Genomic DNA, 115343 nt, shown 5'->3' on the forward strand with positions numbered 1-115343 from the left:
TCCGCCACAAGCACCGCCGCAGCAAATGCCGGAAACGCTTCGTAGCCATTCTGCTGCGCAGCATGGGCACGCCGTGGCAGGCCCGACAAGGTATCGAGGAAGGCTCGCGGATCGTGATTGTCCTTGAGGCCGAAGCGGCCACTGCTCGCCTTGGCGATCAAGGCACAAAGCGGGTTCAACAGCAGGGCAATCAGGATGCACCACAGGGCAACAGTCATGGACAGGACTCCTTGTTCAGTCTTCAGGTCAAAGCTTCATTACCAGCATGCCGGCCAATACCAGCCCGCAAGCTAGGAGTCTCGGCCCGCCAAAAGGTTCTTTGAGGTAGCGCATACCCAGCAGCACCACCAGGATCACGCTCAATTCCCGCAGTGCCGCCGCTTCGGCCACAGACCCCAGGTGCATGGCCCACAGCACCAGGGCATAGCTGAACAATACGCAGAACCCTACCGCCAACCCAAGGCGCCATTGGGTTCGCCAGAACAGTACGAATGGCGCCCGCCGCGCTACGCTCGCCAACAACGGGAATTGCCAGGCGCTGAGCAGGGTCAGCCAGACCAGGTAATCCCACGGTTTGCCCCACAGGCGCACGGCCTGGCCGTCGAACCAGGTGTAGCAACCAATGCACAGGCCAATCAAGGCAACCACCGGCAGCATCGACCATGGTAGCCGGTCACCGCCGCCGCCCTGCCACAACAGACAGGCCATGCCACAGGGGATCAACAGGATACCGATGATCTGCTGCTGGCTCAGCGATTCCCCGGCAAAGGCCAGGGTCAGCCCCAGCACCACCAACGGTGACAGCCCGCGCATCAGAGGATAGACCAGCCCCAGGTCGCCCACGCGGTAGGCCTGGATCAGCAAATAACGGTACAACTGCTCAGCCAGTGCCGAAGCAACCAACCAAGGCCAGATTTCAGCAGGCGGAACATCCACGAAGGGCACCGCCAGCACCGCGAAGGCCAGCGCCACCGTGTCCATGCTGGCGATGACCAGCAAGCGCTCGCCGCTGAATTTGATCAGGGTATTCCAGGTTGCATGCAGCAGGGCGGCAACCAGCACCAGAGATGTTGCCAACACGCCTTCTTGTCCTTATGGCTTTTCATGGCTGTGAATATATAGCGTTCAGGGGGGCTTTGTGGGAGCGGGCATGCCCGCGAAGAATGCAACTCGGTGTATGGCACCGGCTTTGCCGGTGTTCGCGGGCACGCCCGCTCCCACAGGGTAACCAGTGCAGACTGTCACGGGAACGATTTGGACTAATTCGGTCAAACCCTGTGCCCCGAACCCCGTGCCAGGTCATCAAAGAACTGCCCGAGTCACTCGGGTAACGACTTGGAAGCCACTGTTACAGGATTCGGGATGCTTGAATTAGTTGCCGCGTTTATCTGCCTCACCACACTTCTGACCTATGTGAACTACCGTTTCATCGGCCTGCCCCCCGCCATCGGCGTGATGGTCACGGCGCTGCTGTTTTCCCTGATGTTGCAGGGCCTGAGCCTTATCGGCTTCCCTGGCCTGGAAGAACGCGTCGAAGGGCTGATGAACCAGATCGACTTCAACGACCTGCTCATGCACTGGATGTTGGCGTTCCTGCTGTTTGCCGGCGCCCTGCACGTCAACCTCAGCGACCTGCGCAGCTATCGCTGGCCGATCGGCCTGCTGGCCACCTTGGGCGTGCTGATCGCCACCGTGGTCATCGGCTACCTGGCGCATTGGGTGTTTGCCCTGTTCGGCTGGCAGGTCCCCCTGATCTACTGCCTGCTGTTCGGTGCACTGATCTCACCAACCGACCCGATTGCCGTGCTTGGCGCGCTGCGTACTGCCAATGCGCCCAAACCGCTTAAAACCACCATCGTCGGCGAGTCACTGTTCAACGACGGCACGGCAGTCGTGGTATTCACCGTGTTGCTGGGCATCATCCAGCTGGGTGAAACACCGAGCATGACCGACACGGCGATCCTGTTCGCCCGCGAGGCCATTGGCGGCGTGGTGTTCGGTGGCCTGATCGGCTACGCCACCTACCGGATGATCAAGAGTGTCGAGCAGTACCAGGTGGAAGTCATGCTGACCCTGGCGTTGGTAATCGGTGGTTCGGCGATGTGCTACGAACTGCATGTGTCGGCACCGATCGCCATGGTGGTGGCAGGCCTGATCATCGGCAACCTGGGGCGCAACCTGGCGATGAATGACATGACCCGCCGTTACATGGACGGTTTCTGGGAGCTGATCGACGACATGCTCAATGCGCTGCTGTTCGCATTGATCGGCCTGGAGCTGTTGCTGCTGCCGTTCAACTGGATGCACCTGGCGGCCGGCGGCGTGCTGGCGCTGGCAGTGCTGCTGTCGCGCCTGCTGACGGTGGCCCCGGCGATCGTGCTGCTGCGGCGCTGGCGCCCGGTGCCCAAAGGCACGGTGCGGGTGCTGACCTGGGGTGGCCTGCGCGGTGGTGTGTCGGTGGCACTTGCACTGTCGCTACCGCTGGGCGAGGAACGGGACCTGCTGCTGTCGATCACCTACATCGTGGTGTTGTCGTCGATTCTGGTGCAGGGGTTGAGCATTGGGCGGGTGGTGCGCAAGGTCAGCGCCCAGCCTTGAGAATGCCGGGGCCGCTTTGCGGCCCATTCGCGGGTAAACCCGCTCCTACAGGTTCGCGTACCCCTGTAGGAGCGGGTTCACCCGCGAAGAGGCCGGCACAGGCAACCAGAATCTATTCGACTGCCGAATCCGGGAACTGGTCCTGCACATACTTGATCTCGGTGCGCCCATGGGCTGCCGGCAAGCCATCCTCACCCAGGTTGACGAACACCATCTTGTCGACAGTCAGAATGCTCTTGCGGGTGATCTTGTTACGCACTTCGCACTTGAGGGTGATCGAGGTGCGGCCGAACGCGGTAGCGGTGATGCCCAGCTCGATGATGTCACCCTGACGCGAAGCACTGACGAAGTTGATTTCCGACATGTACTTGGTCACCACACGCTGGTTGCCCAGCTGGACGATGGCGTAGATCGCCGCCTCTTCATCGATCCAGCGCAACAGGCTGCCACCGAACAGGGTGCCATTGGGGTTGAGGTCTTCGGGTTTAACCCACTTGCGGGTGTGAAAGTTCATCTGTACTCCTGACCTGCTTGGCTAACGTGTAGCAATGATGGCAGAGCGGCTGCCTTCGCTCCATTGAACATCGACTATCGTCGCGATTAATCGACGGAAAACCTTGGGCAAGCCGGCGGGGGCAGCTATAATCTGCGCCGTTTTACATGGTTGCCCACAGCGGTGCCATGCCCGCCACCTGTCCGAGGGGCGCTGCAGCAGGCTAGGCCTGTCAGGCTCGGATGGGGCGTTGCTCGCTCCCGCGAGCGCTTAACGCACAACGGCGCCCATTCGCACATTACGAATGGAGGCTCTCATGAGCGCTGCAAACATGCCTGCTGGTTTTACCGATTACAAAGTCGCCGACATCTCCCTGGCCGCCTGGGGCCGTCGCGAAACCATCATTGCCGAATCGGAAATGCCTGCGCTGATGGGCCTGCGTCGCAAGTACCTGGCCGAGCAACCGCTCAAGGGTGCGAAGATCCTGGGCTGCATCCACATGACCATCCAGACCGCCGTGCTGATCGAAACCCTGGTTGCCCTGGGTGCCGAAGTGCGCTGGTCGTCCTGCAACATCTTCTCGACTCAAGACCAGGCCGCCGCCTCGATCGCCGCCGCCGGTATCCCGGTATTTGCTTGGAAAGGTGAAACCGAAGAAGAGTACGAGTGGTGCCTGGAGCAGACCATCCTGAAAGATGGCCAGCCATGGGACGCCAACATGATCCTCGACGACGGTGGTGACCTGACCGAACTGCTGCACAAGAAGTACCCGCAGGTACTGGACCGTGTGCACGGCGTGACCGAAGAGACCACCACCGGCGTACACCGCCTGCTGGACATGCTGGCCAAGGGCGAGCTGAAAGTCCCGGCGATCAACGTCAACGACTCGGTCACCAAGAGCAAGAACGACAACAAGTACGGCTGCCGTCACAGCCTGAACGATGCCATCAAGCGTGGTACCGACCACCTGCTGTCGGGCAAGCAGGCCCTGGTGATCGGCTACGGTGACGTGGGCAAGGGCTCGGCCCAGTCCCTGCGTCAGGAAGGCATGATCGTCAAGGTCTCCGAAGTTGATCCAATCTGCGCCATGCAGGCCTGCATGGACGGCTTCGAGCTGGTCTCGCCGTTCATCGACGGTATCAACGACGGCACCGAAGCCAGCATCGACAAGGCTCTGCTGGGCAAGATCGACCTGATCGTGACCACCACCGGTAACGTCAACGTCTGCGACGCCAACATGCTCAAGGCCCTGAAAAAGCGTGCCGTAGTCTGCAACATCGGCCACTTCGACAACGAGATCGACACCGCCTTCATGCGCAAGAACTGGGCCTGGGAAGAGGTCAAGCCGCAGGTTCACAAGGTCCACCGTACCGGCGCTGGCAGCTTCGACCCGCAGAACGACGACTACCTGATCCTGCTGGCCGAAGGCCGCCTAGTCAACCTGGGCAACGCCACTGGCCACCCAAGCCGCATCATGGACGGCTCGTTCGCCAACCAGGTTCTGGCACAGATCTTCCTGTTCGAGCAGAAGTTCGCTGACCTGCCGGCCGAAAAGAAAGCCGAGCGCCTGACCGTTGAAGTGCTGCCGAAGAAACTCGACGAAGAAGTGGCCCTGGAAATGGTCCGCGGCTTCGGCGGCGTGGTCACCCAGCTGACCAAACAGCAAGCCGACTACATCGGCGTGACCGTCGAAGGCCCGTTCAAGCCGCACGCCTACCGCTACTAAGCGGCAAGCTTGAAGCTGCAAGTGGCAAGCAAAGGCATACCGTGCCGTTGCCACTTGCAGCTCCAGAAACACAGATCTTGAACGACGCCCAAGCCAGACCGGCCATCACCGATCTGGCTTTTACTTGCAGCTTGCCGTTAGACGCTTGTTGCCAGAGGAACGCCTGATGTCACAAGAACGCCGCTACAGTTTCGAGTTCTTCCCAACCAAGACCGACGCCGGTCACGAAAAGCTGATGGGCGTCGCCCGCCAGCTGGCCACCTATAACCCGGACTTCTTCTCCTGCACCTACGGTGCCGGTGGCTCGACCCGCGACCGCACGCTCAATACCGTGCTGCAGCTGGAAAGCGAAGTGAAGATACCTGCCGCGCCGCACCTGTCGTGCGTGGGCGACACCAAGGCCGAGTTGCGCGCCCTGCTGGCCGAGTACAAGGCCGCCGGCATCAAACGCATTGTCGCTTTGCGTGGTGACCTGCCGTCGGGCATGGGCATGGCCAGTGGTGAACTGCGCTATGCCAGTGACCTGGTCGAGTTCATCCGCCAGGAAACCGCTGATCACTTCCACCTGGAAGTGGCTGCCTACCCGGAAATGCACCCGCAGGCGCGCAACTTCGAGGCGGATCTGGCCAACTTTGTGCACAAGGTCAAGGCCGGTGCCGACAGCGCCATCACCCAGTACTTCTTCAACGCCGACAGCTACTTCTACTTCGTCGAGCGTGCACAGAAGCTGGGCGTGGACATTCCGGTGGTACCGGGCATCATGCCGATCACCAACTACAGCAAGCTGGCCCGCTTCTCCGATGCCTGTGGCGCCGAGATCCCGCGCTGGATCCGCAAGCAGCTGGAAGCCTATGCCGACGACACCGCCAGCATCCAGGCCTTTGGCGAAGAAGTGATTACCCGCATGTGCGAACAGCTGTTGCAAGGCGGCGCGCCGGGCCTGCACTTCTATACCTTGAACCAGGCTGAACCGAGCCTGGCGATCTGGAACAACCTGAAGCTGCCGCGCTGAAATCTTTTGGCAAAGTCTGCTTAAGAAATGATTAAGGCTTTGGTCATAGACTAAAGCCTTATTCATTTTCGGGTTAAACAGGTCTTGCCTGCCATGCAGCACACCCAACCTTCGCGCCCACAGCTTGTATACCTGGCTTTTGGCCCGGCAACCTACCATCAGGAAGCCTGCTTCAGCATCGTCAGCGCCCTCGCCCAGTTGGGCAGCGCAGCCGGCGAGGCCATGGACATCCAGGTTTACACCGACAATGCGCAGCCCTACGCCAAGCTGCCCGTCACCGTCCACCTGCTGGACGAGGCCACGCGCCAGGCATGGAATGCCCCGCACGGTTATCACTTTCGCAGCAAGCATGTGCTGTTGCGCCAGGTACTGCAGCAACACCCGCTGGCAGTGCTGATCGACACAGACACCTTCTTCCGCACTTCGCCGTTGCACCTGTTCGCCCGTGTAGCGCCCAACCGCCTGCTGTGCAACGCTATCGGCACACGCTACGGCGCTAACCAGAAGTGCCTGTTGTACAAGAACCTGCTGACCCTTCTCGAGTCCCGGGGACTGGCCGACTGCCAGATGCCGCTCATCAATTCCGGCGTTATCGGCCTCACTGCCGAGGACTGCGGCACCCTGGACCGCTCCATCGCCATGATGGACGAATTCTACCCCTTGGCTCGCGAGGCCTATACCCTTGAGGAGTTCTGCCTGGCAGTAGCGGCCTACCGCAACCTGGAGCTGGCCGAGTGTACCGATGTCATCCATCACTACTGGAGCCGGAAGGCGCAGTTCCGCGCCAAGATCCAGGCCTGGCTGCGCAAGCACGACCACGACCCACTCAGCCCCTCGGCCCTGGCCGACGTTGCGCGGGTCAACGACCAACTGCCGCGGCCACCCACCCTCCACCGTTTGGGTTACAAGGCGCTGAGCCTGACCCTGCCCAGCCACGAGCGCCAGTTCGCCCGCGAATTGCTCTATGGCTGCTACCCCTACCCCAATGAGTTTGACCGCGCCTGCGCGTCCGCCTGGTGGGACAAGGCCCTGGAAAACCTCAATGACCGCTACGGCTACATGGAGCCCGAGCGGCTGCGTCAGTGCCTGCGCCATCCGGGGCTACGGCTATCGCTGGGCGAGCGGCGCAAGGATATCGAGGCGCATCTGCTGCGAACCACTCACGCCTGATGTGCCCGCAAAATTCATTGTCTTGCGCGGCTTTGTGGGAGCGGGCGCGCCCGCGAAGAGAGCAACCCGATCGTTGGCACCGGCTTCGCCGGTGTTCGCGGGCACGCCCGCTCCTACATCGATCGTGCATGCCTTTACCGTACACCGGCCGAGCGCGTAATCTCCGGCCATGCCACATATCGCCCGTCTGTTCTGGATCCTCCTGCTCGTTTGCCTGAGCCCGTTGGCTCTGGGCGAACGCTTGCGCCTGGTAACCGACGACTGGGCACCTTATGTGTTTCAGCACAACGGCCAACCGCGCGGCATCGACTACGAAGTCGCCAGCCAGGTCTTCGCACGCCTCGGCGTCGAGGTGGAGTGGCAATTCCTGCCTTGGAAGCGCTGCTTGGCGATGGCTGAGCAGGGCCTGGCCGATGGCATTCTCGACATCTTCCAGACGGACGCGCGCCAACCCTACATGGTGTATGGCTCCGAACCTATGTCGGAGGTCGAATTCGTCCTGTTCCAAAGCCGCTCGCGCCGCCATGCCGTCACCCACCTGGACGACCTCGCCGGCCTCACCGTCGGCACATCGCCCGGCTACGCCTACGGTCAAGCGTTCACCGAGGCCCCGCACTTCAAGCGCGAAGCCGCACCCACCCACGAAGCCAACTTCGGCAAGCTGGTGCTGGGCCGTATCGACCTGGCGATCACCGACCGCAGGGTCGGGCATTACCTGCTCCGCCAGCTCGGCCTGCAACAGCAAGTCGAAGAACTGCCGCTGGTAGTCAGCCGCCAGGCGCAGTATTTGGGCCTGGTGCGCAAGCCTGGGCGCGAGGCACTGGCCGTGGCCTTTGCCGAAGAGCTGCAGCGGTTCAAGCAGGAACCGGCCTATGCAGCGATCAGCAACCGCTATACAAGCGACACTGGAAACATTCTCAACGCCGTTGAGCAGCAGGAAAGCAGCACAGCGCGATAGCTCTGTTATACTCGGGCCTTCCCGCCCGGCTCACGCCCGGACGCTCGGCCTCGCAACAGGCATCCCGATCGGCACCGACGCCCCTTCGCGTCCAGCCTCCGTTTCCCGGATGTGCAGTGAAAGCCCAGCTGGACCGGACGCGATCGCATTTCACCGATGCCCGTCGCGCCAGGCAGAACATCCCAACGGGCCCAGCCCACACGAGAACAGGATCGCCCATGTCCTTTGCTTCCCTCGGTCTCTCCGAGGCTCTTGTCCGCGCTATCGAGGCTGCGGGCTACACCCAGCCGACCCCCGTGCAACAGCGGGCCATTCCCGCCGTGTTGCAAGGCCGCGACCTGATGGTTGCCGCACAGACAGGTACGGGTAAAACCGGCGGCTTCGCCCTGCCGATTCTCGAGCGCCTGTTCCCGGCCGGCCATCCCGACAAATCGCAGCGCCATGGCCCGCGCCAGCCTCGCGTCCTGGTCCTGACACCGACCCGCGAACTGGCAGCCCAGGTGCATGACAGTTTCAAAGTCTATGCCCGTGACCTGCCACTGGTCAGCGCCTGCATCTTCGGCGGCGTTGGCATGAACCCGCAGATCCAGGCCATTGCCAAAGGCGTTGATGTGCTGGTCGCCTGCCCAGGCCGCCTGCTCGACCTGGCCGGCCAAGGCAAGGTCGACCTGGCCCACGTGGAAATCCTGGTACTTGATGAAGCCGATCGCATGCTCGACATGGGCTTCATCCACGACGTCAAGAAGGTGCTCGCCCGCCTGCCGGCCAAGCGGCAGAACCTGCTTTTCTCGGCCACCTTCTCCAAGGACATCACCGACCTCGCCGACAAGCTCCTGCACAACCCGGAGCGTATCGAGGTCACCCCGCCGAACACCACCGTCGAGCGTATCGAGCAGCGGGTGTACCGGCTGCCTGCCAGCCACAAGCGTGCCCTGCTGGCGCACCTGATCACCTTGGGCGCCTGGGAACAGGTGTTGGTGTTCACCCGAACCAAGCACGGTGCCAACCGCCTGGCCGAGTATCTGGAAAAGCAAGGCCTGACCGCCGCCGCGATCCACGGCAACAAGAGCCAGAACGCCCGCACCAAGGCTTTGGCCGACTTCAAGGCCAACAGCGTGCGCGTACTGGTCGCCACCGACATCGCTGCCCGCGGCCTGGACATCGACCAGTTGCCCCACGTTGTCAACTTCGAGCTGCCGAATGTCGAGGAAGACTACGTCCACCGCATTGGCCGTACCGGCCGTGCCGGTCGTTCGGGCGAAGCTATTTCCCTGGTCGCACCAGATGAAGAAAAGCTGCTCAAGAGCATCGAGCGGGTGACCAAGCAGCGCATCGCGGATGGCGACCTGATGGGCTTCGACGCCAGCCAGGTCGAAGCCGAGAAGCCTGAAACACGCGAGCGCCCGCAAAACAACGGCCGCGGTGGCCGCAACCAGCAAGCCCGCGGCGAAGGTGCCAAAGACAGCAACGGCGGCCGCAAGGACAAAGGCAAGGACAAAGGCAAAGCCAGGCAGCAAGCTGCGGCCAAGCCGGACGACAAGGAAAAGAGCGGCGACAAGCAGCAGCAGCCGCGCAAGCCGCGTGACAAGAAGCCACGCCCACAGCAGGCCAGCAATAACGGCGTGCCGAAACCGCCAGCAGACCGCGACCCGGAAGAGTTCCTGGACGACGAGGTCGATAACTTCGGTAACCGCGCCGACTATGTCAGTCCGTACCAGGGCAAGAACCAGGGCCGCAACCGTCGCCCAGGTGGTGCTGGCCAAGGTCAGGGGCAAGGCAATGGTCAACGCAGCAACGCTGGCGGCCAAGGCCAAGCCCGCAATGGCGGCCAGCCACGCAGTGGTGGCGGAGAAAAACGCCCGCCCCGCGCCAACAACGGTGGCGGTGCCCGTCGTGATGGCGGCGGTGGCCGTGGTCGCCCTGCGCGTGACGATGCTGCCCGGCAAGAGCCGGCCGTGCGCAACCCGCGTCAGCCGGAAAAACAGCCAGTGATCATTCGCAAGGAGTCCAAACTGGACCGCTTCCCGACGCCTGAGCAACTGGATGACCTGCCAAGCCGCCCACGCGGTGAGCGCCCGGCGCTGCTGACCCGCAAGGGCTGATAGAAGTACCGAGGGGGCTGCTTGGCAGCCCTATCACGACACAAGGCCGCTCCTGCAGAGATCAAGAAATTCTCTGCGGGAGCGGCCTTGTGTCGTGATAGGGCCGCAAAGCGGCCCCCTCGGTCTTCAGCCAGCAGAAATTACTTCTGCTTCACACCTTCAACACTGATATCCAGGTCCAGGGTCTGCGAAGTAGCGCCTGGGCCTTTGATGCCGAAGTCGTTCAGGTTCAGCGTTGTGGTGGCGTTGAAGCCTGCGCGCTCACCACCCCATGGGTCCTTGCCTTCACCGTTGAAGGTAGCTTTGAACGTCACCGGTTTGGTGACACCGTGCATGGTCAGGTCGCCAGTCACGTCAGCAGTCTTGTCGCCAGTCGACTTGACGCTGGTGGAAACGAATTTGGCGTCCGGGTACTTCTTCACGTCGAGGAAGTCGGCGCTGGCGATGTGCTTGTCACGCTCGGCGTGATTCGACCACAGGCTGGCAGTTTTCAAGTCGACGCTAATCTTGCTGGCTTCAGGCTTGGCACTGTCCCAGCTGAAGTTGCCGTCGAAATCCTTGAAAGTACCGTGGATGAAGCTGTAGCCCAGGTGGCTGATTTTCCAGTCAACGAACGCGTGCTGGCCTTCCTTGTCGATCTTGTACTCGGCAGCCATGGCCTGGCCAGCAGAGAGCAGAGCGGTACCGAGCGCCAGAGCGGCAAAAGTCTTTTTCAACATCCTGTTCCTTCCTGTGTAATTGAGGTTGAGAGTCAAGCTTTGCGGCCCAGCATGCGAGTCAGGGTCGCGTCACGGTCGATGAAATGATGCTTGAGCGCGGCAAGGGCATGCAGCACGGCAAAAATCACCAGCCCCCAAGCCAGCCACAAATGAACCACACCCGCCACATCTGCCTGGTCAGGCAGGTCGCTGATCAGTGCCGGCACTTCGAACAGGTCGAACACCGGAATGCCGACGCCGTCGGCGGTGGAAATCAGGTAACCGGCAACCATCACCGCAAACAGCCCAAGGTACAGGGCCAGGTGGCCCAGCTTGGCCGCCAGGCGTGTGATTGCGCCGTGGTTGGTGGGTGCCGGTGGTGGCGGGCTGATGAAACGCCAGACTACCCGCAGCAGCATCACCGCCAGCAGCACCAGGCCGATGCTCTTGTGCAGGTCCGGGCCAGCTTTGCGCCAAGGGCTGTAGTAGTCGAGGCCGACCATCCACAGGCCCAGGCCGAACAGGCCGAAAACTGCCAGCGCCACGCCCCAGTGCAGGATGATGCTGACCACGCCGTAGCGAGAAGGTGAATTGCGCAGTTGCATGTTGCGTGTTTCCCCGTGAAAGCTATGCACAGACTAACGCGTAACGTATCGAAGAAAAGCGGAAAAAATTGCTTTGGATTATCGAGGAATCCGATATTTATTCTGTTAGCTGACCATTAAGAAAACATTAACGATAGTCGGAGAGTTGGGGTTGCAGTGCCGGCCCTCAGGCTGCGAACAGGCCGACACTGTCGATCGATCAGCCCGCCTTGGCCTGGGTATTGGTTACAGCCTTCTTCGCAGGCTCCGACTTGGCTGTCGCCTTCTTCGTCTCGGCAGGCTTGTGGGCTGGCTTGTGCGCGGGCGCATGCTTGGCGGGAGCGGCTTTGGTTGCCGCAGGCTTGGCAGCCGTTTCCTTGGCCACAGGCGCAGGTGCTGCAGGAGCCGGAGCCGCCTGTGGAGCGGGCGCAGGTGCAGGCGCCACTTCCTCAGCCTTGGCTATTGGCTCAGCCTTCACCTCTGGCGTTTCCGCCCCGCCAAACAGGCGCTTGAAGAAGCCTGGCTTGTCCTGCTTGGCCTCTTCGGCCTGCTTAGGCTCAGCTTTGGCCGGCGCCTTGTCAGCTTTGTCGCCCTTGTCGGACGAACCGCCGAACATATTGGAGAAGAATCCGCCCTTGCTCTCCTTGGCGGCCACCGCACCTGCCGCCGCCGCAACCGGCAGCGCCTTGGCCGGGTCGAACGACTTGCCGGCCAACAGGTCCTGTGCCTGGCTGGCCGCACGCTGGCCACTGCGCAGGGCGCCTTCCAGAGTGCCCGGATACAGGGCATCCGTGTGCTCACCGGCAAAGGTCATGCGCTGCACCGGACGTTCCCACAGGCGCCAGTATTTGCTGATCTGCCCCGGGCCGTAGGCCAGGTAGGCACCACCCGTGCCAGCGTCCGCGCTGTATCGCTTGACCTCGTAACCGGTGAAAGCACCACGGGCCTGTGGGTAGAACGCATGCAGACGGATCAGCACCTGGTCGACCATCTGCTTTTCACCAAAGGCCTGCAGCAGGCGAGCGTTATCGCCGGACAGGTTGATCACCACATTGGCACCACCCTTGAGCGCCGGCTCGACCCACAGCATGCCGAGGCCGGCGTTACTGAAGATTTCGCCCGACATGCGTGCGCGGCTTTCCCATACGGGTTTCTTGAACTTGAGCATGATCTGGTCGCGCCAACCATAATTGGTGCCCTTGAGCGCCGCCAGGTGTTGGCTGTCCAGGCCAGGGGTCATCTGAATCTTGGCCAGCGCGCGCAGGGGCACAGCCATGACCAGATAATCCGCCTTGTAGCCGACGCTGCCGACTTTTACCGTGACACCATCCTTGTCCTGGACAATGGCGGTAACCGGCGAGCTGGTCTTGATGGTTTTCAACTGCTTGACGAAAGCCTGGGCCAGCACCGGGCTGCCACCGGGCAGGCGCGCGGCGCGCAGGTCGCGGTCGCTGACGCCGCGGTACACGCGGTTCTGCTGGGCGAAGTACAGCAGCGACAGGCGCGACGGTTCATCGTAGCGGGTGCGGATCTGCTGATTGATCAACTGACGGGCGGTGGCCGGCAGTTGCAGTTTGTCCAGCCAGGTGGAGACGTTGATCTGGTCAAGGGCGAACAGCGTGCTGGTTGCCTGCGGGTTCAGCGGGTCATCGATCGAACGGGCCAGGTCATCAAGGGTTTTCTCGTAACGCTTGAGCGCCTCGGCAGTGGCCGGTTGCTTGGTGGCCAGATCGCTGGCGCTGAAGTATTCGCCGTCAATCAAGTAACCCGGGGTACGCACGAACTCGGGCGCCGGCAGTGTTTCAAGCTTGAAACGGTCGAGGTACTGGTTGAGCACCGGCTGTGCCTTGGCGTTGCCGATCCACTCGCTGGTGGCCAGGCCCGAACGCCCGCCCATGCCCGCCTTGGCCTCCAGCAGGGTCACCTGCCAGCCTTTGTTCTGCAGCTCGTAGGCTGCCGTCAGGCCTGCCAGGCCACCCCCCACGACAATCGCCGTGGGCGTCTTGTCTTTTGCCAGCGCAGCGCCGCTGGACACACCAATCAATACCAACGCGCACAGGCGCACCCAAGCAGCAGCCATGTCGGCGAACTCCGAGTCAGAGGTTACAGAAACGGGGAGAGGCAGGAATGCCCCGGGAAGATGCGTTAAGAATACGTCAGGTCCGGTCACCCTGCCAGCGCAGTGACATCAAGTCCTTTTGGCAACTGACATTTTTGCCAGTAGCCATGTCACAGGGTGGTAGACGAAGCTGGCGAAGATGGCCAAAAGCCCGCCAGGGGGGGCTGCGCATGATCTTCGAGGAGCGTTTCAACCAAGTGGAGCGGCAGCTTCTGTTACACAAGCAGACACTTCGCACAGCCTCAGGCCTGAGCTTCCACGCCAGCAGCACGTCCTGGATCGGCTTTCACGAAGCCTTCAAGGGCGAGGACGGTACCGAGCTGGTCATTGGTGAACACAGCGAAATTTCGATTGCGTTCGCTCAAGAGGTCGAGTCCCTGCGGCTGGAATACTACGTAGTCAGCGACTTTCTGAGCGAAGACCTGCACATGTTGTTCGATGCCGAGAACATCGACTATGACCTGGTTGCGCCATCCCCTCGCATTTTTTACTGGCTCACCCTCGAAGGTAGCGGCTTCCGGGACGCTCGCCCGGGCCCGATCGCTACACACCCCTACTACCAGGTGATTGACGGCCCCTTTCGGCGCCTGACCATCTCCACCTCGCACGCCGGCACCGTGCATATCCGCAAGCTGGAATGGACCGGCACCCACCGCCATTGAACGGCAGCGGTTGTCCTGCCCTGCGGCATTGCTTAGGCTTACGCGGTCGAACCACGCCGCAAAGCCAGGAGAAGTGCCCATGGGCCTCAATGATCAGTGGATGCAACGCGACCTCAAGGTCCTGTGGCACCCCTGTACCCAGATGAAAGACCACGAGCAGCTGCCGCTGATCCCGATCAAGCGCGGCGAAGGCGTGTGGCTGGAAGACTTCGAGGGCAAACGCTATCTGGATGCGGTGAGCAGTTGGTGGGTCAACGTCTTCGGCCATGCCAACCCGCGCATCAACCAGCGCATCAAGGACCAGGTCGACCAGCTCGAGCACGTGATCCTGGCCGGTTTCAGTCATCAGCCAGTGATCGAGCTGTCCGAGCGCCTGATCGCCATGACCCCGGCCGGTCTCGACCGGGTATTCTATGCCGACAATGGCTCGTCGTGCATCGAGGTGGCGCTGAAGATGAGCTTCCACTACTGGCAGAACATCGGCAAACCGGACAAGAAGCGCTTCGTCACCCTGACCAACAGCTACCATGGCGAAACCATTGCCGCCATGTCGGTGGGTGATGTGCCGCTGTTCACCGAAACCTACAAGGCGCTGCTGCTCGACACCCTCAAGGTGCCAAGCCCTGACTGCTACCTGCGCCCCGAGGGCATGAGCTGGGAAGAGCACTCGCGCAACATGTTCCAGGCCATGGAGCAGACCCTGGCCGAACACCACACCTCGATCAGCGCCGTGATCGTCGAGCCGCTGATACAGGGTGCCGGTGGCATGCGCATGTACCACCCGGTGTACCTCAAGTTGTTGCGCGAGGCCTGCGACCGCTACGACGTGCATCTGATCCATGACGAGATCGCCGTGGGCTTCGGCCGCACCGGCACGATGTTCGCCTGCGAGCAAGCCGGCATCCGCCCGGATTTCCTGTGCCTGTCCAAGGCCCTGACCGGCGGCTACCTGCCGCTGGCCGCCTGCCTGACCACCGACAAGGTGTACCAGGCGTTCTACGACGACTACCCGACACTGCGCGCGTTCCTGCACTCGCACAGCTACACCGGCAACCCGCTGGCGTGCGCTGCAGCGCTGGCGACCCTGGATATCTTCGAGCAGGACAACGTGATCGAGGCCAACAAGGCCCTGGCCACGCGCATGGCCACAGCCACTGCACATTTGGCCGATCATGCTCATGTTGCCGAAATACGCCAGACTGGCATGGCCCTGGCCATCGAAATGGTTCAAGACAAGGCAGGCAAGGTTGCCTACCCCTGGCAGGAGCGCCGTGGCCTGAAGGTGTTCGAGCACGCCCTGACCCGCGGCGCCCTGCTGCGACCGCTGGGCAGCGTGGTGTATTTCCTGCCGCCGTACGTGATCACCCCGGAGCAGATCGACTTCCTTGCCGAAGTGGCCAGCGAAGGCATTGATATCGCCACCCGCGATAGCATCAGTGTCGCAGTGCCGGCCAACTTCCACCCCGACTTCCGCGACCCGGGCTAGGCCCGGCAATTCGCCACACCACTTTTCCTGTGGGAGCGGGCGAGCCCGCGAACAAGGGCGAAGCCCTTGCCAGGCACCGCGGCGCCTGATTCGCGGGCACGCCCGCTCCCACAGGGGATCTGCGTCTCTCTATTTACCGAGCAAACCCATGAGACTGTCCCGCTTCTTCATCGACGCCCCCCTGAGCCTTGGCGAGCACGACCTGCCCGAGGCCCAGGCCCATTACATTGGCCGCGTGCTGCGCATGGCACCCGGCGACGCCGTGCAGCTGTTCGATGGCAGCGGCCAGGAATACCGTGGTCAGTTGCTCGAGGTGGGCAAGAAAACTGTCCGCGTCAGCCTTGACCAGGCCTTTGCCGGCCAGGCCGATTCACCGCTGCATGTGCACCTGGGCCAGGGCCTCTCCCGTGGCGAGCGCATGGACTGGGCGATCCAGAAGGCCACCGAACTTGGCGCCAACGAAATCACCCCGATCGTCAGCGAACGCTGCGAAGTGCGCCTGAAAGACGAACGCGCCGACAAGCGCCTGGCCCACTGGCGCCAAGTGGCGATCAGCGCCTGTGAACAATGCGGGCGTTCTACCTTGCCAGTCATTCACCCACCCGTGCCTCTGGCCGAATGGTTGAGCAGCACCAAGGCTGACCTGAAACTGGTCCTGCACCCGGTGGCCGAGCCGCTCACCAGCCATGAAAAGCCCGCAACACTGGCCTTCGTGATCGGCCCCGAAGGCGGCCTTAGCGAGGCCGAAGTCGAGCAGGCCAAAGCCGCCGGCTTCCACGCAGCACGCCTTGGCCCGCGCGTGCTGCGCACCGAGACCGCGCCGGTGGTGGCGCTGTCGGTGGCACAGCAGTTGTGGGGCGATTTTTAACTAGCGCACGTAGAACGACACCGCCACGAAGTGCATCAGGCTGCCAGCGATCACGAACAGGTGCCAGATGCCATGCCAGTGGCGGAAGCGGCTGTCGAAGGCGAAGAAGATGATGCCGACGGTGTAGAACACGCCGCCGGCAGCCAGCCAGGCGAAGCCGGCAGTGCCCAGCGAGTTCAGCAGCGGCTTGACTGCCACCAGCACGATCCAGCCCATCACCGCGTAGATGATGATCGAGAGGATCCGCGCCTCGGAGCGCGGCTTGATCTCTTGCAACATGCCGATGATCGCCAGCCCCCAGACCACGCCGAACAGGCTCCATCCCCAAGGGCCGCGCAGGCTGACCAGGCAAAACGGCGTGTAGCTGCCGGCAATCAGCAGATAGATCGACAGGTGGTCGAGCTTGCGCATGATCACTTTCGCCCGCCCACGGGTGCTGTGGTACAGGGTGGAGATGCTGTACAGCAACAGCAGCGTGCCGCCGTAGATGGAGAAGCTGACGATCTTCCACGGGTCGCCTTGCAGGCCCGCGACCACGATCAGCCAGATGGCACCAATAGCAGCGAGGACGGCACCGACCAGGTGGGTCCAGGCGTTGAAGCGTTCACCGTAATACATGCAAACACAGACCTCCTGAGGTGGGCAGGGTTCCTGTTGTGATGCTGATGGCTTCGTTCTTTGTGGGAGCGGCCTTGTGTCGCGAAGGGGGCGCGAAGCGGCCCCAGGCTGTCATTGCCACTGCATGAACCGCCGGGGCTGCTGCGCAGCCCTATCGCGACACAAGGCCGCTCCCACTCCAGACCACCAGGCCCTGCGCCTCACATCCTAACCAAGGTCAGGTTGCAGATCCGCGTCACGCACCAGCCTTTCCAATGCGACCAGGTCCGGCACCCGCGCCACCTGCTCACCCACCTGCACCGCCGCCAGCTCCAACCTGCCCAGCGCCACATCCACGTAGTTCAGCTGGCTGTCGAGCTTGCACGAGCGCGGAATGTCCTGCAGCAACAGCGCCAGGTACCGCAAACCGGTATCGCCCAACGCATTGAGCACCACCACGCGAGCCCGCTCCCCGCACGGCGTCTCACCACCGCACGCGGCCTCGAAACCGATCAACGGCAGGCGTTGCTGACGCCAGTTGATCCACCCCAGGTGCCAGGCGGGGTCGCCATGCTGGCACACCAGGTTACGCTGCCCGCTCAACTCGGCCACCGCCACGTTGGGCAACACCAGCGTGCGGTCCCCCAACGGTAGCAACAGCCCGGTCAGGCTGCTGCGTTGGCCGGAAATCAGTTCAAGCATGGGCCTGGCTCCAATGGGCGATGCTCTGCAACAGCAGCGACTCCTGGTACGGCTTGCCCAGGTATTCGTTGACACCGATGGCCATGGCGCGGTCCCGGTGCTTCTGCCCAGTACGCGAGGTGATCATGATGATCGGCAAGTCTTTCAACCGTGCGTCACGGCGGATGCGTGTGGCCACCTCGAAGCCGTCCATGCGCGGCATTTCAATGTCCAGCAACAACACGTCGGGCCGGTGCTCTTCCAGCAGGGCCATGGCATCGACGCCATCCTTGGCCGTGAGCACGCTCATGCCGTGGCGCTCCAGCAGGCGGCTGGTAACCTTGCGTACGGTTACCGAATCGTCCACCACCATCACCAGCAAGGCACGGCGCGGTGCCGGGCCAAGCAACTGGCGTTGGCTACCGCCTCCGGGCAGGCGGGCTAGCCGTCGCTGCTGGCCGCGCAGCTGGCCCAGCAGGTCAAGAATCAGTACCACCCGGCCATCGCCCAGCAGTGTCGCCCCCGATAACCCGGCAACCGCGGCAAACTGCGGCCCCAGGCTTTTCACCACGATCTCGCGGCTGGGCGACAGGCTGTCGGCCTGGATGGCAAACGACTGCTCCTTGGAGTGCACCAGCAGCACCGGCAACGGCACACTTTGCCCAAGCAGCGCCGGGCGCGGCAGGCCTTGCAGCAACTCGCCCAGGTAGCGCAGCTCGTATTCGTGGCCGGCATAGACATAGCGCGGCGAGTCCAGCTGGTAGCACGCCGCAAGCTCGGCAGGTGGCACGCGGACAATGCCCTCGATGGTATTGAGCGGAATGGCGTACTGCTCATCGCCCAGGTGCACCATCAGCGCACGGTTGATCGACACGGTGAACGGCAGGCGGATCAGGAAACGCGCGCCCTTGCCCTGCGCCGACTCGATACTCATCGAGCCACCCAGTTGCTTGACCTCCTCGTGCACCACATCCATGCCCAGCCCGCGCCCGGAAATCTGGGTAATCTTTTCGGCGGTGGAAAAGCCTGGCCGCAGGATGAACTGCAGGATTTCGTGGTCACTCAACTGCGCCTGCGGGTCCAATAGGCCGCGCTTGATGGCCTTGCGCCGCACTGCTTCCAGAGGCACGCCAGCACCATCATCCGTCATTTCGATGACGATATCGGCGCCCTCATGCAGCAAATTCAGGTGAATGGTGCCCTGCTCCGGCTTGCCGGCGGCCAGGCGCATTGCGCGGCTTTCCAGGCCGTGGTCAACGGCGTTGCGCAGCATATGCTCCAGCGGCGCCACCATACGTTCCAGCACACTGCGGTCCAGTTCGCCCTCGGCATTGCCAACCACCAGTTCCACCTGCTTGCCCAGCTCGCTGGCCACCTGCCGCACCACGCGCTGCAAGCGCGGCACCAGGCGCTCGAACGGCACCATCAGGGTGGCAGTCAGGCCCTCCTGCAACTGGCTGTTCACCCGCGCCTGCTGCTGCAGCAGGCTGTAGGCCTCCTGAGCGCGCTGAGCCAGGGTCTCCTTCAGGTCGAGCAGGTCCGAGGCAGACTCGAAGAGGGCCCGTGACAGCTGCTGCAGCTGGGAGTGGCGGTCCATTTCCAGCGGGTCGAAGTCGTCATAGGCATCGCCTTCGAACTGCTGCCGGCTGGAGATTCGCCCCTGGGTCTCGACATCCAGACGCAGCAACTGATCACGCATGCGCTCGAGTGTGGTCTCCATCTCGTTGAGGGCGAACTGCGCGTCGTTGACCTGCTGCTCGATGCGCCCACGGATGATCGAGTGCTCGCCGGCCAGGTTACCCAGGTCGTCGAGCAGCTCGGCGTCGACCTTGACCATGTCACCCGGTGCCCGCTCTGGTGCTGCTGCCGGAACTTCGGCGGTTGCAGCTTCTGGCGGCCCCTGGCCTGCGGCAGTGTCTGTCAGTGCGGCGCTGCTGAAGTTGCGAATGTAGTCGATCAGCGCCGTGGCGGCATGCAGCGGCTGCCCCAGGCGCACAGCGTCAAGCATATGCGCCAGCCGGTCGTGGCAGTTCTGCAGCAGTGCGAACAGTGGCGCGCTTGGCGGCAATCTACCCGCAGCCAACAACTCGTAGAGGAACTCCAGTTCGTGGGCCAGGTCGCCGATCGGGGTGATTTCGACCATGCGCGCCACGCCTTTGAGGGTGTGCAGGTCGCGCATCAGGTTGTCCACCTCGACGCTGCTGCGCGGGTCGGCCTGCCAGCGCGCCAGAGCCGCCGCGGCGCTCTCGACGATGTCCGAGCTTTCTTCCAGGAACACTTCCAGCAGCTCTTCGCCGGGGCTTTCCGGCGCCTCGGCAAGCGGCTCTGCCACCTGCGGCTGCAACGGCGGGTGCGGCAGCCCCAAGGTATCGGCCAGGTCCATGTCCGGGTGCAGCGGTGTGACCGTATCGATGCCCACCAGGCCGGTGGCATCCGGCGCCAGGGCCTGGTCCAGCAGGTTGCGCAGGCTATCGACCAGCTCCGGGCGCGGTGGAATATCCTGCCCGGCCGCCACTTCGTCCAGCATGTCCAGCAAGGCCTCATGGGCCCGCTGGGCCTGGCTGAAGAAGCGGGAATCGGCAGGCAGGCTGCCCTCCTCCACCGCGCCATACAGGTCCAGCAACGCCTCGCACACCTCATCCATCTGCCACAGGTCGGCCAGGTGCGCAGCGTGCCCCAGGGTGGTCATCTGGTCGAGCAGGTTATCCAGTGCGTCGCGCTGGGCGGGCTGTTGCTGCCAGCGCGACAACAACGTCTCTGCATCGAGCAGAATGTCCATGGCCTGCGCCAGGAAGCTGGCGACCAACTGCGGATCACGCTTGCTGCGGCCGGCATGGTGCGAGTCTTCATGCAGACTGGCCAGGCGGCCGTCCACGGCCTGGCCCACCTGCTCGATCAGTTCCGCGGCGCCGGGAATGGCGGCCAGCGGTGTGCTATCGAGTTGCGCCAAGCCCAGATGGAACAACGACCGCGCAGCTTCCAGCCACTCCATCTCGGCCATTTGCAGTGGCAGTTGATGACCCTTGTATTCACGGGCCAGGCGGTCGAAGGCGGTGGCCAGTTCGGCGACCGGCATCACCCCGGCCATGGCGGCACTGCCTTTGAGCGTGTGCAAGGCACGCTGCAAGTCATCACTGACCGGCGTATCGTGGCCGCCGGCGCTTTGCAGATAAACCTCAAGGCTGGCCAGATGGCCCTGCGCCTCGGTACGAAAAATGCCCAGCAACTGCGGATCGAGGCCATCGACACCGGCAGCCGCCGGGGCATCGTTTTCGGCCAGGCTGTGCAGGTGCCCGGCCAATTGCTCGATTTCAGTCAGTTGCGGCAACTGGCCGGCGGCAAAGTCGGCCAGCAAGTCAGGCAGGTGAACGAACACCTGCTGCAGCGCTACAACCCCTTCCGGGGTGAGCACGCTGCGGCCCTCGAGCACCCGGTTCAGCAGGTGCTCGGCGCCCCAGGCCAGTTCAGCCACCGCCTCGGCATGCACCATGCGGCCACTGCCTTTGAGTGTATGCAGCGCGCGACGCACTTCGCCCAGCGCCTCGCGCTGCTGGTTGTCGGCACGCCAGCGCAGCCAGTGGCGCTCGATTTCCGGCAGCAGCTCGCCCGCTTCATCAAGGAACACCTCGCGAAGCTCGTCATCGATGCCGTCGCCACTGCCGTCCAGGTCTGCGCTGGCCCCAACCACCGCGCACTGCACACCCAGCGCCGCCAGGCTGGCCCGTGCCATCTCGATAAAGGGTTGGCCATCGGCCAGCGGGTCTGCCGTGCGCCATTGCAGGTAGCATTCGGCAGCGCTCAGTGCCTCGGCCAAATGCGTCAGCTCATCAAGCGGCGGCTCTTCCTCCAGGTGCTGCAGCCAACGCTGCACATAGCTTGCGCAGCCGACAAACAGCTCGGCCACGGCCGGCAGCATCAACATGGCCAGTGCCCCGCGAATCTGCTGCAACAGCCCCGGCAAGGGCTGCAGACGTTGCCGCGGCCAGTCGGACTCCAGGTAATCGCCGATCAGATCCTTGGCCTGCTGCAACACGTTCAGCGATTCATTCAGCACCAGCTGGCGTATCTCGGCCAGGTCCGAGCCCGGCAGGCTGCCTTGGCCGTTTTCCTCCAAAGGGCCGACCATGCCGTTCAGGGAGGCCTCCACGTACAGCAGGGCCCCCGCCACGTCCATCAACACCGCGTCGTCCACCGCCCGCTCGCCCTGAGCCAATGCCTGCAACGCCAGCACCTGGTCGATGATCACCCGCCGCGGTTGCTGAAAGCCCAGTACCGCCAGGGTGTCAGCCACGTGGCGCAACGGCGCCAACAGCGCATCGAGCTGTTCGCGGTGCTGACGGTCGCCGCGCCCGAACTGGTCCAGCCGCTCCTTGATGCGCATCAAGTCATCGCACAGTGCAGTCACCACCGAACGCAGCGCATCGCGCCCCGACCCGGCCTGCAGTTGGTCACGCCAGTTGCCCAGCGACAGGTCGAGGTTGGCAAGATCATCGTCACCCGCGAAGCGTTGGGCGGCGCCGGTCATCAGGCTGGCCTGGGCCAGCGGTTCCTCCCCACGGCAGGCACGCAGCTGGTTGAGCAACGGCAGCATGACCAGTGGCAGGTCGTGGCGGGCACCGCGCAACCGCTCCAGGTACGAGGGCAACTGCTCCAGGCCGCGGAACAATGCGCCCAGGCAATCACCCCGGGGGCTGACCTGGCCGTCGGCCAACGCCTTGGCAAACAGCTCCAGCTCCTCGGCCAGGCGCGTGGCGCCGCGCAGTTCGAGCATGCGCAGGCAGCCGTGCACCTGGTGCAGGTTGTCGACCACGAAAGCCATCATCGACAGGTCGCCCGTCTCGCCGGCAAAGCGCTCCAGCGCCTGCCGTGCCTGGCCCAGGCAATCGAGGATGGCGGCCTTGGTCCAGGCCAGCGCCACTGTTTCGTGACGCTCGGGGCTTACTGCAGAAGCCATGGTCACTATTCCTTAACGCGGCTCGGTAGGGGGTGGCAGGGTGAAACCGGACACCGAACGGCGCATCTCGCTGGCCATGCGGGCCAAGTGGCGGATGCTGTCGGCGGTGGCACCGGAGCCGGCAGAGGTTTGCGCGGTAATCTGCTGGATCACCGCCATGGTGTGGGAGATCTGCCCGGCCGACGAGGTCTGCAACTGGGCAGCGTCGGAGATGCTGTGGATAAGGTCGGCGAGGTTCTGCGATACCCCTTCGATCTCGGCCAGCGCCACCCCGGCATCCTGGGCCAGGCGTGCGCCACGCACCACTTCGGCGGTGGTCTGCTCCATGGAGATCACCGCTTCGTTGGTATCGGCCTGGATGGTACGCACCAGCGCCTCGATCTGGCGGGTGGCAGACGATGAGCGCTCAGCCAGGCGCTGCACCTCGTCGGCAACCACGGCAAATCCGCGGCCGGCCTCACCGGCCAGCGAGGCCTGGATAGCGGCGTTCAGGGCAAGAATGTTGGTCTGGTCGGCAATGTCGTCGATCAGGCTGACGATGTCGCCGATTTCCTGGGAGGACTCGCCCAGGCGCTTGATCCGCTTGGCGGTGTCCTGGATCTGCTCGCGAATGTTGTCCATGCCGTTGATGGTGTTGTGCACCACCTCGTTGCCCTTGTTGGCGATGGCCACCGAACGCTCGGCCACCTTGGCCGATTCGTAGGCATGCGCCGAAACCCGATCGATCGACTCGACCATGTCACCCACCGCCTCGGACGCCTCGCTGATCTGTGCAGCCTGGTGTTCGGAGGCCTTGGCCAGTTGCCGCGCAGTGTTCTGCGTGTCCTGCACAGCGGCGGCGACCTGCACTGCACTGTGGTTGATGGTGGCGACCAGGTCGCGCAACTGGTCCACGGAATAGTTGATCGAGTCAGCAATGGCGCCGGTGAAGTCTTCAGTCACCGATACGGTCACCGTCAGGTCGCCATCTGCCAGCTCTTCGATTTCGTCGAGCAGGCGCATGATGGCCTGCTGGTTGCGTTCGTTCTTTTCTGCGGTCTCGCGCAGTTGGCGGTTGGTGGTGCGCACCATGACCAGGCCGATGAGGATGATCGAGGCCAGCGCCAGCAGCCCCAGGGCATAGCCGCCAACGGTGTCGAGGGTGCGCCCGCCAGCCAGGTTCTCGAAACCGTTCGCCAGGTGCGACGCTTCGTCGAGCAGGGTTTGCGAAAGGCTGAAGATGTTGCCCGCAGCCTCCCGCACACGGAACAGTTCGGGCGAGGTTTCGAGGATTTCATCCACCGAACCGGCAACAAACTGGAACAGCTCGGCGATTTCGGCCAGCCGCGCACGCGCGTCGGCGTCCTCGACACGGGTTATCTGGATTGTCGCATTGCCATTGAGCATACCCTCCAGCACCTGGCCAAAGCGCCCGGCGTCACGGCCGAAGGCATCGGCCGCCTGGGCGGCGCTGTCGTCACCGGCCAGCACGGTGTTGACCGAGCCAAGGATACGTTCGGCCAGCAACAGCTGGCGCTGGGCCACCGCAACCTGGTTGGCCGGGGCACCGCTCTGCAGCAGGATCTCGACCACTTTTTCGTATTCCACCTGCAACTGCGGCACGGTCTCGGCCAGGGTCGCTGCCACCTGGTGCAGCGACAGCACGGTCTGCTCGCTGGCCAGGATGATGTCGGTGTTCTTGCGCAGGTTTTCCCAGTCGCGGCGTACCGATTCCATCTCGTCACGCACCGCAGGTGGCGCAGGCGGCAGGCCAGTGGACTTGTCACCCTGGCGCAGGTAGCCCCAGCGTCGTTCGAAATCATTGCGTGCATCCGACAGCAGCTTGAAAGCCAGGGCCTTGCCGGTGGCCGCCTCGGTGGCGTTCTTGGCGATACGCTGCGACAGCACGCGCAGCTCGCCGGCATGGCCGATGTACTGCTTGTCGTAGTTGGATTGGGTATTCAGGTAAGCAAAGTTGGCGAACAGCAAGATGATCGAAAGGATCAGGATCAGGAACAGCACGGTGATCTGCGCGATGCTGCGGGTACGTGGGCTCACGGTGGTGGCAGTGACGGGGGTGGCAGGCTTGTTCACGTTCGCAGGTCCTATAACGCCACATCGAGAAAGCCTGGCGCCTGGGCCAAGGCAAAGGGGCTGAAGATCGCCCAGTTACGTTCACGCGGAAAATGCCCCTGCACAAAGCGTGCAGCGGCAGGGATCAGCGGCTGCGGCGGCGACAGCTGCAGGCTGTCGAGGGCAAAGTGCTGAAGGCCCAGCACCTCGTCGACCAGCAAGCCGACGAACAGGTCGTCGTGATCCAGCACCAGCACTCGCCGCTGCTTGCCCGGTGCGGCGTGGCCCAGGCCGAAGAAGCAGCTCAGGTCCATCACCGGCAACAGCCGGCCACGCAGGTTGGCCACCCCGCACACCCACGGCTGCACGCCGGGGACGCGGCTACTGCGCGGCTCGCGCAGCACCTCGGCCACTTCGCCCATGGGCGCGACGAACCACTGCCCGGCAATGCGAAAGCCAATGCCGCTCCACTGCTGCACGCGGTTGTCCTGCGGCGGCTGGTCGGCGACCAGCAGGCGGCAGCGCCGGTCGATGTCCAGCAACAACTCAAAGGCGGTCAGCGACGCGCCTTGCGGGCGGGTGGTCAAGCCCCCAGCACTTCTTTGAGCTTGGCGATCAGCGCCTCCTCTTCCACCGGTTTGGTCAGGAAGTCACGGGCACCCTGGCGCGTGGCCCAGATACGGTCGGTTTCCTGGTCCTTGGTGGTTACCACGATCACTGGAATAGCGCTGGTTTCCGGGTCCTTGCTGAGCTGGCGGGTGGCCTGGAAGCCGTTCATGCCAGGCATGACAATGTCCATCAGCACCGCGTCGGGCTTGTCCTGCCGGGCCAGGGCCACGCCGTCGGCACCGTTGCTGGCCTTGAGCACCTGGTAGCCGTGCTTTTCCAGCCATTCGGTCAATCTGTACATCTCTGTCGGCGAGTCGTCGACAATCAGAACTCGGGCCATGCTGTTTCCCCATCAGGAAAGTAGGACCGCGCCATGGCGGGGCTCGGTCAGGGTGCGTGTTGTTGAGGTGTGGCAAACCCGGGCACATGGGCGCGGATCGCATCGAGCAGTTCTTCCTTGCTGAACGGTTTGGTCAGGAACTGATCGGAACCGACCACCCGGCCGCGGGCCTTGTCGAACAGCCCATCGCGGGACGACAGCAGGATAACCGGGGTGTCCTTGAAGGCACTGTTGTGCTTGATTACCGCGCAGGTCTGGTAGCCGTCCAGGCGTGGCATCAGCACATCGACAAAAATGATGCTGGGCTGATGGTCGACGATCTTGGCCAGGGCATCGAAGCCATCGCTGGCGGTGATTACCTCGCAGCCCGCTTCACCGAGCAACATCTGCGCGGTGCGGCGGATCGTGCGGGAATCGTCGATCACCATCACCTTCAGGGGTTGTTCCATAGACGCCTACCAGTAGGATTGAAGCCGCAAGTTGCAAGCGGCAAGCTGCAAGAAAGCAGCTCGGCGCATGGATGCTCTTTTCTTGAGGCTTGTAGCTCAAGGCTTGCAGCTGCATTTTTAGCACACTCCGGGTGGCCATTCCATCTGCCGCGCCCCTTGACCGGCGGCGTTCCCGGCGCCACCCTGAGCCACTTTTCTTTCGATCCACCGCGGCCACCTGCCGCCAAGAGGACCCCCCATGAGCGTTCGCCTCGGCATTGTAATGGACCCCATCGCGTCCATCTCCTACAAGAAGGACAGCTCGCTGGCCATGCTGCTGGCCGCCCAGGCACGCGGCTGGAGCTTGTTCTACATGGAACAGCAAGACCTGTACCAGGGCGAAGGCAAGGCACGCGCCCGCATGCGCCCGCTGACGGTGTTTGCCGACCCTGCACGCTGGTTTGAACTGGGCGAGGAGCAGGACAGCCCGCTGGCCGAGCTGGACGTGATCCTGATGCGCAAGGACCCGCCCTTCGACATGGAGTTCGTCTATAGCACTTACCTGCTGGAACAAGCCGAGAACGACGGCGTACTGGTGGTAAACCGCCCGCAAAGCCTGCGCGACTGCAACGAGAAGATGTTCGCCACGCTGTTCCCGCAATGCACCACCCCGACCCTGGTCAGCCGCCGCCCGGACATCCTTCGCGAATTCACCGCCAAGCATGCCGACGTGATCCTAAAGCCACTGGATGGCATGGGCGGTACGTCGATCTTCCGTCACCGGGCGGGCGACCCCAACCTGTCGGTGATCCTGGAAACCCTGACCGCACTGGGCACCCAGCAGATCATGGCCCAAGCCTACCTGCCGGCAATCAAGGACGGCGACAAGCGCATCCTGATGATCGATGGCGAGCCAGTGGACTATTGCCTGGCACGCATCCCGGCCAGCGGCGAAACCCGTGGCAACCTGGCCGCGGGCGGGCGTGGCGAAGCCCGCCCACTGACCGAGCGCGACCGCTGGATCGCCGCCCAGGTCGGCCCGACGCTGCGCGAGAAGGGCCTGCTGTTCGTTGGCCTGGACGTGATCGGCGACTACCTCACCGAAATCAACGTCACCAGCCCCACCTGTATCCGCGAGATCGATGCCGCCTACAACACCGATATCGGTGGCAAACTGATGGATGCCATTGATCGCAAGCTCAAGGCACGCTGACAGCCAACGCGAAGTAAAGCCGTAGAGTGGGGTATGATGCCGGTCCTATTCGACTGAGCTGCTGCCCCGCCCTGCGGTTGCTGGATACCTGATGACGCTGCCCGCTGACGTCCCTGCCGACCTGCTGCCTCCCCGTGTTCGCCCTGCGGACCGGCTTGGCTTCACCCTGTTCCTGGCTGCGCTGGTGCACCTGGCGCTGATCCTTGGCGTCGGTTTCACCGTGGTCAAGCCTGCCGAAATCCGCCACACCATGGACATCACCCTGGCCACCTTCAAGAGCGAGAAACCGCCCGAGAAGGCTGACTTCCAGGCCCAGGACAACCAGCAAGGCAGCGGCACCCTGGACAAGAAAGCGGTGCCCAAGACCACCGAGCTGGCGCCGTTCCAGGACAGCAAGATCAACAAGATCACCCCACCGCCTGCGGCCAGGCCCGAGGTGGTACCACCCCCTACCCCGAAAAAGTCGGCGGTGGTGACTACTGCGCCCAAGCCGCACAAGGTCGAACCCAAACCCAAGGAAAGCAAAGCACAGCCCAAGCCAGCCACACCGGCGCCGGACTTCGACAGCTCGCAGTTGTCCAGCCAGATCGCCAGCCTGGAGGCGGAGCTGTCCAACGAGCAGCAGATGTACGCCAAGCGCCCACGCATCCATCGCCTGAACGCCGCGTCGACCATGCGCGACAAGGGCGCCTGGTACAAGGAAGAGTGGCGCAAGAAGGTCGAGCGCGTGGGTAACCTGAACTACCCCGATGAAGCACGCCGACAGCAGATCTACGGCAACTTGCGCATGATGGTGTCGATCAACCGCGATGGCTCGCTGTACGAGGTACTGGTGCTGGAATCGTCCGGGCAGCCCGTACTGGACCAGGCGGCGCAGCGCATCGTGCGGCTGGCCGCGCCGTTTGCACCGTTTACCGGTGATCTGGCCGAGTTCGACCGGCTGGAGATCATCCGCACCTGGCGCTTTGCCCGTGGGGACCGTTTGTCCAGTAATTGAGTTCAGCCTTGGTGTAGGGCTTTCGGTGCGTGCTAGCGCGGATATCGAGCGCCGCGCGGGCGGCGCTCGATCTCAAAAGCGCCAAAAACCTCAAGCCAAGCGCCAACCTGACGACACAAATCCGCACCTTGTCAGTCTCGCCACCTGGCGCCACACTATCCCCCATGAAAACCCTCGCACCCAGCTACCTCAAGCACCAGTTCCTGATCGCCATGCCGCACATGGCCGATCCGAACTTCGCCCAGACCCTCACGTATATCGTCGAGCACAATGAGCATGGCGCCATGGGCCTGGTGGTCAACCGACCACAGGAACTGAGCCTGGCCGACATCCTCGAGCAGCTGCGCCCGGACGAAACGCCGCCGGCCAGCACCTTGCAGGTGCCGATCTACCAGGGTGGCCCGGTACAAACCGACCGCGGCTTCGTGCTGCACAGCAGCGAGTGCAGTTTCCAGGCCAGCGTGGCGCTGGAAGGGCTGTCGCTGACCACGTCACAGGACATATTGCTGGCTATCGCCGCCGGTGTGGGCCCGAAACAGAGCCTGATCACCTTGGGCTATGCCGGTTGGGAAGCGGGCCAACTGGAAGCGGAACTGGCCGACAACGCCTGGCTGAACTGCCCGTTCGACCCGGAAATCGTCTTCGGTATGGCCAGCGACCTGCGCCTTGAGGCTGCGGCCGCCAGCCTGGGGATCAACCTGCACCTGCTGACCAGCCAGGCGGGCCACGCCTGATGGCTGAGCTACGCCTGCTGCTGGGCTTCGACTATGGCAGCAAACAGATCGGCGTGGCCGTCGGCCAGGTGATTACCGGCCAGGCCCGCGAACTGTGCACCCTGAAGGCGCAGAACGGCGTACCGGACTGGGCCCAGGTGGAAAAGCTGATTGCCGAATGGAAGCCAGATGCCATTGTCGTCGGCCTGCCGCTGAACATGGACGGTACGCCCAGCGAGATGAGCGCCCGCGCCGAAAAGTTCGCCCGCCGCCTGAACGGCCGCTTCAACCTGCCCGTGCACACGCACGACGAGCGCCTGACCACCTTCGAGGCCAAAGGCGAGCGCATGGCCCGTGGCGGCCAGCGTGGCAGCTACCGCGACAATCCGGTCGATGCCATTGCCGCTGCCTTGCTGCTGCAAGGCTGGCTGGAGGCCAATACCTGATCATCTTTGCCGCCGGGTCCACCCGGCGCACCCTTCCGAGGAGCCCGCAATGAGCCTACCCAATCCCGCCGAGCTGATCCGGCAGATGGCTGTCGACCTTCGTGCCCACCTGGCGCGCCGGGCAATCACCGAGCCCCGTTACATCGGTATCCGCACCGGCGGCGTCTGGGTTGCCCAGGCCCTGCAGGATGCTATGGGCGACACCAGCCCAATGGGCACCCTGGACGTGTCGTTCTACCGTGACGACTTCAGCCAGAACGGCCTGCACCCACAAGTGCGCCCGTCCGAGTTGCCGTTCGAAGTCGAAGGCCAGCACCTGGTGCTGGTGGATGACGTGCTGATGAGCGGTCGCACCATCCGCGCGGCGCTCAACGAACTGTTCGATTACGGCCGCCCGGCCAGCGTCACCCTGGTCTGCCTGCTGGACCTGGATGCCGGCGAACTGCCGATTCGCCCGAACGTGCTCGGCGCCACCCTGTCGCTGGGTGCCCATGAACGGGTAAAATTGACCGGACCCGCACCGCTCGCCCTCGAGCGCCAGGACCTCGCCTCCGCTTCCGCCCTTTAAGAGTCCCCCGCGATGACGCCAATCGACGCCAAGCGCCCGCTGCAGCTCAATGATCAGGGCCAGCTGCGCCACTTCCTCTCGCTTGACGGTTTGCCTCGCGAACTGCTCACCGAGATCCTCGACACCGCCGACTCCTTCCTGGAAGTCGGTGCCCGGGCTGTGAAAAAAGTCCCGTTGCTGCGCGGCAAGACTGTGTGCAACGTGTTCTTCGAGAACTCGACCCGTACCCGTACCACCTTCGAACTGGCAGCCCAGCGCCTGTCGGCCGACGTGATCAGCCTGAACGTGTCGACCTCCTCGACCAGCAAGGGCGAAACCCTGTTCGACACCCTGCGCAACCTCGAAGCCATGGCCGCCGACATGTTCGTCGTACGCCACTCCGACTCCGGCGCCGCGCACTTCATCGCCGAGCACGTGTGCCCGGAAGTGGCCGTGATCAACGGCGGTGACGGCCGCCACGCGCACCCGACCCAGGGCATGCTCGACATGCTCACCATCCGCCGTCACAAAGGCAGCTTCGAAAACCTGTCCGTGGCGATCGTCGGCGACATCCTGCACTCGCGTGTGGCCCGTTCCGACATGCTCGCGCTCAAAGCGCTGGGTTGCCCGGACATCCGTGTGATCGGGCCGAAAACCCTGATCCCGATCGGTATCGAGCAGTACGGCGTGAAGGTCTACACCGACCTCGCCGAAGGCCTGAAAGACGTCGACGTGGTGATCATGCTGCGCCTGCAGCGTGAGCGCATGGCCGGTGGCCTGCTGCCCAGTGAAGGCGAGTTCTACCGCCTGTTCGGCCTGACGACCGCGCGCCTGGCCGGGGCCAAGCCTGACGCCATCGTCATGCACCCGGGCCCGATCAACCGTGGCGTAGAAATCGAGTCGGCGGTTGCCGATGGCAAGCACTCGGTGATCCTCAACCAGGTCACCTACGGTATCGCCGTGCGCATGGCCGTGCTGTCCATGGCCATGAGCGGGCAGAACGCGCAACGTCAATTGGACCAGGAGAATGCCCAGTGACCATCAGTATTCTTGGCGCCCGGGTGATCGACCCCAACAGTGGCCTGGACCAGGTCACCGACCTGCACCTGGACGGCGGCCGCATTGTCGCCATCGGCGCCGCACCGGCTGGTTTCAGCGCCAGCCGCACGATCCAGGCTGATGGCCTGGTCGCTGCGCCCGGCCTGGTCGACCTGGGCGTGTCCCTGCGCGAGCCGGGTTACAGCCGCAAAGGCAACATCGCCAGTGAAACCCGCGCTGCCGTTGCCGGCGGTGTCACCAGCCTGTGCTGCCCGCCGCAGACCAAGCCGGTGCTGGACACCTCGGCGGTAGCCGAACTTATCCTTGACCGCGCCCGCGAAGCCGCCAACAGCAAGGTCTACCCGGTCGGCGCCCTGACCAAGGGCCTGGAGGGCGAGCAACTGGCCGAACTGGTGGCCCTGCGTGACACCGGTTGCGTAGCGTTTGGCAACGGCCTGAAGGAAATCCCCAACAACCGTACCCTGGCCCGCGCCCTGGAGTATGCCGCCACCTTCGACCTGACGGTGGTGTTCCACTCCCAGGACCGCGATCTGGCCCAGGGCGGCCTGGCCCACGAAGGTGCCATGGCCAGCTTCCTCGGGCTGCCGGGCATCCCGGAAAGCGCCGAAACCGTGGCCCTGGCGCGCAACCTGCTGCTGGTGGAACAGAGCGGTGTGCGTGCGCACTTCAGCCAGATCACCAGCGCCCGTGGCGCGCGGCTGATCGCCCAGGCCCAGGCCTTGGGCCTGCCTGTGACCGCCGATGTAGCGCTGTACCAGCTGATCCTCACGGACGAGTCGCTGCGCGAGTTCTCCAGCCTGTACCACGTGCAGCCGCCGCTGCGCACCGCTGCCGACCGTGACGGATTGCGCGAGGCGGTGAAGTCGGGGGTGATCCAGGCCATCTCCAGCCACCACCAGCCGCACGAGCGCGACGCCAAGCTGGCCCCGTTCGGCGCCACCGAGCCGGGTATCAGCAGCGTCGAGTTGCTGCTGCCACTGGCCATGACCCTGGTGCAAGACGGCCTGCTCGACCTGCCGACCTTGCTGGCCCGTCTGAGCAGCGGCCCGGCTGCCGCCCTGCGCCTGCCGGCTGGGGAGCTGAAAGTGGGTGGCGCGGCCGACCTGGTGCTGTTCGACCCGCAAGCGTCCACCGTTGCTGGCGAACAATGGTTCTCCCGTGGCGAGAACTGCCCGTTCATCGGCCACTGCCTGCCAGGTGCAGTGCGTTATACCTTGGTCGATGGCCACGTCTGCCACGAGGCCTGAGCAACCCCTGTGAGAGCGGCCTTGTGTCGCGATAGGGCCGCAAAGCGGCCCCAGCGATCTATGCATGATGCCGAGATCCTGGGGCCGCTGCGCGGCCCTTTCGCGACGCAAGGCTCCCACATTGACCACCTACAACCTTGAGCCTGCACCAACCATTCATCCCCCCCGGTTGAAATCCTTCCCCCCACCCCCATATGAGTCTGCATCAGGCACTTTCGCCCCGCTGCGTGGAGACTCTCCCCTTGACCACAATCGTTTCTGTCCGCCGTAACGGCAAAGTCGTCATGGGCGGCGACGGCCAGGTATCCCTTGGCAACACCGTGATGAAAGGCAACGCCAAGAAGGTGCGCCGCCTGTACCACGGCCAGGTCATCGCGGGCTTCGCCGGCGCCACTGCCGACGCCTTCACCCTGTTCGAGCGCTTTGAAGGTCAGCTGGAAAAACACCAGGGCCACCTGGTACGCGCCGCCGTCGAGCTGGCCAAGGAATGGCGTACCGACCGCTCACTGAGCCGCCTGGAAGCCATGCTGGCCGTGGCCAACAAGGATGCATCCCTGATCATCACCGGCAACGGTGACGTGGTCGAACCCGAAGATGGCCTGATCGCCATGGGTTCCGGCGGCGCCTATGCCCAGGCCGCAGCCCGTGCCCTGCTGAACAAGACCGACCTCTCGGCCCGCGAAATCGCCGAGACCGCCCTGAACATCGCCGGCGACATCTGCGTGTTCACCAACCACAACCTGACCATCGAGGAGCAGGACCTGGCCGACTGATTCAGCTGTTCTGGCGCCCCTTCCCGGTGAAGGGGCTTTTCCACGCTGACTCACCTGCCCAAGGACCGTATTGATCATGTCCATGACCCCCCGCGAGATCGTCCACGAACTCAACCGCCACATCATCGGCCAGGACGACGCCAAGCGCGCCGTGGCCATTGCCCTGCGCAACCGCTGGCGGCGCATGCAGCTCCCTGCCGAGCTGCGTGCCGAAGTCACCCCCAAGAACATCCTGATGATCGGCCCTACCGGCGTCGGCAAGACCGAAATCGCCCGCCGGCTGGCCAAACTGGCCAACGCGCCGTTCCTCAAGGTCGAAGCCACCAAGTTCACCGAAGTGGGCTACGTGGGCCGCGACGTCGAATCGATCATCCGTGACCTGGCCGATGCCGCGCTGAAGATGCTGCGCGAGCAGGAAATCATCCGCGTGCGCCACCGCGCCGAAGACGCCGCCGAAGACCGCATCCTCGACGCCCTGCTGCCCCAGGCACGCGTCACCAGCTTCAGCGAAGAAGCCGCACAGACCAGCAGCGACTCCAACACCCGCCAGCTGTTCCGCAAGCGCCTGCGCGAAGGCCAGCTGGACGACAAGGAAATCGAGATTGAAGTGGCCGATGCCGTCGGTGTCGAAATTGCTGCGCCGCCCGGCATGGAAGAAATGACCAACCAACTGCAAAGCCTGTTTGCCAACATGGGCAAGGGCAAGCGCAAAGCGCGCAAGCTGAAGGTGAAAGAAGCGCTGAAGATGGTTCGCGATGAAGAAGCGAGCCGCCTGGTCAACGAGGAAGAACTCAAGGCCAAGGCTCTGGAAGCGGTCGAACAGCACGGCATCGTGTTCATCGACGAAATCGACAAGGTTGCCAAGCGCGGCAACGTTGGCGGCGCCGATGTGTCCCGTGAAGGCGTGCAGCGCGATCTGCTGCCGCTGATCGAAGGCTGCACCGTCAACACCAAGCTGGGCATGGTCAAGACCGACCACATTCTGTTCATTGCCTCGGGTGCATTCCACCTGAGCAAGCCGAGCGACCTGGTGCCCGAGCTGCAAGGCCGCCTGCCGATTCGTGTCGAGCTGAAGGCACTGACCCCGGAAGACTTCGAGCGCATCCTGCAGGAGCCGCACGCGTCGCTGACCGAGCAGTACCAGGCATTGCTGAAGACCGAAGGCCTGAACATCGAGTTCCTCGCCGACGGCATCAAGCGCCTGGCCGAGATTGCCTACCAGGTCAACGAGAAGACCGAAAACATCGGTGCCCGCCGCCTGCACACTCTGCTCGAGCGCTTGCTCGAAGAAGTGTCGTTCAGTGCGGGCGACCTGGCCAGCACCCATGACGAAGCGCCGATCCAGATCGACGCGGCGTATGTGAACAGCCACCTGGGTGAGCTGGCACAGAACGAAGACCTGTCGCGTTACATCCTGTAAGACCGGTTTCGACAGTTTCGCGGGCAAGCCCGCTCCTGCACATGTCACCCCATCCCTTGGGCCTGTGGTGATCCGTGCAGGGGCGGGCTTGCCCTCGAAGAGGCCCTTGAATCCCTCCCCCATAAGCTGGAAGCTGTGCTTCATCAGCTCCCGAGAGATTCTGCCCATGGCCCGCCTGCCTACCGCCATCAACCTGCACAAAGCCTCCAAAACCCTCAGCCTCACCTACGCGCCCGGCGAGGTCTACCACCTGCCTGCCGAATTCCTGCGCGTGCACTCTCCCTCCGCCGAGGTCCAGGGCCACGGCAACCCCATCCTGCAGTTCGGCAAGATCAACGTTGGCCTCAGTGGCCTGGAACCTGCCGGCCAATATGCACTGAAACTGACCTTCGACGACGGCCATGACAGCGGCTTGTTCACCTGGGAATACCTTGAGCAACTGTGCCTGCGCCAGGAACAACTGTGGGCGGAATACCTCGACGAGTTGCACAAGGCCGGCAAATCTCGCGACCCAGCCGAATCTGTGGTCAAGCTCATGCTCTAGCGCAAGGCCTGAGGGGTTTAGAGCGCATTTTCTAAATTCATCTGTTTGAATGACTTGCAGACAGCCCAGTGAAGGGCTGTCTTGCGCATTACACGAAAGTCGGGTAACCAATGGGTGTGGCAAGTTCCCTGCATCACTTTGCAGGTCGTCAGCACCCACGCAGCACCGCTGTTCCTTATCACTGGTCACCCGAGTAGCAGTACCGGGCTCAGGGCTGTGCACCCACCACAGCAACCGGTACTCGTCTCAGGACAACGGAGCGTCGTAGATGAGTAACAAGAACAACGATGAGCTGCAGCGGCAGGCCTCGGAAAACACCCTGGGGCTGAACCCGGTCATCGGCATCCGCCGCAAGGACCTGTTGAGCTCGGCACGCACCGTGCTGCGCCAGGCCGTGCGCCAACCGCTGCACAGCGCCAAGCATGTGGCTCACTTTGGCCTGGAGCTGAAGAACGTGTTGCTGGGCAAATCCAGCCTGGCCCCGGACAGCGACGACCGTCGCTTCAATGATCCGGCCTGGAGCAACAACCCGCTGTACCGCCGCTACCTGCAAACCTACCTGGCCTGGCGCAAGGAGCTGCAGGACTGGGTCAGCAGCAGCGACCTGTCCCCCCAGGACATCAGCCGCGGCCAGTTCGTCATCAACCTGATGACCGAGGCCATGGCGCCGACCAATACCCTGTCCAACCCGGCTGCGGTCAAACGCTTCTTCGAAACCGGCGGCAAGAGCCTGCTCGATGGCCTGTCCAACTTGGCCAAGGACATGGTCAATAACGGCGGCATGCCCAGCCAGGTGAACATGGATGCCTTCGAAGTGGGCAAGAACCTGGGCACCAGCGAAGGCGCGGTGGTGTACCGCAACGATGTGCTGGAACTGATCCAGTACAGCCCCATCACCGAGCAGGTGCATGCCCGCCCGCTGCTGGTGGTGCCACCGCAGATCAACAAGTTCTACGTGTTCGACCTCAGCCCGGAAAAGAGCCTGGCGCGCTTCTGCCTGCGCTCGCAGCAGCAGACCTTCATTATCAGCTGGCGCAACCCGACAAAGGCCCAGCGCGAGTGGGGCCTGTCCACCTACATCGATGCGCTGAAAGAAGCCGTCGACGCGGTGCTGGCGATTACCGGCAGCAAAGACTTGAACATGCTCGGCGCCTGCTCCGGCGGCATCACCTGTACCGCACTGGTGGGCCACTATGCCGCCATTGGCGAGAACAAGGTCAACGCCCTGACCCTGCTGGTCAGCGTGCTGGACACTACCATGGACAACCAGGTTGCATTGTTTGTCGACGAGCAGACCTTGGAGGCCGCCAAGCGCCACTCTTATCAGGCAGGCGTGCTGGAAGGCAGCGAAATGGCCAAGGTGTTCGCCTGGATGCGCCCCAACGACCTGATCTGGAATTACTGGGTCAACAACTACCTGCTGGGCAATGAGCCCCCCGTGTTCGACATCCTGTTCTGGAACAACGACACCACGCGCCTGCCGGCCGCCTTCCACGGCGACCTGATCGAAATGTTCAAGAGCAACCCGCTGACCCGCCCCGATGCCCTGGAAGTGTGTGGCACCGCGATCGACCTGAAACAGGTCAAATGCGACATCTACAGCCTCGCCGGCACCAACGACCACATCACCCCATGGCCGTCATGCTACCGCTCGGCACATCTGTTCGGTGGCAAGATCGAATTCGTACTGTCCAACAGCGGGCATATCCAGAGCATCCTCAACCCGCCGGGCAACCCGAAGGCACGCTTCATGACCGGTGCCGACCGCCCGGGGGACCCGGTGGCCTGGCAGGAAAACGCCACCAAGCATGCAGACTCCTGGTGGTTGCACTGGCAAAGTTGGCTGGGCGAGCGTGCCGGTGCGCTGAAAAAGGCACCGACCCGCCTGGGCAACCGTGCCTACGCCGCCGGCGAAGCCTCCCCAGGCACCTACGTTCACGAGCGTTGAGTTACAGCGCCGTGGTGGCCCGCGGGGCGCCACGGTGTTTACTTCACCCAAGAGTCACGTGCATGCCGCAACCCTATATTTTCAGGACCGTCGAGCTGGACCACCAGTCCATCCGCACCGCTGTTCGCCCTGGCAAACCGCACCTGACGCCGTTGCTGATCTTCAACGGCATCGGCGCCAACCTCGAGCTGGTGTTCCCGTTCATCGATGCACTTGACCCGGACCTGGAAGTCATCGCCTTCGATGTGCCTGGGGTCGGCGGCTCGTCCACACCACGCCACCCGTATCGCTTCCCTGGGCTGGCCAAGCTGACCGCACGCATGCTCGACTACCTCGACTACGGCCAGGTCAACGTCATCGGCGTGTCCTGGGGCGGCGCCCTGGCCCAGCAGTTTGCTCACGATTACCCCGAGCGCTGCAAGAAACTGGTGCTGGCCGCCACCGCTGCCGGTGCGGTAATGGTGCCAGGCAAGCCCAAGGTGCTGTGGATGATGGCCAGCCCCCGGCGTTACGTGCAGCCGTCGCATGTCATCCGCATTGCACCGATGATCTATGGCGGCGGCTTCCGACGTGACCCCGACCTGGCCATGCACCATGCCGCCAAGGTGCGCTCCGGCGGCAAGCTGGGCTACTACTGGCAGCTGTTCGCAGGGCTGGGCTGGACCAGCATCCACTGGCTGCACAAGATCCAGCAGCCCACCCTGGTACTGGCCGGTGACGACGACCCGCTGATCCCGCTGATCAACATGCGCCTGCTGGCCTGGCGGATTCCCAATGCCCAGCTACACATTATCGACGACGGCCATCTGTTCCTGATCACCCGTGCCGAAGCCGTCGCCCCGATCATCATGAAGTTCCTGCAGGAAGAACGTCAGCGTGCGGTCATGCATCCCCGTCCGGCCTCGGGGGGGTGAAACAGCTGCGGCCTGACAGGGGAAATGGATCAGACGAGGGAGTGTTGCCATGAAAGACAAACCGGCCAAAGGATCGACAACGCTCCCCGCCACCCGCATGAACGTGCAGAACGCCATCCTCGGCCTGCGCGGCCGCGACCTGCTTTCCACGCTGCGCAACGTCGGCCGCCACGGCCTGCGCCACCCGCTGCATACCGCGCATCATCTGCTGGCGCTTGGCGGGCAGTTGGGGCGGGTGATGCTGGGGGACACGCCCTACCAGCCGAACCCGCGTGACGCACGCTTCAGTGACCCGACCTGGAGCCAGAACCCGCTCTACCGCCGCGGCCTGCAGGCCTATCTGGCCTGGCAGAAGCAGACACGCCAGTGGATCGATGAAAGCCATTTAAACGACGATGATCGAGCCCGCGCCCACTTCCTGTTCAACCTGATCAACGATGCGCTGGCGCCCAGCAACTCACTGCTCAATCCGCTGGCGGTCAAGGAGCTGTTCAACACCGGCGGCCAGAGCCTGGTGCGCGGCGTGGCCCACCTGCTCGACGACCTGCGTCACAACGATGGGCTGCCGCGTCAGGTGGACGAGCGCGCCTTCGAAGTAGGCGCCAACCTGGCGGCGACCCCTGGCGCAGTGGTATTTCGCAACGAGCTGCTGGAGCTGATCCAGTACTCGCCGATGAGCGAAAAGCAGCACGCACGCCCACTGCTGGTCGTGCCGCCTCAGATCAACAAGTTCTACATCTTCGACCTCAGCGCTACCAACAGCTTTGTCCAGTACATGCTCAAAAGCGGCTTGCAGGTGTTCATGGTCAGCTGGCGCAACCCCGACCCACGCCACCGTGAATGGGGCCTTTCCAGCTACGTGCAAGCCCTGGAGGAAGCGCTTAATGCCTGCCGCAGTATCAGCGGCAACCGCGACCCCAACCTGATGGGCGCCTGTGCCGGTGGCCTGACCATGGCCGCACTGCAAGGCCACCTGCAAGCCAAGCAGCAATTGCGCCGGGTACGCAGTGCCACCTACCTGGTCAGCTTGCTGGACAGCAAGTTCGAAAGCCCGGCCAGCCTGTTCGCCGATGAGCAGACCATCGAAGCGGCCAAGCGCCGCTCTTATCAGCGCGGCGTGCTGGACGGTGGCGAAGTGGCGCGGATCTTCGCCTGGATGCGGCCCAACGACCTGATCTGGAACTACTGGGTCAACAACTACCTGCTCGGCAAGACACCGCCGGCGTTCGACATCCTGTACTGGAATGCCGACAGCACGCGCCTGCCCGCCGCGCTGCATGGCGACCTGCTGGAGTTTTTCAAGCTCAACCCCTTGACCTACGCGTCCGGGCTGGAGGTGTGCGGTACCCCGATTGACCTGCAGCAGGTCAATATCGACAGCTTTACCGTGGCCGGCAGCAACGACCACATCACGCCATGGGACGCGGTGTACCGCTCGGCCTTGCTGCTGGGTGGCGAACGGCGCTTCGTGCTGGCCAACAGCGGGCATATCCAGAGCATCATCAACCCGCCAGGCAACCCCAAGGCCTACTACCTGGCCAACCCCAAGCTGAGCAGCGACCCACGCGCCTGGTTCCACGACGCCAAGCGCAGTGAAGGCAGCTGGTGGCCGTTGTGGCTGGAGTGGATCACCGCACGCTCCGGCCTGCTCAAGGCACCGCGCACTGAACTGGGCAACGCCACTTACCCACCGCTAGGCCCCGCGCCAGGCACCTACGTGCTGACCCGATGAGCTGCTGACTGGATGAAAACCCGCGACCGTATCCTTGAATGCGCCCTGCAGTTGTTCAACCAGCAGGGCGAACCCAACGTATCCACCCTGGAAATTGCCAACGAACTCGGCATCAGCCCAGGCAACCTGTACTACCACTTCCATGGCAAGGAGCCCTTGGTACTGGGCTTGTTCGAGCGTTTTGAAGAAGCGTTGATGCCGTTGCTGGACCCGCCGCTGGAGGTGCGCCTGGACGCAGAGGACTACTGGCTGTTTCTGCACTTGATCGTCGAGCGCATGGCTCAGTACCGCTTCCTGTTCCAGGACCTGTCCAACCTGACCGGGCGCCTGCCCAAGCTCGCCCGAGGCATGCGCAGCCTGATCAATGCAATCAAACGCACGCTGGCGGCGCTGTTGGCCAGCCTGAAGCGCCAGGGGCTGGTGGAGAGTGATACCCAGGCGCTGGGGCAACTGGTTGAGCAGATCACACTGACGCTGATGTTCTCGCTGGATTATCAGCGTGTGCTGGGGCGCGAGGGGGATGTGGGGATCGTGGTGTATCAGGTGATGATGCTGGTGGCGCCGCATCTGCAGGCCCAGGCCCGGGCGGCGGCGGAGCAGCTGGCAGTGAAGTACCTGGAGGGGTAGGCCTGCTGGAGATGTGGTGTTGCAGCCGACGCATTCGCGGGTAAACCCGCTCCTACAAGGTGGCGCATCTTGTGGGAGCGGGTTTACCCGCGAAGAAGGCGACGCGGTATCAGATCAGGGTACCGGTGCCGGTAGGTGCCGATGGCGTGCTGCTGGCCGGGGTAGCGGCAGGTGCCGGTGCAGTGGTCGCAGCAGGCGCAGCGCTGGCCGCTGGGGCCGCCGGCTTGGCGGCTGCCGGTTTGGCCGGCGCCTTCTTCACCGCAGGTTTCTTGGCCGCTGCCGGCTTCGCCGCAGGCTTGGCTGCTGCAGGCTTGGCTGCAGGTTTTGCCGCTGCGGTTTTGGCTGCGGGTTTTGCCGCTGCGGTTTTAGCAGCAGGTTTGGCCGCCGCCGTTTTCGCCGCAGGCTTGGCTGCTGCCTTGGCCAGTGGCTTGGCCGCAGCCTTGCTCGCAGCCGGCTTGGTTGCTGCAGTGCGCGACGAAATCGGCGTAACCGAAGCACCGGTCAGCTTCTCGATCTGCTTGGTCAGGCTGTCCACCTGCTGGTGCAGTGCCTTGATCTCGTTGCGGCTCGGCACACCCAGGCGCGAGATGGCGCTGTTAAGGCGCTTGTCGAAGGCTTCTTCAAGTTCGCTCCACTTGCCCAGCGCACGGTCCTTCACGCCCGTCACCCGCGAAGTGGTCGAAGACTTGGCAGTCTCGGCAACATCTTCAGCCGTCTTTTTCGCCTGCTTCTCGGCCTTCTCGCCATCCTTCACCAGCGAGTCGAACAGCTTCGGGCCGTCCTGGTCGATCTTCGAATAGATACCCAGCCCCGCCAGCCAGATCTTGCGGGAGTATTTCTCGATCCCGCCGACCCAGGAGCTGCTTTCTTTTTCGGTGTTCTTCTTGCCAGCCATCCTGCTCTCCTTATGGTTTGTGCGCGACGCGCTCAAGCAGCTCATGCAACTGTTCAAGCTTGATCGACAACGCCTCAACGTCATGTTTAGACGGAATACCCAGGCGATTCAAGGCGCGACCGACCCGTGCGTCGAAAGCTTTTTCGATCTTGTCGAGTTGAATTTCTACCTTGCCGCGTACGCGGCTCACTTCTTCACCGACTTCGTCGAGCTGATGGTTGGCGGCATCGAGTTCTTTATCGATGCGCTTCTTGCCGCGCTTCTCGACACCTTCACCCGCCCTGACCAGCTCTTTGAAGTAGTCAGCGCCTTCCTGACCGACGCGGGCGTAGGCGCCGATACCGGCCAGCCAGATCTTGCGCGCATAGCCGCGCACCTCGCCAAGCGTGTCCAGGGCTTCGTCTTTTTTCTTCGCAATCACTTTGGCCATGCTGTGTACCTCATGCTCATGAGTGGTGGAAAACCGCCCATGGAGGCTGGGCTTGTGCATAAGGTAGGGAAGAAAATTAGAAACCTCACCCTAAGGTCTTCGTTGTCGCATCTATATACCGCAAGCCCCGTTCACCATAGCGCTAGCGTCGCAGGCCTCACCTCACGGACATCGACGCCATGACTGCTGTAGCAAACCCACCCAGGCTGACGTTCAAGCAACGCGTGGCAGCCTGTTTCTCCAAACGACCCAGCCTGCGGGACGTTTTATCAAAAGAAGCATTCCAGGTTTTCAGCGACCGGTATCCATGGGTGCACCGCAACCACCCTCACATCACATCGCTCGATCCTTTCGTCATCCTGCATGCACCGGCCAGCACCGATGACCTCTCACGTCAGAGCGGGCTGGTGGACGAGCTTCTCAAGCATTTTCTGGCCAAGGAACGTGTGCAACTGGGCGCCGCAGACAGGCTGAGCATCAGCCCTCCCCATGTGTTTCAAATTCAGGAGCAAAGCCAGGACAACCTCCGCCAACCCGAAATCATGCCGGACCTGTCGAAGCTCAACGATGACTTCGATACAGTGCTTGGCGCGTTGATACCCGCCTTCCAGCAAGCCCAGATCGGCTTCTGGAACGGGCTCGACGAAGACAGCCAAGTCTCGCGCATGCTCTGGCTGGAGCACACCATCAAGGCTGCATTGCTCGAGAACCTCCCTCGCCAAGGTCTGGCAGATGATGCAAAAGCTGCAATGTACGCCCTGCTCGACGGGGTACACGACAGCCTGGCTGTCGAGGCGATACAAGTCACGCTCGGAACGGATGGCGGGGCACACACCGTTACCCTACCGGATCTGTTGCTCATCACCACAAGCGGCAACCGCAACCTGGTTCTGCAATGCAAGCCCTGCGGTTCGGTTCGTCGCCATGTTGACCTGCCCAGCTTTGCCACTGCGCTGCAACGGCAGCTAGCGCAACGCTATCGCTTCGAGGCATTGTCCTGGGCGCACACGCCGGTGATCGGACGGCCTTTCGCCTTCCAGGCCAGGCAGCTGCTGAACGATATCCTTGACGACATCGGACGCCTGCGTCTTGCTGGCCTGGCAACCGTCGACGAGTTGGAGCGACAACTGCGCCAGGTGAGCGACCCGTCAGCTTACTTCCTCGACCTGCCTTCGCAGGAACGAACTGCACCCGCCGTCAGTCCGCCGCGATGGCTGCTCAATGCCAGCGCTGAGGACCGCTATGCCTATCACACTGCACTGCTCGATCTGGCGGCGAACCAAGGTCGGTCGAAGGGTCGCACATCGCTGGGCGATGTCGAGGATATCCGTGATTACGCCGCTCGCCGCTTGCGTGAGACCCTGCAGACCAGCTACCCAGACAAGGCGGTGCACGATCCGAACGAGGTGCACATCCGCATTTCCCAGGCCATCATCGGCGCCGGCACACAAGGGCAGTCACTGTTCTTGCGCACGGTGCCCCTGACCGACTTGGCAGTTTCACGCCTGCGGCTGGAGGCTGGCGAGGTGATGAGCGGGATGAATTTCGAGGACGGCTCGCCTGTCACCGACTGGCTGAGCATCGACCAGATCAGGGGCCTGATTCATCAGGTCGACATCGGCGGTCACTACCCCTCCTACCTGAAGGACCAAGTCAACACCCAACCGCGCAGGGCCGAGCGAATCCGACAGCATGCCAGGGAATGGCGTTACGCCCTTCGGTTCAGCACCCTGAAGGCCAAGATCGAGCAACAGCTTGGCGAAACGGCAAGCCAGGCAATTCTCAGGTTCTGCCAGGGCATGTCCAATGGCGTGGACCTTCTGCGCATCGCCCCCCTGGCGTTTCTTTGCGCACCTGGCGCTTCGGCAAGCGATGTGGCGCACGGGATGTTCATTATCGAAATACCGGCAAGCGGCACCTGGGTCTTGTACCGCCCATTCTATGCCGGCAGAGCGTTGCAGGAATTTCCGACCCTCGAATTGCTAATGGACGCAATCCGCAGCAGGGGCGAACTGCAAGAGAGCGTATTGGCCTGGCTCGACGATGACGCGCGCCCGATTTACCAGAACGACGGGTTCAAGCACCCGCACTTGCACCCGAACATTAAAGCGCTGACGCACCTGCTCAATGTGCCGGTCGAGCTACTGGACGGCCTTTTGCAACGCCTCAGACGCCCGGTCCAGGTCTCGTTCCAGGCGTGGACGGAAGATCTGGACACCTACCTGTTCAACGCGCGTATCGAGACCATGTTATTGGCCTCAGCCAGCAACAGCGTCTCCAATGCTCAAGAAGTGCGGGCTTTGGTGAAGGAGGCTGCGTGGGCGATCTTCAATACCGTCACCCAACTTTGGCATGGCCCGATGACCACGCTGGTGTGGCTGGTGGTGGCGCTGTCGGCAGCCAAGGAAGACGTGGAGGCGCTGATCAAGCGCAGCGGTGACAACAAGATCGTCGCAGCCATAGACCTGATCACCAACCTGGCCTTGCTCCTTGCCCACCGCCCTGCAACGCCACCCACCAACAGCGAAGAGGCCGCTACGCTCCGTTTTTCAGGCCCTGCGCCGAAGGAAGATTCCCCGCCGCCAGCGGTCGAGCAGCCACAGGAGAAACCCTGGCAGGCCCCCGTCGAGCCGCCGCAGCCCAGGATCATGCGGGTAAATGCCTGGCGTGAGGAGCAGAGCCTGAGCAAGCTGTCGCCCCAGGTGCGTCAGTCAATGGCCCAATTGCAGGCTTTGCAGCCGCTGGAAGGGCACCTGCCACTGGCTAAGGGCCGTCTGCGGGGCCTGTACAGCATCGCCGGCCGGTACTACGTCAAGCTCGGCGATGACGCCTATGAGGTCATCGAGACCTGGAACGGCATGCAGATCATCGGGCCCGAGCCGAGCAGCAGCGAATGGGTGTCGCAATGGAATGGCGACCCGGACGGTTATCACATCGTAGGTCGTGAACGGCAAAAAGGGCCATGGCTTACGCGCTGGCATGAACAATGGACTTTGAACGTGAGCCTCTTTGGCGGCATGCCAAAGGACAGGCACACCATCAACGCTGAAAACCGCCAACGGTTCGACACGTTGAGCGCAACCGCCACGGCGAATCAACAAATGCTTAATCAGATGGCGCCACTTATGGAACGCAGCCAAGTGCAACTGCAGGCTTATGACGACCTCGCTCAGGAGTACAGCATGGCTATCGACGCACTGCCTGCACAGGAGCGCGCTTCACCGCCGCCAGCATTGCAGCTTCAGAGGCAGGCACTCAAAGCCCAACGCCTGCGCCATTTGCCGGAAATCCGGGCATCCGCGCTCTACCTGGAACGGCAGAGCACGCTGCTGCATGGAAACATCGAAGTATTCAAGGAGATGGCTGAACCACGGTTCAGCAAATTCGACACCCGAGCCCCGAACCGACGGCGATACGGCAATTGGTACGGTGCAGCCATCGAAAACGACATGCTGCTGTGCCGCCGCCTGCTGGAGCAGGTCGACCATCAGGCACTGAGCGCACAGGCCATCGGGCTGCCCCGCTTTCCAGAGACAGCCGAGCAGATTCAGCAATACCTCGATCATCGTGAACGGGTACGCGATTCCTGCCAGGCCAGCCGCCGCCTGCTTGTCGTCAGCCAGCGGCTGGATCGGATCCTGGCGGAAACACTGCAGGACCCCAAGATCGATTTTGCCAATAAAGCCACGAAACTCGCTCAGACCATTCAACGCAGGACGTATTCGACGCTGGTCATTCGGGCCCAACTGCTCAGTGACCTGGCCTACCTCGCCGTGGACAAGTCTCGGCTCTCTGCGGACACGGCCGAGCATTTGCTTGCAATGCGCGCACCGCTCAGCGGCATCGAATTCAGCCGCACGGTATGGAGCCACGACGGCCTGGCAGCCACCGAAGAGACGGCCCAGGTCAAAGCCGAACTGCTTGAGGATATCCTTCAGAAATACCGTACCGTGCTGGACCGCGCCCAATACATGAAGACGTTGGACTCCCCTGCGCTGGTGGCTGACGTGCTGGACGAATACATACGCGAACTGTCCACGATCACCCAGATCACGGAGCAGCAACTGAGCGCGAGCTTGACCAACCTCGACAGCGGCATCAGTCCCCCCTCGCCAGCGCCCTACCATCGCCCGGCAACGATCAGGCGCCGGGTCATCCGTGTCGACCGAGGTCGACCGTTGCTGGTGGAAATCGACCAAATGGGCAACCGGGCCATCCAGCGCAGTGCATTCAATCAGGAGCCTGCGGGCAGCTTCGCTCAACGCGACGGGGTGTGGCATGCCGTGCCTGAGCAAGCGCGGCCGGCCCCGCGCGACCGGGCACAGCTTCGCCAGCGAGCAAACCGCCTGCTGGCAGAGGTGGATGGAAAAATCGCCTTCGCCGCTCACTATGCCGATGAGCCCAACAGCCTGAGCGACTTCCTGGAATGGCCGGCCGGTGACATGCGCGAAGTTCAGCAGCAACTGACCGAGCTGAACAACCCACTGGATTCCAGCTTGGTCGACCTACTTCGGGCAGCCGTAGACCGCGTCCATCACGAAAGGCTTCGGCTGCTCACCGACGCGTATCTGAACACCCGCCATCCCGACGGCAAGGCCCTTCGTTTCCTGGCTGAGCAGAAGCGGATTCGTGTCAGGCAGACCGTGATTCGCCGGCAGCTACGTCACGCCAATGATTACCTCGACGTCTACGAGATTCGCGATGTGCAAGCGCCACAGCGGCTACTGTGGGAGGCGCACTTTCATTATTCCAGCCTCGAAGCGAGAGGGCATGACTTCGTCAAGGGCCACCTCAAGTTCTGGGATGCAGGTGTAAGGGGCCGCAAGGCCATGCTCGAGCAGGCCGCAGACGCACGCGAGCGCATCGCGATCTACCGCGGCGATCTGCGCCTGGAGCAGGTGATTGGCATCATTCCTTTCCCGGCGGACGCGCCGCAGTAGCCAGACAGCGGCGCCGGCTCAGGCCAGGGCCTTGTCCAGCGCCCGCTCGATCTCACCCTTGATGGTGCCGCTCATCATCGACAGCATCATGCCCAGCTTCAATTCGACGCGGATGCTGTCGTCGCCAATGTGCACGCTGCCATTGGCGCCACTGCGCGCAACGTCCACGCGGTCACCGTTCCAGGTGGCCTTGAGGTCGTACTCGCGGCTGAGCTTGTCGACCAGCGCTTCGGCCTTGGCGCGGGCGGCATCACGGCCGAGGGAGTGTTTGCGTTCGACGCTGATCTGGGTCATGCGGGCGTTCCTGAAGATGTAGACATAATGAGCATTATGCCCGCCCCTGCCCACTGGCACACCCCGCCAAGACAAATCCGCCCGTTCGCCCTAGAATGGCGGTAATTTTTTCCGGTGAAGCGATATGAACGACCAGCGCAAAGGCGACCACGCCGAACCCACCACCCATTTCGGCTACCAGGACGTGCCTGAAAGCCAGAAGGCGAAGAAAGTCGCCGAAGTGTTCCACTCGGTGGCAGCCAAGTACGACCTGATGAACGACGTGCTTTCCGGCGGCATGCACCGCCTGTGGAAGCGCTTTACCATCGAGCTGTCGGGCGTGCGCAGCGGCAACCGCGTACTGGACATCGCCGGCGGTACCGGTGACCTGGCGGCCAAGTTCTCCCGTCTTGTCGGGCCGACCGGGCAAGTGGTGCTGGCCGACATCAACGATTCGATGCTCAAGGTTGGCCGTGACCGCCTGCTTGACCGTGGCGTAGCCGGCAACATCGAGTTCGTCCAGGCCGACGCTGAAAAGCTGCCGTTCCCGGACAACCACTTCGACTGCGTGACCATCGCTTTCGGCCTGCGCAACGTTACCCACAAGGACGCCGCCATCCGTTCGATGCTGCGCGTGCTCAAGCCCGGTGGCCGCCTGTTGATCCTGGAGTTCTCCAAGCCGACCAACAAGCTGATGTCCAAGGCCTACGACGCCTACTCGTTCGCCTTCATGCCGCTGGCTGGCAAGCTGATCACCAATGACGCCGAGAGCTACCGTTACCTCGCCGAGTCGATCCGCATGCACCCTGACCAGGAAACCCTGAAGAGCATGATGGTCGAGGCTGGTTTCGACCGCGTCACCTACCACAACATGACCAGCGGCATCGTTGCCGTGCACCGGGGAATCAAGCCCTGATGTTGCTGGCCGGGCTGCTCGCCAGCGTCGAACATGGCCTGAACCGCGTCCTGCGCCTGGACAGCACGGCCCTGCCGCGGCTGGCCGCGCTGGAAGGCAAAGTCATCGAGATCGACTGCCGCCAACCGGCCCTGCAGGTGTTTATCCTGCCCGATGAAGAAGGCCTGATGCTCGCCGCCCATTGGGAGGGCGAGGTCGACTGCCGCCTGCGCGCCCCCGCCGGTAGCCTGGCGCAACTGGCCTTGGTCAAGGACAAGACCGCTGTACTGCACAGCCCGCAGGTCGAGCTGCACGGCGACAGCGCCGTACTGCTCGACCTGTTCGGTGTGCTGCAGGACCTGGAGCTGGACTGGGAGCACGAGCTGCAACGCTGGCTTGGCCCGGTCGCCACGGCAATGCTGGCCGGCCATATCCGCCTGCGCGCTCGCTGGACTCGCCAAGGCCTGGCACGGTTCAGCCAGAACCTGTCCGAATACCTGGCCGAAGAATCCCGTACCCTGGTCGGCAAGCGCGAAGCCGAAGCCGCCTTCAGCGAGCTCGATGCCTTGAAGCTTGATACAGAACGCCTCGAAGCGCGCCTCAAGCGCCTCTCCCGATCCCTTGATACCAGCGATAACGCATGAAGCTGCTCGCCGTCCGACGTCTTTTTCGCATCCAGCGTGTGGTGATCCGCTACCGCCTCGATGACCTGCTGTTCGACCAGCCCTTGCTGCCCTGGTGGCTGGCCAGCCTGCGCCTGTTGATGCCGTGGCGCTGGCTGCCACGCAAGCCCACCGAACTCAGCCGTGGCGCGCGCCTGCGCCTGGCACTGCAGGACCTGGGGCCGATCTTCATCAAGTTCGGCCAACTGCTGTCCACCCGCCGCGACCTGCTGCCCCCCGATATCGCCGACGAACTGATGCTGTTGCAGGACCGTGTGCCACCGTTCGACCCGAAAAAAGCCGTGGCCTTGATCGAGGAACAGCTCGGTGCGAAGGTCGGCGAGGTGTTCAGCCGCTTCGACGTCGAGCCTCTGGCCTCGGCCTCGGTGGCCCAGGTGCACGCCGCACGCCTGAAAACCGGCGAAGAGGTGGTGGTCAAGGTGGTGCGCCCGGGCCTGAAGCCGGTCATCGCCCAGGACCTGGCCTGGCTGTTCCTGATCGCCAAGGCCGCCGAACGCGCCTCGGCGGATGCCCGTCGCCTGCACCCGGTGGAAATCGTCGGCGACTACGAAAAAACCATCTACGACGAGCTCGACCTGCTGCGCGAGGCTGCCAACGCCAGCCAGCTGCGGCGCAACTTCGAAGACTCCGAGCTGATGTACGTGCCCCAGGTGTACTGGGACCTGTGCCGCCCCAAGGTGCTGGTGATGGAGCGCATCTACGGCGTACCGGTGACCGACATGGCCACCTTGGCCGACCAGCGCACCGACATGAAGCTGCTGGCCGAGCGCGGCGTGGAAGTGTTCTTCACCCAGGTGTTCCGCGACAGCTTCTTCCATGCCGACATGCACCCTGGCAACATCTTCGTCAGCACGGTCAAACCGTGGAGCCCACAGTACATTGCCATCGACTGCGGCATCGTCGGCAGCCTCACCGCCGAGGACCAGGACTACCTGGCGCGCAACCTGTTTGCCTTCTTCAAGCGTGACTACCGCCGCGTCGCCCAGTTGCACATCGACTCGGGTTGGGTGCCGGCAAACACCAAGGTCAACGAGTTCGAAGCAGCGATTCGCACCGTGTGCGAGCCGATCTTTGAAAAACCGTTAAAAGATATTTCCTTCGGCCAGGTGCTGATGCGCCTGTTCCAGACCGCACGGCGCTTCAACATGGAAGTGCAGCCACAGTTGGTATTGCTGCAGAAAACCCTGCTCAACATCGAAGGCCTGGGCCGACAGCTGTACCCCGACCTGGACCTGTGGAGCACCGCCAAGCCGTACCTCGAACGCTGGATGCGCGACCGCTATAGCCCCAAGGCCGTGTTCGGCAACCTGCACAGCCAGGTAGAGCAACTGCCGCACCTGGCCGGCATGACCCGCGACCTGCTCGAGCGCCTGTCGCAGCCTCACCTGCACGATCCACAACTGCCGGAACGGCGCCGCCAGGGCGACCGCTGGGCGCTGCGCCTGCTGGGCGCCGGCCTGCTTGGCGGTGGCGCAGTTTTGGCTGCAGGCGCTGCCGAAACCGCCAGCCTGGCCGCCCCGGCCGCCTGGCCAGCCTGGTTGATGCTGGCTGCGGGCCTTTACCTGATCGTGCGCCAATAGCCAGCCGCGCCTGTGGCTGGCACACTAGCGCAAAGGGCCCGGCACAGGAGCGGGCCCGTTTTGGAGTCGACGATGAAAGACTGGCTGGACGAGATCAAGTGGAACAGCGATGGCCTGGTACCGGCGATCGCCCAGGACCACAAGACCGGACGCGTGCTGATGATGGCCTGGATGAACCGTGAATCGCTGGCCCTGACCGCCGCCGAGCAGCGTGCCATCTACTGGTCGCGTTCGCGTGGCAAGCTGTGGCGTAAAGGCGAGGAGTCCGGGCATGTGCAAAAACTGCATGAGTTGCGCCTGGACTGTGACGCCGACGTGATCATCCTGATGGTCGAGCAACTGGGCCATATCGCCTGCCATACCGGTCGTGAAAGCTGCTTCTACCGCGTCTATGAAGACGGCCAGTGGAAAATCGTCGACCCGGTCCTGAAGGACCCGGATGCCATCTACAGCGCAGGACATTGACATGAGCGACACCCTCAACCGCCTGGCCGAAGTGCTTGAAGAACGCAAGCAAGCGGCGCCTGACAGCTCCTACGTGGCCAGCCTGTACCACAAGGGCCTGAACAAGATCCTTGAAAAGCTCGGCGAAGAGTCGGTCGAAACGATCATTGCTGCCAAGGATGCCCAGATCAGCAAGGATTACAGCGATGTCATCTACGAAACCGCCGACCTGTGGTTTCATAGCCTGGTGATGCTCAGTGCGCTGGGCCAGCATCCGCAAGCCGTGCTGGATGAGCTGGAACGCCGCTTCGGGCTTTCCGGGCATGATGAAAAGGCCGCACGCCAGCCTTCGGCTTGAGCACAACGCATTCTAGGAGAGCACCATGGGTATTTTTGACTGGAAACACTGGATTGTCCTGCTGGTCGTCGTGGTCCTGGTATTCGGCACCAAGAAGCTGAAGAACTTCGGCAGCGACCTGGGCGAGTCGATCAAGGGCTTCCGCAAGGCCATGAACGAAGAAGAGAGCAAGCCGGCCGAGCAGACTCCGCCGCCTGCCCAACCTGTGCCACCGGTGCAAAACACCGCGCAGCCGCAGCAAGGCCACACCATCGAAGGCCAGGCCCACCCGGTCCAAGAGCCGCAGCGGAAAGACTGACCCATGTTCGGCATCAGTTTCAGCGAGCTCCTGCTCGTCGGCCTGGTCGCCCTGCTGGTGCTCGGTCCCGAGCGCCTGCCGGGTGCCGCGCGCACGGCAGGCCTGTGGATCGGCCGGCTCAAGCGCAGCTTCAACAGCATCAAGATGGAAGTGGAGCGCGAAATTGGCGCCGACGACATCCGCCGCCAGCTGCATAACGAGCACATCCTGCAGATGGAAGAGGAAGCCAAGCGCATCCTCAACCCAATGACGCCACCCGCGAAGCCGCCGGTCACCACGGCCAGCGTGCAGCCACCTGCCGGGCTCGAAGCCAGGCCGGTCGAAGCACCTGCTGCCCCGGCCGCACCGTCTGAACCGCCTCAACCGCCGCGAGCCCCATGAGCGAGAATCCGGAACACGACCAGCCGATGCCGCTGGTTTCGCACCTGACCGAACTGCGCACCCGCCTGCTGCGCTGTGTTGCCGTCATTTTCCTGATCTTTGCCGGGCTGTTCTCCTTCGCCCAGCAGATCTACACACTGGTTTCCGCGCCGCTGCGCGAGCACTTGCCGGCCAACGCAACGATGATCGCCACCGATGTGGCCTCGCCGTTCCTCACGCCGTTCAAGCTGACCATGATCGTCTCGCTGTTCCTGGCCATCCCGTTCATCCTTCAGCAGATCTGGGGTTTTATCGCGCCAGGGCTGTACCGCCATGAAAAGCGCATCGCCATTCCACTGTTGGTGTCGAGCATCTTCCTGTTCTATGCCGGCATGGCCTTCGCCTACTTCCTTGTATTCCCGCTGATCTTCGGTTTCTTCGCCAGCGCCACGCCAGAAGGCGTTTCGATGATGACCGACATCGCAAGCTACCTCGACTTCGTGATGACGCTGTTCTTCGCCTTCGGCGTGGCCTTCGAAATCCCGGTGGCGGTGGTGCTGCTGGTGTGGATCGGCGTGGTCGACGTGAAGTACCTGAAGAAAGTACGCCCTTATGTGATCATCGGCTGCTTCGTGGTCGGCATGGTCCTCACCCCACCGGACATCTTCTCCCAGACCCTGCTGGCCGTGCCCATGTGGCTGCTGTTCGAGATCGGCGTGCTGTGCGGCAGCCTGATCCGCAAGCGCAGCGCCCACGACGAAACCGCCGATGACCATAACGACCAGCCACCAGCGACCCAACCGTGAACCTGCTGCTTCTTGAAGAGGCCGACTTCGTCTCGGCCAACCGTGTCGTTCTTGCTGATCGGCGCTTCACCCATATGCAGGAAATCCACCGCGTGGCAGTGGGCGACAACCTGCGCGTGGGCCGTATCAATGGCCTGATGGGCAAGGCCACGGTGCTGCGCCTGGAAAAGCACGAAGCCGAACTTGAAGTGGCCTTCGACCAGCAGCCACCGGCCAAGCTGCCGCTGACCCTGGTGCTGGCGGTGCCGCGCCCCAAAATGCTGCGACGGCTGTTCCAGACCGTGGCCACGCTGGGCGTGCCGCGGCTGATCCTGCTGAACAGCTACAAAGTCGAGAAAAGCTTCTGGCAAACACCTTTTCTGCAGCCCGAGAGCATTCGCGAAAACCTGATCCTGGGCCTGGAACAGGCGCGCGACACCGTGTTGCCCGAGGTGATCATTGAAAAACGCTTCAAGCCTTTTGTCGAAGACCGCCTGCCCACCATCGCCGCCGGCACCCTGGGCCTGGTCGGCCATCCCGGCCCCTACCCAGCCTGTCCACGCGCCGTAGAGCAAACCGTTACCCTGGCCATTGGCCCCGAGGGTGGCTGGATCCCCTACGAGATCGACCTGCTGGGCAAGGCAGGCCTGGCGCCGGTACAGCTGGGTGATCGCATCTTGCGGGTGGAGACCGCCGTCACCGCGCTGCTTTCGCGTATTTTCTGACACAAACACCACTTTTCCGCCCATCAAGTTTCCCTCTCCCGGGCCGATGGCCTTGGCAACAATACAATTATTTGTGCTGCCAAGCCGCCGGGGAGTCGAACATGTATCAATGGTTAGCCCAATCGCTGGGCGATGTGAGCGTCAATCGCAAACTGGGGCTGGGTTTCGGCCTGGTGCTGCTGTTTACCCTGGCGATTACCCTGACCGGCTGGCACGGCATGGACAGCATCATCGACCGTGGCGACAAGCTGGGAAACATCTCTGTTATCCAGCAATACACCCAGGAATTGCGTATCGCCCGCCAGCATTACGATCGCCGCCGCGACGACGCTTCGCTGGCAGAACTGGAAAAAGCCCTGAGCAACCTCGACCGCCAGGTGCAGCGGATGCTTGGCCAGATCGAACAACCCGCCGACCGCCAACGCCTCGAACAGCAACGCGAGGCAGTGCGCACCTACCAGCAGGCATTCAACGAGCTTAAGCAAGCCGACCAACGTCGCGAAGCCAGCCGTGATGTACTGGGTAGCAGCGCCGATAAAGCCGTGGAGTTGATAGGCCGCGTACAGCGTAGCCTGCTGCAAGGCGCAAACATCAACCAGTACCAGCACGCGGTGGACGTCAGCGCCCTGCTGCAACAAGCGCGTTTCCAGGTGCGTGGCTACACCTACAGCGGCAATGCCGATTACCAGCAAACGGCACTGAAGGCCATCGACCAGGCCTTGGCCGAGCTGCGTGCACTGCCGGCCAAAGTGCCAGCCGAACATGCTGCCAGCCTGGATGATGCCGCCACGGCCATGGGCGGCTACCGCGATGCGGTGACCCAATTCGGCAATGCCCAGCTTGCCAGTGAGCAAGCGCTGCAACGCATGGTTGAACAAGGCACGGTACTGCTGCAGGCCAGCCAGATGATGACCACCTCGCAAACTGAGGTGCGCGATGCCGCGGCCGCGCAGGCCAAAACACTGCTGGCAGTTGCCACCGTGCTGGCACTGGCCCTTGGCCTGCTGGCCGCCTGGGCCATTACCCGGCAGATCATCATCCCTCTGCGCCAAACACTGCGCGCCGCAGAGCGTGTGGCCAGCGGAGACCTGACCCAGAGCCTGCAGGTGCAACGCCGCGACGAACTGGGCCAATTGCAGGCCAGCATGCATCGTATGACCCAAGGTTTGCGTGAACTGATCGGCGGTATTGGCGATGGCGTGACGCAGATCGCCAGCGCTGCCGAGGAGCTGTCGGCGGTCACAGAGCAGACCAGCGCCGGGGTCAACAACCAAAAGGTCGAAACCGACCAGGTGGCGACCGCGATGAACCAGATGACTGCCACCGTGCACGAAGTGGCACGCAATGCCGAGCAGGCTTCGGAAGCCGCCTTGATGGCCGACCAGCAGGCCCGCGAGGGCGATCGCGTGGTGGGCGAGGCAGTGGCACAGATCGAGCGCCTGGCAAGCGAAGTGATCAACTCCAGCGAAGCGATGAACCTGCTCAAGACCGAGAGCGACAAGATCGGCAGCGTACTCGACGTAATCAAATCGGTGGCCCAGCAAACCAACCTGCTCGCCCTCAACGCAGCAATCGAAGCCGCCCGCGCCGGAGAGGCCGGGCGTGGCTTTGCCGTGGTTGCCGACGAAGTACGCAGCTTGGCCCAGCGCACACAGCAGTCGACCGAAGAGATCGAAGAGTTGATTGCCGGCCTGCAAAGCGGCACCCAACGGGTGGCCAGCGTGATGGACAACAGCCGCCAACTGACCGACAGCAGCGTCGAGCTGACCCGCCGCGCCGGCAGCTCGCTGGAAACCATCACCCGCACGGTGTCGTCGATTCAGGCAATGAACCAGCAGATTGCCACAGCGGCCGAGGAGCAGACGGCGGTGGCCGAAGAAATCAATCGCAGCGTGATGAATGTGCGTGATATTTCCGACCAGACCTCGGCGGCGAGTGAGGAGACGGCCAGCTCCAGCGTGGAACTGGCGCGGTTGGGTACCCATTTGCAAGGGTTGGTTGGGCGGTTCCGGCTGTGATCTGAACCAGCGGTCGCCCGGTGGGGCCTCTTCGCGGGTAAACCCGCTCCTACACACAATGCACAGGCCGTCGTAGGAGCGGGTTCACCCGCGAATGGGCCGGCCCTGCTGGCCAATTTCCACCCGCCGTTCACCGTTGCCGGCACCACCGTATTCGCGGGTTAACCCGCTCCTACACGCATGCACAGGCCGTCGTAGGAGCGGGTTCACCCGCGAATGGGCCGGCCCGGCTGGCCAATTTCCACCCGCCGTTCACCGTTGCCGCCGCCAACGTATTCGCGGGTAAACCCGCTCCTACACGCATGCACAGGCCGTCGTAGGAGCGGGTTCACCCGCGAATGGGCCAGGCCGGCTGGCCAATTTCCACCCGCCGTTCACCGTTGCCGCCGCCACCGTATTCGCGGGTAAACCCGCTCCTACACGCATGCACAGGCCGTCGTAGGAGCGGGTTCACCCGCGAATGGGCCGGCCCTGCTGGCCAATTTCCACCCGCCGTTCACCGTTGCCGGCACTACCGTATTCGCGGGTAAACCCGCGCCTACACACATGCATAGGCTGTCGTAGGAGCGGGTTTACCCGCGAAGAGGACGGCACAGGACGAAATATATCCTACTGTTCGCGGCGAACTTTCCTACCTGATTATCAGGTCAAGTCCTACAGCTCCACTGCCGATGGGCAGAGATGTGATGCCAGCCATGCGCCTGCATCCTTTCTCTCACTCGCTCGGAGATTCCCCATGCTTGGCTCCCTCAACCGCAAGCTCGGCAACATCAGTGTCGCCGCCAAGCTGGCCCTCGGCTTCGCCGTGGTCCTGCTGCTCACCCTGGCCACCACCATCAGCGGCTGGCGTGCCCTGGATGGTGCCATCGTGCGCTCACAGCAACTCAGCGAAATAGGCCTGATCAACGACCTGACAAAAGACCTGCGCGCGGAACGCATCACCTACCGCGTGCTCAACGACGATGCCAGCAGAGCACGCATCAGCAACATCCTCGACCAGCTCAACAGCATGCTGACCACCCTGCAACAACGCAGCAACGTCGATGAGTCACGGCAGTTGCTGACAGAGAAAATGGCATTGTTGCAGAGCCTGGGCGACACCTTCAGCGAACTGCAGCGCAGCGTCGCCAGCCGTGTGGCCCTGCGCGAAGCCCTGCAGTCACAGGAGCATGCACTCAGCGAGGCGATTGACCAACTGCAGACCCAGGCCTTGCTGAAAATGCCTGACAACAGTCAGCAAAGTGGTGTGCTGGGCCTGATGGATACCCTCAGCCGACATGTCGAAGGTGCCAACCAGCAAAGCCTGGTTCCAGCCTACACCTTCGCCCCGGTCGAGGATTTTGCCAAAGTCGGTGATAACGCCCTGGATGCCGCCGACAATAGCCTTGCGCAACTGCTTGAAGGCCTTGCGCCGTTGGGCTTGCCACGCGCCATCACTGAGCAGCCCGGTGTCGAGCTGAGCAAGTATCGCACCAGCCTGGATCAGTACCGCCGCGCCGCCGTACGTGTGGAGCAGTTGCAGAACAACATGGAAAACATGGGCAACGAGCTGCGAACGGTGAGCCTCGAACTGGGCAAACGCAAGGTCGAACAACGCGACAGTGAGGCCGTGGCCGCCCGGTCGCTGCTGACCAGTGTGGCGCTGCTGGCCATGGTGGTAGGGGCGCTGGCCGCCTGGCTGATCACCTTGCAGATCACCCAGCCGTTGCGCCAGACACTGGCCGTGGCTGCCCGCATCGCCAAGGGTGACCTGAGCCAGGTCGACAGCGTGCAACGTCGCGACGAAATGGGCCAGCTGCAAACCAGCATGCGCGAGATGACCTTGAGCCTGCGCGAGCTGATCGGTGGCATTGATCAGGGTGTCGGCCAGCTGTCACAGGCCGCCACACAGTTGGCGGCCAGTAGCGAAGACACCAAGCTGCGCATCAATCAGCAGCGCGAGGAAACTGACCAGGTGGCGACTGCCATGAACCAGATGAGCGCCACTGTGCAGGAAGTGGCACAGAACGCCGAGCAAGCCTCGCTGGCCGCGACCAGCGCTGACCAGCAGGCCCAGGTGGGTGACCAGGTCGTCGCCGAAGCCATCGGCCGTATCGAACAGCTGGCCGGGCAGATGGACCATTGCCTGGCGGCCATGCAGCACCTGGCAGGCGAGAGCCAGCGGATTGGCAGCATTCTCGATGTGATCAAGTCGGTGTCCGAACAGACCAACCTGTTGGCGCTGAACGCAGCGATCGAAGCGGCACGGGCTGGTGAAGCCGGGCGCGGCTTTGCCGTGGTGGCCGATGAGGTGCGTGGCCTGGCACAGCGCACGTCGACGGCGACTGAAGAGATCGGCCAACTGATCGACAGTCTGCACAACGGTACCGACGAAGTGACCCGCTTGCTGGACAGCAGCAAGAGCCTGACCGAACAGAGCGTGGAGCTGAGCCGCAGGGCCGGGCACGCACTGAGCCAGATCACCGACACGGTGTCGAGCATTCAGGGCATGAACCAGCAGATCGCCACCGCCAGTGAAGAGCAGAGCGTGGTGGCCGAGCAGATCAACCGAAGTGTGATCAATGTACGGGATGTTTCGGATCAGACCAGCGCGGCCAGTGAACAGACAGCAGCCTCGAGTGGAGAACTGGAGCATCTGGGGCAGCAATTGCGGGGGATGGTGGGGCGGTTCAGCCTCTGACTTCGCCTCGCCCTCTTCGCGGGCAAGCCCGCTCACACAGGTACATCACCCCTATCAAGGCAGTGGTGGACATGCAGGAGCGAGCTTGCCCGCGAAGAAGCCAGCGCGGTTACAGCACCTGGCGCAGGAATGCCTGCGCACGCGGGTCTTTCGGTGCAGCGAAGAACGCGGCCGGGGCCGAATCTTCCAGCAGTTTGCCGTGGTCGAAGAACAGCACGCGGTCAGCCACTTCGCGGGCGAAGCCCATTTCGTGGGTGACACAAACCATGGTCATGCCTTCCTGGGCCAGGGTCTTCATCACGTCCAGCACCTCACCGACCATTTCCGGGTCGAGCGCCGAGGTAGGCTCGTCGAACAGCATCACTTTCGGGTCCATCGCCAGGGCCCGGGCAATCGCGACCCGCTGCTGCTGGCCGCCAGAAAGCCGGGACGGGAATTCGTTGGCCTTCTGCGCGATACCGACCTTTTCCAGCAGCGCCCGGGCCTTGGCCTCGCGGTCAGCCTTGTTGCGCTTGCGCACCACCTTCTGCGCCAGGCACAGGTTTTCCAGCACAGTCATGTGCGGGAACAGGTTGAAGTGCTGGAACACCATGCCAACTTCGCGGCGGTAGGCATTGATGTCGGTCTTAGGGTCGGCCAGTTGCAGGCCATCGATGGCCACATGGCCTTGGTCGAAATGCTCCAGGCCGTTTAGGCAGCGCAGGAACGTCGATTTGCCCGACCCCGACGGGCCGAGCACGACCACCACTTCGCCCTTGGCGACCTGAGTGGTGACGTTATCCACAGCCCTTACCACCTGGCCACGGGTGTCGAAGACTTTCAGCAAATCACGGACTTCAATCACTTTGCGCAAGCCTCCGCTCGAGCCGGCTGGCAATGTGCGATAGCGGCAGGTTGATCAGCAGGTACAGGCCTGCCACGCAGAACCAGATCTCGAAGGTAGAGAACGAGGTGGTGATGGCCTCACGGCCACTCTTGGTCAGTTCGGTGATGGCGATCACCGACACCAGCGAGGTGTCCTTGACCAGGCTGATGAACTGGCCGGCCAGGGGCGGAAGCACGCGCTTGAACGCCTGCGGCAAGATCACATGGCGCATCGACTGGCCAGCGTTCAGGCCCAGCGACCGCGCAGCCTCGTTCTGGCCCTTGGCGATCGACTGCACGCCTGCACGGACGATTTCGGCCACGTAAGCACCAGTAAACAATGCCAGCGCCGCTACCCCGGCAAACTCGCGGGACAGGTTGAGCACGGTGCCGATGAAGAAGTAGAAGATGAAGATCTGCACCAGCAGCGGCGTGCCGCGCACCAGCTCGACATACACGGTCGACAGGTCGCGCAGGGTCGGGTTGTTCGACAACCGGCACAATCCGGCGAACAGGCCGATCACCAGGCCCAGCGCCCCGGACACCACCGAGATCCACAAGGTGGTCCACAGGCCCCATGCCAGCGGGCCAGCGGCCCAATGGCGGGTTACCCCAATCTGGTCGCCTTCGGCAACATCGTCGCCGCGGCTCAGTTGCAGGCTGTCCTTGGCCACATCGAGCACTTGCTCGGCACCACTTTCGTCCTTCAGCGTGACGCGAGCGTTGTCACCGGAGATGACGATTTCCTGCACAGTGCCGTAGCCGGCAGCGCGTTGTGTTTCCTCGGCCTTGTAGGCGAAGTACTGCGGTACGCGGTTCCAGCGCCACTCGTAGGAAATCATCGAGGTGGCCATGTAAAGGCTGAGCGCCAGGCCTACCAGGACCAGGGCAGTCAACCCATGCCAAGGCCACTGGGCTTTCTTGTGTTTGATCACGTGGGGTACTTCCGTAAATGCGAACGCGCAGGGTTTGCCTGCGCGTCGGGGTCATAAAGCCGGGCTTGTGGCCTGAGCCTTATTCCATTTCCTTCAGCCAGTCCTTGTTCTTGAACCACTTATCGTGAATACGATCGTAGGTCCCGTCGTGCTTGATCTGGTGCAGGAAGTTGTTGATGAAGTTGATGCTGTCGTAGTCGCCTTTCTTCAGGCCGAAGGCCAGCGGCTCGTAGGTGAAGGGTTCTTCGAGGAACAGCAGCTTGCCGGCGCCGGCTTTCTCTACCGCCACCACGTTGTACGGCGCGTCATAGACAAAGGCGTCGGCCTTGCCATTGACCACGTCCATCACCGCTTCCTGCTCGTTGTCGTAACCGTGGTACTTGGCTTTGCTGATCAGCTTCTTGGACACCATTTCGCCGGTGGTGCCAAGCTTGGACGTCAGGCGGTACTTCTCGTTGTTCAGGTCCTTGTACGACTTGATCTCGCCAGCCAGCTCCTTGCGGATCAGCAGGGTCTGGCCAACCACGATGAAGGGTTCGCTGAAGTTCAGGCGCAGGTTGCGCTCCTGGGTCAGGGTCATGCCGCTGCCGATCATGTCGAACTTGTCGGTCAGCAAGGCCGGGATGATGCCGTCATAGGCGGTGGACACTGCCTCGAACTTCACGCCCATGGACTTGGCCATGGCTTTGAGGATATCGACTTCGAAGCCGATGATCTCGCCACGTTTGTTGGTCATCTGGAACGGCATGTAGGTTGGGTCCATGCCCACCCGCAAGGTACCGCGCTTGACCGCGTCATCGATGGCGCCCGCCTGGGCCGCGGTCACGGCGACCAGGGCGGTCACACCGACCAGCAGTCGCGAAAGGTATTTCTTGATCATCACCAAGTCCCCTAGCAAGAAAAGTAGCGAATCTTATTGTGTTGGCACGGCCGTACTGGCCGAAGCGTCGTATCGGAGAGGGATGCTAACGCATGGCGGCCCGAGGACCTAGAGCCGCGGGGGGACTTTGTTGGCCAAAATGAGGGGGCTAGGCCAAAAAGCTTCGCGGGTGAACCCGCTCCTACAAGGGAATGTGTATCCCTGGCAGGAGCAGGTTCACCCGCGAAGAGCCCCTATCGAGCGCCCCGTAGGAGCGGGTTCACCCGCGAAGAGGCCCTATCAGGCGCCCCGTAGGGGCGGGTCCACCGGGGCGCCGAACCGCCGCGAACAGGCCCGATCAGGCGCCGACGAGTGCCGGTTGGCCTGCGTTTTCCGGGTGCAACGGCAACAGCGGCGAATGCGGGTCATTGTTGATCGACGCACGCCACACATCGATCCAGGCCGCATTGTGCTCGGCCCACACCTGCTCGTGCAGGCGGCTCAGTGCCACCGGGTCGCTGAGCAGAGCCAGGCGAGTATTGAGGTCCAGGCCTTTTGGCCCGACTTCAATTGCCTTGGCAACGCGCTCGGCACGCAACGCTTCGATCGGTGCCGCCTGGCCATGGCGGGCAGTGGCCATGGCGCAAGCCAGGGCGTTCTGCCGCGGGTCGACCACGGCCCGCACGAAACCATCATGCAAGGCATGCCAGCGGTTTTCGTGGGTGTACTGGTCGGTAGCCAACAGTTCTTGTGGCGTGGCGTATTCCTCTGGGATGAGGAACAGCTTCTCATCCTTGGCCGCCAGGCCCAGGCGGGTGCGGCTGGAAATCACCGATACCGGGATCGACAGCACCAGCGAACCGACGATAGGCGCCAGCCACCACAGGAAGCTCGGGTTCAACCACGCCACCAGTGCGGCCCAGGCAACGCCCAGCAGCGTCTGCGGGCCATGCCGGCGCACCGCTTCGCCCCACGGCGTGGAGTCGTCGTCACGCTGCGGCGAGTTCCAGGTCGCAGCCCAGCCGAGGAACGCGGCCAGCACGAAGCGGGTGTGGAAGATCATGCGTACCGGTGCCAGCAACATGGAGAACAGCATCTCCATCAGCATCGACAAGGTGACCTTGACGCGTCCACCGTACTCGACGGCGCCCTTGGCCCAGATCAGGATGACGCTAAGCAGCTTGGGCAGGAACAGCAGCACAATGGTGGTGGAGAACAGCGCCACAGCCTTCTCCGGGTGCCACTGCGGCCACAGCGGGTAAAGCTGGTACGGCTCGATGAAATACTGCGGCTCCATCAGCGTGTTGGTCGCCAGCAGCGCGGTCGACAGCACCAGGAACAGGAACCACAGCGGCGCCGACAGGTAAGACATCACCCCGGTGAGGAACACCGCACGGTGAACCGGGTGCATGCCTTTGACCAGGAACAGGCGGAAGTTCATCAGGTTGCCGTGGCACCAGCGGCGGTCGCGCTTGAGCTCGTCGAGCAGGTTTGGCGGCAGTTCTTCGTAGCTGCCCGGCAAGTCGTAGGCAATCCACACACCCCAGCCGGCACGGCGCATCAGCGCAGCTTCGACGAAGTCGTGGGAAAGGATGGCACCGGCGAACGCGCCCTTGCCCGGCAACGGCGCCAGGGCGCAGTGCTCGATGAACGGCTTCATGCGGATGATCGCGTTGTGGCCCCAGTAGTGCGACTCACCCAACTGCCAGAAGTGCAGACCGGCAGTGAACAGTGGGCCGTACACGCGGGTAGCGAACTGCTGCATGCGTGCATACAGGGTGTCCATGCCCGAGGCTTTCGGCCCGGTCTGGATGATGCCGGCGTCCGGGTTGGCCTCCATCAGGCGCACCAGGCTGCTCAGGCACTCGCCACTCATGACGCTGTCGGCGTCGAGCACAACCATGTACTTGTACTCGCCACCCCAGCGACGGCAGAAGTCGTCGAGGTTGCCGCTCTTGCGCTTCACACGGCGCCGACGGCGGCGGTAGAAGATGCGGCCAAAGCCTTTGGTTTCGCGGCACACATCCAGCCAGGCCTGTTGCTCGGCCACGGCAATGTCGGTGTCGTTGGTGTCGCTGAGCACAAAGAAGTCGAACCGGTCGAGGTTGCCGCTGGCAGCCACCGACTCGAACGTTGCGCGCAGGCCGGCGAACACCCGCGGCACGTCTTCGTTGCAAATCGGCATCACCAGCGCGGTACGCGCCTCGGGCGCGATCGGCTCGTTGCCTGCGCTGCTGCCGGAAATCTTGTATTTGTCGCGCCCGGTGAGCAGCTCGAGGAAGCCCATCAGCGCGGTCCAGAAGCCCGCCGACACCCAGCAGAACAGGATGCCGAAGAGGATCAGGATGGAAGTTTGCAGGGCATACGGCCACACCTGCACCACCGTGTCCCACAGCGGCTGGTTGACGATTTCGTCAAAGTCCACGAACGACCAGCCCTGGTACGGCAGGATGCCTTTCATGTACCAGCCAGCGACGATGGTCTGGCCGATCATCAGCGCCAGCAGGATGTAACGGCGGATCGAGCCAACCGTGCGCCAGCGGGCCGGCGGCAGCTCGCGCTTGGGCGGCTGCGGGGCGTTGGGGCGGCCGGTCATGCGTCGCCACATGCGGATCAGCACATTGGTGCGCCATGGCTCGGGCACGACCTTGGTGCGCTTGATCGGCGGGGCGATCTTCAGGCACAGGCGACCGCTGCCGTCAACGCCGAGCATTTCGGCGTCTTCCAGCTCGGCGGCGCTGCCCACGGTCAGGCGCGGGCCCACCGAGGCCTGCACGGCCTCGGCAGAGCTGGCGGCCGGGTTGGCCGCCAAGCGTTGGTGTAGCTCACTGAACGAGGTGCAGCTGGCAAGTTCAGCCCGCTGCTCGTCGCTCAGGGGTAGGTGGGCCAGGTACTCGCCAAGCGATTCCGGCCTTGCGCTTGAGTTACTCATCGGCAGGCAACTGATAGCTCCAGGTCTCGGTCAGCACCTTCTCGGTGGTGGCCGGGGCCCCGTTGGTGGGCGCCGCATCGGCGGCAGGTTGTTCGGCCTTGGCAGATTGCTCAGCCTTGACGGCTTTCTCGGCCTTGGCATGCTTGGCTGCGGCTTTGTCCTGCTTGGCGTCCTGGGCAGGCTTGGCGGGCTCGACCGGTACATCACGCACCAGTGCGGCGCGCATTTCGGTCGACTTGTTGGCTTCCTTGACCTTCAGGCGCAGGGTCAGGCGCCAGCCCTTGGTCTCAGGGTTATAGCGCAAATTGTTCTCGACCACCTTGGCGTTGTCGCCCACGCTGATCTGGCTGCGCACGGCGGTGTCTTCCGGCAGGGCGGCAAGCGCCGGGCCGGCGAAGTCGACCAGGAATGCCACGCTGCCATCTGGCTGGCGGATCAGGTTGGACTGCTTGACGTCACCCGTGGAACGCAGGGTCTGCTTGACCGAGCCCAGGTCAGGGGCCTGGAACTTCGGCTCGTCGATGGTCCAGTGCAGGCGGTAGGCGTACTCGAACGGCTTACCTGGCTCCGGCAGTTTCTCCGGGCTCCAGAAGGCCACGATATTGTCGTTGGTCTCATCGGCGGTCGGGATTTCGACCAGGTCGACGCTACCCTTGCCCCAGTCACCCTTCGGCTCGATCCAGGCGCTTGGCCGCTTCTGGTAGTTGTCGTCGAGGTCTTCGTAGTCGCTGAAAGCGCGCTGACGCTGCATCAGGCCGAAACCACGCGGGTTCTCGACGCTGAAGTTACTTACAGCCAGGTGTTTCGGGTTGTTCAGCGGGCGCCACAGCCACTCGCCGTTGCCGGCATGGATCGACAGGCCTTCGGAGTCATGCAGTGCCGGGCGGTAGTTGAGCACCTTGGACGGCTGGTTGGGGCCGAACAGGTACATGCTAGTCAGCGGCGCAATGCCCAGGCGGCTGACATGGTCACGCAGGAACACGCGGGACTGCACGTCGACCACGGTGTCGTTGCCTGGACGCAGGGTCAGCTTGTAGGCGCCGGTAGAGCGCGGCGAATCCAGCAGCGCGTAGATCACCAGGTGCTTGTCGGCTGGCTTGGGCTTTTCAACCCAGAACTCGGTGAAGCGCGGGAATTCTTCGCCCGACGGCAGGGCGGTGTCGATGGCCAGGCCACGGGCAGACAGGCCGTACACGTGGCCCTTGCCGACTACGCGGAAATAGCTGGCGCCCAGCAGGGTCATGATCTCGTCCTGCTTGTCGGCCTTGTTGATCGGGTACAGCACGCGGAAACCGGCATAACCGAGGTTTTTGGTGGTTTCCGGATCGTGCGGCACGTCACCGAACTCGAAGCGGTCCGGGTCGTACTTGATTTCCTCGACCTTGGTGGCGGTGACCTCGTTGATTTTCACCGGGGTGTCGAAGTGCATGCCCTGATGATAGAACGACAGTTTGAACGGGGTCTTGTCCTTGGCCCACTCGGCCTTTTCCTGCAGGAAACGGATTTTCTGGTAGTCCGCGAACTTCATGTCGCGGAACACGGCCGGCAGGTTGCTTTTGGGCGCGTCGTACTTCTGGCCGGCCAGATCCTTTGCCTTGGCAGCAACATCGTCAAGATTGAATGCCCACAGCTGGCCCGCGCTCATCAGGCCGACCAGAGCCACACTGGCCATCAGCGCCTTGCGTAGCCCGACGCTGGGGATTCTTGATGCTTTTTGGGGACTAACAATCACGAGCAACCCTCGCCGAAAACAGATCATGAAACCAACGGCCAGCGACAAATGCCGGGTTGGCGAGCACTGTTCGGACCCCGCGAGGGCGTAATGATTCCCCAAACGGATCCAGACAATGCTCGAGTCAGAGTGAAACGGACCTACGAACGCAGGTCCATGCAGCGCGCGATTATCCAGCAGGTTGCGTGACAACGCATCAGGCTGGAGCAACTATTTATCGTACAAAACCCCTTGTTTTCCTGTGAACAAAGGGTTTTTTGACCTCATATTTGTAACATAAATGTTACGGGGCCATCATTGACCAGGTGCACCTGCATATCCGCGCCGAAACGGCCGCTGGCCACGTCGGCGTGCTGAGCTTTTGCCTGTTGCAAAAGATAGTCGAACAACTCGGCGCCGAGGGCCGGTGGCGCTGCGGTCGAGAAGCTTGGGCGCATGCCGTTGCGGGTGTCGGCCGCCAAGGTGAACTGTGACACCAGTAGCAGGCCACCCCCGACATCCTTGAGCGACAGGTTCATCTTGCCCTGCTCGTCACTGAACACACGGTAGTTCAGCAGCTTGTGCAACAGCTTATCGGCCTGTTCACGGGAATCTTCAGGCTCGACCGCGACCAGCACCAGCAACCCTTGGTCGATGGCGCCGACCACCTCCCCCGCCACTTCAACCCGCGCACCGCGCACGCGCTGCAGCATGCCCCTCATGCTTCTTCCAGAGGCAGGTCGAGCAGGCGCCGGGCCATCTGGTCGGCGGCACGCACCAAGGCATCGGTGATACCAGGCTCGGAAGCCGCGTGACCGGCGTCACGGATCACTTTCAACTCACTGTTCGGCCAGGCCTGGTGCAACGCCCAGGCGTTGTCCAATGGGCAGATCACATCGTAGCGCCCATGCACGATCACCGCCGGCAGGTGGGCGATTTTGGGCAGATCGCGGATCAGCTGGTCCGGTTCGAGGAAGGCGTTGTTCATGAAGTAGTGGCATTCGATGCGGGCGATCGACAGCGCCCGCTGCGGTTCGGAAAAGCGGTCGACCACCAGCGGGTTGGGGCGCAGGGTGGCGGTACGGCCTTCCCAGGTGGACCACGCTTTGGCGGCGTGCATCTGGGCGATCTGGTCGTTACCGGTCAGGCGTTTGTGGAAGGCCCTGACCAGATCGCCGCGTTCCTCCGGTGGAATCGGTGCGATGTAGTCCTGCCAGTAGTCGGGGAACAGGCGGCTGGCGCCTTCCTGGTAGAACCACTCGATTTCCTGCGGCCGGCACAGGAAGATGCCGCGCAGGATCAGGCCGTGCACGCGTTCTGGGTGAGCCTGAGCGTAGGCCAGGGCCAGGGTCGAGCCCCAAGAGCCACCAAACAGCACCCACTTGTCTATGCCAAGGTGTTCGCGAATGCGCTCCAGGTCTTCGACCAGGTGCCAGGTGGTGTTGTTCTCCAGGCTCGCATGGGGCGTGGAGCGGCCACAGCCGCGCTGGTCGAAGGTGATGATGCGGTACAGGTTGGGATCAAAGTAGCAGCGGCTCTGGGCGTCGCAGCCAGCGCCAGGGCCTCCGTGGATGAACACCACGGGCAGACCTTCCGGCGAGCCGCTTTCGTCGACATAAAGCACATGCGGCGCTTCCACGGCCAGATCGTGCCTGGCGTAGGGTTTGATCTGCGGGTAGAGGGTCTGCATTGCGCACTCCGTGTGAGGATTATTCGGCCGTGGGCCATCATAAACCTGAATTGCGCTTTCAGCACCGTCCTTGCTGACGCGTTCGAACGGCGCGAATTGACCCTTGCGCAGATTTCCGGCAACTGCCTCCCACGGTGCCTGGCGACGCCGATAGCGTCGCCGCCTCCACTCAACGCTTGTAACGCGCGTCGCCCCAGGCCAGCAGCGCTTGCAGTAGCTGCCTCAAGACCGCTTGCGTCGGCTGCGCCAAGTCTTCCCGGTAGGCAAACGGCTCGACTTCCTCCATATAGGTGCTTTGCGCCAGCTCCAGTTGCACAGCATGGATATGGTTGGCCGGGTCGCCATAATGCCGGGTGATGTGACCGCCTTTGAACCGACCATTAAGCACGTGGCTGTAACCTTGCACCTCGGCGCACACACCCTGCAGCCGCTCAGCCAGTGCCGGATCGCAACTGGCGCCGTTGAAAGTACCCAGGTTGAAGTCCGGTAGCTTGCCGTCGAACAGGTGCGGGATCAGCGAACGGATCGAATGGGCATCCCACAGCAGCGCATAGCCAAACTGCTCACGCAAGCGGTCCAGTTCACGACGAATGGTCGCGTGATAAGGGCGCCAGATTTGCTCCAGATAGCGTGTGCGCTCTTCGCCAGACGGCGCCAGCCCGTCTTTGAAGAGGGGTTCGCCGCCGAACAACGTCGCCGGGTACAAGCCCGTGGTGGCGCCGGCGTACAGCGGCTTGTCGTCGTCCGGACGGTTCAGGTCGATGACGAAGCGTGAGTACTCTGCGGCCACCACGCTGGCACCCAAGTCACGGGCAAAGTCGTACAACTGCGGGATGTGCCAGTCGGTGTCCGGCAAGCTTTGCGCCTGGTCGACCAGGCCGTCGCGCACGGCGTCGGTCAGACGCAAGCCAGCGTGCGGCATGCTGATCAGCAGCGGCAGGCGACCTTGGTGAAAACTCAATACCTTGTCCATCGTGCCTCGCTCAGTTGGAGATTTCGTGGCCCATGCGCACTACGCGCTTGGGCAGGTCGCCACCCAGCCAGTAGGCCAGGTCGGCGGGGCGTTCGATTTGCCAGGCAACGAAGTCGGCCACCTTGCCCACTTGCAGCGAGCCGTGACTGTCACCCAGGCCCAGCGCCGTGGCGGCGTGCACCGTAACGCCTGCCAGGGCCTCTTCCGGTGTCATGCGGAAGCAGGTGCAGCCCATGTTCAGCATCAACCGCAGCGACAAGCCTGGCGAGGTGCCGGGGTTGAGGTCGCTGGCCAGGGCAATCTTTACCCCGTGGCGGCGCAATGCATCCATTGGCGGCAGCTGGGTTTCACGCAGGAAGTAGAAAGCACCCGGTAACAGCACGGCGACCGTGCCGGCGTTTGCCATGGCCACGGCGTCTTCCTCTGTCATGAACTCCAGGTGGTCAGCCGACAGTGCCTGGTAACGCGCGGCCAGGCTTGAGCCGTGCAACGATGACAGCTGTTCGGCATGCAGCTTGACCGGCAGGCCCAGTTCGCGCGCCTTGATGAACAGCCGCTCGACCTGGGCCGGCGAGAACGCGAGGTGTTCGCAGAAGGCATCCACCGCATCCACCAGGCCTTCGCCGGCCAGGGCCGGCAACATCTCGTCACTGATGTGCGCGATGTAGTCGTCGGCCCGCCCCGCGTACTCCGGGGGCAAAGCGTGCGCCGCCAGGCAGGTGGCACGCACCGTCAGCGGCAGCTCGTCAGCCAGGCGCCGGGCCACTCGCAGCATCTTGCGCTCATTGGCCAAGTCCAGGCCGTAGCCGGACTTGACCTCGAGGGTGGTCACGCCATCGCGCATCAGTGCCTGAACGCGCTGGCGAGCACTGGCGAACAGCTCGTCTTCGCTGGCCGCCCGGGTAGCCCGCACGGTACTCGCGATACCCCCGCCCTGCGCGGCGATTTCGGCATAGCTCACGCCCTGCAGGCGCTGCTCGAACTCGCCGCTGCGGTTGCCACCGAACACCGCATGGGTGTGGCAGTCGATCAGGCCGGGGGTGACCCAGGCACCCCCCAGGTCAACCGTGCGGTCAGCTTCGACCGGTGCCAGCTCGGCGCGTGGGCCTATCCACTCGATCAGCCCGGCGCTGGTGACGATCGCCGCGTCCTCGATGGCCGAGTAACGGCCATCGGCCATGGTTGCAACATGGCAATGCTGCCAGAGGGTTCTCATGCACAATCTCCTTTGCTAGCGGTGCAACTCGGCCGGCTCCGCTACCGGCTGGCCCTGCCCTGCGCGCGGCTTGCACCACAGCAGGTAGGACGCCACCAGGAACACCACCCAGATCACGCCGACGATCAATGCCGCCTGGGTGTCCGGGAAGTAACCGAGCACGCCAAAGATGAACACCATGAACGCAATGGCCATGGCCGGGCCGTATGGCCAGAACGGTACCGGGAACTTGAGCTGTGCCACTTCCTCGCGGCTCATGCTGCGGCGCATGGCTACCTGGGTGAGCAGGATCATCAGCCACACCCACACCGTGGCGAAGGTGGCGATCGAGGCAATCAGCAGGAACACATTTTCCGGGATCAGGTAGTTGAGCAATACGCCGATCAGCAGCGCAGCCCCCATCACCACGACGGTCATCCACGGTACGCCATGTTTCGACAACTTGCTGAAGCCGCGCGGGGCGTGGCCTTGCTGGGCCAGGCCATACATCATGCGGCCAGCGCCAAAGATGTCGCTGTTGATGGCGGAGATGGCAGCGGAAATCACCACGACGTTCAGCACGGCAGCGGCAGAGCCAATGCCCAGGTTGCTGAAGATCTGCACGAACGGGCTGCCCTGGCTACCGATCTGCGGCCATGGGTACAGGCACATCAGCACGAACAGGGTGAGCACGTAGAACAGCAGGATACGCAGTGGCACCGCGTTGATCGCTTTGGGAATGACGCGCTGCGGGTCTTTTGCCTCACCGGCGGTGACGCCGATGATCTCGATACCGCCGAAGGCGAACATCACCACGGCAAACGACGCAATCAAGCCCCCCACGCCGTTAGGCATGAAGCCGCCGTGGTCGAACAGGTTGCTCATGCCTACGGCATGCCCGGTACCCACCTGGCTGAAACCGAAGGCCATGATGCCGAGGCCGGCCAGGATCATCGCCACGATGGCGCCGACCTTGAGCAGCGACAGCCAGAATTCCATTTCGCCGAATACCTTGACGTTGCACAGGTTGAGGCCGCCGATCAGGAAAACGATGCCCAGCACCCAGATCCAGCGGGCTACCTCCGGGAACCAGAAGCCCATGTAGATACCGAACGCGGTGACGTCGGCGATGGCGACGATGACCATCTCGAAAGCGTAGGTCCAGCCAAGGATGAAACCGGCCATGGGGCCGAGGTAGGTCGTGGCGTAGTGGCCGAAGGAGCCGGCCACCGGGTTGTGCACGGCCATTTCGCCAAGGGCGCGCATGACCATGAACACGGCGGCGCCGCCGATCAGGTAGGCCAGCAGCACAGCCGGGCCTGCCATCTGGATGGCCGAGGCAGAGCCGTAGAACAGGCCGGTGCCGATGGCGGAGCCGAGGGCCATGAAACGGATGTGGCGGGCACTTAGCCCGCGCTTGAGACCTTGAGCTTGTTGCATGTCACGTCCTTGAATTGTTTTTGTGGTCGTGAGATTGAGCGGCTGCTGCGCAGCCCCTTCGCGGGCAAGCCCGCTCCTACATGGATAGCGTTTGCAGATCGCAAGCTGTGTAGGAGCGGGCTTGACCGCGAAGGGCCGCCAAGCGGCCCCAAGGGGCATTACAGGCTTGGCAGCACACCCGCCGGCAGCAAGCCGGTCAGACTACCCTTGGCCAACAGGTCCACGGCCTTTTCGATATCCGGCGCGAAGAAACGGTCACGGTCGTAATGCGGCACCTCGCTGCGCAGCGCCTGGCGCGCCTGCTCCAGCTTGGCCGAAGTCTTCAGGCCTTTGCGCAGGTCCAGGCCCTGGCACGCGCCCAGCCATTCGATGGCCAGCACGCCACGGGTGTTTTCGGCCATTTCCCACAGGCGCTTGCCGGCAGCCGGGGCCATCGACACGTGGTCTTCCTGGTTGGCCGAAGTTGGCAGGCTGTCGACACTGTGCGGGTGCGACAAAGCCTTGTTCTCGCTGGCCAGGGCGGCAGCGGTGACCTGGGCGATCATGAAGCCAGAGTTGACCCCACCGTTTTCCACCAGGAACGGCGGCAATTGGGACATGTGCTTGTCCATCATCAGCGAGATGCGGCGCTCGCTGAGCGAACCGATTTCGGCGATGGCCAGGGCCAGGTTGTCGGCGGCCATGGCCACCGGTTCGGCGTGGAAGTTGCCGCCGGAGATCACATCACCTTCGGCAGCGAACACCAGCGGGTTGTCCGACACGGCGTTGGCTTCGATGCCCAGTACCTCGGCGGCCTGGCGCAGCTGGGTCAGGCAGGCACCCATGACCTGCGGCTGGCAGCGCAGCGAGTACGGGTCTTGGACCTTGTCGCAGTTCTTGTGCGACAGCGACACTTCGCTGGAGTCGCCCAGCAGGTCGCGGAAGCAGGCCGCGGTGTCGATCTGGCCGCGCTGGCCACGCACTTCGTGGATACGCGCATCGAAGGGCGAACGCGAGCCCAATGCGGCTTCGACGCTCAGGCCACCGCAGGCGATGGCCGCGGCATACAGGTCTTCGCCCTGGAACAGGCCACGCAAGGCATAGGCGGTGGAGGCCTGGGTACCGTTGAGCAGGGCCAGGCCCTCTTTGGCGGCCAGGGTCAGCGGCTCGAGGCCGGCAATCGCCAAGGCCTCGGTGGCCGGCAGCCACTGGCCCTTGTAGCGTGCCTTGCCTTCACCCAGCAGCACCAGCGACATATGCGCAAGCGGCGCAAGGTCACCGGATGCGCCGACCGAGCCTTTCAGCGGGATGTGCGGGTAGACTTCGGCGTTGACCAGGGCAATCAGCGCGTCGATGACTTTGCGGCGGATGCCGGAGAAGCCACGGCTGAGGCTGTTGATCTTCAGCACCATGATCAACCGCACCAGGTCGTCATCCAGCGGCGCGCCGATACCGGCGGCGTGGGACAGCACCAGCGAACGCTGCAGGTTCTCCAGGTCATGGCTGGCGATGCGGGTCGAGGCCAGCAGGCCGAAACCGGTGTTGATGCCGTAGGCAGTACGGTCTTCGGCAATGATCTGCTCGACACAGGCGACGCTGGCGTCGATGGCCGGCGCGGCACTGGCATCCAGTTGCAGGCGCACGGGCGCGGCATGGATCGCGCGCAGCTGGGCCAGGGTCAGGGTGCCAGGCTTGAGGGTGAGTTCGGTCACGTTACTACTCCAAATCGCGTGGAGCCGCAGGCCCGCTTGTGGGTGCCTGCGCGCTCCTTCTTGTTGTTCAGTATCACCCCTTGCAGGGTGCGATCCAAAGCGTGGTGATCAGCCGGTGATCATCGGCAGGTCCAGGCCCTGCTCCTTGGCGCAGTCGATGGCGATGTCATAACCGGCATCGGCGTGGCGCATGACGCCAGTCCCTGGGTCGTTGGTCAGTACCCGGGCGATGCGCTCGGCGGCCTCATCGGTACCGTCGCAGACGATGACCATGCCCGAGTGCTGCGAGAAGCCCATGCCCACGCCACCGCCATGGTGCAGCGATACCCAGGTGGCGCCGCCTGCGGTGTTCAGCAGGGCGTTGAGCAGCGGCCAGTCGGAAACAGCGTCCGAACCATCACGCATGGCCTCGGTTTCGCGGTTCGGGCTGGATACCGAGCCGGAGTCGAGGTGGTCACGGCCGATCACCACCGGTGCCGACAGCTCGCCGCTGCGGACCATTTCGTTGAAAGCCAGGCCCAGCTTGGCGCGAAGGCCCAGCCCTACCCAGCAGATACGTGCCGGCAGGCCCTGGAAGCTGATGCGCTCGCGGGCCATGTCCAGCCAGCGGTGCAGGTGGGCGTCGTCGGGGATCAGTTCCTTGACCTTGGCGTCGGTCTTGTAGATGTCCTCGGCTTCACCGGACAGCGCCGCCCAGCGGAACGGGCCGACTCCGCGGCAGAACAGTGGGCGGATGTAGGCCGGGACGAAGCCTGGGAAGTCGAAGGCATTGGCCACGCCCTCTTCCTTGGCCATCTGGCGGATGTTGTTGCCGTAGTCGAAGGTCGGGATGCCCTGCTTCTGGAAGTCCAGCATGGCCTGCACGTGCACGGCCATCGACTGCTTGGCAGCCTTGACCACTGCAGCCGGTTCGGTCTGCGCACGGTCGCGGTACTGTTCCCAGGTCCAGCCGGCAGGCAGGTAGCCGTTCAGTGGGTCGTGGGCGCTGGTCTGGTCGGTGACCATGTCCGGGCGCACGCCACGTTTGACCAGCTCTGGGAGGATTTCGGCGGCGTTGCCGTGCAGGGCGATGGAGATGGCCTTGCCTTCGGCGGTGTACTTGGCGATGCGTGCCAGGGCGTCGTCGAGGTCAGTGGCCTGCTCGTCGACATAGCGGGTTTCCAGGCGGAAGTCGATACGGCTCTGCTGGCATTCGATGTTCAGCGAGCAAGCCCCGGCCAGGGTCGCGGCCAGTGGCTGGGCGCCGCCCATGCCGCCCAGGCCAGCGGTGAGTACCCACTTGCCTTTGAGGCTGCCGCCGTAGTGCTGGCGACCGGCTTCGACGAAGGTTTCATAGGTGCCCTGGACGATGCCCTGGCTGCCGATGTAGATCCAGCTGCCGGCGGTCATCTGGCCGTACATGGCCAGGCCTTTGGCGTCCAGTTCGTTGAAGTGTTCCCAGTTGGCCCAGTGTGGCACCAGATTGGAGTTGGCGATCAGCACGCGCGGTGCGTTGCTGTGGGTCTTGAACACACCGACCGGCTTGCCCGACTGCACCAGCAGGGTTTCGTCGTCTTCCAGGCGGGTCAGGGTTTCGACGATCTTGTCGTAGCAGGCCCAGTTGCGCGCGGCGCGGCCGATACCGCCGTATACCACCAGCTCTTTCGGGTTTTCCGCGACCTGCGGATCGAGGTTGTTCATCAGCATGCGCAGTGGCGCTTCGGTCAGCCAGCTTTTGGCGGTCAGCTTGTTGCCACGTGGGGCACGGATTTCAACGTCACGGTATTTGTTGTTGTCGGTCACGGGAAAGGTCCTCTGCGGTCGTCCGCGGGCGGGTATGTCGTGGTCAATATACAAACACACCTTTACTTGTATGTACAAGCATGGACAACCAAAATAATTGGACCTGTTGTTCCTGCTTTGATTTTTTTTTGGGGGGGGGTGAAGCGAGCGTCGGTCCGGCTTGAGTTTTGCGGCGGCGCATAAATCGAGCGCCGCGCGGGCGGCGCTCGATCTCACAGGCGATGAAAATGTATCGCCAAGCCCATCAGCGAGAAATGAGCTCAATCAAGCAAAACCGCCCCTGAACCTCCAGCCCAAGCAATTCGTCATTGCCCTCCAGCCGCAGGCAGTCATACAACCCTAGCCGCTGCGTTTCACGCCCCACGATGGTCACCTCAACATGGCTGCTGGCAGCAAACAACAACACCGTCGACGCCGAGCTGTACACCCGGCTGGTGCCATCCAGCCACTGCAGCCGCGCCCTATATCGCTCAGGTGCATAGATCAGGTTGAAATCGCGGATCGCCCCGCCCAGCAACTTGCAGCTGACCTGGCTCTCGCCGCTGAACGCAAACGCATCGAACGCCAGCAATGGCCGACTGGCCTGGCTGTCGACCAGCAGGCGCATGCCGTCGCCCTGCAGCACGGTGATGATCCGCTGGTAGCCGGCGAAGGTGGAAAAGCCGCCCGACTCTTCGATGTCGGCAATCGACAGACGCCAGCCAAAACCGTCCAGGCCCTCGCCACTGTCGCGGGTGATCTCTTCGGTGAAACCACCACCGTTCTTCCAAGGCATGCGCGGGTAATCATGCGCACGCAACAACTGCAGCTGACTCATTTGCTGAAACGTCCTTCCAGGCGATGACGGGAACCGGGGTGGATCAGCCGTGCAGCGGTCACCGGCTGGCGGCCGGACCAGGTGCGACGACGAATCAGCAGGCAAGGCTCGCCCCGCTCGATCTGCAACAGGCGGCATTCTTCCGGCTCGGCCAGGATCGCCTCGACCACATGCTCACCTTCGGTCAACGGCGCCACCTGGGACAGGTAGGCGTAAGGCGTCTGCCGAGTAAAGTCCTGCTTGAGGTAGTCGGGGGCGATGGCCGCGTTAACGTAGCGGTCCTCGATCTGCACAGGCACGCCGTTCTCGAAATGCACGATCAGCGAATGGAACACCCGCTGACCTTCACGCATGTCCAGAGCCAGCGCCCGCTCGGAGCCGGCCGCTTCTTCGGCAAGCGTGATCACCTGGCAGCTATGCTGGTGCCCGCGCGCGGCAATTTCATCGGCAATGTTGTTGACCTCGAACAGCGCCGAACGGCCCTTGGGCTCGGCCACGAAGGTGCCGACCCCTTGCATGCGCACCAGCAGGCCCTCGGCGGTGAGTTCACGCAGGGCGCGGTTGATGGTCATGCGGCTGAAACCCAGCTCGTTGACCAACTCGCTCTCGGAAGGTACCCGGTGATGCGGTGGCCAGCTGCCGTTGTCGATCTGCTGGATGATCATCTGTTTGACCCGGGCGTAGAGCGGCGCCGGGCCCTCGCCCATCTGGGCAACCAGCACGGAGACAGGAGGTGTCGGCACGGCGATGGATCCTTGTGCAAATGAAATGAGCGGTAGCTTGCCGCAGTTTACCCGGCAGGCAAACGCCTGTATATGTATATACAAGTTAACAATAACAGGATTCCACCGATGTCAGCCTACTTCGCCGAACGCGCCCTGCTACCTACGGGCTGGGCCAGCCATGTGCGTATCGAGGTCGCCAGCGATGGCCGCGTGGCCAGCATCGAGCCTGGCGCTTCGGCCGAAGGCGCCGAGCGCCTGGCCGGCCCGCTGCTGCCCGGCATGCCCAACTTGCACTCGCATGCCTTCCAGCGCGCCATGGCAGGCCTGGCGGAAGTTGCCGGCAACCCCAATGACAGTTTCTGGACCTGGCGAGACCTGATGTACCGCCTGGTCGGGCAGATCAGTCCAGAGCAGCTTCAGGTCATCGCCCGCCAGCTGTACATCGAGATGCTCAAGGCCGGTTATACCTCGGTGGCGGAGTTCCACTACGTGCACCACGACCAGGCCGGCAAGCCCTACGCCGACCCGGCCGAGCTGTCGAGACGCATCAGCGCGGCCGCAGCCGACAGCGGCATCGGCCTGACCTTGCTGCCGGTGCTGTACAGCCATGCAGGCTTTGGCGGCCAGGCGCCGAACGACGGGCAGCGGCGCTTCATCAACTCCACCGGGCAGTACCTGCAGCTGCAAGCCCAGCTCGCCCCGCTGCTGGCCGCGCAACCGGCGCAGCAACTGGGCCTTTGCTTCCACTCGCTGCGGGCGGTAACGCCTGGGCAGATCGCCGAAGTGTTGGCGGCCAGCGACAGGCAGTGCCCAGTGCATATCCACATCGCCGAACAGCAGAAGGAAGTCGACGACTGCCTGGCCTGGAGCGGCCTGCGCCCGCTGCAGTGGCTGTACGAGCACGTGGACGTGGACCGCCGCTGGTGCCTGGTACACGCTACCCATGCCGAACCGGACGAAGTCACTGCCATGGCCCGCAGCGGCGCAGTGGCCGGGTTGTGCCTGACCACCGAAGCCAACCTGGGCGATGGGATCTTCCCGGCAGTGGACTTCCTGGCACAGGGCGGACGTATGGGCATTGGCTCGGACAGCCATGTGTCGTTGAGCGTGGTGGAGGAGCTGCGCTGGCTGGAATATGGCCAGCGCCTGCGGGACCAGCGGCGCAACCGCCTGTATCGCGGCGACCAACCGATGGTCGGGCGCACGCTGTATGACGCGGCGTTGGCCGGTGGTGCACAGGCGCTGGGGCAGGCGGTCGGCGAGTTGGCGGTGGGCAAGCGTGCCGACTGGCTGGTGCTCGATGGGCAGGACCCCTACATCGCCATGGCGGAGGGTGATGCCATTCTCAACCGTTGGCTGTTTGCCGGCGGCGATCGCCAGGTGCGCGATGTGATGGTGAATGGGCACTGGGTGGTGCGCCAGGGGCGGCATGCGCAAGAAGAAGAAAGCGGGCGGGCGTTTGCCGAGGTGTTGCGCCAGCTTTTGGGCTGAGTGTATCGGGGCTGCATTGCAGCCCTTCGCGGGCTTGCCCGCTCCCACAGGTTGGACTGCCCACAAAATGTCTTGGGGGCAGCCCAGGGTTCAGCGCAGAACCTGTAGGAGCGGGCTTGCCCGCGAAGGGTTGCAACGCAACCCCCAAAAAAACTCAATGCATTTTTACTATTTGCTGATCGGACGCCCGCCAGATCAAGCGGCTGGTGTCATACCCCTGCTGCCGCGCCCTGGACAGCAGGTTCTCACGCTCCCAGGCCGGCAGTGTCGGTGTGCGCGACAGAATCCAAAGGTATTTGCGGTCCGGGCTGCCGACGATGGCCGTACGGTAGTGCTCGTCCACATAAAGAATCCAGTACTCACCCCGCGCCACGCCTGGTACCAGCCTGGTGAACCAGTTATCGAACTCGACCCATAGCTTGTCGGTGTGCCCCGGCTCCTGGATATTCGCATGCCCTTCGGCGCGAAGCCATTCATCACCCATGGTGCGGCAGCGGTTGAGCACGCCATAACTGCCATCAGGCCTGAGGTTGTAATGGGCCTCGGACTGCTCGCAGCCTTCCTGGAAGCGCATGGGCAGGCGCGCCAGCTCGTACCATTTGCCCTGGTAGCGCTTGAGGTCGACATGGCCGGCGGTTTTCGGCGCCAGCGGGTCGTGCACGGAACCTGCACAACCGCCCAGCAGCAACGCCAGGCATACCCCCATCAGCAGGTACGCACGCCTCATTTGAGGCCCTGCCCGGAATACATCAGCACCTTGTCAGCTGCGTACTGCACGCTGATGAAGCTCTTCTCGTCCCCCCAGGTGCAGCTGCTCATGCCCAACGCGCCAGAACACTCGGTCGGCGTGCCGAGCAACTGCTCGACCTCGGCCTTGTTCATACCGGCCTTGATCTTGGAATAGTTTTCCTGATTGATCTTGCTGCAGGCAGTCAGCACGACGCACAGCGACAACAGGGCGAGGGAACGCAACGACATGAAGGGACACTCCTGAAAGATGATACAGGCGAGTGGCCTGCAGTGACCTTCGACGTGAAAATCCCTCCCAGGTTCCCTGCCCCACCCCCTATGTCCCTACACCATTGGTCGGATGGCCACTACTGTGCGATTAATCACAAAGCATTAATCATGCGCCCAATAAAAAAGGCCGCCCCCAATGGGAGCGGCCTTGCGTCGCGATGCCTGCACAGCAGGCCCCTTGGGCCTCAGAACCGGGACCCAGGCTCCAGCAAAAAGTCCATCTCTTCGCTGGTGCTCGGCCGCTCCAACACCAGGTTGCGGTGCGGGAAGCGCCCGAAGCGGGCAATTACCCGCTGGTGCTGCTCGGCATAGTCGAGGAAGCCTTCAAACAGCCGGCGGTTGGCCTCGGGCTGTTCGTCCAGCAGCATTCGATAACGCTCCACGCACAGGTTCTGCCAGTCCAGCACTTCGGCATGCTCCAGTACCAGCAGCACGAACACGCGCTGGATCGGCAGCAGCTGGTAGTCCCAGCCCTTCTGCAGGCCCTGCATGGCGACCACCTGGGCACGCCGGTCGCCCTCGAAGGCGCGCGGCGTGTCGCGGTAGATCATGCGTGGCAGCTGGTCGAGCAAAATCAGCAGGCCCAGCCAGCCCTGCGGGCTTTGCTGCCACTCTTCGAGCCCACCCGCCAGGGCATGCTCGACCAGGTCGCCAAACAGCGCATGGGCCTCGGCATCGTAATGCTTGCCGAACCACAGCGTGCTCTTCTCGTCAGCCACGGCCTGGGCACTGGTGCCCCAACCGAACCACCACTCCAGCAACGGCTGCCAAGGTGCGAGCATGACTTACTCCTTGTGGTAAGCGGTGACGCGCTCGACCTCTTCCTTCGAGCCGAGAATCACCGACACGCGCTGGTGCAGGCTTTCTGGCTTGATGTCGAGGATGCGATCGTAACCGTTGGTGGAAGCGCCACCGGCCTGTTCGATGATGAACGACATCGGGTTGGCTTCGTACATCAGGCGCAGCTTGCCCGGCTTGCTTGGTTCGCGGGCGTCACGTGGGTACATGAACAGGCCGCCACGGGTCAGGATGCGGTGCACGTCGGCCACCATCGAGGCGATCCAGCGCATGTTGTAGTTCTTCTTCAGCGGGCCGGTCTCGCCTGCCAGCAGTTCGCCCACATAGCGCTGTACCGGGGCTTCCCAGTGGCGCTGGTTGGACATGTTGATGGCGAACTCGGCGGTGGTCTCCGGTACGCGGATGTTTTCGTGAGTCAGCACGAAGCTGCCCAGTTCGCGATCCAGGGTGAAGCCCTTGACGCCGTTGCCCAGGGTCAGGATCAGCATGGTCTGCGGGCCGTAGATGGCATAACCGGCAGCAACCTGCTCGGTACCTGGCTGCAGGAACGCTTCTTCGTTGAGGCTTTCGTTCTGGCTCAGGTACTGGTTAGGGCAACGCAGAACCGAGAAGATGGTACCGACCGACACGTTGACGTCGATGTTCGACGAACCGTCCAGCGGGTCGAAGACCAGCAGGTAGGCGCCTTTCGGGTACTTGCCCGGGATCTGGTACGCGTTGTCCATTTCTTCGGAAGCCATGCCAGCCAGGTGACCGCCCCACTCGTTGGCTTCCAGCAGGATATCGTTGGAAATCACGTCCAGTTTCTTCTGGACCTCGCCCTGCACGTTTTCAGTGCCCATGCTGCCCAGCACACCGCCGAGGGCGCCTTTGGACACGTGATGGCTGATTTCCTTGCACGCACGCGCTACCACTTCGATCAGGAAGCGCAGATCGGCAGGGGTATTGTTGCTGCGGGTCTGCTCAATCAGATAGCGACTCAGGGTAACGCGGGACATGTATGGCTCCGAACGGATTGGGGGGATGAAAAACCCCCGCAGTTTACAGGGAGAGTGACGGGCTAGCGAGTGATGAGACTCGCCACGGCTCTCAGACGGCACAATAGGTCGGTAGTTCAGCCTTCGCCAGGCCGGTGGTCTGGTTGTGGGGCCATTCGCGGACGCGCCCGCGCCTACAGGTGGATAAGGGCCCTGTAGGCGCGGGTTTACCCGCGAACAAGCCAGCACAGGCCCGCCTCAGTCCAGCGCCTTCCAGATCTCGGTCGCATACTCGCGAATAGTCCGATCCGAGGAGAACCAGCCCATCCGCGCGGTATTGAGCACCGCCTTGCGCCACCACTCCTGCGGTGTGTGCCACAGATCCTCGACCCGCCGCTGGGCATCCCAGTAGGCATCGAAATCGGCACACACCAGGAAGCGATCGTAGGCCACCAGGCCGTCGATCAACCCGGTGTACCGAGAAGGGTCGTCTGGCGAGAACACACCACTGCGAATGGCCTGCAACACATCGGTCAAGCGGTTGGAAGCAGCTATGGCGGCATTGGCGCCAAAATCACCGGCACGCTTGCGCGCTTCAACCTGCTGCGCGGTCAGGCCAAAGATGAACATGTTGTCGGCCCCCACCTGTTCGCACATCTCCACATTGGCACCATCCAGGGTGCCGATGGTCAGCGCACCATTGAGGCCGAACTTCATGTTACTGGTACCGGAAGCTTCGTAACCTGCGGTGGATATCTGCTCGGAAAGGTCCGCCGCCGGGATGATGCTCTCGGCCAGGCTGACGTTGTAGTTGGGCAGGAACACCACCTTCAGCAGGCCGCGCACCGTCGGGTCGTTGTTCACCACACGGGCGATGTCGTTGGCCAGCTTGATGATCAGTTTGGCCTGGTGGTAACTGGCCGCAGCCTTGCCAGCGAAGATCTTCACCCGCGGCACCCAGTTGGTGCCAGGGTCGTTGCGTATGGCCTGGTACAGTGCAACGGTGTGCAGCAGGTTGAGCAACTGGCGCTTGTATTCGTGAATACGTTTGACCTGAACGTCGAATAGCGCCTCGGGGTTGACCGTGACGCCGATACGATCCTGAATGATGCTGGCCAGGGCGCGCTTGCTGTGCAGCCGCTGGGCAGCGAACTGCTTGCGGAAACCGGCTTTTTCGGCGAACGGCACCAGGCCCGCCAGACGCGTCTGTGGGTCGTCCTTGAGTTCCGGCCCAAGCGCCTCGACCAGCATCTCGGTCAGTTGAGGGTTGGACTGGTACAACCAGCGGCGGAAGGTAATGCCGTTGGTCTTGTTGTTGATCCGTTGCGGGTAGAGCTTGTGCAGCTCGGAGAACACCGTGCTTTTCATCAACTTGCTGTGCAGCGCCGACACGCCGTTGACGCTGTGCGAGCCGAGAAACGCCAGATTGCCCATGCGCACCCGTCGGCCGTTGTCTTCCTCAATCAGCGAAACCGCGCGCAGCACGTCGAAGTCGTGCAGGCCTTTGGCCCGCAACGCATCGATATGGTAGGCATTGATCAGGTAGATAATCTGCATGTGCCGCGGCAGCATGCGCTCCATCAGCGCTACCGGCCAGGTTTCCAGGGCTTCTGGCAACAGGGTATGGTTGGTGTAGGCGAGCGTGCCGACGGTCAGTTCCCAGGCCTTTTCCCAAGGCACTTCGTGCTGATCCACCAGCAACCGCATCAGCTCCGCCACCGCAATCGAGGGATGGGTGTCGTTTAGCTGGATGGCCGCTGCATCAGGCAGGTTGAGCAGGTCCTTGTGCATGTTCAGGTGGCGCCGCAGCAAGTCCTGCAGCGAAGCCGAGACGAAAAAGTACTCCTGGCGAAGGCGCAGTTCCTGACCGGCCTCGGTACTGTCGGCGGGGTAAAGCACACGCGAAATGCTCTCGGCACGCGCCACTTCAGCCACAGCCCCCAAATGGTCACCGGCGTTGAAGCGCTCCAGGTGCAGCTCTTCCAGCGCGCGCGCGCGCCACAGGCGCAGGGTGTTGACGCTGGATCCGCGCCAGCCGACTACCGGCGTGTCGTAGGCCACCGCCCGCACCGTCTCGCCAGGCCACCATACCTGGCGCTGGCTACCGCTTGCATCGTGCACCGTTTCGACACTGCCGCCAAAGCTGATCGGGTAGATCACCTCGGCGCGCTCGAACTCCCAGGGGTTGCCGAAATCCAGCCAGTTCTCGGTCTGTTCCTGCTGCCAGCCATCGACCACGGCCTGACGGAACAGCCCGTGCTCGTAGCGGATGCCGTAACCATGGGCAGCGATACCCAGGGTAGACATGCTCTCCATGAAGCACGCAGCCAGACGGCCAAGGCCACCATTGCCCAGCGCGGCGTCCGGCTCGAGCAGGCGAATGCGTTCGAGGTCCACATTCAGCCCTTCCAGCGCATCGCGGGCGACGTCCAGCAGGCCCAGGTTGCTCAGGCTGTCGTACAGCAAGCGGCCGATGAGAAACTCCAGGGAAAGGTAGTAGACACGCTTCTGGCTGCGCCGATAGGCCTGCCGGGTGTGATCCATCCAGTGGTCGACCATGTGATCGCGCGCGGCCAGGGCAATGGCTTCGAACCAGTCATGGTCGAAGGCGTGCTCGGGGTCCTTGCCGACCGCGTAGGTCAGCTTGTTCAGTACAGCAGCGCGAAAATCCGCGACTTCGGCGTCACGTGCTTTGGGTTCCTGGGACATGCGGCATCCTCGGGCAAGTTGACGAAAGCGGAGGGAGAGTGTTGAGACTAGACCCTTCGACAGAGAGCGACAGTTACGGTTCGCAGTTTTCATGCCCACTCTGCGATTCCGGCAAAAGGTTGTTCATAAATTGAACAATTCCGGTATCATCGCGCGCCCCAAGACCGTGATCCACCCTATAAAGATGAAAACGACCCTGATCGCCGCGGCCGAAGTCGACCGCCTGGAGACCTGGCAGCGCTATACCAGCAACATGTGCCATGGCTGCCATTCGACCTGCTGCACCCTGCCGGTGGAGGTGAAGATCAAGGATCTGATCCGTATCGGCGTGGTCGACGAGTTCGAAAAAGACGAACCCCCCAAGAACGTGGCCAAGCGCCTGCAAAAAGAAGGCATCATCGAGCGCTTCAACCAGAAGTCCGGGATCTTCACCCTGACCCGGATGAGCAACGACGACTGCATGTACCTGGATCGTAAAAGCCGCCTGTGCACCATTTATGACAAGCGCCCGGATACCTGCCGCAACCACCCCAAGGTCGGGCCGCGGCCGGGGTATTGTGCCTACAAGCCCAAGGTGGTTGGGCGTTGAGTCTTGCGCCGGGGCATAAATCGAGCGCCGCGCAGGCGGCGCTCGATTCTGTGGCGATGCCGAGTTGGGCATGAAGCACTGAACCCACCGCTCCCATTTCAACCAGCGGGGAAGCTCCGGCAAGCCCCCCCCTGATCCGCTGGTGGATGCTCAGGATAAGTCTGCGGCAAAACGCTGACCGGGCTGGTGACAACGAAACCATCAGCAAACCGCGCCTCTACAAACTGCGCCTGCCAGCCTTGCGCCGGCGGCGCCCAGTCAAGGCTGAAGGCCTCACTGGGGATGATCGTCTGCGATGTGTAGCGTACCCCACAGGCATGGCGGAAGTCCCGATCCAAGGGGTTAGCCGCAGTCCACACCTTCACTGCTACAGGCATTTCCGAAAGCCGTACCAGCACATGCGCAGCTCCTTCGCCCGGAGCCACTTGCACGCGAGGCATGGGCAGGCTGGCCTGGATACGCTGAACCATCGGCACGAGGGTAGTGACAACATGCGCACGCACGCCCCCATGGTCCGAGTTCGGCAGCACCCTGAGGCTGGTCTGGCCAGGCAGGCGCTGCAGGTAGTCCGTGGCGTGATCAGGGGCGAAGAAATCATCCCCGCTGGCGGACACCAGGTATTTCGGTATCTTCAGGCGAGCACCCGGCTCATCCAGGTACTGCATCGGGTCCATCAGTGCCATCAACCGAGCGAAGGCCGGGCTGCCCAACTGCTGCAAGACTTCCGCAGCCTGATAGGGCCAGAGCGCCAATGGCCATGAACCACCGTACCGCTTGCGCAAGCCCTCCAGCATGCTGGAAGTGTCGGCAACATCGATGACGCTGGGCACGATGGCAACTACCCGATCATCGGCCATGGCCGTCAGCCATGCACTCCAACCGCGTTTCGAGGCACCGGTGATGATGAACTGCTCGAGGCGTAGCTCGGGCAACGCGTCAGCCATGAGGTCCATGCCCCTGCTGGCGACAGCGGCCATTGGCACATGCAGCGGCAGCTCCGGGGCAGCCGCGTCGTTACGCAGCCAATGCGCCCAGGTGTGGGCCACGGCATCATCCTCGCGCATCGGCGCTTGTGCATCACGGAAGGTCACATACTGGTTGGGCACATCGCTGATCGACGCCACAACAGTCTGTGTCTGCACGGCAATGGCACTCAACGCCTCGGACGAGTAGTCAGGGATTTGTTGTTCCTCACCAAACCTCACACCGTTATTGACCACTACCAACGCTTTCTCCGCCAATGCCACGTCTGGCACGAACAGTTCGACGCGGTGCTCCCACAGGCGGGGCTCAACAACGGGCTCAGGTGACCAGGTCTGTGAGGTCATCCGGTATTGATACAGCGTATAGCCCTGTGCGGGTGTCTTCTGCTCCAACTGGTACTGCAAGGGTGCCTGTCTCACCTTCTCGACATGACAGCGGGCTAATTCCTGCGGTCGCAGCGCGCTACACGCCTGCTGGGCACTGGCCTGAAAACTGACGGCGAGACACGGAATAAACAACAGGTAACGACAATTCATGTTCCAAGCTCCAAAGCAAGAGCCAGCCAACCTAGGCAGGGCCTCTGATTGTCACAAGGCTCCTCGGTTTGCCGTCGAACAAGCACCTGCAAAACACAGTCGCTTCCTACTGGAGCTTTCCACAAGGCAAACAAAAACGCCCCCGGCCTTTCGACCGGGGGCGTTTTCATTCAGCCTGAGCTAACTCAGTTCTTGGCTTTCTTGGCTGCGCGGGTACGCTCGCCTTCGTCCAGGATCTTCTTGCGCAGACGAATCGACTTAGGCGTCACTTCGCACAGCTCGTCGTCCTGGATGAATTCCAGGGCCTGCTCGAGGGTGTGGCGAACTGGTGGCACCAGGGCGATGACTTCGTCTTTGCCCGAAGCACGCATGTTGTCGAGCTTCTTGCCTTTGGTCGGGTTCACGCCCAGGTCGTTGTCACGGCTGTTCAGGCCGATGATCTGACCGTTGTAGATCTCCTGGCCGTGTTCAACGAACAGCTTGCCGCGAGCCTGCAGGGTTTCCAGCGAGTAGGTCAGTGCCTTGCCGGTCTCGACCGAAACCAGTACGCCGTTGAGGCGGCCGGACATCTGGCCCGACTTCATGGTGTCGTAGCGATCGAAGATCGAGGTCAGGATGCCTGCACCGTTGGTCAGGGTCAGGAACTGGTTACGGAAACCGATCAGACCACGGGCTGGAATGTTGTACTCCAGACGAACGCGGCCCTTGCCATCCGGAACCATGTTGGTCAGGTCGCCTTTACGCAGACCCATCTCTTCCATGACCTTGCCCTGGGATTCTTCAGGGATGTCGATGGTGACGTTCTCGAACGGCTCCTGCTTCACGCCGTCGACTTCGCGGATGATCACTTCAGGACGGCCCACGGCCATTTCGAAGCCTTCACGACGCATGGTTTCGATCAGCACCGACAGGTGCAGCTCACCACGGCCCGAAACCTTGAACTTGTCAGGGGAGTCGGTCTCCTGAACGCGCAGAGCAACGTTGTACAGCAGCTCCTTGTCCAGACGGTCCTTGATGTTACGGCTGGTGACGAACTTGCCTTCTTTACCGCAGAACGGCGAGTCGTTGACCTGGAAGGTCATCGAAACGGTCGGCTCGTCAACGGTCAGCGGCTTCATCGCTTCTACCGCATCCGGGGCGCACAGGGTGTCGGAGATGAACAGCTCATCGAAACCGCTGATGCAGACGATATCGCCAGCCTGGGCTTCTTCGACGTCAACGCGGTGCAGACCGTGGTGACCCATCAGCTTCAGGATACGGCCGTTACGCTTCTTGCCGTTGGTGTCGATGGCGACAACCGGGGTGTTCGGCTTGACGCGGCCACGGGCGATGCGGCCAACACCGATAACGCCGAGGAAGCTGTTGTAGTCCAGTGCGGAGATCTGCATCTGGAACGGACCGTCGCGGTCAACAGACGGTGCAGGTACGTTGTCGATGATCGACTGGTACAGCGGGGTCATGTCTTCGGCCATGGCAGTGTGGTCCAGGCCGGCAATGCCGTTCAGGGCCGAGGCGTAGACCACTTTGAAGTCCAGCTGTTCGTCGGTGGCACCGAGGTTGTCGAACAGGTCGAAGATCTGGTCCAGAACCCAGTCAGGACGTGCGCCCGGACGGTCAACCTTGTTGATCACGACGATTGGCTTCAGGCCGGCTTCGAAAGCCTTCTTGGTCACGAAGCGGGTTTGCGGCATCGGGCCGTCCTGGGCGTCGACCAGCAGCAGCACGGAGTCGACCATCGACATTACACGCTCAACCTCGCCACCGAAGTCGGCGTGGCCGGGGGTGTCGACGATGTTGATGTGGTAGCCGTTCCAGTTGATGGCGGTGTTTTTCGCCAGAATGGTAATACCGCGCTCTTTTTCCTGGTCGTTGGAGTCCATGACGCGCTCGTCATTGAGCTCGTTACGCTCCAGAGTGCCGGACTGACGCAGGAGTTTGTCGACCAGAGTGGTTTTACCATGGTCAACGTGGGCGATGATGGCGATGTTACGCAGATTTTCGATCACAAGTGTATCTCGATCAGAGGATTCGGTTGCCGCCCAGTGTAGGCGGCCAATATGTACTGTTTAAGGCTCAGCGGGCCCGGCGGTCGGGAGGGCGATGGCGGATACTGCCGCCATACAGCCCCGGCGTCTTATGTCGGACGATAAACACGCACATTGGCATGTCCCTCACTGAGCAGGTGGTGTGCGTGCAAACGGCTCATCACACCCTTGTCGCAATACAGCAAGTACTGGCGCGTGGGGTCCAGGTGCTTGAACTTGCTGTTGATGGCGTAGAACGGCATGGCCTGGACTTCGATGCCTTCCAGCACCAGAGGTTCGTCTTCCTGGGCATCGGGGTGGCGAATGTCGATGACGATCTGGCCTGGCAGCGCCTCGGCCACTTCCTCGATTTCGATGTCCTTGCCCAGCTCATCGATCACATGGTCGATGGAAATGAACTTGGCGCGCTCGAGCGCGCGCTCCAGCACGGCCATGTCGAACTGCTTTTCTTCGTGCTCCATGCGGTGACGCTTGGCATGGGTGGTCGGGTTTACCGAGATCACGCCGCAATATTCCGGCATGTGCTTGGCAAAGTCCGCGGTGCCGATTTCGGTGGCCTGGTCGATGATGTCCTGCTTGTGGCTGGCCAGCAGCGGGCGCAGCACCAGCTTGTCGGTGGCCGAGTCGATGATCGACAGGTTCGGCAGGGTCTGGCTGGACACCTGGGAAATCGCTTCGCCGGTCACCAGCGCGTCGATCTGCAGACGGTCGGCCATATGGGCGGCGCCGCGCAGCATCATGCGCTTGAGGGTCACGCCCATGTAGCTGTTGTCGACCTTGTTGAGGATCTCGCCAACCACTTCTTCGAACGGCACGCTGATGAACAGTACGCGTTGGCTGCTGCCGTACTTTTTCCACAGGTAATGGGCCACTTCCATTACGCCCAGCTCGTGAGCACGGCCGCCGAGGTTGAAGAAGCAGAAGTGGGTCATCAGGCCGCGGCGCATCATCTGGTAGGCCGCAACGGTGGAGTCGAAACCACCGGACATCAGCACCAGGGTCTGCTCCAGAGCGCCCAGCGGATAACCGCCGATGCCGTTGTGCTGGTTGTGGATCACGTACAGGCGCTGGTCGCGGATTTCGATGCGCACCAGCACTTCAGGCTTTTTCAGCTCGATCCCGGCGGCGCCACACTGCTGGCGCAGCTGGCTGCCGACGTAACGGTCGACGTCCATCGAGGTGAAGTCATGGTGGCCACCGCGCTTGCAGCGCACGGCGAAGTGCTTGCCGGCCAGCAGGTGGCCGAAGTGGTGCTTGCACTTGGCGACGATGTCGTCGAAGTCACCCAGCGGGTATTCCTCTACCTGCAGGAAGTGGGTGATACCCGGGGTGCAGGTGAGGCGTTCGATCATCTCGCGCTGGACTTTTTCGTCTTCGACGCGGGTGACCACCTCGAGATTGTCCCAGACACCATCGACCGCGAGCTCAGGGTCGAGATCCTTGAGCACGTTGCGGATGTTCTTGCCAAGCTGGCGGATGAAGCGCTTGCGCACCGGCCGGCTTTTGATGGTGATTTCTGGGAAGACTTTGACGATAAGTTTCATTGGTTAACAGCGCGCGCAGGGCCTGCCGAAAATGAGGGGCGCGAATTATATCGGAAATTGCTCAGGATTTGACCAACTTTTGATCAGAAGCTTTGAGATAAATGCAGAGGCCAGGTTTTGCAGTGCCTGTTACGGCCCTTTCGCGGGTAAACCCGCCCGTAGGAGCGGGTTTACCCGCGAAGAGGCCCTAGAAGCTAGCACACCACTCACGCCACGCACCCTATTGGTGCGAGATGATCAAAAAACGCATCGTAAGGGTGCACTTTTACCCGCTAACCCAACGCCAAATGCCCGCAAACGCCCCCTTTTATCCCACCCTCGCCATTTTCGGGCACTGGCATGCAATTTGCTCCCTTGTGAGGCAGGTAAGCTTGGCCGACTATCCGCGCCCGGCAACACCCTTTTTCCAGGGCAGCGGCCCACCGCGCTCTAGACCATCCGGAGGACAACATGTCGAAGTCGGTTCAACTCATCAAAGATCATGACGTCAAGTGGATTGATCTGCGTTTCACGGACACCAAAGGCATTCAGCACCACGTGACCATGCCGTCGCGTGATGCGCTGGACGAAGACTTCTTCGAAGTCGGCAAGATGTTCGACGGTTCCTCCATCGCTGGCTGGAAAGGCATCGAAGCTTCCGACATGATCCTGATGCCGGTCGACGAAACCGCCGTTCTGGACCCGTTCACCGAAGAACCTACCCTGATCATCACCTGCGACATCGTCGACCCGTCGAGCATGCAGGGCTACGATCGCGACCCACGCGCCATCGCCAAGCGCGCTGAAGAGTACCTGAAGAGCACCGGCATCGGTGACACCGTATTCGCCGGCCCAGAGCCTGAGTTCTTCATCTTCGACGAAGTGAAGTTCCACTCGGACATCTCCGGTTCGATGTTCAAGATCTTCTCCGAGCAGGGCTCGTGGATGACCGGCGCTGACGTGGAAGGCGGCAACAAAGGCCACCGCCCGGGCGTGAAAGGCGGCTACTTCCCGGTTCCGCCGTTCGACCACGACCACGAAATCCGTACTGCCATGTGCAACGCTCTGGAAGAAATGGGCCAGACCGTTGAAGTTCACCACCACGAAGTGGCGACTGCCGGCCAGAACGAAATCGGCGTCAAGTTCAACACCCTGGTGAAGAAGGCTGACGAAGTACAAGCGCTGAAATACGTCGTGCACAACGTTGCCGACGCTTACGGCCGTACCGCCACCTTCATGCCGAAGCCACTTTACGGCGACAACGGCTCGGGCATGCACGTGCACATGTCGATCTGGAAAGACGGCAAGAACACCTTCTCGGGTGAAGGCTATGCCGGCCTGTCCGACACCGCCCTGTACTTCATTGGCGGTATCATCAAGCACGGTAAGGCCCTGAACGGCTTCACCAACCCGTCGACCAACTCGTACAAGCGTCTGGTCCCAGGCTTCGAAGCCCCGGTAATGCTGGCCTACTCGGCTCGCAACCGTTCCGCCTCGATCCGTATTCCTTACGTTGGCAGCCCGAAAGCCCGCCGTATCGAAGCACGCTTCCCGGACCCATCGGCCAACCCGTACCTGGCCTTCGCGGCCCTGCTGATGGCTGGCCTGGACGGCATCCAGAACAAGATCCACCCAGGCGACGCGGCCGACAAGAACCTGTACGACCTGCCGCCAGAAGAAGCCAAGAACATCCCGCAAGTGTGCGGCAGCCTGAAAGAAGCTCTGGAAGAGCTGGATAAAGGCCGTGCGTTCCTGACCAAGGGCGGCGTGTTCTCCGATGACTTCATCGATGCCTTCATCGAGCTGAAGAGCGAAGAAGAAATCAAGGTCCGTACCTTCGTACACCCGCTGGAATACGAGCTGTACTACAGCTGCTGATCTGATTGGCGCCTCGCGCCGATGACATGATCACAACGGCCTCCCTCGGGAGGCCGTTTTTGTTTTCATACATGCGAATCAGAACGCCCCTACAAGCAGCAGTTGGTCAACTGCGCACAATCCATTCTCCCTCTGTATGGAGAACACCATGCGCCTGGCCATCACGTCACTTTGCTTGCCGTTTGCCTTGATCGGCTGTATCGCTCCTGAAGCCTCCCAGCCTGAATTCAACCCACTCCTATCCAACATCGAGTACCGACTGGACCTGGCCAGCTCGGTTGCACTGCACAAGTGGGAACACAACCTTGCCGTAGCAGCGCCCGAGCGCGAGCGCGAAGTCCTTGCCCTGGTGCGCCAGCAGGCTGCCGACCATGACCTCAGCCCTGAACGCGCCGCAGCTTTCTTCAGCGACCAGATCGAGGCCAACAAGCTGATGCAATACACCTTGCTCGATCGCTGGGTCACGCTAGAGCAGAGGCCATCAGCAGCCGTCCTTGATTTGGTCGACCAACTGCGACCTCGTCTGGACAAGCTTCAGGCAACGCTTCTGTTCGAGTTGGGGCGCTTCGACCGGCACCCTCCAAAGGACTGCGCGCGTAAACTCGCCAACGCCCTGCACGCCCGCACCAATGACCCGATACGCCACCTTGTCCTGGTCCGGGCGACCGCACAGCTGTGCCCGAAACACTAGATGCGTCAATGCTCTATATTGGTGCATAACAACACCAAACGCTCCGCCATGCACCCCAAAACAGGTCGTGCGGAGCGCCCGCTCAGCACATTTTGATCCGATTAAGCGCAAATCCAGGCCTTTCTCAGCTATTTCCGCTTCTTTTCGGAGCCTTGGTTTGTTTCTTGCATTTTTTGCCGGAAGAGAGTCTCGCATCAGCGGATCCACAGCACGCCCGGTTCTGGCCCCAAGTGCCAGGCAAGCGCCAAACGAGGTCAACGACGCCTTATGACCATCAGCGATGCACAGCACCGTCTGCTTCTGGACAACCTGACCACCGCCACGTTGCTGCTCAACGCCGAGCTGCGCCTGGAGTACATGAACCCGGCCGCAGAAATGCTGCTGGCCGTCAGTGGCCAGCGCAGCCATGGGCAATTCATCAGCGAGCTGTTCACCGAATCGACCGAGGCGCTCAGTTCGCTGCGCCAGGCGGTCGAGCAGGCGCACCCGTTCACCAAGCGTGAAGCGCAGCTTACATCGCTGACCGGGCAGACCATCACCGTCGACTACGCGGTAACGCCGATACTGCATCAAGGCCAGACCCTGCTGTTGCTCGAGGTGCACCCGCGGGACCGTCTGCTGCGCATCACCAAGGAAGAGGCCCAACTGAGCAAGCAGGAAACCACCAAGATGCTGGTGCGCGGCCTGGCCCACGAAATCAAGAACCCCCTTGGCGGCATCCGCGGAGCGGCCCAGCTACTGGCCCGCGAACTGCCCGAGGAAGGGCTGCGCGACTACACCAATGTGATCATCGAAGAGGCCGACCGCTTGCGTAACCTGGTCGACCGCATGCTCGGCTCCAACAAGCTGCCGTCGCTGGCCATGACCAATATTCACGAAGTGCTGGAGCGGGTGTGCAGCCTGGTCGATGCCGAAAGCCAAGGGTGCATCACTTTGGTGCGCGATTACGACCCAAGCCTGCCGGACGTGCTGATCGACCGAGAACAGATGATTCAGGCCGTACTCAACATCGTGCGTAACGCCATGCAGGCGATCAGCTCGCAGAATGAGCTGCGCCTGGGTCGCATCACCTTGCGCAGCCGTGCCCTGCGCCAGTTCACCATCGGCCACGTGCGTCACCGCCTGGTAGCGCGGGTAGAAATCATCGACAACGGCCCGGGCATCCCGCCGGAACTGCAGGACACCCTCTTCTATCCCATGGTCAGTGGCCGCCCGGACGGTACCGGGCTGGGCCTGGCCATTACCCAGAACATCATCAGCCAGCACCAGGGCCTGATCGAGTGTGAAAGCCACGCTGGCCATACCGCCTTCTCGATTTACCTGCCTCTGGAACAAGGAGCCACCGCCTCATGAGCCGAAGTGAAACCGTATGGATCGTCGACGATGATCGCTCCATCCGCTGGGTCCTGGAAAAAGCCCTGCAACAGGAAGGCATGACCACCCAGAGCTTCGACAGCGCAGACGGTGTCATGGGACGCCTGGCACGCCAGCAACCCGACGTGATCATTTCCGACATTCGCATGCCTGGCACCAGCGGCCTCGACCTGCTGGCGCAGATCCGCGAGCAACACCCGCGCCTGCCGGTCATCATCATGACCGCCCACTCCGACCTGGACAGCGCCGTGGCCTCGTACCAAGGCGGTGCCTTCGAGTACCTGCCCAAGCCATTCGACGTCGACGAAGCGGTATCGCTGGTCAAGCGCGCCAACCAGCACGCTCAGGAGCAGCAAGGCCTGGATGTGCCACAGAACCTGGCGCGCACCCCGGAAATCATTGGTGAAGCCCCGGCGATGCAGGAGGTGTTCCGCGCCATCGGCCGCCTCAGCCACTCCAACATCACCGTGCTGATCAATGGCGAGTCCGGCACCGGCAAAGAACTGGTGGCCCACGCCCTGCACCGGCACAGCCCACGCGCAGCATCGCCGTTCATTGCCCTGAACATGGCCGCCATCCCCAAGGACTTGATGGAGTCGGAGCTGTTCGGCCATGAGAAAGGCGCCTTCACAGGTGCTGCCAACTTGCGTCGCGGCCGTTTCGAGCAGGCCGATGGTGGCACGCTGTTCCTCGACGAAATCGGGGACATGCCTGCCGACACCCAGACCCGCCTGCTGCGTGTGCTCGCCGATGGCGAGTTCTACCGCGTGGGCGGCCATGTGCCGGTCAAGGTCGACGTGCGCATCATCGCCGCCACCCACCAGAACCTGGAGTCACTGGTGCAGGCCGGTAAGTTCCGTGAGGACTTGTTCCACCGCCTGAACGTGATCCGTATCCATATTCCGCGCCTGGCCGACCGCCGCGAGGATATCCCCGCCCTCGCCCGCCACTTCCTTGCCCGGGCGGCCCAGGAGCTGGCAGTCGAGCCGAAGATCCTCAAGCCGGAGACTGAAGAGTTCATCCGCAACCTGCCATGGCCGGGCAATGTGCGGCAGATGGAGAACACCTGCCGCTGGATCACCGTGATGGCCTCCAGCCGCGAAGTGCTGATCGGCGACCTGCCACCCGAACTGCTGAACCTGCCACAAGACGCCGCGCCGGTAACCAACTGGGAGCAGGCCCTGCGCCAGTGGGCCGACCAGGCATTGGCGCGCGGGCAGACCAGCCTGCTGGACAGTGCAGTGCCGAGCTTTGAACGGATCATGATCGAAACGGCACTCAAGCACACCGCCGGCCGCCGTCGCGATGCCGCGCTGTTGCTGGGTTGGGGGCGCAATACCCTGACGCGCAAGATCAAGGAGCTGGGGATGAATGTGGCCGGGGGGGATGATGAGGAAGGTGATGACCACTGAGCTCTGAATTAGCTTTTTAGCTTGCTGGGGCTGCTTTGCAGCCCATCGCGACACAAGGCCGCTCCCACAGGATCACCTCTGCCCCCTGGCTGATGCGATCCTGTGGGAGCGGCCTTGTGTCGCGATGGGGCGCAAAGCGGCCCCAGTCATTTCAGCCTTCTGAATGCACCGTTCCTGTGCCGGCTGCACCTCTCGAAGGCACAAATCCCCTCAAAATCCGGCCAAATCACCCGCTAAGCCCAGTATTCACGGCTTTTGCAAAACTGGCACGCCCCCTGCAATAAGCAATACATCTCCAGTTTCGGGGGCCCTGGTACAGGCAGGCCGGGTGAACCCCTCTTTTATTTGCAGCACCGCCGCTTTTGGGGACCTCGGTACAGGCAGGCCGGGACATCCCCCCTTTATACGCAGCACCCCTTTTGGGGACCCTGGTACAGGCAGGCCGGGATATCCCCTCTTTTATTCGTGCAGTTTCACTTGCACCCGCCAGCGCCCAGCGTCCTCTGCACCGGCCCATTCGCCGTGCAGGGGGCGCGCGGCCACCACCGTCAACAACAAACCTTCCTTGCTGTGCTGTACCCGCCAGCTCACCGGCTTGCCCTGCAGGCTGAGCTGCCCTTGCTGAGCCTTGCCCTGGGCCTGAAACAGCAACGCCACCGTCCCTTCCACGTTCTCGCCATGCAGCTTGGGCTCTTCGTTGAACCACAGCTCCAGGCCATCCTGCGTCGCTTGCACCTGCTGCAGCTCACGCTCGTCCGGCGTAGTCAGGCGACCGATCATCAGCCCTACCATCAAGCCAACGATCGCCAACGACAGCATCACCCGTGGGAAGGCCTTCGAACGCACGTCCGGTTCAGGGGTAGAATGCCCGTCATCTTCACGTTTGGAGCCGTGCATGTTTCACGTCATCCTTTTTCAACCAGAAATTCCGCCGAATACCGGCAACATCATTCGTCTATGCGCCAACAGCGGCTGTGCCCTGCACCTGATCGAACCCATCAGTTTCGAACTGGATGACAAGCGCCTGCGCCGCGCAGGGCTGGACTACCACGAGTATGCCACGCTCAAGCGCCACGAGAGCTTGGCCGGATGCCTGGAAAGCCTTGGCAACCCACGGTTGTTCGCCTTTACCACCAAGGGCTCGCACCCGTTCCACGAAGTGGCCTTCCAGCCGGGCGACGCCTTCTTGTTCGGGCCAGAGAGCCGCGGGTTGCCGGCCGAGGTGCTGGATAGCCTGCCGGCCGAGCATCGCCTGCGCCTGCCGATGCGGCCAGGGTGCCGTAGCCTGAACCTGTCCAATACCGTGGCGGTGACGGTGTATGAGGCGTGGCGGCAGAACGGGTTTGCCGGGAGCTGATGTGTTGCCTGTGCGGGCCTCTTCGCGGGTAAACCCGCTCCTACGCAGGCCGAGAGAACGGCGCAATCCCCTGTAGCGGGTTTACCCGCGAAGAGGCCCGCGCCGGCAACAAAAAAGCGCCCCGAGAGGCGCTTTCTTGATACCGGCAGTAATTACTGCACAGTAGGCGCTTCACCCGCTTCCTGCATACGCTGCATTTCTTGCGCGTACAGGGCGTCGAAGTTGACCGGCGACAGCATCAGCGCCGGGAACGAACCGCGGGTCACCAGGCTGTCCAGGGCCTCACGGGCATAAGGGAACAGGATGTTCGGGCAGAACGCACCCAGGGTGTGGCTCATCGAAGGCGCATCGAGGTTGGCGATCAGGAAGATACCGGCCTGCTGCACTTCAGCAATGAAGGCCACTTCATCACCGTTCTTGACGGTAACCGACAGGGTCAGCACGACCTCGTGGAAGTCACCTTCCAGGGATTTCTGCTTGGTGTTCAGGTCCAGGGCAACGCTCGGTTCCCAGGTCTGACGGAAGATCTGCGGGCTTTTCGGGGCCTCGAACGACAGGTCGCGCACATAGATGCGCTGCAGGGAGAACTGAGGGCTGTTGTCTTCTGCAGCAGCGCCGTTGGTCTGTTGGTCAGTCATGTCAGATCCTTATCCTAATGTTTTTGAATGCAGTGCAAATCAGGCCGCCAGCAACGCGTCGAGCTTGCCCGCGCGCTCCAGGGCATAGAGGTCATCGCATCCACCGACATGGGTACTGCCGATCCAGATCTGCGGCACCGACGTACGGCCGGCTTTCTGACTCATCTCGGCGCGAACCTGCGGTTTGCCGTCGACCTTGATTTCCTCGAAGGCCACGCCCTTGCTCTCGAGCAGGTACTTGGCACGCATGCAGTAGGGGCAGTAGTCGCTGGAATAGACGATGACAGGCTTCATATCACTTCACCAGGGGCAGGTTATCGGCTTTCCAGCTGGAAACGCCACCGCTCAGTTTGGCGGCGTTGTAACCAGCTTTGAGCAGCTCGCGGCAAATGGTGCCGGACTGCTGGCCCATCGCGTCGACGACGATCAAGGTCTTTTCTTTATGCTTGCCCAGCTCGGTCATGCGGTTGGCCAGCTTGTCCTGCGGGATGTTCACCGCGCCGACGATGTGACCGGCGGAGTATTCCTTGGCCGGGCGAATATCGATCACCAGGGCCTTCTCGGCATTGACCAGGGCTGTCAGTTGGCCATTAGTCAGGCTCTGGCCACCACGACGGATTTCATTGACGAGCAGCAGGACCAGCAGAATGAGGAAGATCGCAACCAGGATGTAGTGATCTGTCGCGAATTGAATCAGGTGAGCAACCATCAGCGGTGTTCCAGGCGATTGAAAATGCCGGCCAGTATACACAGCCCCTTGGTGCCACCAAAGCCCGACGGGCCGGCCACAAAACCACCTTCATGTTGCTACCACAGGTGCGCCGGTCGGTGGAATGGGACGAATATTAGCCGCAGGTGGCGTATTTGCCCTAAAATGCGTGTCTTTATCATCTTTGAACAACCGTGAGTTTGATTGATGACGAGCACGCCCAAACCCCTGGTCCTGATTATCCTGGATGGCTTCGGCCATAGCGATATCCCCGAACACAACGCCATCTTTGCCGCCAATAAACCGGTCTATGACCGCCTGTGCGCCACCCAGCCGCACGGCCTCATTTCCGGCTCGGGCATGGATGTCGGCCTGCCGGACGGGCAAATGGGCAACTCGGAAGTCGGTCATATGAACCTCGGCGCAGGTCGCGTCGTGTATCAGGACTTCACGCGGGTGACCAAGGCCATCCGCGACGGCGAGTTCTTCGAAAACCCGGTACTGACCGGTGCTGTGGACAAGGCAGTCGGTGCTGGCAAAGCCGTGCACATCCTCGGCCTGCTGTCCGATGGTGGCGTACACAGCCACCAGGACCACTTGGTGGCCATGGCCAAACTGGCCGCCCAGCGTGGCGCTGAAAAGATCTACCTGCACGCCTTCCTCGATGGCCGGGACACCCCGCCACGCAGCGCGCAGTCGTCCATCGAACTGCTCGACGCCACCTTCGCCAAACTGGGCAAGGGCCGCATTGCCAGCCTGATCGGCCGCTACTACGCCATGGACCGCGACAATCGCTGGGACCGCGTCAGCGCCGCCTACAACCTCATCGTCGACAGCGCTGCCGAATACACCGCTGACACGGCCCTGGCAGGCCTTGAAGCCGCTTACGCCCGCGACGAAAGCGACGAGTTCGTCAAGGCCACGCGCATTGGCGATGCCGTCAAGGTCGAAGATGGCGATGCCGTGATTTTCATGAACTTCCGCGCCGACCGCGCTCGCGAACTGTCGCGTGCATTTGTAGAGCCAGACTTTACGGAATTCGCCCGTGCGCGCCTGCCGAAGATGGCGGCGTACATCGGCCTGACCCAGTATTCGGCGAAGATCCCGGCACCGGCAGCCTTTGCCCCGTCCAGCCTGAACAACGTTCTGGGCGAGTACCTGGCGAAAAACGGCAAGACCCAGCTGCGCATCGCCGAAACCGAGAAATACGCCCACGTCACCTTCTTCTTCTCGGGTGGCCGTGAAGAGCCGTTCGAAGGCGAGGAACGCATCCTGATCCCGTCGCCGAAGGTCGCCACCTATGACCTGCAACCGGAGATGAGCGCACCAGAGGTGACCGATCGCATCGTCGAAGCCATCGAACAGCAGCGCTTCGACGTCATCGTGGTCAACTACGCCAACGGCGACATGGTCGGCCACACCGGCGTGTTCGAGGCGGCGGTCAAGGCCGTCGAAGCACTGGATACCTGTGTAGGGCGCATTGTCGATGCACTGGAGAAGGTCGGCGGCGAGGCCCTGATCACCGCTGACCACGGCAACGTCGAGCAGATGGAAGACGAGTGCACCGGCCAGGCGCACACCGCGCACACGACCGAGCCGGTACCGTTCATCTATGTGGGCAAGCGCAACGTGAAAGTGCGTGAAGGCGGCGTGCTGGCAGACGTGGCGCCGACCATGCTGAAGCTGCTTGGGCTGGAAAAGCCGGTGGAAATGACCGGTACCTCGATTCTGGTCGACGCCTGAATGTCGAAAGGGGCTGCGTTGCAGCCCCAATTGCACATGAATTCCAGACAAACGCCCCCCTGCATCCGCAGCGAGGCGTTTTTTTTGCCTGCCCAGGCGGGCATACTAGGCCAGTCTCCATCCTTGGTACGCCAAACCCCATGCTTCGCGCCCTGATCCTCCTAGCCCTGTCTTGCCTGCTCAGCCCGGCCTTCGCCGATGAGCGTGCGCAGACCCAGCAGCAACTGGACGCCACCCGCCAGGACATTGCCGAGCTCAAGAAAACGCTGAGCAAGCTCCAGGAAGAAAAGGCCGGTGTGCAAAAAGACCTCAAAGCCACCGAAACCGACATCGGCAACCTCGAAAAGCAGGTGGAGGCCTTGCAGCAAGAACTAAAAAAGACTGAAGGCGAGCTGGAGCGCCTTGATACCGAGAAAAAAAAACTCCAGAGCGCCCGCGTTGAACAACAACGACTGATCGCCATTCAGGCCCGTTCGGCCTACCAGAACAACGGTCGCGAGGAATACCTCAAGCTGCTGCTCAACCAGCAGAACCCCGAGAAATTCGCCCGCACCCTCACCTATTACGACTACCTGAGCAAGGCGCGCCTGGAGCAATTGCGCACCTTCAACGAGACCTTGCGCCAACTGGCCAACGTCGAACAGGAAATTTCCAGCCAGCAACAACAACTGCTGGCCCAGCGCACCGACCTCGACAGCCGCCGCCAGGCCCTGGAAACCGAGCGCGCCAAGCGCCAGCAGGTACTGGCAAAGCTCAACAGCGATGTGAAGGACCGCGATCAGAAGCTGCAAGCGCGCGAACAGGACCAGGCCGACCTGGCCAAAGTCCTGAAAACCATCGAGGAAACCCTCGCCCGCCAGGCCCGTGAAGCTGAAGAGGCACGCAAGAAGGCCCTGCTGGCGCAGCAGGAAGCAGAAAAACGCCGCCAGCAGGAAGCGCTCGCCGCCGCCGCTGCCCGCGACCGGGCCCGTGAACCTGCAGAGCCAGTGGAACCGCCGAAAAAGGCCCGCACCACCCTCGGGCCGATGGTTTCCAGCGATGGCGCGAACTACGGCGGCGCATTTTCTGCTGCGCGGGGCAAACTTCCATGGCCAGTCAATGGTCGATTGCTGGCACGCTTCGGTGATGCCCGCGGTAGCGACGCCCGTGCCAAGTGGGACGGGGTTATGATCAGCGCCAACCCAGGCACCCAGGTACGTGCCGTGCACGGCGGGCGTGTGGTATTCGCGGACTGGTTGCGCGGCGCCGGGCTTCTGGTCATTCTCGACCATGGCAACGGTTACCTGAGCCTGTACGGCCACAACCAGAGCCTGCTCAAGAATGCCGGTGATATCGTCAAGGCCGGTGAAGCCATTTCCACCGTTGGCGACAGCGGTGGCCAGGACGCGGCAGGCTTGTATTTCGCTATCCGCCAGCAAGGCCGGCCTGCCGACCCTTCGCAGTGGTGCCGGGGCTAGGCTCTGTACGAAAAGTCTTGAGACGCAGGTCAGGCAAGGCGAAAACAGCCGAGGAACGGCCGGGGTCGCGCCCGACTGTACTGGAGTACATGAGCATTCCGAGGCTGTTTTCAACGCAGCATGAACAAGTATCAAGGCTTTTCGTACAAAGCCTAGTCACATTTCTACGGCGCAGCCTGAGTGCTGCGCCGATGCTCCCCAGGGAGCGCTTACAGGATCAGGAGTTCGTTCGACATGCTGCACTCGCCTCGTCTCACCCAGCTGGCCCTGTCCATCGCCCTGGCGGTCGGCGCGCCCCTGGCCACCGCCGCAGAGCCGGCCAAGGCCGCCGCAGTGCCAGCCACCGAGGTGACCGCCAAGGCGCCACTGCCGCTGGAAGAACTGCGCACCTTCGCCGAGGTCCTGGACCGCATCAAGGCCGCCTACGTCGAACCCGTAGACGACAAGACCCTGCTGGAAAACGCCATCAAGGGCATGCTCAGCAACCTTGACCCGCATTCGGCCTACCTTGGCCCCGAGGACTTCCAGGAGCTGCAGGAAAGCACCAGCGGCGAGTTCGGCGGGCTGGGTATTGAAGTAGGCCAGGAAGACGGCTTCATCAAGGTGGTTTCGCCAATCGACGACACCCCAGCCTCGCGGGCCGGCGTGCAGGCTGGTGACTTGATCGTCAAGATCAACGGCGCCCCGACCCGCGGCCAGACCATGACCGAGGCGGTCGACAAGATGCGCGGCAAGGTCGGCGAGAAAATCACCCTGACCTTGGTACGCGACGGCGGCAACCCGTTCGACGTGAACCTGACCCGTGCAGTCATTCAGGTCAAGAGCGTGAAGAGCCAGCTGCTGGAGAACGATTACGGCTACATCCGTATCACCCAGTTCCAGGTCAAGACCGGTGACGAAGTGGGCAAGGCCCTGGCCAAGCTGCGCAAGGACAACGGCAAGAAGCTGCGCGGGGTGGTGCTGGACCTGCGCAACAACCCAGGCGGCGTGTTGCAGTCGGCAGTGGAAGTGGCCGACCACTTCCTGACCAAAGGTCTGATTGTCTACACCAAGGGCCGCATCGCCAACTCCGAGCTGCGTTTCTCGGCCGACCCGGCCGATGCCAGCGCAGGCGTGCCGCTGGTGGTACTGATCAACGGTGGCAGTGCATCGGCATCGGAAATTGTCGCCGGCGCCCTGCAGGACCAGAAGCGCGCCGTGCTGATGGGCACCGACAGTTTCGGCAAAGGCTCGGTGCAGACCGTGCTGCCACTGGCCAACGACCGCGCCCTGAAGCTCACCACTGCGCTGTACTACACCCCCAACGGCCGCTCGATCCAGGCTCAGGGCATTGTCCCGGACATCGAGGTGCGCCCGGCCAAGCTCACCACCGAAGCCGACACTGAAAACTTCAAGGAAGCCGACCTGCAGGGCCACCTGGGCAACGGCAACGGCGGCGCCGACCGCCCGACCGGCAGCAGCAAGCGCAAGGAGCGCCCGCAGGATGACGACTTCCAGCTGAGCCAGGCACTGAGCCTGCTCAAGGGCCTGAACATCACCAAGGGCGACTGATCCACCCTATGCGTTATCTGCTGTGTCTGTTGTTTTGCCTGATGGCCGGAATCGCGCAAGCGGCGCCGGCCAACAAGGCCTACATGAGCATCATCATCGACGACCTGGGCCAGAGCCCCGAGCGTGACAGCCGTACCCTGGCCCTGCCCGGGCCGGTGACCATGGCGATCATGCCCGACACCCCGCATGCCACCGACTTTGCCCGCCAGGCGCACAAGGCCGGCAAGACGGTGATCCTGCACATGCCCATGGACCCGGCCACCGGGCCCTATGCCTGGCACCCGGGCATCGCCATCGAAGAACTGGCGCGGCGCCTGGGCGCAGCATTGGTCAAGGTGCCCTACGCCGCCGGCATCAACAACCACATGGGCAGCCGCATGACCGCACAGCGTGAACCCATGGCGTGGTTGATGGGCGAGCTGCAGCGGCGCCATCTGTTCTTTGTCGACAGCCGCACCAGTGCCGCCACGGTCGCCGCAGCCGAGGCTCAAGCACACGATGTCGCGCATGTGTCACGGGATGTATTTCTGGATGACGTGCGCACGCCGGAAGCCATCGACGCTCAGCTGCAACAGGGTATTGCACTGGCCCGCAAGCAAGGCTCGGCCGTATTGATCGGCCACCCCTACCCGCAGACACTAGCGGTACTGGAAAGTCAAATTCCACGGCTCAAGCAATTGGGGATCGAACTGGTCACGCTGCAACAGATGATCGCCACACGTGGCAACCAGGCCATGCCTGCACACGGCAAACATGGCCGTTACAGCAACCGCTAACATTCGCTGATCGCGGCGCTGGGCCACCCGGGCGAATGTTCAGAGGTTGAACGGAATGACATCCTTGGCCTGTGCATAGGTCAGGTTACCCCGATAAATGCTCAGTACCTGCCCCTCGCTCGCCGCCTTCATTTGCTCGCGATACCCCATCTTGCGCTGGCTCCACAGCTTGAGATGGCCTTTGCCAAACGCCGTCGGCGCCGCCTGCGAGTCGGCAAAATGGAAATGCGCGGCCCACAAGGGTTTACCTCGACTCTCACCGGGTGCACGCAACAGGCTGATCCGGTACTCGTCCAGATAGCCATCGGAAACCACCTGCCGAGGCCCGACATATTCCACGGCGAGCAGCCCCTGTTGATGGAGAAAATTGAGCCCTCTGGAACCTGGATAGCGCGTCTTGCTGTAAAGCGCTACCAAACAGTCGCGGCGGGCCTGACGCAACTGAATCAGCGCATCGTCCATGCCCGCCAGCAGCGCGTGCTCGGCGTTGGCATCGCTGAGCTGTTCACGCAGCTCGGCCACTTCGTTGATCTGGCCGTCCAGCATCGACATCAGGCCCATGTCGTCAGCATCCTTGGCAACCAGGGCTCTGGCTTGAGCGATGACATTTTCGTTCTGTGCCAGCATGGCCTCGGCCAGCTCCCGGTTGTTCCTTTCGGACTCCGGCGTAGAAGTCCGCGATGGCTGTTCCGGTTCGCCCGCGGCTACCTCTTCAACCCAGGTGTTTCCCTGTTTCTGGAAGCGATGCAGCGCGCTCTTGTTGAAAGCCGCTACAACTTGCAGCACAGCCTGCCCGTCGACCACTGCTTCGCTGCCAATGACTATCTGACCAGCCCGCGTATGGGCCACCTGCAGGCTCTTTCGTGAATAAACCGCACGACGTGTGCCACGGACCTGCCCGTCCGCCTGCTCGCGCATGGCCTCGACCAACGCCTCACCGGCTATGGTTTTCAGTTCCACCATCTGTTGCTTGTAGGCCTCAAGGCGCTGGACATCGATGAGCTTGCTGCCGAGTGTCTTGATCCGTTCGGCGTTGAGAATCGCCGCGAGGTATTCGTCCCACGCACTTTGCAGCACCTCGATTCGTTCGGCGACAGGCAAGTCACAGAACATCAGCAGATGATGCGTTTGTGCGGCCACCCGCAGACGCTGACTGGCGAGTGCATGGCGGAAGATCATGTAGTGCTGGGTAGGCGTGCCTTTGTGCCACTGCAGGGCCAGCTCGACCAGGCCCATGGCCTGGAAAAACCGGATGTTGATCGTGGTCGTCTTACGGCTCGCGATAATGCTCGAGATGGTCAGAGTGGAATTGATGTAAGGCACTTGCATGTCGATATCGGTGATGGCCAACAGGCGATCCAGCTGGCTGGAGACATTGATGATCCTGGGCTGCTCTTCAAGCAACTTCTCCAACATCGTCCGGAACCTGACATACAACTCGGCCTGTTTCTCTGGCGGTGCGTCATTGAGCGCATTGGTGAGTTGGTCGTATTCCCTGAACCCTCCCAAGGCCAGGAGCTCATCAATGAAGAACATGCCAAAGCTGATCAGGTTCTTTCGGACCTGGCCCAAGAGTATCCGTTGATCTCTCACGCTGCCGACGTGCGTCGAGGCGCTCGACTTGTCAAGCACGTAGGTAATGTTGCGTTCGGCCTCGAGATAATCAAGGAACAATCTCTCGTTCAAGGGCAGGCGCTGGTTGCGCAGCGTATTCGTCTGCTCTTGCAACTGCTGGAACTTGAGCTTGAACAACGCGGTAGCCTGCTCGAATTGCGCACGTTCGTCTGGGTCGGTGGGTGGCGCCTTTTGCAACCGATCCTCGACTTTTCTTACCGGATCACGCAAACCGACAATCTGCTCGCTCAACGCGTTGAAATCCTTCGTGGCAGCCTCCGCGGTCAAGATAAGCCGCTCTATCTCGGCCTGAGCCTTGGCGATCGGCCCGCTAAGCTTCTTGCGCAGTCGCTCGCGGGCCAACTCGCCGGAGCGATCATTGCCACCGTGCAAGCGCGAATTATTGAGGTGCCAGACATCGCCGTCGCGCATCAGGTAGGGCCCAACCGTGCCGTCCGAACCGATGATGCGAAACGCTGCGTTATCAAGGCTGACTCGGTAGACATTACCGTCCAGAGACACATAGAAATCATCCCCAATCCGCACCAGCCCCGCAGCCACGCCCTGCGTCTGCGGTTTACGCCCCTCCAGCGAAACGCTGGCCGCCAACGCCCGCATTTGGCCGCGCTGGGCACTCGACAGGCCGTTGAGCCCCCCAGCCCCACGCCAGGAAAAGTCGAGGTGGGTGTTGGCCATCGCCTGCAGGCTGTCGACCGAGACGCTGGGCTCCCGCGTCGCGGTGGAAAGGTTCGCCAGCTCGATCCCATCGCCTGCAGCTGGCCCCTGGAGCAGCGATGGCGGCAGGTCGCCAGAGACGGGCGGGGCTGCCAGTTTCGGCGTCTGCAGGTGTATCAGCGCCAGCAAGGTGTTGTTCAGCACATCGACCATCGCCTGGATGCGCTCGTCGAAATGTGAACTGGCCAAGCCATGCACATCGTTGATCAAGCTGCGCATGCCGATGTAGAGCCAGGCAACCGAGGTGAGCGGCCCCGGTAACACCGGAAACACAACATTCAGCAGTTCCCAGGAAAATGCCGTGACCAGCCGCCAGCGCACCTCGCTGTTGCTCATGGCGCTGCGATCCGCCAGCTCCAGCAACATCCGGCCCTTGGCTTCGAACATCTGCCGATCCACGTCCCGCGCCCAGAATTGCAGCGCCAACTGAACAGGCTGCGGTTTCTCCGGGAGGGTGTAAGGGTCGAGCAGCCATTGGGGCAGGTGCGGCTCCCGGAAGCCGCCATTATCGTAGACCGCGCGCTGAGCTTGCTCGATCCACAGCAGCACACTGTCCTGCAACGCCCCCGGGCGGCTGATCGCATCCAACAGTGCCTGAGCGCTGCCGAACTGAATCAGCGCCTTTTCGGTGTACAGCGGGCAGTACAACAGATGAACACCCAACTCGATGATTTCGATCACGTAGAAACCATGCGCCACGTCGACCCTCTCTGATGTCGGCGAGCGTTTGAACGCAAGCGGTGCAATGCGCACAGCGGCTGCACCTTCTTGGCCGCTACGGCAGAATTCTGCCAGGGCGCCGTAGGCGAACTTGTCGAGCCGTTTGACGGCACGCGCCCGCGCAGCATCGAACATCAGGGTGATACGCCAGCGTATGGCAAATGCCGAGATGTGTTCGGCCCTGCTCGCCGAGCGATCGATCATCGACTGTACATGACGTGGATAACTGCCGCCGATGTCGACTCGCTGTACCAGCTCACGGACGTAATCAATGGTCATCCACTTCATGATCAGCTGGTTTTCACGGTGCGCGATGTGTGTCACCACCCCTCCTGCGGTGGCATCCAGGCGGCCGATCGCCAACTGCGTCAAAGTCAGCTTCTTGTCGCCGGTCTTCTGGCCGAAGCCCAGCCCGTGACCGTCACTGACAAAGCTCTCGACAGTGAGGATAAGGTCATCAGGAAAGTAATTGGCGTCCACCGGGTGGTCATGCAGCATCTCCTCGCGCAGGCGCGTCGCCGCATAGGTGTGCAAGTCCGGCAGACCGTCCTGAATGCCCTGGGCTGGGGTGCGCTGTTGCAGTAGCGACAAGTCGAGCATGGCTTGTAGGTAGGCGGTCTGGCTATCCATATCGGCTCGCGACAGGCCCTTGGGAAGCGCCAAGCCCAGCCCACCGGAGCCATAGTCACTGAACTCGGCAAAAAAGGACGCGGGGTCGCAGGCCAAATGGCAGTAATGCTCCAGTTGGTCGACGCTGTCGATCGCACTCCAGCGCAGGCGGGCCACGCGCTCGAGCAAGATTTCCAGCAACAAGGCGCTGTACAGGGCGAAAGCGTCGCCCTCCACCGTCAGGCCTTGCCAGCTCAACTCATCAAACCGGTAACGTCCCGCCATCTGCATTTGCAACGCCGAGCCGAACGCAGCCTGGGCGTCGAAACTGCGGACCAAGCCTTCGGGAGAACACCAGAGTGTCAGTTCGCGAACTTCACTGGAGGCGGTAATCAGCAAGCCGGGCAACAGCTCATGGAACGTGTCTTTACCCTCACGTAACGCCACCCGCACCAGTTGCACATCGAGCCCGGTACGGTTGCCCATCATCAGGTCACGCAGCAGCTTGCGTTGTTCGTCGTCCAGCGCTTCGTCCTTCAGGCCGTCGAGCAGGTTGGCGCGCAACAACTGCTGCAACCACAGGTCCCGGTCGATCGTGGCGTCGCCGTTCCAATAGTCGATCTGCGCTTGCTGGAAGTGCCAAAGCAGCATCGGCAGCAACGCGTTGAGGCCATCGGTCAGGCGCGCGGGTTCGATCAAATCGCCCTCAGCAGTTTCGAAGCTCGACTCGATGGCGAAAAAGCGCCGGGGCGGGTTCAGGCTAAGGCGGTAGTCACCCGCTGGGGTGAGGTCCAGTGGTTTAGCCTCAAGCAGGGCCTGCAGCACAACATCCACCAGCGGCTGAGGGTGCCAGACACCATCCGGCTGCATGGACATCAGGTACAGCGGTGCAGCCGAGGTCATTTCAGGGCGATGCACGCCAACCAGAGGATAGTGCTCCAGGATCACCTTCATGATCTGTTCACCTGCGACCTGCCGGAATGCAGGACGGCTGGCGAACTGGGCGGCGACTGCGTGATTGAGGTTGTGCGCGTGAGTGGCGGGCATGACCAGGACTCGTTGTGGAATGAACCACAAAGCGTCCTGGAGATGTTATCGAATGAGGTGCTACATATTGCTGCTGGCAAGCCGCGACACCTGGCAGTGCGGCGGCCTGCCGGGAAGTCAGCTATAGACGCGGCCAAGCACCTGGCGATGGCTCTCGAACTGATCGAGCACATCACGCACGATCTGGTCTGGGGCAAAGCCCATCAGGTCGTACTCCTGACTGCCGTCATGCAGGTAGACCTCGGCGCGGTAGAAGCGCTGGCGCAGTTCAGGCTCACCCTCGACCGGCGCCTCGCTCGACGCGGCCATATAGCCGTCAAGGCTCACTTCGTAGACGAAAGGGTTGCCTTCTTCCATCATCACCCGCAAGCCCATCAGGTTGCGCGACTGGCCAACGCGGGTTTCCACCTCGAAGCCCTGCGTCTGCAGCTGTGCAGCGGCTTCTTTCAACGCCGGGCTGACCTGCTTGTCCATGAAGCGCTGTACCACGGCCTGGGTCGGCTGCAGTTCCAGCTGGGTCAGGCGCTCGCTAAAGCCGCGACGGCCACGGGCGGCCAGTTCGGCGCGCTCCTGCTCGATCACCACGTCCTGCTTCATGGCCTTGTACAGGCCGAACATGAACAGCACCAGCACCACCGAGAATGGCAGGCCCGCCAGCACGACCATGGTCTGCATGGCTTCGAAGTTACCGGCAAACAGCAGGCCGATCGTGACCAGGGTGATCACCACGGACCAGAACACCACCATCCAGTGCGGGGCATCCTCGTCGACCTTGCCGCCTGTGCACGACAGGTTGGCCATCATCACCGCGCCGGAGTCGGCCGGTGTGAGGAACAGCACGAAACCGACGAACACTGCCACACCAATGACGATCTTGGCTGCCGGGAAGTATTCCAGCAGCTGGTAGATCGACATCGATGGCTGTTCCAGCGCAGTCTTGCCCAGCTCCACGGCGCCCTGGTTGATTACCAGGTCCAGTGCGGTGTTGCCGAAGATCGACAGCCAAGCCAGGGTGAAGCCCAGCGGGATCAGCAGCACACCCATCACCAGTTGGCGCACGGTGCGGCCCTTGGAAATACGCGCAATGAACATGCCGACGAATGGGCCCCAGGAGATCCACCAGGCCCAGTAGAACACGGTCCACAGGCCCAGCCAGCGCTCCGACTTGCCGGCTTCGCCTTCATACACATAGAGGTCGAAGGTTTTCAGCACGATGCCGTTCAGGTAGTCGCCGACGTTCTGCACGAAGCCGTTGAGTAGGTGCAGGGTTTCGCCGCCCAGCAGCACGAAGATCAACAGGCCGCTGAACAGCATGATGTTCAGGTTGGACAGGCGGCGAATGCCGTTTTCCACACCCGATACCGCTGCCACGGTAGCCACGCCAGCCATGACCAGGATCACCACCAGCAGGTTGGTCTTGCTGTGGTCCATGCCGAACAGGTATTCCAGCCCGGACGACACCTGCATCGCGCCGATGCCCAGGTTGGTCACCAGGCCCAGCAGGGTGACGAACATGCCGAAGATGTCGACAGCGTTGCCGGCAGCGCCCTTGACCCAACGCTCGCCCACCAGCGGGTACAGCGCCGAGCGCAGTGCCAGCGGCTGGTTGTGGCGGTAGGCAAAGTAACCCACCGCCAGGCCCACCAGGGCATAGATCGCCCAGCCGTGCAGGCCCCAGTGCAGGAAGGTCAGCTGCAGGCCCTGGCGCGCGGCCTCGAGGCTGGCCGGGGTGCCCTCCGGTGGGTTGAAGTAGTGGTCCAGGGGCTCGGAGGCGCCGAAGTACAGCAGCGAAATACCGATACCGGACGAGAACAGCATGCCGGCCCAGGCGCCGTAGCTGAAGTCAGGCTGGTCGTCCTTGCCACCCAGCTTGAGGCTGCCGTAGTCGGAGAAAGCCAGGTAGACGACGAACAGCAGGTATCCGCAGATGACCAGCATGTAGTACCAGCCAAAGGTGCGCGTCAGCCACTTCTGGGCCACGCCCAGCACCTGGCCGGCGGTTTCGGGTACAGCGATCAGCAAGGCAGTCAGAACAAGGATCATCAGCGCGGAGGTGAAGAACACCACGCGGTTGACCCGTACCCTCTCGGCGGGGGGCTTGGTAAGTGAGGCAGAACTCATTGCACGAATGCTCCGGGCAGTGCGGCTGTGGAGGCTAATCAGTCTTTCCCGAGCAATTGGTGGAATATCCCCACTGCATCAGGTGTTATAAAAGAACCCTGGAAACCGTGATCCCGAATCGATACGTTGCCAAAAACAGACAGGTGGCCTGCTGAAAATGCCACGCCTCAACGGAGGTGCGCGCATTCGTCACAGGTCACCCCGCCCGCTCCAAGGGCCTGTCGCAGGGCCAATGGCCGTACGGCAGAATCTGCATTTCGCATCGCTCATGCCCGTCAACACCTTGTATTCCGGGGGTTACGCGATTTCCTGGGGTGTCAATCCGTGCCGTCTCGACCGCCTGAAAAACTGTCAATGGCACAAATTGTCGCAGAGCTTATTCTTTATTGATTGAACGTTCAATCAAAACAAAATAGACTGGCCTTCGCCGAGTCAGCCGCCTGTCGTCTGCTCGCAGGCCTGAGGAGATAGCAAGATGCCCAAGGTCGGTATGCAACCCATCCGGCGCCAGCAGTTGATCGAAGCCACATTGCAGGCGGTCGATCAGGTCGGACTGGGGGACGCCAGCATTGCGCTGATTGCCCGTTTGGCCGGTGTGTCGAACGGCATCATCAGTCACTACTTTCGGGACAAGAACGGCCTGATCGCAGCGACGATGGGTTACATCATGAGCATGCTCAACGAAGGCGTCAGAGCACGTCGCCAGGCCCTGAAAGACGACAGCCCGCGCGCCCACCTGAAAGTGATCATCGAGGGCAACTTCGATGCCAGCCAGGTAAACGGCCCGGCAATGAAAACCTGGTTGGCCTTCTGGGCTTCCAGCATGCACCAGCCCGATTTGCACAGGTTGCAGCGGATCAACGACCACCGCTTGTATTCCAACCTGTGCTGCCAGTTCCGCCGCGCCCTGCCGCTCTACCATGCGCGCAAGGCAGCCCGCGGCCTGGCAGCCCTGATCGACGGTCTGTGGCTGCGTGGCGCCCTGTCGGGTGATGCATTCGACACCGATCAGGCAATACGGATTGCTTACGAATACATGGATCTACAACTGGCTAAGCAGCACACCCTGGGCACCAACGACCAGGCCGCTGAACAAGCGCGCACGGCACTTGCCAACCCGGCAGGAGCGTGACGCGCAAGCCAAACCACACACTGCACTTGCGAGGACACTATGGCCCGTTTCGGAACGCAAAAACTCTACATTGATGGCGCTTACGTCGACGCTGGCAGCGATGCCACGTTCGAAGCCATCAACCCGGCTACCGGCGAAGTCCTCGCCCACGTGCAACGTGCTACCGAGGCTGACGTCGAGAAAGCCGTCGAAAGCGCCGAGCGTGGCCAGAAAGTCTGGGCTGCGATGACTGCCATGCAGCGTTCGCGCATCCTGCGCCGCGCCGTCGACATCCTGCGCGAGCGCAACGACGAACTGGCCATGCTGGAAACCCTGGACACCGGCAAGTCGTACTCCGAAACCCGCTACGTCGACATCGTCACCGGCGCCGACGTGCTGGAATACTACGCAGGCCTGGTACCGGCCATCGAAGGCGAGCAGATCCCGCTGCGCGAATCGTCCTTCGTCTACACCCGCCGCGAGCCGCTGGGCGTAACCGTGGGTATCGGTGCCTGGAACTACCCGATCCAGATCGCCCTGTGGAAATCTGCCCCGGCCCTGGCCGCTGGCAACGCGATGATCTTCAAACCGTCGGAAGTCACTTCGCTGACCACTCTGAAACTGGCCGAGATCTACACCGAAGCCGGCCTGCCAAACGGCGTGTTCAACGTTCTGACCGGCAGCGGCCGCGAAGTCGGCACCTGGCTGACCGAGCACCCACGCATCGAAAAGGTTTCGTTCACCGGCGGCACCACCACCGGCAAGAAGGTCATGGCCAGCGCCTCGAGCTCGTCGCTCAAGGAAGTCACCATGGAACTGGGCGGCAAGTCGCCATTGATCATCTGCGCCGACGCCGACCTGGACAAGGCCGCCGATATCGCCATGATGGCCAACTTCTACAGCTCGGGCCAGGTCTGCACCAACGGCACCCGCGTGTTCATCCCGGCTGAAATGAAGGCGGCCTTCGAAGCCAAGATCGCCGAGCGCGTTGCCCGCATCCGCGTTGGCAACCCGGAAGACGAAAACACCAACTTCGGCCCGCTGGTCAGCTTCCAGCACATGGAAAGCGTGCTGGGCTACATCGCCAAAGGCAAGCAAGAAGGTGCCCGCGTGCTGTGCGGCGGCGAGCGTCTGACTACCGGTGACTTCGCCAAAGGTGCCTTCGTTGCCCCGACGGTGTTCACCGACTGCACCGACGACATGACCATCGTCAAGGAAGAGATCTTCGGCCCGGTGATGAGCATCCTCACCTACGAAACCGAAGAAGAAGTGATCCGCCGTGCCAACGACACCGACTACGGCCTGGCCGCCGGCGTCTGCACCAACGACATCACCCGCGCCCATCGCATCATCCACAAGCTCGAAGCCGGTATCTGCTGGATCAACGCCTGGGGTGAATCGCCGGCCGAAATGCCGGTAGGTGGCTACAAGCAGTCGGGCGTCGGCCGTGAAAACGGCGTCAGCTCGCTGGCTCAATACACTCGCATCAAGTCGGTCCAGGTCGAGCTGGGCGGCTACAACTCGGTTTTCTAAACCCTGTCTAGCCCCGCCCGTGCCACCGCGCACGGGCGTACCCGCTCCCCGATCACCGCCAACACGAGGGTACTTTCATGTCCCAAGAATTCGATTACATCATCGTCGGTGCCGGCTCGGCCGGTAACACCCTGGCGACCCGCCTGACCGAAGACGCCGGCGTCACCGTATTGCTGCTGGAAGCCGGTGGCCCCGACTACCGCTTCGACTTCCGCACCCAGATGCCAGCCGCCCTGGCCTTCCCGCTGCAAGGCCGCCGCTACAACTGGGCCTACGAGACCGACCCGGAACCTTACATGGACGGCCGCCGTATGGAATGTGGCCGTGGCAAGGGCCTGGGTGGCTCGTCGCTGATCAACGGCATGTGCTACATCCGCGGCAACGCCATGGACTTCGACGGCTGGGCAGAACTGCCAGGCCTGGAAGACTGGACCTACCTCGACTGCCTGCCGTACTTCCGCAAAGCCGAAACCCGTGATATCGGCCCTAACGACTACCACGGTGGTGACGGCCCGGTCAGTGTCGCCACGCCAAAGGCTGGCAACAACCCGCTGTTCCACGCCATGGTTGAAGCGGGTGTGCAAGCCGGTTACCCGCGTACCGAAGACCTCAACGGCTACCAACAGGAAGGCTTCGGCCCGATGGACCGTTCGGTGACCAAGAACGGCCGCCGCTCCAGCACCGCCCGTGGCTACCTGGACCAAGCCAAGAAACGCCCGAACCTGACCATCGTCACCCACGCCCTGACCGACCGCGTGCTGTTCGACGGCAAGCGCGCCGTAGGCGTAACCTACCTGGTCGGCGACAGCGAAGAACGCGTGGAAGCCCGCGCCCGCAAGGAAGTGATCGTCAGCTCTGGCGCCATCGCTTCGCCGCAGTTGCTGCAGCGCTCCGGCGTCGGCCCGCGCGCCCTGCTGGAAAGCCTCGACATCCCGGTTGTGCACGACCTTCCGGGCGTTGGTGAAAACCTTCAGGACCACCTGGAACTGTACCTGCAGTACGCCTGCACCCAGCCGGTATCGCTGTACCCATCGCTGCTGTGGTGGAACCAGCCGGCCATCGGTGCCGAGTGGTTGTTCAATGGCACCGGCATCGGCGCCAGCAACCAGTTCGAGGCCGGTGGTTTCATTCGTACCCGCCCTGAGTTCAAGTGGCCGAACATCCAGTACCACTTCCTGCCGGTTGCGATTAACTACAACGGCTCCAATGGCGTGAAGGAACATGGCTTCCAGGCGCACATGGGCTCCATGCGCTCGCCTGCCCGTGGCCGCATCCAGGTCAAGTCGAAAGACCCGCGCCAGCACCCGAGCATTCTGTTCAACTACATGTCCACCGAGCAGGACTGGCAGGAATTCCGTGACGGCATTCGCCTGACCCGTGAAATCATGGCCCAGCCGGCGCTGGACCCGTACCGTGGCCGCGAAATCAGCCCGGGCGCCCACGTGCAAACCGACGAAGAACTGGACAAGTTCATCCGCGAGCACGCCGAAACTGCCTTCCACCCGTCCTGCTCGTGCAAGATGGGCACCGACGACATGGCGGTGGTCGACGGCGAAGGCCGTGTGCACGGCATGAAGGGCCTGCGCGTGGTCGATGCCTCGATCATGCCGCTGATCATCACCGGCAACCTCAACGCCACCACGATCATGATCGCCGAGAAGATTTCGGACAAGATCCGTGGCCGCAAGCCACTGCCGCGCAGCACCGCCAAGTACTACGTGGCGGGCGATGCGCCAGTGAAAGGCAAGCCGATGCGTGAAGTGAAGCAGGGCTGAGGCCTTGATCAGGGGCCGCTCAGCGGCCCCTTTCACGTGCGCTCAGGAGGGCAGCGCAAAGAATGTGCGCATCAACGAATCATCCTCCGTGCCCAGCCGCATCGCCAGTGCCTGGCGATCGAACAGCGTGCCTGTGCGCATATCACGCACTGCCTTCCCGCTTGGCGCCTGCGCCAGTGCCTTCAGGCGCACCTCGGTAAAGCGATAATTGTGCCCTTGAACGGCCGTCACCTTTTCCACTTGCAGGTAGCGCCCGGGCATCATCAAAGACTCCGCCTCATCCGGTCGCCTTGAAAAGGGCCCGATAGGCGTCGCCTGCATATCCTCGCCCGGCTCCAACACATAAACCAACGCGTTTTCATCAAAAACATCCCTGCCACTGATTTGAGCCTGCGGGTCGTTGAAAACCTCCCAGAGGGCATAGGGGTTTTCAGTGAATGACGTGAAGTCGGTGGTCACCAGCACGTCACCCACTTCAATGGCGCCCTCACCAACTGCCTGAAAACCCGTGCCCCGCAGGCTGGAGGCAGCCCGATACAGCCTCACTTGATTAGTCACGCCGATTTGCCCAAGTGCGTGAGCGAGCGCATGGCTGCGCTGGATATGCGCGGCGCGCGTGCCCTCTAGCGGCATACCCCGCCACAGGTTGTTATAACGCTCCGGCGAGCTGGTGTACTCGGCAATGGCGGGCGAGCCAAAGCCGTGCTCATCGCGAAAGACGGGGTAGGGTTCACTGAAGGCATCCAGATACTCGCCATTGGGCCCCAAGGCATCGAGATCAGCCCAAGGTACCGCGCCCAACAGAGCTTGCTGGCGGGCCAGCGCCTGATCCGACACCGCCAGCAATTCATCCGCCGCCGGGGCCATGTAAAGCCCCCAGTCGACCTTGGCGGCAGAGGCTTGCGCCTGGCCAGCCACCCGCGGGGGGACGTGGCCATCGGTAAACAGCTCGCTGGCTCGCAGCATGGCTATATCAAGCAGGATGAACAGGATATCCGTCAGTACTGACCACCATGCTGCTGTGCGCCAGCCCTGCTTGCCATTGATTGCCCGGTCCAGATGCAGCGCCAGGCTGGCGGTGCCCAGACCGAGCGATGCCAATATCACTGGCCAGCCAAACGGCGCCATCGGTGCTAGCACGAAGCTCGCCGCTTGCACGCCCGCCAGCCACTCCGCCTTTCGCAGCTGGGCATTGGTGGTGAGCCGTTCGTGAGCGTCGCGGGTCAGATCATCCATCACCGCATCACGTAGACGAACGAACAGGTCCCCTCCAATGGACGGCCCCAAGATGGCGGTGTCACCTCGCGACTGTGCGAGCAACTTGAAGTAATTGCGTAGTCGCGGGCGTAGCGACTGCGCCAGTACCCCGTCCCCGACGAACAGCCTGACCAGCCGCTCTCGCCCCACCGTCGTGGCGGCCTGGTCAGCCATCCACTCCTGAAACGCATGACGATCGTCGAACACCTGCACCACAGCCTGAACATCGGCAAGGTAGAGGCACAACCTGCCAGTCTTCAGCTTGCGCAAGAACATCAGCTTGGCGCTGATACCGCCGATGACAAGCGCGTTCCACCCAGATTGAGCACTCCCTTCCCGGGCCAGTCGCAAGGCTTTTACGGTAGTCGGCAGTGCGGGTGCAGCGAGCGTCACCCCCATTAGTTCCTGGCGCTCAGGTTCGCTCAACCCAGATTGGCCCACAGCAGCAATGAAGCGGGCGCGGGCCAGGACACAATAGTCTTCGCCATGCCGTGACCGAAACGTGCTCAGCGCCTCGGTGTAGCGCCCTGCAAAGTCCAACCGCCAGAACGCCGTCAGTACTTGCTGAGGGTCGAGCCGCACTTCGTTGCGTTCGTCGTAAACTGCGTGGCTGGCATCCACCCTGTAGAAGCCACCATAAATACTCAACTCGTCAGCACTGGCCTGCTGCTGCGGGCTGAATCGCTGGATGACCAGTTCGGTAAAGCTCAAAGAGCGTCGTGGCGGCCCACTGTGGCGCCAGCCGGTGAAGCTCAACGCACTGCTGGCCGCCGACTGGAACTCGTGCCAATAAAGGCCGTCCGGATCCAGCCAGTACCCCAGTTGGCGGCGAAGCACATGGCCCGCCGCCTGGCGCGCCAAACTGTGCAAATCAGGAAATTGCCCGAGCAGGCGCTGGGCCACCTGGGCGAGAGAAATGGTTTCTTTGACATTCATGTCACTTGGCTGCCTGACAGTGGGCAAACCATTACAGCCGCAAGCCGCAGCGACGATGCGGTATCGCTTTACAGCCTGCGTCGGCCTCAGGTTAGAATCGATTGGCACGCGACCTGCTAGCTTTTGCTGGAAAATGCGCTACCACGTCCCTTCCCCGCTGTCTCGGAGTACCTGCCTTTGGATGCAAGCACCATCAACAGCCTGTTCCTGATCGGCGCATTGCTGGTGGGTGCAAGTATCCTGGTCAGCTCGCTATCGTCGCGCCTGGGCATCCCTATTCTGGTCATCATCCTCGCCGTCGGCATGCTCGCCGGTGTCGATGGTGGCGGCAT

95 protein-coding genes, 3 pseudogenes and 1 riboswitch (2 of these 99 cut by a window edge) are annotated in these 115343 nt (G+C 62.5%); of the genes and pseudogenes, 52 read left to right on the forward strand and 46 right to left on the reverse strand.

From position 1 onward, the window contains the following. Together I8746_RS01030 and I8746_RS01035 are read right to left on the reverse strand one after the other, a co-directional pair. Nucleotides 1-218, reverse strand: partial view of an MAPEG family protein gene (locus tag I8746_RS01030; protein ID WP_003249368.1) — the 5' portion only. Its footprint begins 169 nt before the window's first position; only the first 218 of its 387 coding nucleotides appear in the window; the start codon lies at nt 216-218; its stop codon lies off the left edge, out of view. Between the two features lie 28 nt (nt 219-246). After that, nucleotides 247-1080: an EamA family transporter gene (locus I8746_RS01035; RefSeq protein ID WP_003249366.1), complete on the reverse strand. Its 834-nt coding sequence runs from the start codon at nt 1078-1080 to the stop codon at nt 247-249. A gap of 282 nt (nt 1081-1362) precedes the next feature. On the opposite strand from I8746_RS01035, the gene I8746_RS01040 reads away from it, so the two are divergent. Then, entirely contained in the window at nt 1363-2598 is a 1236-nt protein-coding gene (locus tag I8746_RS01040; protein WP_012053901.1) for a sodium:proton antiporter, read from the forward strand. Nucleotides 2599-2710: 112 nt separating this feature from the next. On the opposite strand, the gene I8746_RS01045 is transcribed toward I8746_RS01040, so the two are convergent. After that, entirely contained in the window at nt 2711-3112 is a 402-nt protein-coding gene (locus I8746_RS01045) for an acyl-CoA thioesterase (protein WP_003249362.1), read from the reverse strand. A 178-nt stretch (nt 3113-3290) separates the two neighbouring features. Then, a riboswitch (S-adenosyl-L-homocysteine riboswitch) is annotated at nt 3291-3387 on the forward strand. A 20-nt stretch (nt 3388-3407) separates the two neighbouring features. On the opposite strand from I8746_RS01045, the gene ahcY reads away from it, so the two are divergent. From ahcY to I8746_RS01070, 5 genes are all read left to right on the forward strand, one after another. Continuing rightward, nucleotides 3408-4817: an adenosylhomocysteinase gene (gene ahcY / locus I8746_RS01050; RefSeq protein ID WP_012053902.1), complete on the forward strand. Its 1410-nt coding sequence runs from the start codon at nt 3408-3410 to the stop codon at nt 4815-4817. A gap of 166 nt (nt 4818-4983) precedes the next feature. Then, a complete protein-coding gene (gene metF, locus I8746_RS01055; protein ID WP_003249357.1) occupies nt 4984-5829 on the forward strand; it encodes a methylenetetrahydrofolate reductase [NAD(P)H] in 846 nt (281 codons plus the stop codon). A gap of 93 nt (nt 5830-5922) precedes the next feature. After that, nucleotides 5923-6999 carry a hypothetical protein gene (locus I8746_RS01060; RefSeq protein ID WP_012053903.1) on the forward strand — a complete coding sequence of 359 codons (1077 nt, stop codon included), beginning with the start codon at nt 5923-5925 and terminating at the stop codon, nt 6997-6999. 169 nt (nt 7000-7168) lie between these two features. Then, a complete protein-coding gene (locus tag I8746_RS01065) occupies nt 7169-7957 on the forward strand; it encodes an ABC transporter substrate-binding protein (RefSeq protein WP_221099838.1) in 789 nt (262 codons plus the stop codon). Nucleotides 7958-8175: 218 nt separating this feature from the next. Further along, nucleotides 8176-10059: a DEAD/DEAH box helicase gene (locus I8746_RS01070; RefSeq protein ID WP_012053905.1), complete on the forward strand. Its 1884-nt coding sequence runs from the start codon at nt 8176-8178 to the stop codon at nt 10057-10059. A 140-nt stretch (nt 10060-10199) separates the two neighbouring features. Here the strand turns inward: I8746_RS01070 and I8746_RS01075 are convergent, their stop codons facing one another. The 3 genes from I8746_RS01075 to I8746_RS01085 form a co-directional block, all read right to left on the reverse strand. Beyond that, a complete protein-coding gene (locus I8746_RS01075; protein WP_003249350.1) occupies nt 10200-10778 on the reverse strand; it encodes a YceI family protein in 579 nt (192 codons plus the stop codon). A 32-nt stretch (nt 10779-10810) separates the two neighbouring features. Further along, nucleotides 10811-11362, reverse strand: a complete 552-nt coding sequence (locus I8746_RS01080; protein ID WP_088513301.1) for a cytochrome b — start codon at nt 11360-11362, stop codon at nt 10811-10813. Between the two features lie 199 nt (nt 11363-11561). Then, entirely contained in the window at nt 11562-13421 is a 1860-nt protein-coding gene (locus tag I8746_RS01085; protein WP_014754664.1) for a flavin monoamine oxidase family protein, read from the reverse strand. A 209-nt stretch (nt 13422-13630) separates the two neighbouring features. Between I8746_RS01085 and I8746_RS01090 the strand changes: the two genes are divergently transcribed. From I8746_RS01090 to I8746_RS01100, 3 genes are all read left to right on the forward strand, one after another. Further along, nucleotides 13631-14122: a hypothetical protein gene (locus I8746_RS01090; RefSeq protein WP_014754666.1), complete on the forward strand. Its 492-nt coding sequence runs from the start codon at nt 13631-13633 to the stop codon at nt 14120-14122. A gap of 79 nt (nt 14123-14201) precedes the next feature. Next, nucleotides 14202-15608: an adenosylmethionine--8-amino-7-oxononanoate transaminase gene (locus tag I8746_RS01095; protein ID WP_014754667.1), complete on the forward strand. Its 1407-nt coding sequence runs from the start codon at nt 14202-14204 to the stop codon at nt 15606-15608. 148 nt (nt 15609-15756) lie between these two features. Continuing rightward, the gene (locus I8746_RS01100; RefSeq protein ID WP_012053909.1) at nt 15757-16476 is read left to right on the forward strand and encodes a 16S rRNA (uracil(1498)-N(3))-methyltransferase; all 720 of its coding nucleotides are present in this window, start codon (nt 15757-15759) and stop codon (nt 16474-16476) included. Here I8746_RS01100 and trhA read toward each other — a convergent pair whose 3' ends face one another. The 7 genes from trhA to I8746_RS01135 all read right to left on the reverse strand — a co-directional run bounded on the left by trhA (nt 16477) and on the right by I8746_RS01135 (nt 26158). Beyond that, nucleotides 16477-17094, reverse strand: coding sequence for a PAQR family membrane homeostasis protein TrhA (gene trhA, locus I8746_RS01105; protein WP_003249338.1), 618 nt, complete (start codon nt 17092-17094; stop codon nt 16477-16479). Between the two features lie 207 nt (nt 17095-17301). Next, nucleotides 17302-17775 (reverse strand): chemotaxis protein CheW, encoded by a 474-nt coding sequence (locus I8746_RS01110; RefSeq protein WP_014754670.1) that lies wholly within the window; start codon nt 17773-17775, stop codon nt 17302-17304. After that, on the reverse strand, nt 17768-22708 hold the full coding sequence (locus I8746_RS01115; protein ID WP_221099841.1) for an Hpt domain-containing protein: 4941 nt from the start codon (nt 22706-22708) through the stop codon (nt 17768-17770). The genes I8746_RS01110 and I8746_RS01115 overlap by 8 nt, the downstream gene beginning before the upstream one ends. Nucleotides 22709-22720: 12 nt before the next feature. Then, on the reverse strand, nt 22721-24745 hold the full coding sequence (locus I8746_RS01120) for a methyl-accepting chemotaxis protein (RefSeq protein WP_256658262.1): 2025 nt from the start codon (nt 24743-24745) through the stop codon (nt 22721-22723). A 47-nt stretch (nt 24746-24792) separates the two neighbouring features. After that, complete coding sequence (locus I8746_RS01125; protein ID WP_014754673.1) at nt 24793-25347, reverse strand: chemotaxis protein CheW; 555 nt, start codon at nt 25345-25347, stop codon at nt 24793-24795. Then, nucleotides 25344-25709 carry a twitching motility response regulator PilH gene (pilH, locus tag I8746_RS01130; protein ID WP_014592657.1) on the reverse strand — a complete coding sequence of 122 codons (366 nt, stop codon included), beginning with the start codon at nt 25707-25709 and terminating at the stop codon, nt 25344-25346. The genes I8746_RS01125 and pilH overlap by 4 nt, the downstream gene beginning before the upstream one ends. Before the next feature lie 47 nt (nt 25710-25756). Then, the gene (locus I8746_RS01135; RefSeq protein ID WP_003249324.1) at nt 25757-26158 is read right to left on the reverse strand and encodes a PleD family two-component system response regulator; all 402 of its coding nucleotides are present in this window, start codon (nt 26156-26158) and stop codon (nt 25757-25759) included. Nucleotides 26159-26396: 238 nt separating this feature from the next. Between I8746_RS01135 and gshB the strand changes: the two genes are divergently transcribed. The 14 genes from gshB (at nt 26397) to I8746_RS01205 (ending at nt 40317) form a co-directional block, all read left to right on the forward strand. Further along, nucleotides 26397-27350, forward strand: coding sequence for a glutathione synthase (gene gshB, locus I8746_RS01140; protein ID WP_003249322.1), 954 nt, complete (start codon nt 26397-26399; stop codon nt 27348-27350). A gap of 91 nt (nt 27351-27441) precedes the next feature. Beyond that, entirely contained in the window at nt 27442-28347 is a 906-nt protein-coding gene (locus tag I8746_RS01145) for an energy transducer TonB (protein WP_014754675.1), read from the forward strand. Nucleotides 28348-28511: 164 nt separating this feature from the next. Then, a complete protein-coding gene (locus tag I8746_RS01150) occupies nt 28512-29081 on the forward strand; it encodes a YqgE/AlgH family protein (RefSeq protein WP_003249318.1) in 570 nt (189 codons plus the stop codon). Next, complete coding sequence (gene ruvX / locus I8746_RS01155; protein WP_003249316.1) at nt 29081-29506, forward strand: Holliday junction resolvase RuvX; 426 nt, start codon at nt 29081-29083, stop codon at nt 29504-29506. Before I8746_RS01150 ends, ruvX begins: the two co-directional genes overlap by 1 nt. A 49-nt stretch (nt 29507-29555) precedes the next feature. Beyond that, nucleotides 29556-30074 carry a bifunctional pyr operon transcriptional regulator/uracil phosphoribosyltransferase PyrR gene (gene pyrR / locus I8746_RS01160; protein WP_003249313.1) on the forward strand — a complete coding sequence of 173 codons (519 nt, stop codon included), beginning with the start codon at nt 29556-29558 and terminating at the stop codon, nt 30072-30074. A gap of 12 nt (nt 30075-30086) precedes the next feature. After that, nucleotides 30087-31091: an aspartate carbamoyltransferase catalytic subunit gene (locus I8746_RS01165; protein ID WP_003249311.1), complete on the forward strand. Its 1005-nt coding sequence runs from the start codon at nt 30087-30089 to the stop codon at nt 31089-31091. Further along, the gene (locus tag I8746_RS01170; protein ID WP_012053915.1) at nt 31088-32359 is read left to right on the forward strand and encodes a dihydroorotase; all 1272 of its coding nucleotides are present in this window, start codon (nt 31088-31090) and stop codon (nt 32357-32359) included. Before I8746_RS01165 ends, I8746_RS01170 begins: the two co-directional genes overlap by 4 nt. Before the next feature lie 242 nt (nt 32360-32601). After that, nucleotides 32602-33132 (forward strand): ATP-dependent protease subunit HslV, encoded by a 531-nt coding sequence (gene hslV, locus I8746_RS01175; RefSeq protein WP_003249309.1) that lies wholly within the window; start codon nt 32602-32604, stop codon nt 33130-33132. Between the two features lie 76 nt (nt 33133-33208). Then, nucleotides 33209-34552 (forward strand): ATP-dependent protease ATPase subunit HslU, encoded by a 1344-nt coding sequence (gene hslU / locus I8746_RS01180; RefSeq protein WP_003249308.1) that lies wholly within the window; start codon nt 33209-33211, stop codon nt 34550-34552. Nucleotides 34553-34718: 166 nt separating this feature from the next. Further along, nucleotides 34719-35096 carry a gamma-butyrobetaine hydroxylase-like domain-containing protein gene (locus I8746_RS01185; RefSeq protein ID WP_003249306.1) on the forward strand — a complete coding sequence of 126 codons (378 nt, stop codon included), beginning with the start codon at nt 34719-34721 and terminating at the stop codon, nt 35094-35096. A 268-nt stretch (nt 35097-35364) separates the two neighbouring features. Beyond that, nucleotides 35365-37044: a class II poly(R)-hydroxyalkanoic acid synthase gene (phaC, locus tag I8746_RS01190; protein WP_004576724.1), complete on the forward strand. Its 1680-nt coding sequence runs from the start codon at nt 35365-35367 to the stop codon at nt 37042-37044. 62 nt (nt 37045-37106) lie between these two features. Next, nucleotides 37107-37958: a poly(3-hydroxyalkanoate) depolymerase gene (phaZ, locus tag I8746_RS01195; protein ID WP_003249302.1), complete on the forward strand. Its 852-nt coding sequence runs from the start codon at nt 37107-37109 to the stop codon at nt 37956-37958. A gap of 49 nt (nt 37959-38007) precedes the next feature. Beyond that, nucleotides 38008-39690, forward strand: a complete 1683-nt coding sequence (gene phaC, locus I8746_RS01200; protein WP_221099844.1) for a class II poly(R)-hydroxyalkanoic acid synthase — start codon at nt 38008-38010, stop codon at nt 39688-39690. 12 nt (nt 39691-39702) lie between these two features. Then, nucleotides 39703-40317 carry a TetR/AcrR family transcriptional regulator gene (locus I8746_RS01205; RefSeq protein WP_012053918.1) on the forward strand — a complete coding sequence of 205 codons (615 nt, stop codon included), beginning with the start codon at nt 39703-39705 and terminating at the stop codon, nt 40315-40317. A 109-nt stretch (nt 40318-40426) separates the two neighbouring features. On the opposite strand, the gene I8746_RS01210 is transcribed toward I8746_RS01205, so the two are convergent. Both I8746_RS01210 and I8746_RS01215 read right to left on the reverse strand, forming a co-directional pair. Continuing rightward, nucleotides 40427-41212, reverse strand: coding sequence for a phasin family protein (locus I8746_RS01210; RefSeq protein WP_088512554.1), 786 nt, complete (start codon nt 41210-41212; stop codon nt 40427-40429). Between the two features lie 10 nt (nt 41213-41222). Further along, nucleotides 41223-41642 (reverse strand): phasin family protein, encoded by a 420-nt coding sequence (locus I8746_RS01215; protein WP_010955571.1) that lies wholly within the window; start codon nt 41640-41642, stop codon nt 41223-41225. Between the two features lie 179 nt (nt 41643-41821). Here I8746_RS01215 and I8746_RS01220 point away from each other — a divergent pair, with 179 nt between their 5' ends. Beyond that, nucleotides 41822-46582, forward strand: a complete 4761-nt coding sequence (locus I8746_RS01220; protein ID WP_259674036.1) for a DUF6543 domain-containing protein — start codon at nt 41822-41824, stop codon at nt 46580-46582. An 18-nt stretch (nt 46583-46600) separates the two neighbouring features. Here the strand turns inward: I8746_RS01220 and I8746_RS01225 are convergent, their stop codons facing one another. Next, complete coding sequence (locus tag I8746_RS01225) at nt 46601-46876, reverse strand: polyhydroxyalkanoic acid system family protein (protein WP_003249289.1); 276 nt, start codon at nt 46874-46876, stop codon at nt 46601-46603. Nucleotides 46877-47000: 124 nt separating this feature from the next. On the opposite strand from I8746_RS01225, the gene ubiE reads away from it, so the two are divergent. The 13 genes and pseudogenes from ubiE to I8746_RS27415 all read left to right on the forward strand — a co-directional run bounded on the left by ubiE (nt 47001) and on the right by I8746_RS27415 (nt 57681). Further along, on the forward strand, nt 47001-47771 hold the full coding sequence (gene ubiE, locus I8746_RS01230; RefSeq protein ID WP_004576729.1) for a bifunctional demethylmenaquinone methyltransferase/2-methoxy-6-polyprenyl-1,4-benzoquinol methylase UbiE: 771 nt from the start codon (nt 47001-47003) through the stop codon (nt 47769-47771). Then, on the forward strand, nt 47771-48394 hold the full coding sequence (locus I8746_RS01235; protein ID WP_003249286.1) for an SCP2 domain-containing protein: 624 nt from the start codon (nt 47771-47773) through the stop codon (nt 48392-48394). Before ubiE ends, I8746_RS01235 begins: the two co-directional genes overlap by 1 nt. Further along, complete coding sequence (ubiB, locus tag I8746_RS01240) at nt 48391-50013, forward strand: ubiquinone biosynthesis regulatory protein kinase UbiB (protein ID WP_004576731.1); 1623 nt, start codon at nt 48391-48393, stop codon at nt 50011-50013. The genes I8746_RS01235 and ubiB overlap by 4 nt, the downstream gene beginning before the upstream one ends. Nucleotides 50014-50085: 72 nt before the next feature. After that, nucleotides 50086-50478: a phosphoribosyl-AMP cyclohydrolase gene (gene hisI, locus I8746_RS01245; protein ID WP_003249284.1), complete on the forward strand. Its 393-nt coding sequence runs from the start codon at nt 50086-50088 to the stop codon at nt 50476-50478. 1 nt (nt 50479) lies between these two features. After that, nucleotides 50480-50815: a phosphoribosyl-ATP diphosphatase gene (locus I8746_RS01250; RefSeq protein ID WP_003249283.1), complete on the forward strand. Its 336-nt coding sequence runs from the start codon at nt 50480-50482 to the stop codon at nt 50813-50815. A gap of 25 nt (nt 50816-50840) precedes the next feature. After that, nucleotides 50841-51113, forward strand: coding sequence for a twin-arginine translocase TatA/TatE family subunit (locus tag I8746_RS01255; RefSeq protein ID WP_003249282.1), 273 nt, complete (start codon nt 50841-50843; stop codon nt 51111-51113). A 3-nt stretch (nt 51114-51116) separates the two neighbouring features. Next, nucleotides 51117-51494 carry a Sec-independent protein translocase protein TatB gene (gene tatB / locus I8746_RS01260; RefSeq protein ID WP_003249280.1) on the forward strand — a complete coding sequence of 126 codons (378 nt, stop codon included), beginning with the start codon at nt 51117-51119 and terminating at the stop codon, nt 51492-51494. Next, a complete protein-coding gene (gene tatC, locus I8746_RS01265; RefSeq protein WP_010955577.1) occupies nt 51491-52279 on the forward strand; it encodes a twin-arginine translocase subunit TatC in 789 nt (262 codons plus the stop codon). Before tatB ends, tatC begins: the two co-directional genes overlap by 4 nt. Beyond that, entirely contained in the window at nt 52276-52983 is a 708-nt protein-coding gene (locus tag I8746_RS01270; RefSeq protein ID WP_012053922.1) for a 16S rRNA (uracil(1498)-N(3))-methyltransferase, read from the forward strand. Before tatC ends, I8746_RS01270 begins: the two co-directional genes overlap by 4 nt. Nucleotides 52984-53201: 218 nt before the next feature. Then, a pseudogene (locus I8746_RS27400) lies at nt 53202-54146 on the forward strand (methyl-accepting chemotaxis protein); the annotation flags it as partial. Nucleotides 54147-54287: 141 nt separating this feature from the next. Then, nucleotides 54288-55001: a methyl-accepting chemotaxis protein gene (locus tag I8746_RS27405; protein WP_370588293.1), complete on the forward strand. Its 714-nt coding sequence runs from the start codon at nt 54288-54290 to the stop codon at nt 54999-55001. 736 nt (nt 55002-55737) lie between these two features. Beyond that, nucleotides 55738-56826, forward strand: a pseudogene (locus I8746_RS27410) (methyl-accepting chemotaxis protein); the annotation flags it as partial. Between the two features lie 150 nt (nt 56827-56976). Beyond that, the gene (locus tag I8746_RS27415; RefSeq protein ID WP_370588338.1) at nt 56977-57681 is read left to right on the forward strand and encodes a methyl-accepting chemotaxis protein; all 705 of its coding nucleotides are present in this window, start codon (nt 56977-56979) and stop codon (nt 57679-57681) included. A 109-nt stretch (nt 57682-57790) separates the two neighbouring features. Here the strand turns inward: I8746_RS27415 and I8746_RS01285 are convergent, their stop codons facing one another. The 14 genes from I8746_RS01285 to hutC form a co-directional block, all read right to left on the reverse strand. Next, entirely contained in the window at nt 57791-58525 is a 735-nt protein-coding gene (locus I8746_RS01285) for an amino acid ABC transporter ATP-binding protein (RefSeq protein WP_003249271.1), read from the reverse strand. Beyond that, nucleotides 58518-59480 carry an amino acid ABC transporter permease gene (locus I8746_RS01290; RefSeq protein WP_003249268.1) on the reverse strand — a complete coding sequence of 321 codons (963 nt, stop codon included), beginning with the start codon at nt 59478-59480 and terminating at the stop codon, nt 58518-58520. Before I8746_RS01290 ends, I8746_RS01285 begins: the two co-directional genes overlap by 8 nt. A gap of 79 nt (nt 59481-59559) precedes the next feature. Then, nucleotides 59560-60357, reverse strand: a complete 798-nt coding sequence (locus I8746_RS01295; protein ID WP_029380729.1) for a transporter substrate-binding domain-containing protein — start codon at nt 60355-60357, stop codon at nt 59560-59562. A 340-nt stretch (nt 60358-60697) separates the two neighbouring features. After that, nucleotides 60698-63271 carry a glucans biosynthesis glucosyltransferase MdoH gene (gene mdoH, locus I8746_RS01300; protein ID WP_012053925.1) on the reverse strand — a complete coding sequence of 858 codons (2574 nt, stop codon included), beginning with the start codon at nt 63269-63271 and terminating at the stop codon, nt 60698-60700. After that, entirely contained in the window at nt 63264-65003 is a 1740-nt protein-coding gene (locus tag I8746_RS01305) for a glucan biosynthesis protein G (RefSeq protein ID WP_221099848.1), read from the reverse strand. The genes mdoH and I8746_RS01305 overlap by 8 nt, the downstream gene beginning before the upstream one ends. Before the next feature lie 263 nt (nt 65004-65266). Next, the gene (gene dtd, locus I8746_RS01310) at nt 65267-65704 is read right to left on the reverse strand and encodes a D-aminoacyl-tRNA deacylase (protein ID WP_221099858.1); all 438 of its coding nucleotides are present in this window, start codon (nt 65702-65704) and stop codon (nt 65267-65269) included. Next, the gene (gene pip, locus I8746_RS01315) at nt 65701-66672 is read right to left on the reverse strand and encodes a prolyl aminopeptidase (RefSeq protein WP_003249260.1); all 972 of its coding nucleotides are present in this window, start codon (nt 66670-66672) and stop codon (nt 65701-65703) included. Before pip ends, dtd begins: the two co-directional genes overlap by 4 nt. 169 nt (nt 66673-66841) lie before the next feature. Then, nucleotides 66842-67645 (reverse strand): N-formylglutamate deformylase, encoded by an 804-nt coding sequence (gene hutG, locus I8746_RS01320; protein ID WP_014754689.1) that lies wholly within the window; start codon nt 67643-67645, stop codon nt 66842-66844. Between the two features lie 10 nt (nt 67646-67655). After that, nucleotides 67656-68861, reverse strand: coding sequence for an imidazolonepropionase (gene hutI, locus I8746_RS01325; protein ID WP_014754690.1), 1206 nt, complete (start codon nt 68859-68861; stop codon nt 67656-67658). Between the two features lie 15 nt (nt 68862-68876). Continuing rightward, the gene (locus I8746_RS01330; RefSeq protein WP_003249253.1) at nt 68877-70280 is read right to left on the reverse strand and encodes an amino acid permease; all 1404 of its coding nucleotides are present in this window, start codon (nt 70278-70280) and stop codon (nt 68877-68879) included. Between the two features lie 158 nt (nt 70281-70438). After that, the gene (gene hutH / locus I8746_RS01335) at nt 70439-71971 is read right to left on the reverse strand and encodes a histidine ammonia-lyase (protein WP_003249248.1); all 1533 of its coding nucleotides are present in this window, start codon (nt 71969-71971) and stop codon (nt 70439-70441) included. Between the two features lie 108 nt (nt 71972-72079). After that, entirely contained in the window at nt 72080-73753 is a 1674-nt protein-coding gene (hutU, locus tag I8746_RS01340) for a urocanate hydratase (RefSeq protein WP_004577162.1), read from the reverse strand. A 244-nt stretch (nt 73754-73997) separates the two neighbouring features. Then, the gene (locus I8746_RS01345; protein ID WP_014754692.1) at nt 73998-74570 is read right to left on the reverse strand and encodes a HutD family protein; all 573 of its coding nucleotides are present in this window, start codon (nt 74568-74570) and stop codon (nt 73998-74000) included. Next, on the reverse strand, nt 74567-75277 hold the full coding sequence (hutC, locus tag I8746_RS01350; RefSeq protein ID WP_173881450.1) for a histidine utilization repressor: 711 nt from the start codon (nt 75275-75277) through the stop codon (nt 74567-74569). Before hutC ends, I8746_RS01345 begins: the two co-directional genes overlap by 4 nt. Before the next feature lie 144 nt (nt 75278-75421). Between hutC and I8746_RS01355 the strand changes: the two genes are divergently transcribed. Beyond that, nucleotides 75422-76786 (forward strand): formimidoylglutamate deiminase, encoded by a 1365-nt coding sequence (locus tag I8746_RS01355; RefSeq protein WP_088512562.1) that lies wholly within the window; start codon nt 75422-75424, stop codon nt 76784-76786. A 154-nt stretch (nt 76787-76940) separates the two neighbouring features. On the opposite strand, the gene I8746_RS01360 is transcribed toward I8746_RS01355, so the two are convergent. From I8746_RS01360 to I8746_RS01380, 5 genes are all read right to left on the reverse strand, one after another. After that, complete coding sequence (locus I8746_RS01360) at nt 76941-77513, reverse strand: lipocalin family protein (protein WP_010955593.1); 573 nt, start codon at nt 77511-77513, stop codon at nt 76941-76943. Further along, nucleotides 77510-77764 carry an outer membrane protein assembly factor BamE gene (bamE, locus tag I8746_RS01365; protein ID WP_003249234.1) on the reverse strand — a complete coding sequence of 85 codons (255 nt, stop codon included), beginning with the start codon at nt 77762-77764 and terminating at the stop codon, nt 77510-77512. The genes I8746_RS01360 and bamE overlap by 4 nt, the downstream gene beginning before the upstream one ends. 227 nt (nt 77765-77991) lie before the next feature. Further along, complete coding sequence (locus tag I8746_RS01370; RefSeq protein ID WP_012053931.1) at nt 77992-78588, reverse strand: DUF924 family protein; 597 nt, start codon at nt 78586-78588, stop codon at nt 77992-77994. A 3-nt stretch (nt 78589-78591) separates the two neighbouring features. Beyond that, the gene (locus I8746_RS01375; protein WP_003249230.1) at nt 78592-79602 is read right to left on the reverse strand and encodes a class 1 fructose-bisphosphatase; all 1011 of its coding nucleotides are present in this window, start codon (nt 79600-79602) and stop codon (nt 78592-78594) included. A gap of 237 nt (nt 79603-79839) precedes the next feature. Continuing rightward, nucleotides 79840-82290: a glycogen/starch/alpha-glucan phosphorylase gene (locus I8746_RS01380; protein ID WP_012053932.1), complete on the reverse strand. Its 2451-nt coding sequence runs from the start codon at nt 82288-82290 to the stop codon at nt 79840-79842. 184 nt (nt 82291-82474) lie between these two features. Here I8746_RS01380 and I8746_RS01385 point away from each other — a divergent pair, with 184 nt between their 5' ends. Next, nucleotides 82475-82879: a YkgJ family cysteine cluster protein gene (locus I8746_RS01385; RefSeq protein WP_003249225.1), complete on the forward strand. Its 405-nt coding sequence runs from the start codon at nt 82475-82477 to the stop codon at nt 82877-82879. A gap of 98 nt (nt 82880-82977) precedes the next feature. On the opposite strand, the gene I8746_RS01390 is transcribed toward I8746_RS01385, so the two are convergent. The 3 genes from I8746_RS01390 to thiI all read right to left on the reverse strand — a co-directional run bounded on the left by I8746_RS01390 (nt 82978) and on the right by thiI (nt 87988). Further along, nucleotides 82978-84399 carry a PhoPQ-activated pathogenicity-related family protein gene (locus I8746_RS01390; RefSeq protein WP_088512563.1) on the reverse strand — a complete coding sequence of 474 codons (1422 nt, stop codon included), beginning with the start codon at nt 84397-84399 and terminating at the stop codon, nt 82978-82980. A gap of 185 nt (nt 84400-84584) precedes the next feature. After that, the gene (gene typA, locus I8746_RS01395; protein WP_003249222.1) at nt 84585-86405 is read right to left on the reverse strand and encodes a translational GTPase TypA; all 1821 of its coding nucleotides are present in this window, start codon (nt 86403-86405) and stop codon (nt 84585-84587) included. A 128-nt stretch (nt 86406-86533) separates the two neighbouring features. Next, nucleotides 86534-87988 carry a tRNA uracil 4-sulfurtransferase ThiI gene (thiI, locus tag I8746_RS01400; RefSeq protein ID WP_003249221.1) on the reverse strand — a complete coding sequence of 485 codons (1455 nt, stop codon included), beginning with the start codon at nt 87986-87988 and terminating at the stop codon, nt 86534-86536. A 450-nt stretch (nt 87989-88438) separates the two neighbouring features. Between thiI and glnA the strand changes: the two genes are divergently transcribed. From glnA to ntrC, 4 genes are all read left to right on the forward strand, one after another. Continuing rightward, the gene (gene glnA / locus I8746_RS01405; RefSeq protein WP_003249219.1) at nt 88439-89845 is read left to right on the forward strand and encodes a type I glutamate--ammonia ligase; all 1407 of its coding nucleotides are present in this window, start codon (nt 88439-88441) and stop codon (nt 89843-89845) included. Nucleotides 89846-89993: 148 nt separating this feature from the next. After that, the gene (gene aroQ, locus I8746_RS01410; RefSeq protein ID WP_012053934.1) at nt 89994-90536 is read left to right on the forward strand and encodes a gamma subclass chorismate mutase AroQ; all 543 of its coding nucleotides are present in this window, start codon (nt 89994-89996) and stop codon (nt 90534-90536) included. A 267-nt stretch (nt 90537-90803) separates the two neighbouring features. Further along, nucleotides 90804-91889 (forward strand): nitrogen regulation protein NR(II), encoded by a 1086-nt coding sequence (gene glnL, locus I8746_RS01415; RefSeq protein ID WP_003249215.1) that lies wholly within the window; start codon nt 90804-90806, stop codon nt 91887-91889. Further along, a complete protein-coding gene (ntrC, locus tag I8746_RS01420) occupies nt 91886-93322 on the forward strand; it encodes a nitrogen regulation protein NR(I) (RefSeq protein WP_003249213.1) in 1437 nt (478 codons plus the stop codon). The genes glnL and ntrC overlap by 4 nt, the downstream gene beginning before the upstream one ends. Before the next feature lie 459 nt (nt 93323-93781). On the opposite strand, the gene I8746_RS01425 is transcribed toward ntrC, so the two are convergent. Continuing rightward, nucleotides 93782-94219, reverse strand: a complete 438-nt coding sequence (locus I8746_RS01425) for a hypothetical protein (RefSeq protein WP_003249211.1) — start codon at nt 94217-94219, stop codon at nt 93782-93784. Between I8746_RS01425 and trmL the strand changes: the two genes are divergently transcribed. Beyond that, the gene (gene trmL, locus I8746_RS01430; RefSeq protein ID WP_003249209.1) at nt 94218-94679 is read left to right on the forward strand and encodes a tRNA (uridine(34)/cytosine(34)/5-carboxymethylaminomethyluridine(34)-2'-O)-methyltransferase TrmL; all 462 of its coding nucleotides are present in this window, start codon (nt 94218-94220) and stop codon (nt 94677-94679) included. The two genes, I8746_RS01425 and trmL, sit on opposite strands and share 2 nt — an antisense overlap. 152 nt (nt 94680-94831) lie before the next feature. Here trmL and secB read toward each other — a convergent pair whose 3' ends face one another. From secB to I8746_RS01445, 3 genes are read right to left on the reverse strand one after another with little or no spacing between them, the layout of a single operon-like run. Next, the gene (gene secB / locus I8746_RS01435; protein ID WP_003249206.1) at nt 94832-95317 is read right to left on the reverse strand and encodes a protein-export chaperone SecB; all 486 of its coding nucleotides are present in this window, start codon (nt 95315-95317) and stop codon (nt 94832-94834) included. 39 nt (nt 95318-95356) lie between these two features. Beyond that, nucleotides 95357-95611, reverse strand: coding sequence for a glutaredoxin 3 (gene grxC, locus I8746_RS01440; RefSeq protein WP_003249204.1), 255 nt, complete (start codon nt 95609-95611; stop codon nt 95357-95359). Between the two features lies 1 nt (nt 95612). Continuing rightward, nucleotides 95613-96026: a rhodanese-like domain-containing protein gene (locus I8746_RS01445; RefSeq protein WP_012053935.1), complete on the reverse strand. Its 414-nt coding sequence runs from the start codon at nt 96024-96026 to the stop codon at nt 95613-95615. Nucleotides 96027-96233: 207 nt separating this feature from the next. Between I8746_RS01445 and gpmI the strand changes: the two genes are divergently transcribed. The 4 genes from gpmI (at nt 96234) to I8746_RS01465 (ending at nt 101553) form a co-directional block, all read left to right on the forward strand. Then, the gene (gene gpmI, locus I8746_RS01450) at nt 96234-97769 is read left to right on the forward strand and encodes a 2,3-bisphosphoglycerate-independent phosphoglycerate mutase (RefSeq protein WP_012053936.1); all 1536 of its coding nucleotides are present in this window, start codon (nt 96234-96236) and stop codon (nt 97767-97769) included. Nucleotides 97770-97909: 140 nt separating this feature from the next. Then, nucleotides 97910-99226 carry a murein hydrolase activator EnvC gene (locus tag I8746_RS01455; RefSeq protein WP_012053937.1) on the forward strand — a complete coding sequence of 439 codons (1317 nt, stop codon included), beginning with the start codon at nt 97910-97912 and terminating at the stop codon, nt 99224-99226. A 234-nt stretch (nt 99227-99460) separates the two neighbouring features. Next, the gene (locus tag I8746_RS01460) at nt 99461-100777 is read left to right on the forward strand and encodes a S41 family peptidase (protein WP_221099860.1); all 1317 of its coding nucleotides are present in this window, start codon (nt 99461-99463) and stop codon (nt 100775-100777) included. Between the two features lie 8 nt (nt 100778-100785). Continuing rightward, a complete protein-coding gene (locus I8746_RS01465) occupies nt 100786-101553 on the forward strand; it encodes a divergent polysaccharide deacetylase family protein (protein WP_221099870.1) in 768 nt (255 codons plus the stop codon). Between the two features lie 39 nt (nt 101554-101592). On the opposite strand, the gene I8746_RS01470 is transcribed toward I8746_RS01465, so the two are convergent. The 3 genes and pseudogenes from I8746_RS01470 to I8746_RS01480 form a co-directional block, all read right to left on the reverse strand. Beyond that, the gene (locus tag I8746_RS01470; RefSeq protein ID WP_221099873.1) at nt 101593-106278 is read right to left on the reverse strand and encodes a dermonecrotic toxin domain-containing protein; all 4686 of its coding nucleotides are present in this window, start codon (nt 106276-106278) and stop codon (nt 101593-101595) included. 117 nt (nt 106279-106395) lie between these two features. After that, nucleotides 106396-106860: a hypothetical protein gene (locus I8746_RS01475; RefSeq protein WP_173881252.1), complete on the reverse strand. Its 465-nt coding sequence runs from the start codon at nt 106858-106860 to the stop codon at nt 106396-106398. Then, nucleotides 106808-108342: pseudogene (locus I8746_RS01480) on the reverse strand (BCCT family transporter). The gene I8746_RS01475 and the pseudogene I8746_RS01480 overlap by 53 nt, the downstream one beginning before the upstream one ends. Before the next feature lie 532 nt (nt 108343-108874). Here I8746_RS01480 and betI point away from each other — a divergent pair. From betI to betA, 3 genes are all read left to right on the forward strand, one after another. Next, nucleotides 108875-109531, forward strand: coding sequence for a transcriptional regulator BetI (gene betI / locus I8746_RS01485; protein WP_003249185.1), 657 nt, complete (start codon nt 108875-108877; stop codon nt 109529-109531). 39 nt (nt 109532-109570) lie between these two features. Next, on the forward strand, nt 109571-111043 hold the full coding sequence (betB, locus tag I8746_RS01490; protein ID WP_221099884.1) for a betaine-aldehyde dehydrogenase: 1473 nt from the start codon (nt 109571-109573) through the stop codon (nt 111041-111043). A gap of 77 nt (nt 111044-111120) precedes the next feature. After that, a complete protein-coding gene (gene betA, locus I8746_RS01495; protein WP_221099887.1) occupies nt 111121-112818 on the forward strand; it encodes a choline dehydrogenase in 1698 nt (565 codons plus the stop codon). A gap of 42 nt (nt 112819-112860) precedes the next feature. Here betA and I8746_RS01500 read toward each other — a convergent pair whose 3' ends face one another. Beyond that, the gene (locus I8746_RS01500; protein ID WP_221099889.1) at nt 112861-115011 is read right to left on the reverse strand and encodes a dermonecrotic toxin domain-containing protein; all 2151 of its coding nucleotides are present in this window, start codon (nt 115009-115011) and stop codon (nt 112861-112863) included. Nucleotides 115012-115188: 177 nt separating this feature from the next. Between I8746_RS01500 and I8746_RS01505 the strand changes: the two genes are divergently transcribed. After that, nucleotides 115189-115343, forward strand: partial view of a potassium/proton antiporter gene (locus tag I8746_RS01505; protein WP_010955613.1) — the start only. 1588 nt of this gene lie beyond the right edge of the window; the window shows 155 of its 1743 coding nt (coding positions 1-155); the start codon lies at nt 115189-115191; its stop codon lies beyond the right edge, outside the window.

Origin of the sequence: Pseudomonas sp. USTB-Z, from assembly GCF_019691255.1 — a bacterium.
Lineage (GTDB): Bacteria > Pseudomonadota > Gammaproteobacteria > Pseudomonadales > Pseudomonadaceae > Aquipseudomonas > Aquipseudomonas alloputida.

Bases quoted from the DNA above. Each gene is read 5' to 3' on its own strand.
- I8746_RS01040 (WP_012053901.1), top strand. From the start codon at position 1,363: ATGCTTGAATTAGTTGCCGCGTTTATCTGCCTCACCACACTTCTGACC.
- I8746_RS01045 (WP_003249362.1), bottom strand. From the start codon at position 3,112: ATGAACTTTCACACCCGCAAGTGGGTTAAACCCGAAGACCTCAACCCC.
- ahcY (WP_012053902.1), top strand. From the start codon at position 3,408: ATGAGCGCTGCAAACATGCCTGCTGGTTTTACCGATTACAAAGTCGCC.
- metF (WP_003249357.1), top strand. From the start codon at position 4,984: ATGTCACAAGAACGCCGCTACAGTTTCGAGTTCTTCCCAACCAAGACC.
- I8746_RS01060 (WP_012053903.1), top strand. From the start codon at position 5,923: ATGCAGCACACCCAACCTTCGCGCCCACAGCTTGTATACCTGGCTTTT.
- I8746_RS01065 (WP_221099838.1), top strand. From the start codon at position 7,169: ATGCCACATATCGCCCGTCTGTTCTGGATCCTCCTGCTCGTTTGCCTG.
- I8746_RS01070 (WP_012053905.1), top strand. From the start codon at position 8,176: ATGTCCTTTGCTTCCCTCGGTCTCTCCGAGGCTCTTGTCCGCGCTATC.
- I8746_RS01075 (WP_003249350.1), bottom strand. From the start codon at position 10,778: ATGTTGAAAAAGACTTTTGCCGCTCTGGCGCTCGGTACCGCTCTGCTC.
- I8746_RS01080 (WP_088513301.1), bottom strand. From the start codon at position 11,362: ATGCAACTGCGCAATTCACCTTCTCGCTACGGCGTGGTCAGCATCATC.
- I8746_RS01085 (WP_014754664.1), bottom strand. From the start codon at position 13,421: ATGGCTGCTGCTTGGGTGCGCCTGTGCGCGTTGGTATTGATTGGTGTG.
- I8746_RS01090 (WP_014754666.1), top strand. From the start codon at position 13,631: ATGATCTTCGAGGAGCGTTTCAACCAAGTGGAGCGGCAGCTTCTGTTA.
- I8746_RS01095 (WP_014754667.1), top strand. From the start codon at position 14,202: ATGGGCCTCAATGATCAGTGGATGCAACGCGACCTCAAGGTCCTGTGG.
- I8746_RS01100 (WP_012053909.1), top strand. From the start codon at position 15,757: ATGAGACTGTCCCGCTTCTTCATCGACGCCCCCCTGAGCCTTGGCGAG.
- trhA (WP_003249338.1), bottom strand. From the start codon at position 17,094: ATGTATTACGGTGAACGCTTCAACGCCTGGACCCACCTGGTCGGTGCC.
- I8746_RS01110 (WP_014754670.1), bottom strand. From the start codon at position 17,775: ATGCTTGAACTGATTTCCGGCCAACGCAGCAGCCTGACCGGGCTGTTG.
- I8746_RS01115 (WP_221099841.1), bottom strand. From the start codon at position 22,708: ATGGCTTCTGCAGTAAGCCCCGAGCGTCACGAAACAGTGGCGCTGGCC.
- pilH (WP_014592657.1), bottom strand. From the start codon at position 25,709: ATGGCCCGAGTTCTGATTGTCGACGACTCGCCGACAGAGATGTACAGA.
- I8746_RS01135 (WP_003249324.1), bottom strand. From the start codon at position 26,158: ATGGAACAACCCCTGAAGGTGATGGTGATCGACGATTCCCGCACGATC.
- gshB (WP_003249322.1), top strand. From the start codon at position 26,397: ATGAGCGTTCGCCTCGGCATTGTAATGGACCCCATCGCGTCCATCTCC.
- I8746_RS01145 (WP_014754675.1), top strand. From the start codon at position 27,442: ATGACGCTGCCCGCTGACGTCCCTGCCGACCTGCTGCCTCCCCGTGTT.
- I8746_RS01150 (WP_003249318.1), top strand. From the start codon at position 28,512: ATGAAAACCCTCGCACCCAGCTACCTCAAGCACCAGTTCCTGATCGCC.
- ruvX (WP_003249316.1), top strand. From the start codon at position 29,081: ATGGCTGAGCTACGCCTGCTGCTGGGCTTCGACTATGGCAGCAAACAG.
- pyrR (WP_003249313.1), top strand. From the start codon at position 29,556: ATGAGCCTACCCAATCCCGCCGAGCTGATCCGGCAGATGGCTGTCGAC.
- I8746_RS01165 (WP_003249311.1), top strand. From the start codon at position 30,087: ATGACGCCAATCGACGCCAAGCGCCCGCTGCAGCTCAATGATCAGGGC.
- hslU (WP_003249308.1), top strand. From the start codon at position 33,209: ATGTCCATGACCCCCCGCGAGATCGTCCACGAACTCAACCGCCACATC.
- I8746_RS01185 (WP_003249306.1), top strand. From the start codon at position 34,719: ATGGCCCGCCTGCCTACCGCCATCAACCTGCACAAAGCCTCCAAAACC.
- phaC (WP_004576724.1), top strand. From the start codon at position 35,365: ATGAGTAACAAGAACAACGATGAGCTGCAGCGGCAGGCCTCGGAAAAC.
- phaZ (WP_003249302.1), top strand. From the start codon at position 37,107: ATGCCGCAACCCTATATTTTCAGGACCGTCGAGCTGGACCACCAGTCC.
- phaC (WP_221099844.1), top strand. From the start codon at position 38,008: ATGAAAGACAAACCGGCCAAAGGATCGACAACGCTCCCCGCCACCCGC.
- I8746_RS01205 (WP_012053918.1), top strand. From the start codon at position 39,703: ATGAAAACCCGCGACCGTATCCTTGAATGCGCCCTGCAGTTGTTCAAC.
- I8746_RS01210 (WP_088512554.1), bottom strand. From the start codon at position 41,212: ATGGCTGGCAAGAAGAACACCGAAAAAGAAAGCAGCTCCTGGGTCGGC.
- I8746_RS01215 (WP_010955571.1), bottom strand. From the start codon at position 41,642: ATGGCCAAAGTGATTGCGAAGAAAAAAGACGAAGCCCTGGACACGCTT.
- I8746_RS01220 (WP_259674036.1), top strand. From the start codon at position 41,822: ATGACTGCTGTAGCAAACCCACCCAGGCTGACGTTCAAGCAACGCGTG.
- I8746_RS01225 (WP_003249289.1), bottom strand. From the start codon at position 46,876: ATGACCCAGATCAGCGTCGAACGCAAACACTCCCTCGGCCGTGATGCC.
- ubiE (WP_004576729.1), top strand. From the start codon at position 47,001: ATGAACGACCAGCGCAAAGGCGACCACGCCGAACCCACCACCCATTTC.
- I8746_RS01235 (WP_003249286.1), top strand. From the start codon at position 47,771: ATGTTGCTGGCCGGGCTGCTCGCCAGCGTCGAACATGGCCTGAACCGC.
- ubiB (WP_004576731.1), top strand. From the start codon at position 48,391: ATGAAGCTGCTCGCCGTCCGACGTCTTTTTCGCATCCAGCGTGTGGTG.
- hisI (WP_003249284.1), top strand. From the start codon at position 50,086: ATGAAAGACTGGCTGGACGAGATCAAGTGGAACAGCGATGGCCTGGTA.
- I8746_RS01250 (WP_003249283.1), top strand. From the start codon at position 50,480: ATGAGCGACACCCTCAACCGCCTGGCCGAAGTGCTTGAAGAACGCAAG.
- I8746_RS01255 (WP_003249282.1), top strand. From the start codon at position 50,841: ATGGGTATTTTTGACTGGAAACACTGGATTGTCCTGCTGGTCGTCGTG.
- tatB (WP_003249280.1), top strand. From the start codon at position 51,117: ATGTTCGGCATCAGTTTCAGCGAGCTCCTGCTCGTCGGCCTGGTCGCC.
- tatC (WP_010955577.1), top strand. From the start codon at position 51,491: ATGAGCGAGAATCCGGAACACGACCAGCCGATGCCGCTGGTTTCGCAC.
- I8746_RS27405 (WP_370588293.1), top strand. From the start codon at position 54,288: ATGAACCAGATGACTGCCACCGTGCACGAAGTGGCACGCAATGCCGAG.
- I8746_RS27415 (WP_370588338.1), top strand. From the start codon at position 56,977: ATGAGCGCCACTGTGCAGGAAGTGGCACAGAACGCCGAGCAAGCCTCG.
- mdoH (WP_012053925.1), bottom strand. From the start codon at position 63,271: ATGAGTAACTCAAGCGCAAGGCCGGAATCGCTTGGCGAGTACCTGGCC.
- dtd (WP_221099858.1), bottom strand. From the start codon at position 65,704: ATGAGGGGCATGCTGCAGCGCGTGCGCGGTGCGCGGGTTGAAGTGGCG.
- pip (WP_003249260.1), bottom strand. From the start codon at position 66,672: ATGCAGACCCTCTACCCGCAGATCAAACCCTACGCCAGGCACGATCTG.
- hutG (WP_014754689.1), bottom strand. From the start codon at position 67,645: ATGGACAAGGTATTGAGTTTTCACCAAGGTCGCCTGCCGCTGCTGATC.
- hutI (WP_014754690.1), bottom strand. From the start codon at position 68,861: ATGAGAACCCTCTGGCAGCATTGCCATGTTGCAACCATGGCCGATGGC.
- I8746_RS01330 (WP_003249253.1), bottom strand. From the start codon at position 70,280: ATGCAACAAGCTCAAGGTCTCAAGCGCGGGCTAAGTGCCCGCCACATC.
- I8746_RS01345 (WP_014754692.1), bottom strand. From the start codon at position 74,570: ATGAGTCAGCTGCAGTTGTTGCGTGCGCATGATTACCCGCGCATGCCT.
- hutC (WP_173881450.1), bottom strand. From the start codon at position 75,277: ATGGGCGAGGGCCCGGCGCCGCTCTACGCCCGGGTCAAACAGATGATC.
- I8746_RS01355 (WP_088512562.1), top strand. From the start codon at position 75,422: ATGTCAGCCTACTTCGCCGAACGCGCCCTGCTACCTACGGGCTGGGCC.
- I8746_RS01360 (WP_010955593.1), bottom strand. From the start codon at position 77,513: ATGAGGCGTGCGTACCTGCTGATGGGGGTATGCCTGGCGTTGCTGCTG.
- bamE (WP_003249234.1), bottom strand. From the start codon at position 77,764: ATGTCGTTGCGTTCCCTCGCCCTGTTGTCGCTGTGCGTCGTGCTGACT.
- I8746_RS01370 (WP_012053931.1), bottom strand. From the start codon at position 78,588: ATGCTCGCACCTTGGCAGCCGTTGCTGGAGTGGTGGTTCGGTTGGGGC.
- I8746_RS01375 (WP_003249230.1), bottom strand. From the start codon at position 79,602: ATGTCCCGCGTTACCCTGAGTCGCTATCTGATTGAGCAGACCCGCAGC.
- I8746_RS01380 (WP_012053932.1), bottom strand. From the start codon at position 82,290: ATGTCCCAGGAACCCAAAGCACGTGACGCCGAAGTCGCGGATTTTCGC.
- I8746_RS01385 (WP_003249225.1), top strand. From the start codon at position 82,475: ATGAAAACGACCCTGATCGCCGCGGCCGAAGTCGACCGCCTGGAGACC.
- I8746_RS01390 (WP_088512563.1), bottom strand. From the start codon at position 84,399: ATGAATTGTCGTTACCTGTTGTTTATTCCGTGTCTCGCCGTCAGTTTT.
- thiI (WP_003249221.1), bottom strand. From the start codon at position 87,988: ATGAAACTTATCGTCAAAGTCTTCCCAGAAATCACCATCAAAAGCCGG.
- glnA (WP_003249219.1), top strand. From the start codon at position 88,439: ATGTCGAAGTCGGTTCAACTCATCAAAGATCATGACGTCAAGTGGATT.
- aroQ (WP_012053934.1), top strand. From the start codon at position 89,994: ATGCGCCTGGCCATCACGTCACTTTGCTTGCCGTTTGCCTTGATCGGC.
- glnL (WP_003249215.1), top strand. From the start codon at position 90,804: ATGACCATCAGCGATGCACAGCACCGTCTGCTTCTGGACAACCTGACC.
- ntrC (WP_003249213.1), top strand. From the start codon at position 91,886: ATGAGCCGAAGTGAAACCGTATGGATCGTCGACGATGATCGCTCCATC.
- trmL (WP_003249209.1), top strand. From the start codon at position 94,218: ATGTTTCACGTCATCCTTTTTCAACCAGAAATTCCGCCGAATACCGGC.
- I8746_RS01425 (WP_003249211.1), bottom strand. From the start codon at position 94,219: ATGCACGGCTCCAAACGTGAAGATGACGGGCATTCTACCCCTGAACCG.
- secB (WP_003249206.1), bottom strand. From the start codon at position 95,317: ATGACTGACCAACAGACCAACGGCGCTGCTGCAGAAGACAACAGCCCT.
- grxC (WP_003249204.1), bottom strand. From the start codon at position 95,611: ATGAAGCCTGTCATCGTCTATTCCAGCGACTACTGCCCCTACTGCATG.
- I8746_RS01445 (WP_012053935.1), bottom strand. From the start codon at position 96,026: ATGGTTGCTCACCTGATTCAATTCGCGACAGATCACTACATCCTGGTT.
- gpmI (WP_012053936.1), top strand. From the start codon at position 96,234: ATGACGAGCACGCCCAAACCCCTGGTCCTGATTATCCTGGATGGCTTC.
- I8746_RS01455 (WP_012053937.1), top strand. From the start codon at position 97,910: ATGCTTCGCGCCCTGATCCTCCTAGCCCTGTCTTGCCTGCTCAGCCCG.
- I8746_RS01460 (WP_221099860.1), top strand. From the start codon at position 99,461: ATGCTGCACTCGCCTCGTCTCACCCAGCTGGCCCTGTCCATCGCCCTG.
- I8746_RS01465 (WP_221099870.1), top strand. From the start codon at position 100,786: ATGCGTTATCTGCTGTGTCTGTTGTTTTGCCTGATGGCCGGAATCGCG.
- I8746_RS01470 (WP_221099873.1), bottom strand. From the start codon at position 106,278: ATGCCCGCCACTCACGCGCACAACCTCAATCACGCAGTCGCCGCCCAG.
- betI (WP_003249185.1), top strand. From the start codon at position 108,875: ATGCCCAAGGTCGGTATGCAACCCATCCGGCGCCAGCAGTTGATCGAA.
- betB (WP_221099884.1), top strand. From the start codon at position 109,571: ATGGCCCGTTTCGGAACGCAAAAACTCTACATTGATGGCGCTTACGTC.
- betA (WP_221099887.1), top strand. From the start codon at position 111,121: ATGTCCCAAGAATTCGATTACATCATCGTCGGTGCCGGCTCGGCCGGT.
- I8746_RS01500 (WP_221099889.1), bottom strand. From the start codon at position 115,011: ATGAATGTCAAAGAAACCATTTCTCTCGCCCAGGTGGCCCAGCGCCTG.